The organism is Natronospirillum operosum (assembly GCF_004768465.1).
In the GTDB taxonomy this organism is placed as follows: Bacteria; Pseudomonadota; Gammaproteobacteria; order Pseudomonadales; family Natronospirillaceae; genus Natronospirillum; species Natronospirillum operosum.
The window spans coordinates 114708-230050 of record NZ_SRMF01000003.1; the positions used below are offsets into that span (position 1 = coordinate 114708).

A 115343-nucleotide genomic window follows, 5' to 3' on the forward strand; every position below is an offset into this window, starting at 1 on the left:
GTGGCCGTCAGTGATCGCCAGCAGGTTGTTGATACGTTGCTGCACCTGCTCAGCTATACCGAAGATATAGTTTTCGTTGCCGGCCCTGCCGGCAGCGGCAAGACGGCTGTGCTTGAACAGCTTATCCGCCAGTTGCACGAGAATCTGGATCTGGTCATGGTGGATGTGGCCTCGATCAGCAGTGACAAGGAACTGCTGTGGGATCTGGCCACCCAGTTTCATTTGCACCCGGATCGCTCCCATTCCACCCAGCGTCTGCAACTGATGCTGCAGGCGCATTGCCAGAGTCTGCAGGACCAGGGCAAGGTGCCGACCCTGGTGGTGGATGACATCGACGAGTTGCCGGTAGATGTACTGGCCGGGCTGAGTCCGGTGCTGCACGGCGGCCTCGACAACACCGCGGGCCTCAGACTGGTCGGGCTGGCTTCGGACCCGGGCGAGATCCGGCGCGAACTGTCTGCGCTCGGCTTTGCGTCCGCCCAGATGATCGAGCTGGCGCCGCTGACCCTGCCCGAATGTGTCAATCTGCTGCAGGCCTACTTTCTGCGCGGCGGCCTGGATACCGGCATACCTCTGGATGGCAATACACTGAAGCGCCTGCACCGGCAGAGCCAGGGCCGACCCGGGCCCTTCCTCGACGGTGTGCGCGATACCCTGCTGGTGGAATCCCAGCGCCGGCGCCGGCGCTCGGTTGTGCCCTGGCCACACATGGTGGCCGGCGCCGCAATCATTGCCGTGCTGGCGCTCGCTGCCCTGTATCAGGGTGGATCTGATCCGGAGCCACAGGAGCTGGTTGATCCCGCCGCAGAGATGGAAATGGACTCTGACCCGGAGCCGGCGGATGAAACCCAGCCCGGCATTGATCAGGCGCTGGCGGAAGATACGGCTGAAACAGTGCGGCAGCGCCTGGAAGAAGCCATGGGCGGAGGCCCTGAAGACAGCGCCCCTGAGCAGGCTCCCGAATCGGCACCACAGGACACCGAGGGTGCAGCCATTCCGCCGGAATTACTGGCTGATCTGGAAGAGTCGGCGCCAGAGCCGACCCCTGAACCGGAACCCGAGCCGGAGCCTGCCCCGGCCGCGAGCGGCCACCCGCTGGCGTCTCCGGACTGGCTGCGGGCTGCTGACAGCGGTCATTTCACCATTCAGCTGCTGGGTGCCCGCGAGCAGGACAACATCATCAACTTTGCCCAGCAGCATGACCTGACGCCCGACAATGCCGCTCTGGTGCGCACTGAACTGGACGGCAGTCCCTGGTACGTGCTGGTCACGGGCAGTTACCCCGACAGGGATGCGGCGCGTGCGGCGATAGAAGCACTGCCTTCCGATCTGCAGGGGCTGGCCCCCTGGCCCAGAACCCTGGGAGCCCTGCAGGGGGCTTCCGGCCCCTGATGCGGTTATACCGTTAAAATGTTGAAATAAATCGATTGCAGGCCGATATTACGTACGGCCTGATTGTTGGCTGCCGGTTGCCTGATTAACATTGTGGCAGGTGTTGATCAAAGAATAACCACCCAGGTATTGCCCCCTATGTCACGACATGCGCTCTATCACCCCGGTGAGTTCCGGGACAACTGCGGCTTTGGTCTGATTGCTCATCGCCAGGGTGAGGCCAGTCACGAACTGCTGCAGACTGCGATCGAGGCCCTGACCTGCATGACCCACCGCGGTGGCATTGCCGCCGACGGCAAGACCGGGGACGGCTGTGGTCTGTTGCTGCAGAAACCCGATGCGTTTCTGCGCGCTCAGGCACTGCAGGGGCTTGGGGTTGAGCTGCCTGATCAGTATGCCGTCGGCATGGTGTTCCTGAGTCCGGATGCGGCGCTGGCACAGGCCGGTCAGGCGGCTCTGGAGGTGGCATTGCAGGCGCAGGGGCTGGTCGTGCATGGCTGGCGCGAAGTGCCGGTGCAGACGCGTTATTGTGGCCCCATGGCGCTGGACTGCCTGCCCAGCATCCAGCAGGTGCTGGTGTCAGCGCCGGAAACATTGCCCTCGGAGCAACTTGCAGTAAAGCTGTATGTGGCCCGCCGCAAGGCCGAACAGGCCATGCAGGATGACGATGATTTCTATATCTGCTCGCTGGCCGAGAAGGTGGTCTCCTACAAGGGCCTGGTCATGCCGGTGGACCTGCCCCGCTTCTATGAGGATCTGGGCAACCCGGCACTGAAGACCGCCATTGCCGTCTTCCATCAGCGCTTTTCCACCAACACCATGCCCAGATGGCCGCTGGCGCAGCCGTTTCGGCTGCTGGCGCACAATGGCGAAATCAATACCATCCAGGGCAATCGCAATTGGGCGCGTGCCCGGGCGGCCACCTTTGCCAGTGATCTGCTGCCCGACCTGGAAGAGCTGCAGCCGGTGGTGAATACCACCGGCTCGGATTCCTCCAGCCTGGACAACATGCTGGAACTGATGCTGCTGGGCGGCATGAGCATCTTTCGCGCTGCGCGCACGGCCATTCCGCCGGCCTGGCAGAACTTCGAAACCATGGATTCCCGGCTGCGCGCCTTCTATGAGTTCAACTCCATGCACATGGAGCCCTGGGACGGACCGGCCGGCATCGTACTTACCGATGGCCGCTATGCAGTCTGTCTGCTGGATCGCAACGGCCTGCGTCCGGCGCGCTGGGTCAGTACCCGCAACGGTTTCATTACACTGGCCTCGGAAACCGGAGTATTCGACTACAAGCCCGAGGACGTGATCGCCAAGGGCCGGGTCGGTCCGGGTCGCATTGTCGCCATAGACACCGAAACCGGCGAGTTCCTGGAAACCGAGGCCATCGACGATCGCCTCAAGCGCGAGCATCCCTACAAGGACTGGCTGCGGAAACATGCGGTGCGTCTGCAGTCGCGTCTCGATCTGGCCGAACAGGCCGACGGCTACGCTATCGAAGGCGATACGCTGAACAGCTACATGAAGCAGTTCCAGGTCACGCGGGAAGAGTGCACCACCGTGATCAGCGCCCTGGCCGAGGGCGCTCAGGAGGCCGTGGGCTCCATGGGTGACGACACCCCGATGGCGGTGCTGTCACAGCGCGTGCGCCCGCTCACCGATTATTTCCGGCAGCAGTTTGCCCAGGTCACCAACCCGCCCATCGACCCGCTGCGGGAAGCCTGCGTGATGTCGCTGGAGAGCTGCCTGGGGCCGGAACGCAACCTGTTCCAGCCCACGGCCGAGCATGCCAAACGGCTGATCCTGACGTCTCCGGTGCTGTCGCCGCTCAAGTTCCAGAACCTGATGCATCGGGAGGAGCCCGAATACCGGCATGCGGTGATCGATATCACTTATGACCACAGCGAGACGCTGGAACAGTCCATTCGCCGCATTGCCGACGAAGCCGAGGCGGCGGTGCGGGCCGGCACCATTATCCTGGTGCTGTCGGACCGTGACCTGAGTGCGCAGCGTCTGGTCGTGCATGCGGTCTTTGCCACCGGCGCCGTGCATCACCGGCTGGTGGATCAGGGCCTGCGCACCAATGCCAACATCGTGCTGGATACCGGGGCCATCCGTGATCCGCATCAGTTTGCCTGTGCCATCGGCTTCGGTGCCACCGCCATCTACCCCTATCTGGCCTACGAGATCATAGATGCCGAACTGCGCAGCGGCCATCTGGAAGGGCATCCGCACGAGCTGTCGCGCAACTACCGCAAGGGCATCGACAAGGGGCTGTTCAAGATCATGTCCAAGATGGGCATCTCGACGCTGGCTTCCTATCGCGGCGCCCAACTGTTCGAGGGCATTGGCCTGTCCGACGAGATCATCGACCTGTGCTTCAGCGGCCTGACCAGTCGTCTGCAGGGGGCCCGCTTCGAGCATTTTGATGCCGAGCAGCGACTGCTCGGCAAGCAGGCCTGGAAGGCCCGCAAGCCGGTGCAGCAAGGCGGGCATCTGAAATACGTGCATGGCGAGGAATACCACGCCTACAACCCGGATGTGATCACCACGCTGCACGAAGCGGTGGAACATGGTGATGCCGCGCGCTACCGGGATTTCGCGGCCCTGGTCAATGACAGACCCGTGGCCACCCTGCGCGATCTGCTGGACATCCGCTCCGACCGTGCGCCCATTCCGCTCAGCGAAGTGGAGCCGGCGGAAAAACTGTTCCCGCGTTTCGATACCGCCGCCATGTCTTTGGGTGCTCTGTCGCCGGAAGCGCATGAAGCGCTGGCGGTGGCCATGAACCAGTTGGGCGGGCGCTCCAACAGTGGTGAGGGCGGTGAAGACCCGGCGCGTTTCGGGACCGACAAGGTGTCGCGCATCAAGCAGATTGCCTCCGGGCGCTTCGGGGTGACGCCACACTATCTGGTCAATGCCGATGTACTGCAGATCAAGATCGCTCAGGGTGCCAAGCCCGGCGAGGGTGGTCAGCTGCCCGGCGGCAAGGTGAACCCGCTGATTGCGCGTCTGCGTTTCTCGGTACCCGGGGTGACGCTGATCTCGCCGCCGCCGCACCATGACATCTATTCGATTGAAGACCTGGCGCAGTTGATCTTCGACCTCAAGCAGGTCAATCCGGAGGCCCTGGTGTCGGTCAAGCTGGTATCCGAGCCCGGCGTCGGTACGGTGGCGGCCGGGGTGGCCAAGGCCTATGCGGATCTGATCACGGTATCCGGCTATGACGGCGGTACCGGCGCCTCCCCGCTGACCTCGATCAAGCATGCCGGTTCGCCCTGGGAGCTGGGTCTGGCCGAAACCCACCAGACGCTGCGCGGCAATGATCTGCGCGACCGGGTGCGCCTGCAGACCGATGGCGGCATGAAAACCGGCCGGGATGTGGTCAAGGCGGCCCTGTTCGGCGCCGAGAGCTTCGGTTTCGGCACCGCGCCCATGGTGGCGCTGGGCTGCAAGTATCTACGCATCTGCCATCTGAACAACTGTGCCACCGGCGTCGCGACCCAGGACAACAAGCTGCGGCAGCAGCACTTCATCGGCACCGTGGAAATGGTCAAGCACTACTTCCGCTTTGTGGCCGAAGAGGTGCGTGAACAGCTGGCCCAGATGGGGTACCGCTCGCTGGAGGAGATCATCGGCCGCACCGAGCTGTTCGAACGACGCCCGGGGGAAACCGACAAGCAGCAGGCACTGGATCTGTCACCGCTGCTCGGCAACGATGCCGTGCCGGCTGACAAGCCCCATGTCTGCAGTTGGTCGCGCAATGCGCCCTTTGACCGCGGTGAAAAGGCCGAAGCCATGGTGGCGGCCGTGCTGCCGGCCATAGAGGCGGCCAGTGGCGGCGAGTTCGAGTTCACGCTTTCGAACTGTGACCGCGCCATCGGCGCTCGCCTCAGTGGCGAAATAGCCCGCCGCCACGGCAATCAGGGCATGGCCGACAACCCCGTCCACCTGCGCCTGAACGGCGTCGCGGGGCAAAGCTTCGGCGCCTGGAACGCCGGGGGCCTGCACATGACCCTGGATGGCGATGCCAATGACTATGTAGGCAAGGGCATGACCGGCGGCAAGTTGGTGCTGCGGCCGCCGCAGGGCTCGACTTTCGACAGCCAGGTGACGGCCATCATGGGCAATACCTGTCTCTATGGTGCCACCGGTGGTCAACTGTTCGCCGCCGGGCGTGCCGGCGAGCGGTTTGCCGTGCGCAACTCCGGCTGTCATGCCGTGATCGAAGGCGCTGGCGATCACTGTTGCGAATACATGACCGGCGGCATGGTGGCGGTCCTGGGGTCAGTGGGTACCAACTTTGGGGCCGGCATGACCGGTGGTTTTGCCTATGTGCTGGATCTGGAAAACACCTTCCAGGACAAGTTCAACCGCGAGTTGGTGGATGTGGTCCGGGTCCACCCGGAAAGCATGGAGGAGTATCGGCAGCACCTGCATGGGGTGATCGAGGAGTTCGTGGCCGAGACCGGCAGCCAGTGGGGTGAAGACCTGCTGTATGATTTCGATGACTACATTCGTTCGTTCTGGCTGGTCAAACCGAAGGCTGCCAGCCTGTCGCAACTGCTCAGCAACACCCGAGCCCGACCGGAGTAATGATCATGACCACACGCACTCGAAATGATTTTCAGTTTGTCGATGTGGGTCGTCAGGACCCGGCAAAGAAACCCCTGTCGGCACGCAAGCGGGAATTCGTGGAAATCCACGACCCCTACACACAGTCGGAGGTGGAGCAGCAGGCCGATCGCTGTCTGGATTGCGGCAACCCCTACTGCGAATGGAAGTGCCCGGTGCACAACTATATTCCGAACTGGCTGGATCTGGCTGCCGAAGGCAACATCATTGCCGCGGCCGAACTGAGCCATCAAACCAACTCGCTGCCGGAAGTGTGTGGCCGCGTCTGCCCGCAGGACCGGCTGTGCGAGGGCGCCTGCACCCTGAACGATGGTTTCGGTGCGGTGACCATCGGCTCGACCGAGAAGTACATCACCGACACCGCCTTTGCCATGGGCTGGAAGCCCGACATGTCCAATGTGGTGTGGACCGAGCGCAAGGTTGCCGTCATTGGCGCCGGACCGGCCGGTCTGGGCTGTGCCGACGTGCTGGTGCGCAACGGGGTCCGCCCCGTGGTGTTTGATCGCTACCCGGAGATCGGCGGCCTGCTCACCTTCGGTATTCCCGAGTTCAAGCTGGAAAAGAGCGTGATGGCGCGCCGGCGGCGCATCTTCGAGGAGATGGGTATCGAATTCCGACTCAGTACCAGTGTGGGTACCGATATCAGCATCGAAGACCTGTTGCGTGACCATGATGCCGTGTTCATGGGCATGGGGGCCTATACCTCCATGAAGGGGGGGTTCCCGGGCGAGGACATGGTCGGCGTGCATGAGGCACTGCCCTTCCTGGTGGCCAATGTAAATCGCTGCCTGGGCCTGGAGAAGGACCCAGCCGACTATATCGACATGAAGGGCAAGAATGTCGTGATACTGGGCGGCGGTGATACGGCCATGGACTGCAATCGGACCTCGATTCGCCAGGGGGCCCGCTCGGTGACCTGTGCCTACCGGCGTGACGAGGACAACATGCCGGGCTCGCGCAAGGAAGTGAAGAATGCGCGCGAAGAGGGCGTGCAGTTCCTGTTCAACCGGCAGCCGGTGGCCATCGTGGGCAAGGACCGGGTGGAAGGGGTCAAGCTGATCACTACCGAACTGGGCGCGCCGGATGAGAACGGTCGGCGGCGGCCCGAACCCGTGCCCGGTTCGGAAGAGATCCTGCCGGCCGATGCCGTCATCATTGCATTCGGTTTCCGGCCCAGCCCGGCGGACTGGTTCGACCCGCAGTCCATCGACACCGACGAGGGCGGTCGGGTGGTCACCGGCGAGCAGCGCACCTATCCGTTCCAGACCTCGAATCCGAAAATATTTGCCGGCGGTGACATGGTGCGCGGGGCAGATCTGGTGGTGACGGCCATCTACGAGGGCCGCAAGGCGGCAGAGGGCATACTGGATTATCTGGACGTCTGAACCGGCGCCGGACCGGCCGCGAGCCCGCAGTCTTGGGTCGCTCGGGAATCTGGGGTAGACTGCGCCGCTGGTCCGGACACAATCGGGAAGACACTGGCATATGACACAGTACCGCATCGGCATTGATCTCGGGGGCACCAAGGCAGAGGTGATTCTGCTCAGCGGTGACAGCCAGGAGCATTTTCGGACCCGGGTGCCGACGCCCAGGGGTGACTATGACGGCACCCTGGCCGTGCTGGCGGATCTGGTGGCGCAGGCCGAGGCTGCTGCAGGCCAGCAGAATATCCCGGTCGGTGTGGGCATCCCCGGCACAGTGTCGCGCAAAAGCGGGCAGGTCAAGAATGCCAACTCGACCTGGCTCAACGGACGCACCATGCAGGAAGACCTGTCAACGCTGCTGCAGCGTCCGGTCACGATCATGAATGACGCCAACTGCCTGGCGCTGTCAGAGGCCACTGACGGTGCAGCGCGCGACTATGAGAACGTGTTTGCAGTGATACTGGGTACCGGCTGCGGCGCCGGCATCAGCTCTCGGCGCACGCCCATTGCCGGGCCCAACGGTGTGGCGGGCGAATGGGGCCACAACCCGCTGCCCTGGACGCCGGAACACGAAATGCGCCGCCGCCCCTGCTATTGCGGGCGCATGGGCTGCAACGAGACTTTTCTGTCCGGCACCGGTCTGAGCCGAAGCTTTGAGCTGGCCACCGGTGAACAGTTGAAAGGGCATGAAATTGCCAGCCGGGCCGCTGAAGGCCAGGTTGCAGCGCAGCGCGTGCTGGACGACTACATGGATCAACTGGCGCGTGGCCTGTCCAATGTGATCAATGTGCTGGACCCGGATGTCATCGTGGTCGGCGGTGGCGTGTCCAATATCAGTGCCATCTACCAGCGCGTGCCAGCGCTGCTGCCCCAGTATGTTTTCGGGGGCGAGTGCGACACGCCCATTGTGCAGGCCATGCACGGAGATTCCAGCGGCGTTCGGGGAGCGGCCTGGCTGAATCCGCTGGATTGACAGCCGGCGGCCGCATTGTTGTGGTCAGTCTTCAGTGTCAGCCGGCATTTCCACCGGTTCGGTGGCAGTGGGTTCTTCTTCCACCTCCAGACGATTGTCGACGACGGCAACGGCCTCAAGCCGCTGTGACAGCTGGGTAGCGACCATACGCTCCAGTTCGGTTTCGACCGAACCTTCCAGCGTCAGGTGATCGCCATCCAGTACAAAGGTGATGTTTTCGCCATCCAGCACCGGGCTTTCCTCAAAGTCCTGTCTCAACTGGGCTGCGATGTGGGCCTGCTGCCATTCATTGAACGAGGATTGCCGCAACTGGGCATTCTGCGCCGCTTCCGTACCGGTTTCCCCCTGCTGCAGATCCAGCGACTCTTCGACCTCACTGACGCCGGGCATGCTGGCGGCAACCGCCAGCGCCAGATCACGCTCCAGGTTGCTGCCAATGTTGCCGGTCAGCATCACGCTGCCGTCTTCCACCGCCACATCTATCGAGCGCCCGCTCAATACCGGTGACAGGAGCAATGCGGTTTCAACCCGCCCCGTAATCCGTTCATCCGAATCTTCGGCCCAGGCCGGGCTGGTCCATACCATCGCGCTCAATACCAGGCAGAACAGCGGTATCTGGCTTTTGCGTTTCATGACAACTCCTGTAGCAGCGCATTACTCGTATTCGAGGCAAGGGTAACATATCAGGCCAGGTCTTTCCCCGGGGCACCTCCTGCGGGCGTCTGTGCTTCACCTGATTGTAAAGATGCCCCGGCACGGATTTGACATGTCTTGTCTGAGGCCCTTAGGGTTGCCGCCTTCCTTTTTGTGTCAAGGTCTGCAGCGACGGTGCGGCGGGACCTGTTTTTGTCGTTAATTGGCTGGCCTTTTTTTGTACTTGTTGCAATTAGCTATTAGTATTAGAAGCGCAAGAGGGATTTACACATATTTTGCCAAGCAAATTCAGTAGCTACATTCAACCATGTTCATGGGAGAAAAGCAGTGAGTGAAAATCAAGACTTGAAAGAGCTAAAAGAAGAGTACGATACGGACTATCAGGCGGGGCAGGACAACATCAACCCCATGGGCCTGGATATCCACAATCCGGTATTCATCATCGCCGCAGTACTGATCCTTGTCTTCGTGGTCGGCACCATCATGGTTCCGGGTCCGGCGGGCGCGGCCATGGGGAATCTGCGCAGTTTCTTCGAGACCAACTTTGACTTTGCCTTCCTGGTGGCAGGCAACCTGTTTGTCCTGTTCTGTCTGACGCTGATCTTCCTGCCCATCGGCAAGATCCGCCTCGGCGGCGAAAGCGCCAAACCCGAGTTTTCCACCCTGTCGTGGTTTTCCATGCTGTTTGCCGCCGGCATGGGTATCGGCCTGATGTTCTGGGCTGTGGCGGAACCGGTCGGGTACTACACCGAGTGGTTTGGCACGCCGCTGAATGTTGAAGGCTTTTCGCCAGCGGCCGAACGTGCTGCCATGGGTGCGACCATGTATCACTGGGGTCTGCATCCCTGGGCGATCTACGGTGTGGTGGCGTTGGCGCTGGCGTTCTTCACCTACAACAAGGGCCTGCCGCTGACCATTCGTTCCACCTTCTACCCGCTGCTGGGTGAGCGGGTCTGGGGTCCGATCGGTCACGTGATCGACATCCTGGCCGTGCTGGCCACCCTGTTCGGCCTCGCCACCTCGCTCGGTTTCGGTGCGCAACAGGCGGCTGCCGGCCTGGACTACCTGACCAACGGTGCCATCGAAGCCAATCTTGCCACCCAGATCGGTATCATTATCGGGGTGACCTTCCTGGCCCTGATCTCGGTCATGCGCGGTATTCACGGTGGCGTCAAGATTCTGAGTAACATCAATATCGCCATGGCCGGCGTGTTGCTGCTGTTTGTTATTCTGGTGGGCGGTCTGGCCACCTTCTTCAGCTACCTGTTCACGACCACGACGTCGTATGCGCAATACATCTTCCCGCTGAGCAACCCGGTTGGACGCGAGGATGAAACCTTCTATCACGGCTGGACCATCTTCTACTGGGCCTGGTGGATCTCCTGGTCACCCTTTGTCGGCATGTTCATCGCCCGCGTTTCCAAGGGCCGTACCGTGCGCGAGTTCCTGACTGCGGTATTGATCATCCCGACCGTGGTCACGGTTGTCTGGATGAGCGCCCTGGGCGGCAATGGTCTGCAGCAGGCGGCCGAAGGCATCGGCGTTCTGGGCAGCGATGGCATTACCAATGCGGATCTGTCCCTGTTCCATATGCTGGACAATCTGCCGCTGGCGAATATCACAGCCTTTGTGGCCATCATCCTGGTGCTGGTGTTCTTCGTGACCTCGTCGGACTCCGGGTCCCTGGTTATCGACAGCATCACCGCCGGCGGCAAGCTGGATGCGCCGCAGGCTCAGCGGGTGTTCTGGGTGGTTATCGAAGGCCTGATTGCCGCTGTACTGCTCTTTGGCGGTGGTGATGACGGTCTGACGGCCCTGCAGAATGCCTCCATCGCGACCGGCTTCCCGTTCGCGGTCATCCTGCTGCTGATGTGTGTGAGTATCGTCAAGGGGCTGACCCACGAGCGCAAGCTGCTGGCGGCCCAGAAACAGGCCTGATACGCGCTTCGCAGCAAGCTGAGCCGTGCGGCGCACGGTTCAGCGTCTGAACCCGGTGTGGGAGACCACGCCGGGTTTTTTGTATGCGTGCGGATGCGGTAGGCTAAGCTTCGGATATTACATTGCGGAGCCGAAACATGACCAAGACACAGGGGTTGCCCGTTGCCTTTATCGGCATGGGCGTCATGGGGTACCCGATGGCCGGGCATTTGCAGCAGGCCGGCCACCAGGTCAGTGTCTACAACCGGACAGCTGACAAGGCAGAACGCTGGGTGGGGGAGTATGGCGGTCAGGCCGCTGCCACGCCGGCCGCAGCCGCTGCGGGCGCCAGGGTGGCGTGTCTGTGTGTGGGCAATGATGATGATGTGCGCAGCGTGGTCTATGGCCCGGAAGGTGTGCTGGCGGGGCTGAGCCCGGGTTCGGTTTTGCTGGATCACACCACCACCTCGGCGGTGCTGGCCGAAGAGCTGGAAGCCGCCTGTGCAGAGCAGGATGTGCGCTTTATGGATGCACCCGTGTCGGGCGGTCAGGCCGGGGCCAAAAACGGCGCGCTGACCATCATGTGCGGCGGTGACGACGCCGTGTTCGAAGCCGTGCGGCCGGTGCTGGATGCCTATGGCCAGCATGCCGAACTGATGGGCCCTGTGGGTCAGGGCCAGCGCACCAAGATGGTGAACCAGATCTGTATCACCGGTATTCTGCAGGGGTTGAGTGAAGGGCTGTTGCTGGCCGAAGAGTGCGGTCTCGACACGGAGCAACTGGTACGCGCACTCAGCGGTGGTGCGGCAGGGTCCTGGCAGATGCAGAACCGGACCTTCAGCATGGCTGCGGGAAAGTTTGATTTCGGCTTCGCCATCAACTGGATGCGCAAGGATCTGGATATTGCGCTGGCGGAAGCCCAGCGCCATGGGCTCTGGCTCGAAACCACAGCGCGCACCGATGCGGCCTATGCCCGTTTGCAGGAGCGCGGCCATGGCCGCAGTGACACTTCAGCGCTGATTCTGGATCTGCGCCAACGACAAAACGAAGTCTGAAAGGCTGCGCCTGAAGGCGGAAAATCCGTATAATGCGGCGCCTGGAATCTGCGCTGCGAGTCTGGACCCGGATGGAAAGCATGGTTATCTGGCGCGAGCGTCTGGAGGCGCTGCGTGCCAACAAGTGGTTTGAAGCCTTCGTCATCTTCGTCATCGTCATGTCGGCGCTGTTGATCGGTGCCCGTACCTATGACGAAACCTCCCGCTATGAACAGATGCTGCGGTGGCTGGACCATGGCATCACGCTGTTTTTTCTGGCCGAAATTCTGATCCGGATGGCGGCCGAGCGACGTCTGCGCGACTTCTTCAGAAATGGCTGGAATGTGTTCGACTTCGTGATTGTGGTGGCCAGCCTGATCCCCATCGATGATTCGGAAATGGTGTTGCTGGCGCGTCTGTTGCGGGTTTTCCGGGTGCTGCGCCTGGTCTCGCTGATCCCCGAGCTGCGGGTGTTGATGGGCGCCCTGCTGAAGGCGATTCCGCGCATGGGCTACGTCGTCCTGCTGATGTTCATCATCTTCTATATCTACGGCGCCGTGGGCAGCTTTCTGTTTCATGAGGTGGACGCGGGTCTGTGGGGCAATATTTCCATTGCCATGCTGACGCTGTTTCAGGTGGCGACCTTCGAGAGCTGGGCCACGGCGGTGCTGTACCCGACCATGGAACACTACCCCTGGGCCTGGATCTACTTCCTCTCCTTCATCTTTCTCAATGCTTTTGTATTTCTCAACATGATGATCGGCATCGTGCTGGAGGTCATGCAAAAGGAGAATGCCCAGTTCGAGCTGGAGACCGGCACCGGCGAGGCTGCCGAGATGGCAGCATTGCGCAGGGAGGTCTCCGGACTTACCGAACAGCTGTCCCGCATTGAGCAAAAACTGGACAGACGATGATCTCAAAGCTGGTCAGGACTGTATAACAGCAGCAATTCCTAAACTTGTGGCCCAAACGGGCGATACAGGTTGGACAAAAACGGCCTGGCACTGCAGGCCGCCTCCTTCCAGTAAGCCAATGGAGACCACTTATGGCTCTAGTTCGCAATCAGTCCGGAGAGTCTGGCCAGCCAGCCCCTGCCGCAGGAGGCAGCACCCGCTCTGCCGGCGGACAGAATGAAGAAGCCCTGCAGGCGCGGCGCCGAGCGCGCACCCTGGCCCGCAAGCAGCAGCTGGCAGAGCGTATCGCCAGTGCAGTTGCCGAGCTCAACACCGGTACCACGGAAATTTCTGCCGCAGCCGAGCAGTTGCAGGCCTCGATGACGCAGATTTCTGCTGGCGCGGAGCAGGCCTCCGGCGCGGTCCAGGAAACCAATCAGGTGGTGCGCCAGGTTCGAGAAGCCATCGATACCCAGAATGAATCGACCGAAGAGGCGGTCCGTCGTTTGCAGCGCATGCAGCAGCGGGTCAAGGGTGCCAGCGAGATGGTAGAGGCCATGATCGAGTCCATCCGGGTGTCGATTCGTCGTCAGGGTCGGGCAGTTGAGGCCGCCGAACTCCTGTCCAAGCGCTCGGACGAGATCGGAGAAATCGTGGAAGCCGTCATTCACATTGCTGATCAGACCAATCTGCTGGCCCTGAACGCCGCCATTGAGGCCGCCAGCGCCGGTCAGCACGGGCGCGGCTTTGCCGTGGTGGCCGACGAGGTGCGGGCGCTGGCCGAGACTTCACAGGATTCGGCCAACACCATCCAGGCCGTGGTGGAAGACATTCAGGGCAAGGTCAAAACCCTGGTGGAAGAAACCAACCGCTCGGCCGAGGCCAGCAAGAAGGATATGGAAACCGCAGACACTGTGGTCGAACAGCTCGACAAGGTGCGGGCGTCCATGGATCGCATGGTGACCGAGGGTGAGTCGGTGGCCAAGGCGGTGGCGGAATCGGTCAAGGGCGTGCGTCTGCTCAGCAATGAATCGGAAACCATAGCTGCGGCAGCCGAAGAGCAGTCCTCGGCCTGTGAAGAATCCATTCGAATGGTCAACCAGCAGAGCGAAGCCCTGCGCCAGGGACGGGACAGTTCACAGAACCTGTCCGTCCTGACGGAAGACCTGCGGGTCAGCAGTGAGGCGGAAAAAAGCGGGGAGGAAGTGGCCTCGGCAACGGAAGATCTGGCGGCCGCCATCGAGGAAATCAACCGCTCGTCCTCCGAGGTGGCGACTGCCATTGAGCAGATCAGCGGTGGCGCCAAACAGCAGGCGGAGGCGGCCAGTGGTGCCAGCTCGGCAGTTCGTCAGTTGGAAGCGGGTGCCCGCCAGGCCGGAGAGCTGGTACGGAGCATGATCCAGGCTGGTGACGAGGCGGGTGATCTGATCAAGGACAACCGCCAGCAGGTAGAAACCCTGGCCGAGAATATTCAGACCGGAGTCAAGGAAGTTCGCGAGGCCAGAGGTCAGATCAGTGAACTCGAACAACTGATCCGCCGTATCAACAAGGTGATGAACACCATCGACAAGGTCAATATTCAGACCAGCATGCTGGCCGTCAATGGCGGCATTGAAGCCGCCCGTGCCGGCGAACATGGCAAGGGTTTTGTGGTGGTGGCGACTGATATTCGCAACCTGTCCTACGATGCCAACGAGAATGCCGAACGCATCATGAGCGTCATCGAATCGGCAGAGGACGATATTGCCCGGGTCCGCCACATCATGGACGACATCAGTGACGCCGCTGCGCAGGATGCCGACAAGCACACCAATACCGTGCGCGACCTGCGTGACGTGGAGAAATCCATGGACGAGGTGATCAGCAGCAACCGTGAAATCATTGATGCCTCCGAGCAGATCGGCACCTCGGTCGAGGAAGCCAGCAAGGGCGTGGAAGAGATTGCCGGTGCTGCCGAGGAAGCCACCCAGGCGACCAATGAAGCTGCCGCTGCCGCTCGTCAGCAGGCCCAGAGCACCGAGCAACTGGCGCGGGCCACCGAGGAAATTGCATCGCTGGCAGATGAACTGCAGACGCTTGAATAAGTCAGGGAGGTGGCCCGATGGCGCAGGTGGATGTGGCAGAAGTCGAGTCGGCGCAGGATGCCAATAGCCTGGAGTGCCTGTATTTCTATCTGACTGCGGCAGAAGACCAATCTGCCGCGCCGGACAAGCAGGCCGACGAAGGCTATGCATTGCCGATGCATGCGGTGCGCGAAATCATTCGCGTGCCCGAACTGAATGCAGTGCCGCTGGCAGGAGCGCATGTGATGGGCGTAACCAACCTCAGAGGTTCGGTGCTGCCCGTGGTGTCATTGCGTGAACTGGTCGGACTCGAACACGGTCAGTTGACCAAGCACAGTCGTATTGTGGTGCTGCGCGGCCGCAACCCGCTGGGACTCTGGGTTGACTGGGTCGAGAAGGTGGCCTGGGTGCCGGAGGCACGCCTGGATACCTCGGAACTGGTGCGCCACAAGGCACAGCATCGTCTGCTGGCCGGCTTTGTACGCCCTGACCCCGAGGCCGAAGCCGGTGAGACCCGGTTGCGCCGGTTGCTGAATGCGCCGGCAATAGAGGCCGCCAGCCTGTCACCCGGCATTGATGCGGGTGAAAGCATCAGCCGTGGCCATGGCCAGGCAAGCACTGAAGAGCAGATAAAGGCCGAGCAGCAGTATACCTGCTTCGAACTGGGCAGCCAGCTCTACGCCCTGGCCATCAGTCAGATCAAGGAGGTGGTCCGGGTCCCGGCCCAGTTGGAACCGGTGTCCGGTATGCCGGCGCATGTGATGGGCGTGCTGGCATTGCGCGATCTGATGATCCCGCTGGTGCATCTCACCCGGCTGTATGGGCTGCCGCACAGCGATTTGTCCAGCGAAGCGCGCGTGGTGGTAGTGCCGGTAGGGGCCCGTGACGGACAGCTGTTTGTGGGCCTGGTGGTGGACCGGATTCGGCATGTGGTCAATCGCTCGGAAGATCAGGTTCAGCCTGTCCCGGAAACATTGGGCAGCCTGCCCGGCTTTCAGGATATGCACGGCATGCTGCGTTATGACGACAATGTCGACAGTCTGGCGGCGCTGATAGATACCCGGCGCCTGTTGAAACAGAGTGCGTTTCAGGACGCCCTGGCCGCAGTGGAGGACAATGAAGTGACTGCTAACGCTGCAGATGACCACCGAGATGAACGCCAGATTGTCGTTTTCCGGTTGGGCGACGAGGAATATGGGGTGGCGATCGAAGCCACGAAAGAGATTCTGCGCGTGCCCGATACGCTGACCCGGGTACCGCAGGCGGCCCACTTTATCGAAGGGGTGATCAATCTGCGCGGCATGGTGCTGCCGATCATTGACCTGCGCAAGCGCTTTGACATGACGCCGTCCGAGCGTCATCACCAGCAGCGCATCGTGGTGCTCAACCTGCAGGGCCAGCGTACCGGCTTTATTGTGGATGCGGTGCGCGAGGTGGCCAGCGTCCCGCTCGACAGCGTTGAGGCCGCGCCGCCCCTGTCACCACAGCAAAGCAGCCTGATTACCGAAATGGTCAACCTGGCCGCCAGTGACCGCCTGATACTGCTGCTCGACACCGGTCGTCTGGTGTCCGAACAGGAAGCCCGCAAGCTGGCTCAGGTCAGTGCCGAGCGGTCACAGAGCGAGAGCACGGATGATTGATGTGCTGGTGGTTGACGACTCGGCCCTGATGCGTCGTTTCCTCGGTCAGATCTTTACCGATGTCGGTGGGTTCAACGTGCGCCTGGCGCGCAATGGTGCAGCGGCGCTGGAGGCCATGGCAGAGCAGTTGCCGGATGTAGTGACACTGGACATCAACATGCCGGAAATGGATGGCCTGACCTGCCTCAGTCATATCATGACCCGTCACCCCTGCCCTGTGATCATGGTGTCCTCGCTCACCGAAAAGGGTGCACTGTCGACGCTGGAAGCACTGGAACTGGGGGCAGTCGATTATCTGACCAAGCCGGGTGGCACGGTCTCGCACAATATCTCTCAGGTTGCTGATGAGCTGGTGGCCAAGGTCCGGTCGGCCGCGTCCTCGGCCGTCAGGATCCGTCCGCAGATCACGCCTGTAGCAGCCCCAGCAGCCAAACCGGCGCCGCAGTCGGCAGAGAAGGCAGCCGCAGGTCTGGTGCTGGTGGGTGTCTCCACCGGCGGGCCGGGTGCCCTGGAAACCGTATTGGCTGATTTGCCGGCGGATCTGGGCTGGCCTGTGGTGATCGCCCAGCATATGCCGGCCACCTTTACCGCCGTGTTGGCGAAACGCTTGAACGGTTTGTGCGTGCTGAACGTGCAGGAAGTCAGCCGGCCGACGCCGCTGAAAACCGGCAACATCTACATGGCGCAGGGTGATCGTGATCTGGAAATCCGGCGTCGGGGAGGCCGCTTGATTGCTGTGCCGGTACCGGCCGACAATGATTTGCCCTGGCACCCGAGCACTGACCGGCTGGTTCGCTCGGCCATGGCCGAGCTGACACCGGATGCGCTGGTGGGTGTTCTGCTGACCGGCATGGGCGATGACGGGGCTGCGGCCATGGCGGAACTGCATCGACAGGGTGGTCAGACGGTGGCCGAAAGCGAGGACACCACCGTGGTATTTGGCATGCCGCGTGCATTGATTGAACTGGATGGTGCTGACCGGGTCTTGCCGCTGGAGCAGATTGGCCGCCAGGTAGCGCAATGGGTACCGAGCCGCTGAGAGACGGCGACTTGAACTCAACAGTAATGGAGGCTGCGACGTGTTGATCAGGAAGCCAGACCCCAAAGCGGGCATGCCGCCTGAACCTGTGGACCCGGAGCACTTGCGGGAGGCGCTGCACAGCGGGTCTGCTGACGACTGTATTCGGCTGCTGTGCGGCACCGAGCAGTTGCCGGCCGAATGTCGACAGAGTGCACTGGATCGGCTGAGTCGGGAAAGCGACTCCCGGCTGCAGCAGATACTGCTGAATCATATTGTAGTTGATCTGCAGGCAGAAGAAGTCGAGCCGCTGATCGCCCTGTTGAGCAGCGACGACGCGGGGCTGCGCAATCAGGTTATTGATGCCCTGGGTCAGGTGCGCCAGGGCGCCGTGGCCGAGCTGCTGGCACAAGCAGTGCGCCAGCGCCTGCATGATGACGACCCGGATATTCGCATCCTGACGCTCAATCTGGTGGCCACTCTGGAACTGCCGCAGTTGCTGCCCGAAGTGGAGCAGTGCCTGCGCGAGGATGCGCATCTCAATGTCTGCATGACCGCCCTGGACGTGATTCTGATGCTGGGCAACGAGGACCACTGGCCAGCAGTGGAGTCATTGACGCAGCGCTTCCCTGATGAGCCCTTTGTGGCGTTTTCCGTGCGCCGGGCCCGCAGCCAGCTGCGGGACCAGGACTGAGGCGCACCGTCGATGAATGCGCAGTCGATGCCGGAGTTGGTGATCTCAGACGCTGATTTTCTGCGTTTTCGGGATCACTTCTATCGCAAGACGGGCATCCATTTCGAGCCTGGCAAGCGCTACTACGTCGACAAGCGGCTGCAGGAGCGCATGAAGGCACTGGGCTATGAGAGCTTCCGTGACTATTTCAACCACCTGCGCTTTGATCGAGATCAGGAACTGCAGGCGTTGACCAACCTGATGACGGTGAACGAGACCTACTTCTTCCGCGAGGTCTATCAGTTGCACTGTCTGGTCAACAGCCTGATGGACGAAGTGGCCGCCCGCAAGCAGCCGGGGGAGCGCATCCGCATCTGGTCCATGCCCTGTTCTTCCGGTGAAGAGCCCTACTCCATTGCCATGATGCTGCTCGAGGAGTGGGCCAACCTGAGCAACTGGGATGTGGAAATTCTGGCGTCGGATATCGATACTGCAGCCTTGGACAAGGCCCGGCAGGGGCGATATGAGCAACGGGCTGTGCACAGTGTGCCGACGCACTATCTGCAGCGCTACTTTACGCCTGATTTCAACGCCGGACGTAAACAATATCAGCTGAAGGACGATATAAGGGACAGTGTAGGATTCACGCGGGTCAATCTGAACCTGCCGGCTGAAGTCAGGCAGATGGGCAGGATGGATATCATTTTCTGTCGCAATCTGCTGATCTATTTCGACGAGCTGTCGCGTCGACAGGCCGCAGAGCGGCTGTACGAGGTGTTGCGGCCCGGCGGCTTTATCTGCCTGGGCCACTCCGAGTCGATGAGCCGGATCTCGCCGCTGTTCAGAGCCCGCAAGTTTCCGGATGCATTGGTATACCAGAAATAGACGCAACCACCTGGAGTACAGGTATGACGATTCTGATAGTGGACGACGCCCAGACTGTGCGCAGTTACCACCGGGACATTCTCGAACAGAGCGGTTTCGAGGCGGCCGAGGCCGCCAACGGACTGGAGGCGCTGGAATATATGCGGCGTCGCGGCGAATCCGTGGCGGCGTTGCTGGTGGACATCAATATGCCCCAGATGGACGGCTATACACTGGTACGAGAACTGCGTCAGGACCCGGAGCTGGCGGGCTACCCTGCCATCATGATCTCTACCGAGTCCGAACTCCATGATCAGGATCTGGCCTTTCAGGCCGGCGCCAACGGATATCTGATCAAACCGGTACAGCCGGATCAGTTGCTGCGTCAATTGTCCCTGATCGCCGGACATGCTCTGGCTGCAGAGGAGAGCGCCTGATGGACAAGCTGATGGCACAGTTTATTGAGGAAGGCCGGGATCTGGTCGGCAGCGCCGCCCAGGGTCTGCTGAAACTGGAAAAGGCACCGACTGATCCGGAGCTGCTGGATGGTCTGTTCCGTGATGTACATACCCTGAAAGGGTCGGCCGGGGTGCTGGAGCTGAACCCCATGGTCAGCATGGTCCACGTGGGTGAAGAGCTGCTGCAGCGGGCCAAGGAAGGTGAAGGCACCCTGGATGCAGAAGCCATAGATGTGCTGCTGGACTGCATGGATCTGCTCAATGTCTGGCTGGATGCGCTGGAAGGCAGCGGCCAGTTGCCGCCCCAGGCCGCCACTGACGGAGATCAGCTTGCCGGGCGCCTGCAGGCCGTTCTGACGCGCGAATTCAAGGTTGAGGCTGCGCCGGACACATCGGCTGCCGAGGCTGGTGGCGAGGGTGTCAGTTGGGGTCTGTTCGATGATGCGCCGCCAGCGGACCACAGCAACGCCATGGCTGCACCCGTCTGGGTGGCCGAGTTGCCCGAAAACGAACGCCGGGAGCTGTGGCTGTCCGCCGCTCGCGCGGATAATGAGCCACCGCTCTGGTGCCTGGAATTCCGCCCTGAAGCCGACTGTTTTTTTCGCGGTGATGACCCCCTGTTCATGGTCCGGCAAACACCGGGCCTGAGCAGTCTGGCCATTGATCTGCACGCTGTGGACGAGGACCCGGCGGCGCAGGACGTATTCCAGTGCCGGCTCTGGTTTGGTCTGCTGGCCCGGCAGTCGGCGCCGGTGCTGGATGAGCATTTTCAGTATGAAGGGCAGACTGTCAGCCGCCGGCCACTGCTGTCCGAAGCCCTGGTTCAGCCCAGTGGCGAGCCGCTGGGCGAGCCGCTGGATGCGGCCGTGCTGAATGACCTGCATACCTTCTGGGCGCAGGGCAAGACCGAGGCCTTGCTGTCCAGTCTCAAGGTGCAGCAGGAACTGCTGAATCCGGCGACGCGGGAGGCCAGCCTGCTGCGCTGGATGACCGATGTGGTCACCTGGCAACCGGACGACGCACTGGTGTTTGACACCCTGCTGCAGGCCCTGCAGAGCCCGAGCGAGGTACTGGATGAAGCCGGCCGCATCGACTGGCTGTCGCTGGCCGGTGCGCGCTCCGAATCCCGGGAAAACGGTTCCACGGAGCCAACTGAGACAGTCGCACCGGAACCGGCGGCGGCCACACCGCTGCCCGAGCTGTCACCTGACGATCCGCGTCTGGGCTCGGTGTTGCAGGATCAGGTGCGGTTGCTGAAGCAATGTCGAGAGCCGGCAATCAGAGTCGGCGCCGGGCGGTCCGTGCGCACCGTGCTGGACCATGTGGCCCGGGCGCTGGCGGTGTCTCTGCCTGCCACGCTGGCCCGGACCGCCGATGCCGATGATCTGGAGCAGTGCCTGCAGACCTGGCTGGGTCAGCAGGCAACTTCACCGGCGGCAGCGCCGAAACCGCCTGTAGCCGCGCCCCCTCCGGCCGCTGCGCCCGTTGCAGCACTGGCAGAGTCGGCCCCCGGTTTGTCCGATGAGCGGGCTGACCGGGGCGGTCGGGAAAGCCAGGCACCGGTGATTCGGGCCTTCAAGGTGGATCAGGAGCAGGTAGAAAACCTGGGCGATCTGGTGGGTGAACTGGTGGTGGCCAAGAATGCCTTGCCGTTTCTGGCCCATCGTGCGGAGCAGGTATTTGGCGAACGGCAGCTGGGACGGGAAATCCGCGAACAGTATAATGTCATCAACCGCATCACCCGAGCCCTGCAGGACGCCATGATGGAGGTCCAGATGCTGCCGGTGGCACATGTCTTCGACCGCTTTCCGCGGTTGGTGCGCGATCTGTCCCGCAAGCTCGACAAGCCCATCGATCTGACCATTGACGGCGAAGACACCGAAGCCGAGAAGCATGTTATCGAGAGCCTGGCAGACCCCCTGGTGCATCTGATGCGCAATGCCATTGATCATGGTATCGAGTCCAGAGCCGAGCGCCAGGCAGCCGGCAAGGATGAGGTCGGCAAGATCAGTCTGCAGGCGTGGCAGGACAATGAATGGGTGGTCATCGAGGTGGCGGATGATGGTGCCGGCATAGACCCGGAGAAAACCCGCCGCAAGGCCTATGAGAAGGGGCTGCTGGATGAGCGTCGCCTGCATGAGATGACCGAACAGGAAGCGATAGAGCTGATCTTCATGCCCGGCTTCTCGACCCTGGAAACTGCCTCGGACCTGTCCGGGCGGGGCGTTGGCATGGATGTGGTGCGGACCACGATCGAGAAGTCCGGGGGCCGCCTTGATGTCGACAGCCGCTTGGGTGAGGGCAGTCGCTTCCGCCTCTGGTTGCCGCTGTCGATGTCGATCAGTCAGGTCATGCAGATCTGGATTGACGGACAGCGCTATGGCATCCCCATGGACCAGGTTGCGGAGACCGTGCGGCTGCCCCGCAAGCGACTGCATCAATTCAAGGATCGCGAGACCGTCATGTTGCGGGACCGGGTGTTGCCGGTAAGTCGGGCGCGCGAGCAACTGGGCCTGGAGCCGCTGGACGACGGTGGCACCGTGGCCTTGCTGGTGGTGCGCTATCGGGGTGAGCCGGTGGCGCTGATGGTTGATGATTTCAGTGAAGGGGTGGAGGTCATCCTCAAGCCCATGGAGGGCGCTCTGGAACAACTGGGCGTTTACCAGGGCACGGCTCTGCTGGGTGACGGCAGCGTGCTGCTCGTACTCAATCTGGCTGTGATGCTGTCGTCGGTGAAACTGGAGGAAGAGGTCAATGACCATTCAGGTGAAAGGTAAACTCTTGAAGCTGGTGGACAGCTGCCCGGTAGAGGAAGCAGAGACTCTGTATGAAAAGTTGCTCGACAAGCCGGATGTCAAACTGGACCTCTCCGGGTGCCAGCATATGCACAGTGCCGTTCTGCAGGCCCTGCTGATGCAGCCGCGCGAGATCAAGCGGCCACCGACCGATGCCTTCCTGAAACAGATGGTGCTGCCGCGGCTGGAAATCGCCTGGCGCGACGCCCAATCTGATCATGGCTGAGCAGTGCCCGGTCATCGCCATTACCAACCGCAAGGGTGGCTCCGGCAAGACCACCACGGCGGTCAACCTGGCGGCCGAACTGGCAGCGCGGGGCTGGCAGATTCTGCTGGTGGACGCCGACTCGCAGGGCCACTGTGCGCTGGGTCTGGGCGTGGCGCCGCCGACCGGTCACCCGGGGCTGCATCAGCTGTTTCGCGATGCGCAGATCAGCCTGGCCTCTCTGCAGGTGCCGACCCTGCAGCCCGGCCTGACCCTGATACCAGCGAATACGCGGTTCGATGGCCGTGTGACTGGGATTGAAGATGACCTGCTCGCGCGCGCCCTGTGTGAGTTGTCGGGCTATGATCTGATCATAGTGGATACACCGCCCTCGGTGGACCCCGTATTGTTGAATGCACTGCGGGCAGCCGACAGTGTATTGATTCCGGTAGTGCCGCAGGTACTGGGCAGTGCCGGGGTGCGTCAGTTGGCGCAGTTGTTGTACCAGGTGGCCACGCAGGGGCGTACGGATCTGAAACTGCTGGGGCTGTTGCCGATCATGTGCGATCGCTCCATACCTTCGCATGCCCGGGTACTGTCAGAATTGGGTCTGACATTCGGCGCGCAGCGTATTTTCAGGGGCATACGTCCGGATGTGCGACTGGCAGAGGCTTTTGGTGCCGGCCAGCCTGTCCGTGAACTGGCACCGCGCAGCCGCGGCGCCATGGATTATTTCATGCTGGTGGAGGAACTTACGGCCCTGGCCGAGTTCCCACACCCGTTGTCGACTACACTGCAAGGCGACCGATAACCGTGGTTACCTGCTAAGGAAGAGGAGGAGGTGTTATGAAGAAGGTCATGATCGTCGATGACTCACCAACCATACTGATGAGTGTTTCCGGTGTGCTGGAACGGCACAATCTGGAGCCGGCAACGGCCAAGGACGCGGAAGAAGCCGTCAGTCTGCTGGAAGCAGGGCTGAAGCCGGATCTGATTATCTCGGATCTGAACATGCCGGGCATGAATGGCATCGAGTTTGTCAAAAAGGTCCGGGGTATGACGGGGCTGCGCTTCACTCCCGTGCTGATGCTGACCACAGAGTCGCAACAGGCCAAGAGAGACGAAGCCCGGCAGGCCGGTGCTACCGGCTGGCTGGTCAAGCCGGTGCAGGGTGAGCAACTGATGCAGGTCATTCGCAAGGTGTTGCCCGGGGTTTGAGAGATACTTCAGTACCGTGCACTGACACCATGAGGTTAGGGTGATGACACAAGCCGACAAAGAACAGTCGCAGGGCAAGCCGGGTGACAGGCGCCTGGGCAGCAGGCTGGCCCATCGCCTGCTGCGGCAGTTTTTTCTGTTCATGGGGGCGGTCTGGCTGGCCCTGTTTGCCACCTACGACTGGCTGATGAGTCTGCTGGTTCAGTTGCCACTGCCGCCGTCCATTCTGGTCCCCACCTTTGTAGTGCTGATCCTGTTGGTCGTGCTGGGCGTGCAGTCACTGTGGTCAATGCTGCGCCAGGGCGATGTCATATCCGGCGCCTCCAGCATGCTGAGCTACTTTTCAGAGCAACTCAAAAGCTATGTGGCGGCCATTCAGGTGGTTGAAACAGCGCTGGATGAGCGGCAGCCGCTCTATGGCATCCTGACCGGTCATCTGCAGCGCACTAATATGCAGACAGAAGAAGCCGTCACGGCGTTGATCAGCAAGCTCGACGAGATGCACGGTGAAGTGAAGAAGTTCGCCGGCACCATGGGGGAGCATACCGCCTCCACCGATCAACTGGCCGAAGAGTCCAACCGAAAGGCCGAAGCCAATCGCCAGGCGGTCGACAATGTGTCCAGCCTGATCGAGAAGCAGAACAGGCAGATGATGGAGAACCGGGAGAAAGTGCTTGCCGTCATGGAGCGCGCCACGGCACTGGAGGGCAGCCTGGCGCTGATTCAGACGGTGTCCGGCCAGACCAACCTGCTGGCGCTGAATGCCAGTATCGAAGCGGCGCGGGCCGGCGAGCACGGACGCGGCTTTGCGGTAGTGGCAGATGAGGTCAGAAAGCTGTCGCAACAGTCGGAAGAAGCGGCATCGCGGATCAGCGGCGAGATCGGACTGATGGTGGAGACGATCAAGAGCCAGTTCAAGGCCGAGCTGGATGACGCCGGCTCGGAGGAAGAGAAAGTCGTACTGGACCGGGTGGCCGAGCAGCTGTCGCATCTGGGGCAGGGTTACATGAGCCTGATCGATCAGCACCATGAGCTGGTCGGCGAGATGAAGGGGCTCAGTCTGCGCTTCAACGAGCAGGTGGTTGACGCCTTGAGCGAAGTGCAGTTTCAGGATATTGTGCGACAGCAACTGGAACAGGTCATTGACGGTCTGGAACGGCTTGCCAGAAGTGACCGGGCCGTGGTTGACCTGCTGGACAACCCGGAGCAGGAACCCGAGGCCAGCCTCCATATTCATCTTGCGGAATATCAGCAGGGCTATGTCATGCAGTCGCAGCGACAGGTCCACAATGCGGCGCTGGGGCAGGGCACGGAGAAGAAGAACAAGAAGGATCAGACCAGTGATGCAGGGCAGCAGGAACGGCCAGCGACGTCGGCAGGCACCCCTCCCTCCATTGAGCTATTCTGAATATCAGCAGTTAAAGGCCCTGCTGAACATGAGCAGTGGCCGATTCGGTGGTATTGACTGATGACACAGCAGGTCCCTGAGAAACCGCTGCCACTCTCCCGATGGCTGTCCAGGCGGCGCCAGCAATTGTCGGCACGCCTCTATGTATTGCATGAACGCAGCCGGCGGGTAACCGAACAGCTCGAGCTTGACGGCATGGATGTCGATCCGGCGACAGCGATAGGCACCTCTGAACTGTTGAAGCGTCTGTTGTCTGCCGAACGTCAGATGCGGCAGATGCTGGTGGACCATCCGGCGGCGGTGCTGGTGGTGGATCAGCAGGGTCATGTGCAGCTGTCCAATAACGCCGTGCGAGACCTGCTCGAGACCATGGGTCTGTCACAGGCCGACCTCTATATCGGGCAGTCGGTGGAAAACCTTTTCCCCGGCATATTGAGCGCGGCGCAGATCGAGTTGCCGGCCGATCGGCAGCGCTGTGATGCCGGCCACCTGGTCATGGTTGTACGGCGTACGCCCGTGGTCTGGGGCAAGGGTCCGGCAACCCTGATTTTGCTGCATGACGTGACCCCCGAGGTTGATGCACGCCGTCGGCTTGAGCAGGCGGTGGCACGACTGCAGGACGTCAACCGACTGAAGTCCGAATTCATTACCATGGCTTCCCATGAGTTCCGCACCCCGCTGACCAGTGTGCTGTCGAGTCTGGAGTTGCTGGAAGAGTATCTGAAACGGTCCGGCATGAGCCTGCCGCTGGATGTGATCGGTCGCATGCAACGGCACCTGAGTCGGTCCAAGGATGCAGTGCAGCATCTGGATCGCATGGTCGAGGATATGCTGATTCTGGAAAAAACCCATGCCGGTCGGGTGCAGTTTCGCCCCGAGTCGGTCTGTATGGTGACCCTGGTGCGGGATGTCTTCGGCACCCTGGAGTCCATCTGTGAACAACAGGCCGTGCAACTGACTTTGCAGGGGCCGGACACCATGACCGTGCAGGCGGACTCCCGGCTGCTGCGCCATGTGATAACCAACCTGCTTACCAATGCCGTGAACTTTTCACCGCCGGGCGGACAGGTGACGCTGACGCTGACCCAGACTGATGAGCAGCTGTGCATCGAGGTTGAAGATCAGGGGGCGGGCATTCCGGCACCTGACCAGACCCGTATCTTCGAGGCGTTCTATCGCGGCGAGAACGGCAAGGCAGCGCCGGGCTCCGGTCTGGGGCTGAATATTGTGCAACGCTTTGTCGACCTGCATGGTGGCCTGATCGATCTGGACAGTGAGCCTGGCAGCGGCACTGTGTTCCGCATCACCCTGCCGCTGAGTGCAGCCTATGAATGACAGCCATAGAGACCAAGGGAGAGCCCCGGAATGAACACGACGATTCTGATTATCGAAGACGAGCCGACGGTGCTGGACAATGTGGCAGAAATTCTGGAACTGGAGGGTTTCGATACCCTGCAGTCTCTCAACGGGGGCGAGGGTTTGTCGGTAGCCCGGGAGCACAAGCCGGACCTGATTGTCTGTGACATCATGATGCCCATGATGGATGGTTTTGACACCCTGAAACGGCTGCGCTCCGAGCCGGAAATCAGCCAGATTCCTTTTGTCTTTCTGACCGCCAAGGTGGCGGATGAAGACAAGCGGCTGGGACGCGAGCTGGGGGCAGATGATTACCTGACCAAGCCCTTCACCCGCGATGGCCTGATCAAGGCGATCCGGTTGCGGCTCGGCAAGCATCATGCACTGAGCGGACTGCAGCAGGAGCGTCAGCAGAAAACGGCACGCGGGTCGAGACGCAGTCAGGCCATGTTGATGCGCATCGCCGCCGTGGAAGGCGACCTGGCAACATTGCGACGACTGATTGCCGAGGTCGACGATGTCGACATGCTGGACGATCAGGGCAATTCGGCCCTGATGTTTGCCATCATGATGCGCAACGAGGAGGCAGCTCGGTTGCTGATCAAGGCCGGTGCCAGCACTGAGCTGAAGCATCGTGAGACAGGACTGACCATCAACGCCATGGCCCGGTCGATGGGGTTGCGCAACCTCACCGACTGAACCCTGAATTCTGTGTGCAATACGTTTTCAGGTTATGCAGTAGCGGCCTGGAGGCGCGAGGATCATTATGCCACCCCACGCAGGCCAGCCAGAGCGAACTGCTGCCGGTATGACCAGGCCCTTCTGGCTGTGGCCTGGCGCGCTGAATTCCCGTGACGGCCTACTGCTCGTGCTGCTGGGTATGGCGGCATTTGTCGGCAACTACTTCCCGCTGCCGCTGATGTTCGGTGTCGACCTGCTGCTGGGTACGGTGTTCGTGTTCTTCCTGCTGTTGCGCTACCGGCTGCTGGTGGCGCTGCTGGTCAGCCTACCGGCTTTTGCTGCCACCTGGATGATCTGGCATCACCCCTGGACCGCCTTCCTGATGGTGGTCGAGCTGGTTCTGCTCGGGGCGCTGCTGGCCCGCTTTCCCCGGCGCGAGCCACCCCTGCTGGTGGCACTGCTGTGGGTGCCCTGGTTGACGGCCATTACCCTGCTGTACTACTACTTTCAGATGCGGCTGCCATGGCCGGACGCCACCCTGCTGGCCTTCAAGCAGGGCATCAACTCGATCATCGCCATGGCGCTGGCAGTAATGCTGAATATCGCTTTGCCGCGCACAGATCGGCGTGGCAACCGGGCGCGGCTGGGAGCGCATGAAGTGATCTACTACCTGCCGTCCATGCTGGCGGCCCTGATCATGGTGATCGTGCTGGTGGTGCTCAGTCAGACCCAGATGAACAACCTGCGCCAGGACTTTGAAGATCGGCTGGTGCAGAGTCGCGATACCCTGGTTGACCAGACCCGAGTGGCCCTGCAGCAACTGGAGCAGGACATGGAGCACATCGAGAGTCAGTGCTTCTCGGCTGACCGACCCCCGGACAGCTCTGCCGGATGTGTGCAGATACTCCTGCCCTTTTCTCTCTGGGACCAGGTCTATGTACTGACCCGGGGCGATATCTGGCAAATGTTTGATCGCACTGGCATGGCCTTGCGGCCGATGACGGATCTGGGCGATCGGCTGGATAAGTTGCATCAGCGCGCAGATCTGACTGCCGGCTTCAGGCTTAATGGATCAGACCTCCACTACTTTGTGCCGCACTCCGAATCTCCGGATGTCTGGGTGGGTGGCGCGGTGCGGCTCACCGAATATGCCGCGCAGATCTGGTTCACCGGCCGCGACGGTGCACAGCGTCAGACCTGGTACCATGAAGGCGCACCTGTGGTGACATCGGGGCAGGCCCTTTCGACTTGGCTGCAGGAGGACGACTACCAGCGGGTTGCCGATGCGGTAGAGGTGGTGCATCTGGTGCCGGAACGACCCTGGAGCAACAAGCTGCAACGCTGGGCTGAATCGGTCTACGTACTGGAAGCAGACCTCGCCGATCTCGGGTTGTCGTTACCCGGCCGGGTGCGCTTCGAACTCAACCCGCGCCAGGAACAGCTATACCTGTATCGACTGTACGCATTGATTCTTGGCATTGCGTTGGCGTTCTTGCTGCTGGTGCAATTGATCAGCCTGGTGATTGCCCGCTGGCTGGTATCACCGGTCACCCGCCTGATGAACATCGCTCAGGAAGTGCCGCAGCGCATCAGTCAGGCACCGGCCAACTGGCCTTGGCCGCCCCCGCCGCCGGTGCGTGAAATCGAGACCCTGCAGCAAAGTCTGCGCGCCATGAGCGAGTTGCTGCACGAGCAGTACCTGCGCGATCAGGATCGGCAGAGCGAGCTGGAGCAGGAGGTAGCCGCCGCGCGCGCTCAGGTGAAAGCGCAGGAGGAGGTGCTGGCCCATCAGGCCCGACGGGCGGCCATGGGGGAAATGGTATCCAACATTGCGCACCAGTGGCGGCAGCCGCTGAACAGTCTGCGCCTGCTGCAGACCAACCTGCGCGAAGCCTATGAGGGTGGCGAGCTGACGCCGGAGATGCTGTATCAAAACCTCGACAAGAGCGAGCAACTGATTCAGAACATGAATCAGACCGTACGTGATTTTCTGACCTTCTTCCGGCCCGACAAGGCGGCTGAGCCGTTCCGGCTGAGGCCGGTTGTGCAGGATGCCATGCAGATCATGCGTGGCACGCTGGATGACTGCCCGCTTGAACTGACAGCCGTGCTCGAATCGGACGTGCAGGTCAAAGGCTATCCCAATGAGCTGATTCAGGTGCTGCTGGTGCTGATGCAGAACAGCCGGGAAATCATCGAGCATCGGCAGGTGGTACCGGGGCATATTGATCTGCATCTGACCGCAGACGAGCAGTTTGGTCGGGTTATGGTGACAGACAATGGCGGCGGGGTGCCGGTGGACATACTGGATCATCTGTTTGACCCCTATTTTACCACGCGCAGTGACGGTACTGGCATTGGTCTCTACATGGCGCGCAGCATTGTAGAGGGGCAGATGCAGGGCCATATCCGGGTTGAGAACCTGGGGCCTCCGGAGCGCCCCGACGGCGCTCGGTTCACCATCAGTCTGCCGCTCTGGCAGCCCCCGGAGCAGCCACACAGGACAGGTTAGCGCTCCAGCATGCCTTCGAGCGCATCGATGGTGATTTCCAGAGCGTCAACCACGGAGTCCTGCTCTTCGATATTGTCCAGGCGCTCACGGGCGTCCCGCGTCACCATCAGACCGCAGCGCTGATCTTCCGTGTTGAACTGCCCTATGGTCATTTCCACCGGGAACATGGTGCCGTCACTGTGTCGGTGACGCACGATCATGGGTTCCTGCAGGCTGGCCGTGTCGGCAATCAACTGGCGCAACTGGGTGCCATGCACATTGTCGAACAGGATGTCGATATTCTGCCCGCTGATGTCTTCGGCACTGTGGCTGTACAAAGTCTGATGGCGACGGTTTATTTCCAGAATATTCAGCGACTCCCAGTCAAAGACGCAGAAGGCATCCATGGCGGTCCAGAAGATGGCCCGATAGCGTGCCTCATTGGCCTCCAGAGTTCTTTGTGCCTGCGCCAGCGCATGGCAGGCATGGAGGTGGGCACCGATTTTCAGCAGGGCACGGTTCATCTGCCGGGTATCGACCGGCTTGACCACGAACTCGTCGACCCCGATCTCGATCGCCTTGAGCAGAAATTCGGTTTCCTCGTGCGCGGTCGTGACCATGATGGGTATGTCACCCCAGCGCTCACGCAGATGCCCGGTCATCGTCAGACCGTCCATGGCCGGCATGCGCACATCAGTGATCACCAGGTCCGGGGTCCGGCCCTGCTCGAACAGTCGCAGGCCCTCGGCACCGTCCTGTGCCACCAGAACCTCGCCAAAACGGCGCTGCAGAAACAGAGTCAGTTGCTCGCGGATATCCGCATTGTCCTCCACATAGAGTACCGACAGCGTGCGCAGAAACTGCCTGAGTACATCATCTTCCGGGGTCGCCGGTGTATTCGACAAAGAAATATCCATCACTATCCGCAAAGTGCCATGGCTGAGGTGGGTTGAATTAGCGCCTCTGGTAAAATGACTGTAGTCATTTGAGCCGCTGTTTACCAGTTGTCTGAGGGCCATTTGCGGGTGCAGCAGTGACTGGGCAGCTTTGTGACAGAACCGCTGCTAAAACTGTGACAGTGATCAGTTCTGGTATCACGTGCGTACCCTGTCTTGTGTGGAACGGTTGCGTCTGACGACGCGGCTGTCTGAACGGTTGAACAGGTGTTGGAGTCGACCTCTGCCATTAGGGACATTAGCCAAGTGCGATGCGGACCAGGGCGCGAGGTCTTGTTGGTGCTGACCTGTCAGCACGACCACGTAGGGGTAGTAGTCAGCGTGAATGATCAACATTGTCCGGGCCGCCGGGAACCCGACACCATCAGCGCAGACGGGGCCGGTAGCCTGAACGAGGCTCTGTACCGCTCACAGCGAGAGATTGAAAAGTCGAATCAGCGCTTTGAGCGCCTGTTTGATACACAGCCGTCCCCACTGCTGGTATTGAATGAAAGAGGCATTGTGCTGGCTTCCAACCGGTCCGCACATGACCTGTTCGGACTCACCGGGGAGCAATTCTCCGGGCGTTCTTTCGCCGACCTGGTAGCGCCGCAACATCAGGCCCTGCTTGCAGAACTGCTGGCGGTGCTGCCGGGTCAGGCCGAAGCCGAAACCGGGTTGGTGGAGGTGACGCTTGCTGATGGCAGTCCGGAGGGCCTGCACTGCAAGCTGGGTCTGGCCAGGCAGCCGGCTCTGGAGACAGGCTTCGGGGCCGCGCATGAATATGAAGTCATCGTCCACATTGTCGATATCACACAGCAGCGTGAAGCTACCCGGTTGCTTGTTGCGCAGGCCCGCCGGGCCGCCATGGGGGATATGCTGGGTAATATCACGCATCAGTGGAAGCAGCCACTCGACGCTCTGGGCCTGAGCCTGGGTAATCTCGAAGATGCCCTGATTCATGAAGAGCTCGGTCCGGAGGGTGTCGGCAAGCATGTCGACAAGGCGCGCCAATTGATGGCCCAGATGAACCAGACCATACAGGACTTTGTCCGCTTCTTTCATCCTGACAAGGCGGTGGAACAGTTTTCGGCAGCGCAGATGGCTCACAATGCGCTGGACCTGCTGTCAACATCACTGCAGCGCTACGGCATTGCCTGTGAGGAGGATCTGCCGGACGACTTGCCGCTGCTGACCGGACAGCCGACGGAGTTGATGCAGGTGGTGATGATTCTGCTGCAGAATGCTGAAGAGGCTTTGCGTGCGCGAGCGCCAGCGGAGCCCTGGCTGGCTGTGCGCTGTTGGGTCGAGGACCAGCAACTGCTGCTGGCGGTATCCGATAATGCGGGCGGCGTGGACGAGACCGTGCAACAGCAGATGTTTGAACCCTACTTTTCCACCAAGCAGGAGGGGTCGGGCATCGGGCTCTATCTGGCGCGGTTGATTGTCGAATCCAGCTTTGGCGGGCGCATCGGTTGTCGCAACACGGAGCATGGTGCCGAGTTTCGCCTTGAACTGCCGATCCGACGCGACCCCTGATGCCACCGGGCAGATGCGACCTTGGTTCAGGTCGGATGCGTGGTTGCTTCGGCAGCCAGTCGGGCGCGCCGGCGAGACAGATGCGCCCGCCGTTCGCGCAGGCTGAGCAGGAACAGCGGGCCGACAATCATGACTGCCCCGGCGACAAACCACAGGTCCGGTACTTCGGCAAACAGCACCCAGCCCAGCAGCACAGCCCAGATCAGGCCGGTGTACTCTGCACTGGTTACCTGATTGGCATCGACATGCCGGTACGCCAGTATCACCGTCATGTTGTAGCCCAGGATGAAAAAGGACGACCCCAGTGCGGTGGGCAGCATGCTCCAGTCCCAGGCCGCACCTTCCCACAGGAACAGCAGCGCGGCGCCGGGCAGGGCGATGACATGAATCAGCAGCATGGTATGGATCAGGTGCTGATGCCGGGGCAGTTTGCGCACCAGCAGAGCGCTTATGGCCAGGCTCAGCGCCGTCACCAGTGCGGTCAGGCTTTCCCAGTTCAGGGCCATCGGGCGCAGCATCACCACAATGCCGAGAAACCCGCTGATCACCGCCAGCAGGCTCAGGCGGGTCAGCTTTTCCCCGTAGAACACCACCGCCAGTACCATGACCAGCACCGGGGCGGCATAGAACAGCGCATTGGCCGTGGCCAGCGGCAGGGTGTTCAGCGCAATCACCATGCAGGTGATGCCGACCAGGCCCAGATGGGCCCGAATGGCATGGATGGCAAAACCGGCCAGCGGCTGGGTGAAATCCACAAAGCGAAGCAGCGGCAGCAGCATGAGCAGGGTGCAGGCCTTGCGCATGAAGACAAACTGAAATACGGGTATATCACCTCCCTGAGCCTTGATCAGGGTGTCGGAGAGCAGCGCCAGAAAGTTGCCCAGAACCAGCAGTATGATGGCGCCGTGCACGGTGCGTCCTGACATGAGTGCAGCCTCCTTCTGTGCGCGTTGAGTTCAGTTCGAAGGCTGGATGCTAACGAGCCTCAGGTATGATGTATAATGATGTTTTTTAAATAGATATTAGTTAATTAGATATTATGTCGAACCGCTTGCCGCCGCTGCGCGCCCTGACCTGTTTCGAGGCAGTAGCACGCCTGAACAGCTTCTCGCGCGCCGCCCAGTCGCTCAACATTACCCAGAGTGCGGTCAGTCATCAGATCCGCCAGTTGGAAGACCATCTGGGTGAGGCGCTGTTCATCCGCCATGGTCGATATCTCAGTCTGACCGAGGACGGGCGTCAGTACTATGAAGACATCGCCGCGGCTCTGAGCGATATCCAGCGTGCCACTGATCGCATGCAGGGCCGGGAAGACCGCAAGTTGCGCCTGGCGCTCTACAGTTCCTTTGCCGTGCGCTGGCTGATTCCGCGCCTGCATCGCCTGCAGGATGCACACCCGGAAATCGAGCTGAGTCTCGAGATGACTCCGGAATCGCCCACCCTGTCGGACCGCATTGGCGACTGCTTTATTACCCTGGTCGAGCGCCAGCGTGGCTATACCATGGAGCGTCTGTATGCAGAACGCCTGTTTGCCATCTGCAGCCGACGGCTCTGGGGTCGGGTGGTTGTGGATCTGTGCGCGGCAGGTCTCGCCGGCCCTGGTGCAACTCCGACCGCCCTGAATCCGGACTGGCTGCAGCGGTATACGCTGCTGTCGGCGCAGAGCCTGTTCGGCGCACCCAATGAAGACTGGCGCCGCTGGCTTGGGGCCGCAGACTGCGCCCTGCGCGCCGAGACGCGGGTGCAGCATTTCAGTCACATTCTGCTGGCGTTGGAGGCGGCCCGTCACCATCAGGGTTTCGCTCTGGCCAATGACTACATGTACAGCGAACCGGAAGATCCCGATCTGGTGCGTCTGCCCTGCCATACCCTGCTCACCGGTGACTGCTTCTATTTCGGCTACAAGACCAGCCGGCGCAATGAGCCGGCCATACGGACACTGCGCAATTGGCTGCAGCAGGAAGCGCGGAATTCGGGGCTGCTCGGAGTGCAGCAGCCGATTGACTAGAGACTGCGCAAAAACTCGCCCTGCAGGCCCAGCCGGCCAACCGGTGCGGCGTCCCGACGAATGCCGGGTATCGGCGCTATGAAGAACAGGTCACCGTTGCGACCGCGCAGTTGCCGGGGTACGCCACTGGTGCGCGCAATCTCCGCATTGGCTTCGATATGCTCCGCTTCGCCGTGCACGGGTATGGCGATCTCGGGCAGTATCCAGCCATACATGGCCTGCAGCTCCTCTGCGGCCGGATGCCCGGAGGCATGGATGGGTACCGCATGGGCCTCGTCGGTAATGACCTCGATATCACGCGCTTGCAAGGCCTGGATCAGCCGGCCCACCTCGACTTCATTGCCCGGAATAATACGGGCGCTGAATACTACCCTGTCCCCGGCGTCCAGCGACAGGTGCGGGTGGCGGTCGCGGGCCAGCCGGGACAGTGCCGCCCGCGGCTCGCCCTGACTGCCGGTGGCTATGGCCAGTACGGCAGCGCGCGGAAAGTAGGCCAGGTCATGCGGCGGCACCAGAATCACCTCTTCCGGCCACAGGCCGGTGACGCGGGCCGCAGACACCATGTTGTTGAGTGACCGCCCGAGCAGGCACAGATGGCGGCCGGTTTCCCGGGCCACCCGGGCCAGGGTTACCAGGCGCGCCAGATTGCTGGCAAACGCAGTCACCACCACCCGCCCGGTGGCCGAGGCCACGACGTCCTGCAGCCCGGCCACGAGCGCCAGTTCCGACACCGAATGCCCGGGCACGACCGCATTGGTGGAATCACAGACCATGGCCGTGACGGCCTCTGCGCCCAACTGCCGATAGCGCTCCGGGTCATAGGCGTCACCCAGTACCGGGTTCGGGTCGAGTTTCCAGTCTGCCGTATGAAAGACGCTGCCGGCCGGCGTGCGGATCATCAGCGCACTGGGTTCGGGAATAGAATGCGTCAGGTCCACCCACTCCACATCAAAGACCCCGATATGTCGGCGTTCGCTGCGCGGTACTATGATGATGGGCACCAGACCGTCCATGCCGACCTCGCCGAGCTTGCGGCGCAGTATTTCGGCAGAAAAGGGTGTGGTATAGACCGGGCAGCGCAGCCGGGTCCAGAGGTGCGCGACCGCACCGATATGGTCTTCGTGGGCATGAGTGATGACCAGACCGGCCAGATCCTGCTGGCGCTCCTCGATAAAACGCGGGTCGGCCATCTGCACATGGGGCTCGGTGGGCGGCGCATCTGGCGCCGCAAAGGTGACGCCACAATCGACCATCAGCCACTGGCCGTCATGACCATAGAGATTCATGTTCATCCCGATCTCGCCGCAGCCACCCAGCGGCAGAAACCAGAGATCGGATGAAGTGGGGGTCATCAGGGGCCTCGGGACAGAAATCAATCGGGGAGTCTAACAGGCTTTGCCGCGGGCAGACAGGTACAGGCCGGGAGCGCGAGTTGACAGTACACGGTTGACAGTCGACTGAGTATTGTCCGATGCCAGCCTTGCTGTCATCTGTCTTCTGTCGACTAAAGGACCAGCCCCACCACCACCGGCACCAGCACGGAGCTGAACACCCCGGTCAGCGCCATGGCCAGACCGGCAAAAGCGCCGGCCATGGCACTCATCTGGAAGGCCCAGGCGGTACCGAAACCGTGCGCCGCCAGGCCCAGCGTGAAGCCCTGCACGGCGGGGTCCTGCTGGCCCAGCAGCCGAAACACCAGTGGCGCCAGTTGGCAGCCGATAACGCCGGTCACCAATACCAGCCCTGCCGCCAGCGAGGGCTGGCCACCGATCTGCTCGGCAATGCCGAGGGCAATAGGTGAGGTGACCGACTTGGGCGCGATGGCGCGCACCAGTTCCTCCGAGCCGCCCAGCAGCAGCGTGATGCCGACGGCACTGCTGGCGGCTACCAGGGTGCCGGTCAGACAGGCACCGACGACAGGCAGCAACAGCCGGCGGATCAGCGGCAACTGATCATAGACGGGTACAGCCAGCGCTACCGTGGCCGGTCCGAGCAGGAAATGGATGAACTGGGCGCCGTCAAAATAGGTGTCATAGTCGGTGTCGGTGAGCAGCAGCAGACCAATCAGCAAGGCCATGGTGACCACCACCGGGTGCAGCAGCGGTGTGCCGCCGGCCTTGCGGCTGATCCACTGGGCACAGAGGAAGGTGGCCAGCGTCAGCACCAGCCACAGCAGGGGTTCGGAGGCGAAGTAGACCCAGAAACTGCTGATGGCAATCTCATCCATCGCGTGTCTCCCCGGAAGACGACGGATGCAGTGCCTTGAATACCAGCGCGGTGACGAACAGGGCCACAAAGGTACTGCTGATCAGCGTCAACAGGATCACCAGCCATTCCTGGGCAATCAGGCCGAAGTGCTGAATCAGGCCCACGCCAGCCGGTACAAACAGCAGCGAAAGGTGGCGAATCAGGCCTTCTGCCGGCACTCGCAGTGCCCTGGGTACCGAACCGTACAGAAGCAGACCCACAAACAGGATCAGCATGCCCGCCACCGGCCCGGGTATCGGCAGGCCCAGCGTCATCATCAGCAACTCGCCGGTCAGTTGGCAGAGCAGCAGTATGAGAAATCCCAACAGCATGATCCGAGTCTTGTTCCAGAGGGTCCCCGATGCGCAGTGTACCAGAGATCGGTCGGGTCGGTCTGTGGAACCGGGACGAGTCAGCCGGGTCTGACCCTGCTACTATTGAATGGCAGAGGGCCGGGAAGTGGGTACACCGTTGTTGGGACTGGATCCGAAAGTACTGCAGCCGTCGATGATCTGGCGCTCGATTCGAGTCAGTCTGGTGGTCGGAGCCTTGCTCAATCTGATCAATCAGGGCGGCGCCCTGTGGTCTGATGTGCCAGTGAACTGGTGGCATGTAGCGATGAATTTCATGGTGCCCTTTCTGGTGGCAACCTACAGTGCCTGGGCTGCAGAATCGCGCCGCAAGGCCATGCAAAAGGGACGACATAGCGGTGGCTGATCGAAAGTGGAATCTGCAGGGGGTCTGGCGCTGCCGGCTGTGTTGGTGGCTGACCGGGGCTGTCTTCGCCAGCATCGTGATCATAGAGGCCATCATCCTGGCGCCATCCTATGTCAACTATGAGCGTGATCTGCTGCAGTCCCTGAATCAGGCCGGTCAGCAGGCTACCCGGGCCGCATTGCCGGCAGCAGGCGACATGCCCGAAGCGGCTCTGGACAGTCTGGTCGGCCGTACGCTGGTGCGTGGCATTGTGTTGCATCATGGCGCCGGAGAAGTGGCCGGCGAGCCACTGACCACGGCGCCCCGGGACGACAGTGACCTGCGGCACAAGCGCCGCCGCGGAGATGGAGACTGGTTGGAAGTCAGGTGGTCGGCAGCCGATCTGGGGCTGCCCTGGGATGTCAGCGCCCGCCTTGATGCCAGCACCGTGGATTCAGAACTGACGGCCTTTGTCTGGCGCATCAGTGGTCTGGTACTGCTGATTACGGCTGTGGTCACGGTGACCACCATGGCGGTGCTGAGCCTTCTGGTGCTGAACCCGCTGCTGGCTTTCCGCCGGCGCATCATCGCGGCTGGCCAGGATCCGGCCCACCCGCTGCGACATCTGGCAGACCAGCCCGGGCGGGACGAGATGGGTGATACCGAACGCGCGTTCAATGATCTGCTGCGCCACAATGCAGGTCATCTGGCAGAGCTGGAGCGCTTCAACAATGAGCTGGCCCGGTTTCCGGACGAAAACACCAACCCGGTGATGCGAGCCCGTGAGGATGGCCTGCTGCTTTATGCCAACAAGGCGTCCGCCCCCATTCTCGACTGCTGGGGCGTGGCTGCGGGTCAGCCGTTGCCGGCTCCCATCAGGGACCGCGTATCGGTCGCTCTGGAGCAGGGGCAGCGGCAGCGCTTCGAGGAGCCTTGCGGCGATCAGCACTACATCCTGCACATCCGGCCCGTGTCCGCTGACGCGGTACATATTTACGGGCTGGATATCACCGATCGCAAGCGTTATGAAGAAGAGCTGCGTCACCGGACCTGGCACGACGACCTGACGGAGCTGTCCAATCGGGCTGCGTTCGAGCAGCGTGTCGGCCAGGTGGTGAACATGGTGTCGGCGGAGCGGGGACTGGCGGTGCTGATGATGGGTCTTGACGGCTTTCATGCGGTCAACATGACAGCGGGCCGTGCTGCTGGCGATGTCATGCTGCGCGAGACGGCCCGCAGATTGCAGAATGCCCTGCCCAAAGAGGCCATGCTGGCCCGCCTGACCGGAGACGTATTTGGTGTACTGCTGCTCAATTGTCCGGTCGACGATGCCGCCTGGGTGGCCGGTATTGCCCGGCGTCTGGTGCGGGCCCTGGAGCGGCCGTTCACGCTGTCCGATACCGACTACCGATGTGGCCTGAGCGTTGGCATTACCCTGGCCCCGGCCGACGGGCAGACTGCTGATGGTCTGATGCGCAATGCCGAAATGGCCATGCTGCGGGCCAAGGCCGATCGACGGACGACGGGAAACGACCCGGTAGCGTTCTTCGTGCCGGAACTGAGTGAGCGCATGAGTCGTCGCCAGCACCGGCTGAACGGGCTCCGCCAGGCTCTGGACAGCGACCAGTTGGTACTCTGGTATCAGCCTCAGTTGGCTGCGACCACCCATGAGCAGGTGGGGGTGGAAGCCCTGGTGCGCTGGCAGCACCCGGATGAAGGTATGATCCCACCGGCGGACTTTATTCCGCTGGCCGAAGACACCGGTCTGATTGTACCGCTGGGGCGCTGGGTGCTGACCGAAGCCTGTCGGCAGGCGTCCGCGTGGCTGCAGTCCGGTCATGGACTGCGGGTGGCTGTCAACCTGTCAGCGCAGCAGTTGCTGGCGCCGGACCTGGCTGGTGAGGTGCGGGCGTTGCTGCAGCAATTCCGCCTTCCGGCCGGACTGCTGGAGCTGGAAATCACCGAGACTGCGGTCATCCAGGATCTGGACCACACCGTCTCCGTACTCGCACAACTGGCCGAACTGGGCGTCTGCATCGCCATAGATGATTTCGGTACAGGCTACTCGTCACTGGCCTATCTGAAACAGTTGCCGGTCCACCGCGTCAAGATCGACCAGGCCTTTGTGCGGGAACTGCCGACCAATGAGCAGGATGCTCTGTTGTGTCGGGCCATCATCGGGCTGGCGCACAACCTGGGCTATCAGGTTATCGGAGAAGGCGTCGAGACGGCCGAGCAGGCCGAATGGCTGGCGCGCGAAGGCTGTGATGAACTGCAAGGCTATCACTTCGGCCGGCCCGTGCCGGGCTCCGGGATCATGTTGCCGAACCCTCCCGAGGGGGCCGATCTGAACATGCCCGGGCAGCAGAACAGAGGCAGTGCATGAGCAGCAATGTCCTCTACTATGGTCGCATCGGTCTGCGTGTGGCGCTGATTCTGGGCCTGATTCTGGTGGTGGTCGTGGGGCTGGTGCTGCTGAGCGGTGAAGGCCTGATCAGCCTCTGGCTGGACGAGCGTCAGCGCTGGTGGGTGCTGCTGGTCACCTCCCTGCTCTATGCCCTGCTGCTGGCCATTCCCTTTGTGCCGGGGGTCGAACTGGGCTGGCTGATCATGGGTGTGTTTGGTCAGTATGGTCTGGTGGCCGCCTGGTTCAGTACTGTCTGCGGGCTCAGCCTGAGCTATGGGGTGGCCCGTCGGCTGCGTGATCACCGCTGGCTGGAGCGTATTCATGCGGCGCGGGAACGTCTGGATCAGGCCGACCCCGCCAGCCTGCCGCCGTTGCGCCGGCTACTGCGCTGGGGGCTCTGTTTCTATCAGAATCATCCCTATGTGTTCCTGTTCGTTACCCTGAATCTGCCCGGGAACTGGGTCATTGGCGGCGGCGGTGGTATTGCGGCGCTGGCGGGGCTGGCCCGCTCCACCCGCTATCGGCTGTTTCTGCCCACGGTGGCGGTGGCGACCGGCCTGGTGCCGTTGCTGCTCTGGCTGGGCCTGATGCAGACCTGAGCGGATCAGACCGTATTGAGCTGGCGCCTGACCGCGCCGGCCGATACCCCGAAGGTGGCGCGGAAGGCGCGGGAAAAGGCGGCCTCGGACTGATATCCCACCTGCAGGGCCGTGGCCAGCACTGAGGTACCTCTGGACAGGTGAGTCCAGGCCAGTTGCATGCGCCACCAGGCCATGTATCGGGCCGGAGTCCAACCGCTGATCCGTCTAAAATGGTTGGCGAAGCGGCTGCGGCTCATGGCCGCCTCGGCAGCCAGTTCGGACAGCGTCCATGGGTGTTCGGGCCGGGCTTGAAAGCGGGTCATGGCGCGGGCCAGCCCAGGGTCCCTCAGCGCACCCAGCAGTCCGGCCGGGGTGGCGTCATCGGTGCGCTGATGGCGGATGGCCTGCATGAAGATCAGCTCTGCCAACTGATCCAGCACTGCAGCCTGGCCGGGGGCCGGGTGCTGGCTTTCCCACAACACCTGCTGCAGGAGCGGGTTCAGCCACGGATCATTGCCCGGGTCCCGGCGCAGCAGCGTCATCTCCGGCAAAGCTTCCAGCAGCGCGCGCGAGGCCTGATGCGCAAAGGTCACCGAGGCGCAGAGCAGCCCGGTATGGCCGCTTTGCAGCGGTTGTTCCATGCCGAAGGTCTGCATGGGCCGCTCCTGCGGCTCCAGGGTGCGCAATTGGTGTGGCTGCTCGGCCGGAAAAAGTACCAGATCTCCCTTTGCCAGGGACCAGTGCCGGCCGCCCCAGCTCAGCTCGCATTCGCCATGCGAGACCAGGTGGAAACAGGTCTGTCCGATCTCGTGTTCGGCCAACTCCCAGTTTCCGCACAACTGCTGGTTGTGATAGACGGTACAGCGCAGATCCACCATGCCCAGGAGGGTGTCGAGCGCAGAGCGCGCCGTTGCATGGTCTGTCATGATGATGGCCCTTTGATACGATGGAGCAACTTATAAATACTATTTGGCATTCATAGTACAGAATGTTGAGCCATACTGCCTCTACATTACTCAGACGAGGCAAGCCCCATGTTCAAAGCTCACACAGTACAGACAGCGCCCGGGAAATCCGCTCGGGTGATCGAGGCCGTCGAGAAAAAGATGGGCTTTGTGCCCAATCTGTTTGCGTATCTGGCCGAGTCTCCGGCCGCCATTCAGGCCTATGTGCAACTGGATGCCCTGCTGGCCGAGAGCGAGCTGACCCCGCAGGAAGTTCAGTTGATCCTGCTGACCACCAGTGTGACCAACCGCTGTAATTTCTGCGTGGCAGCGCACTCGGCCGGCGGTACCAAGGCCGGGCTCGACAAGGACACCATTGCGGCCGTGCGGCGGGAGGACAGCCCGAGCGGCGCGCGCGATGCCGCCCTGATCACCTTCGTGCGCAAGGTCGTGAATGAGCGCGGCTGGGTTGGCGAGGAAGATGTTCAGGCCTTCTTGCAGGCCGGCTTCAGCAAGGCCAATGTGTTTGATGTGATCACTGCGGTCAGCCTGAAGACGCTGTCCAACTACAGCAACCATTTGGCGCATCCGGAACTGAACGAGCAGTTGGAACCCTTCGCCTGGGAGAAGTAACCGGAACTCCGGGCGTTCGGCGTGGTCACACAGCCGGACGCTGACTGGAGACTGAAAGATGGACCTGACAGGTAACATGGTGGCGATGCTGCTCGGTGTCGGCAGCTCCGCCACCCTGCATATCTCCCAGGTGCTGATGCGGCTGGGGGTGGTCGGCCTGCGGGCCGGCGACCGCAGCCTCTGCCGGTGGGCCGTTTATCTGACGGGGCTGCTGCTGAACTTTACCGCCCCCTTCTGGGTCATGGCGGCCAACCTCTTTGCCGACACGCTCTGGTTTACCTCCATGTTTGCCACCGGTCTGGTGGTCTCGCTGCTGTTCTCGCGGCTGGTGCTTGGCGAGACCATCACGCGTGCCCAGACTCTGGGTGCAGTGCTGATCGTGGCCGGCACCCTGTTGATTGCTGCCGCTGGCCTGACTGGGCTCCCAGGCCGCACCGGCATGCTGAATCTGCCCCTGTTGCTTGCTGTTTCGCTGGGCTGGGTCCTGCTGATGCCTGTACTGGGATTGTTATGTCGCCATCGTCAGTTGCGTGTTCAGGAGACCGTATTTGGCCTGGCAGCCGGTGGGTTTCTGGCTCTGGATGCGCTCTGGAAGAGCCTGTCGCAGCAGCGTTTTGATGGCGGAGTTGGCCTGTTGCCGGTCAGCCTGGATGCCTGGCTGTTTCTTGGCGTGAGCTTCGTCGGCGCCTTGGGTGCGTTCCTGATGATGCAATGGTCCTACTGGCGCCATTGCAGACCCGTCGGCGTGCTGGTGAGCTACAACCTGATGTATGTCAGCCTGCCGCTCGCTTTGGCTGGAGTGATGGCGCTCCGGCACGGGGTGGCACAACTGAATGTGCTTATTCTGTCGGGGCTGCTGCTGATGCTGGCGGGCGGCCTGATCAGTCAGTCGCGCATGGCATTGCAGTGTGGCAAAGACTAGACTCGGAGATATATCAGCCAGTAGTGCAGGTCATGATGAGCGGGTTAAGGAAAATCCTGTATGTAGAGGATGATGTCGATATCCAGATGATCGCCAGGTTGTCGCTGGAGACCGTTGGGGGCTATGACCTTATGCTTTGTGACTCCGGCGCCGAGGCGCTGACCCAGGCCGCCGGCTACGGGCCGGACCTGTTGCTGCTGGACATGATGCTGCCGGACATGGATGGGCCCGAAACCCTGTCCAGGCTGCGCGCGGATGCGCAACTGAGCTCCGTGCCCGCCGTGTTTCTCACCGCCCGCACTGATGCCTGGCTGGGACCTGCTTGGCGGGATCAGGGCGTAATAGGCGTGTTGCGCAAGCCCTTTGACCCCATGACCCTGCCGGAGCAGGTCGGGGCGCTGTGGGCAGAATGGTGCAGCCAATAGTGAACGAGTGGCGGTGAAATGAAAGATACCTCGGTGCAGACCCAACTGCAGGCCCTGCGTGAACAGTTCATGACTCGGTTGCAGGATGACTGTGCGGCCATGCGCGAGTTGCTGGACCAGATCGAGCGTGCCGAGCCCGACAGTGATCGGCAGACGCTGGTGCTGGGCGAGCTGCAGCAACGCCTGCATCGGCTGGCCGGTACGGCCGGCACCTTCGGTTTTACCGAGTTGGGAGATCAGGCCCGGCTTGCCGAGCATCGCCTGGATGCCCGTTTGAGTCAGGCGTCGTCCGGATGTGCTGAATTGCAGGATGTGCTGTCGACGGTGCGGCAACTGATTGCAGATCCACCGCTCAGCAGCAGTCAGCCAGCCTCAACCCCAGCCGTCACGTCGGCTGTGTCGCCGCATTCGCCTCCTTTCTCCATCCTGCTGATGGAACCCAATGCCGAACTGGCAGAAGATGTGCAACGTCAGTTGGCTCCGTTCGGGTTCACGGTCGAACGGGCTCCCGTCAGCGCCTTTCTGACCGGCCCTGATCCGGGCAGCGCCCTGCCCGCTCTGCTGTTTGTCAATCTGGACGCGTTGCTGGCCGAGACTGACGGGGCAGAGCCGGATACCAGCCAGTGGGCAGGCAGTTCCTTGCTGGTTTATTCTGCCAGCGATGAATTCGATCAGCGTCTGCTGGCAGCCCGCATGGGCGTGGAAGGCTACTTCACTCAGCCGCTGGACATCCCGCGCGCGATCGGCTTTCTGGTACGGGTGCTGGACAGTCGGCAGGAGCCGGAACCGCGCATTCTGCTGGTGGAAGACGATGAGTTGCTGGCCCAGCACTTCAGCAAAGTGCTGCAGCAGGCCGGCATGGAGGTGCACTGGGAGGATGATCCGCAGGCAATCATCGAGACGGTAGCAGAATTCCAGCCGGATCTGGTGCTGCTGGATCTGCACATGCCGCAGGTCGCGGGGGACGAGGTGGCGGCCGTATTGCGCCAGTACGAAATGCTGACCACGTTGCCCATCATGTATATTTCTGCCGAAACCGACCAGCAGCGCCAGGCCGCAGCCATGCGTCGCGGGGCGGATGACTTTCTGACCAAACCGGTATCCGACGATACGCTGATCATGAGCATCATGGCCCGTGTGGAGCGTGCCCGGGAAATGCGTACCCTGATCTCCCGGGATGGCATGACTGGTCTGCTCAAGCATTCCAGCTTTCTCGAAGCCGGCGCCGTGGAACTGGAACGCAGCCGGCGCCAGGGCTACAGCTGTGTCGTGGTCATGCTGGATATCGACCACTTCAAGCGCGTCAACGATACCTGGGGGCATGCCACCGGTGATACCGTGATTCGGGCCATGGCCACCTTGTTGCGCCAGCGTCTGCGCCAGACCGATCTGATCGGGCGCTATGGCGGCGAGGAGTTTGCGGCGCTGCTGGCCGACTGTGCACTGGCAGATGCGGTGGAACTGCTGGAAGCTGTGCGTCAGCGCTTTGCTGACATCGACTTCAATACGGAGTCCGGTGACGCTTTCCGGTGCACGCTGTCGATTGGTCTGACACAGGCTGATCCGGACCGGAAAGAAACCATTGGCGCCCTGATTGACCGGGCTGATCAGGCGTTGTATGACGCCAAGCGGGCCGGGCGGAACCGGCGGAATCAACGCTGAACGGAGTGCCTCATGAAAGCACCGGCAGAACCATTTGATGAAGTCCTGCGCCAGCGCGAGCTGGACCTGCTGGGCATTGTGGACACCCCGGCAGAAGAGCGTTTTGATCGTATTACTCGCCTGGCGCAGCGACTGTTTGATGTGGATATTGCCTTGGTATCGCTGATTGATCATGACCGTCAGTGGTGGAAGTCACGTCAGGGTATGTTCGATACGCAGGCCCCGCGCATGACGTCATTCTGTGGCCATGCCATTCTGTCCAGCGAGGTGATGGAAGTCAGCGATGCGCTGCAGGACCCACGGTTTCATGACAACCCGCAGGTGACGGGGCCGCCCCATGTCCGCTTCTATGCCGGGGCGCCGTTGCACATGCTGTCCGGCCGCCGCGCCGGCACCCTGTGCGTGGCGCATTCAGAGCCGCGCCAGCTCACAGAGGCGCAGCGGGCGGACCTGCGTGCCCTGGCGGATCTGGTGGAAGAAGCGCTGTATGCGCGCGACCGGGACCTGCTCAAGCGGCAGGCCGAAGAGCGTGAACGGCTGCTGAATGCCCTGTTCGAACTGTCTCCCATCGGCATTGCCCTGATTGATGTCGACACCCGTCAGTTGCTGGAAGCCAATGCGGCTCTGGCCGAGCAGCAACAGGAAGGGATGGGAGCCCTGTTGAAACAGACCTATGAAGAGTTGCTGCCAGTCAGCCAGCGCGGTCTCGAACTGGTCCGCTTTGCCCGCCTCGCCACCCCCGGCTGGCACCCGCCGTTCGAGTCTGAATTCGAGCGTCGCGACGGTACGACCTACCCGGTACAGATTTACGCGGCCATGATGATGGCCCGCAATGGCCGGCGTAATATCTGGATGCTGGTGGAAGACATCAGCAGCCGCCGTGAAGCGGAGCGTCTGAAGAGCGAGTTTCTGGCTACTGTCAGCCACGAACTGCGTACACCTCTGACGGCGATAGCAGGCACTCTGGGGCTGTTGCGCGGGGGTGCCGTGGGCGCGCTGCCAGTCCCGGTGCTGCCTCTGGTCGAGGCGGCGTGGGAAAACAGCCAGCGGCTGCAGTACCTGATCAATGACCTGCTGGATCTCGAACGCCTGGAAGCGGGCCGCATGCACCTGCAGTCCTCCGTGCAGCCGCTGTTGCCGCTGCTGGAAGAAGCCTGTCGCAGCAATGAGAGCTATGCCCACCAGCTTGATGTCACCCTGAAGGCGCTGGATCTTGACCAGAGTCCGGCCGCCATGGCACTGGTCAATGTCGATGCGCATCGGTTGCAACAGGTGCTGGGCAACTTGCTGTCCAATGCAGCCAAGTTCTCGCCGCCGGGCGGTGAAGTGAGGCTTTGGGTGGATCATTCGGAACCGGGTTGGATCAGGGTCAGTGTGCAGGATCAGGGGCCGGGCATTACCCCGGGATTCCGTGATCGCCTGTTCGACAAGTTCACCCAGGCGGATTCCTCCGACCGACGGCGGCATGGCGGTACGGGGCTTGGTCTGGCCATTTCCCGGCAGTTGATGATGCTGATGGACGGCTATGTCGGCTTTGAAAGCGAGCTCGGTGCGGGCTCGACCTTCTGGATCGAATTGCCGCTGCAGGGCCATCAGGCAGCGTCTGGTGAATGACCTACTGGATGCAGGTGCTGCATCCAAATCGGACTCCGGGGTCGTCTTGTTCTGTGCAGTCTTTGTATTTCTCCACAGACAAGAGGAACCAACCATGATCAGAATAATTTTCCCCGCCCTTGCCTGCACCCTGGTGGCCTGTGCCGGCCTGACACTGGCAGACAGCCCGGTCGCGGTGCGCGACACCACACTGGGACCGGTGCTGACCGATTCGGATGGCATGACGCTGTATCTGTTTACGCGTGACGAACCGGGCGTCAGCAACTGCTACGACGGCTGTGCTGCCGCCTGGCCGCCCTACATGGCCGAAGAGGGTGCTGCGGCGACGGATCGCCTCAGCCTGGTGCCACGGGATGACGGTGGTCAGCAATGGGCCTATGACGACATGCCGCTGTATTACTGGGTCAACGATCAGCAGCCCGGTGATGTAACGGGCCAGGGGGTCAATGATGTCTGGTTTGTCATTGAAGTGAGCGAGGGCGAGGCCGTCCGCAGCCGTTCCGAGCGCAGCCGGAGCTCCGGCTACTGACGGCCGGTTGCCGAGCCACAGCACTGATCTGTCATGTCGTTCCCCGGGCGCTCCGGCATTCTTCAGGCTATGATGTCTGAGTACAGTCATGCGCAGTCTGGAGGTTGCATGTGCCCGCGGAAGCCGAATCTCGAGCCACAGGGGAGGGCTCGTCAGATCGGGGCCGGTGATCCGGCGGCGCTGCTGCGCCAGGTGGCACAGCAGGATCCGGCCGCGCTGCGGGCCCTGTACGAACTGACCAGTCCCCGCCTGCTGGGCGTGATCAGACGTATTGTGCCGAATGAAGCGGACAGCTGTGACGTCTTGCAGGATGTCTACATCCGGGTATGGCACAGTGCCAGGCAATACAGTGGCGCCGGTTCGGCCTGGGGCTGGCTGATTGTGATGGCACGCCATCTGGCCATGGATCGGCGCAAGCAGTGCCAGCGCCGGCATGAGGTGCCCCTGCCGGAACTGGACGCGCTGTGGGCAGAGTCGTCGTCCGATGACGGCGTATGGGCGCACAGTATTCAGCAGTGTCTGGAGCGTCTGCGGGGGGAGCCCCGAAATGCCATCCTGTTGTCCTATGTCTACGGCTACAGCCATGGTGAGCTGGCCCTGCACCTGGGGCGTCCATTGGGCACGGTCAAGGCCTGGTTGCGGCGCAGTCTCACAGAGTTGAAGCTATGTCTGGAATCCTGAGATACAGCCTGCCGGCGGTCCGCGAACACCTGGCACGCCAGTATGTCGCCGGTGACCTCCATCCGCTGGCGCGGCGCCGCATGGAGCGTCTGCTGGCCAGTGATGCATCGCTGCAGCAGGCCGTCGAGTACTGGGCGGACACTCTGTATCCGCTGCAGCAGGGGTTGCCGGAAGCAAAGCCGCCCGCCTTTGTCTGGCGGCGCATCGAGCAGGCCATTGATCATGCGAGACCGGCAGCGCAGTCTGCCGATGCGGGTAGTTCACCGTCTGTCCCGGCTGGGATGCTGCTGTTCAAGTGGCTGGCGGCCGTCAGCACGACCATAGCGGTAGGCCTGGCGCTGTTGCTGTTGCGCCCGTCCGAGGCCCCGGAGATACGCAACCCGGCCTATCTGGCGCCGCTGAGTCACCGGGACACCGTTACCCTGGTCCTGTACGGATTTGCACGTACGGAACAGGCGGCCCCGGAACTGCGCCTGCAGTGGGCCCGCACCTACCACCCCCGACCCGAAGGCGAGCTGCACCTGTGGGCCGAACTGGCCGCCACTGGCGAGTGGCACTATCTGGGCGAGCTGCCCCCGGACAGGGAACAGCTGCCACTGGCAGGCCGCGACTGGGAGGTCCTGACCGCCAGTCGACGCCTGCTGGTCAGCCGCAGCAATCGGCCCCAGGACTGGACGCAGGTGGTTATGGCCGGGCCCTGTATTCAGTTGTATTCCGAGGACACCGTCGACAATCAGTCTTCACCTGCCAGCCATGCCCATTCTGCCGGGGCACGTGCATCCGGAGGCGTCCGTGCAGCCGTTGCTGCCACTGCAGTCGGACAGCGGCTCGGGCAGTGAAGAGCGCCTGTCTCCGAAGGCTCGAGTGCTGGTGCCTCTCTGGGGCCGAAGGCTATCAGGTGGTCGGCACAGGCCCAGCGAGCATTGGCCGTCAGGACAACAGGCGCTGCACCAGGGGTGTATTGGCGTTGCGCAGAGTCGGACAGTCAAGCCGGGCCCGTGCGATTTCTAGGCGGGACAGTTCGGCCACCACCAGCATGTCCTTGTCTTCTGCCATCGCCAGCAGTTCGCCTCTGGGGCCCAGAATGCAAGACCCGCCCCAGAAATGATGCGAGCCCTCGGCGCCGTAGCGGTTGGCCATCACAATTGGCAGGCCATACATCATGGCGTAGAACCTGAGCGTGAGCATCCAGTTGTTCTCGTTGGAAAACTCGGCACTGACAATGCCGGATGCCGAGTTTATGGGCGCGCACAGAATGTCCGGCCGCTCCAGCGCGGCGGCATGAACCAGTGCCGGATTCCAGAGGTCGGCACAGATCAGGTGGCTGGTCTGCCAGCCCTGCTGGAGTCCTGTGCAGGTCAGTGACGAGCCGCTGGTAAACCATTTGCCCTCTTCGAGTCCGCCGTATGTCGGCAAATGGAGTTTGCGGTGCACGGCCACGACTTTGCCGTGCCGGAGAATGGCGAGGGCATTGGCATACTCGCCCGGACTGATATGTTCGACAAACCCGACCACCGTCTGCATGGACCCCGACACGGCTGCCAGATCCAGCAGCAGTTCGGAATTGCGCAGGCAGGCCACGTCGAGAATGGCCGGCCCAAGCGCATAGCCAGTCAGTGACAGTTCCGGAAAGACCAGGCACTCGACACCGTTCTGACGCGCTGTACTGATCCAGTCCCGGTGCTGTTCTGCATTGTTCGTGATCTCGCCCAGTTCGGGGTTGATCTGGGCAGCGGCGACAGTAAGGGTTTCCTGCATAAGATACCTGCTGAATGAGACGGCCCCGATGGCAGTTCATCCGGATGCCCGATGCGCAAAAAAAGCCGTTGTCACCAGACCGGTGACAACGGCTCGGGTACGTCATGCTGCAAGATTACAGCAAATCATGTTCACGCAGAAAGTTCTCCGCGACACGCTCGATGGTTTCCCCGTCAACATCCACTTCGGCGTTGAGGGCGGCCATGGTCATGTCATCCAGCAGCGCCGACAGAGCGTTCAGCTGATCCGCCAGATCCGGGAAGTCCGTCAGATTTTCTTCCCGCACAACCGGGGTCAGGGCATAGGCCGGAAAGAACTCGCCATCGTCTTCCAGGACATGGAAGTCGAACGCCGGGATGCGGCCATCGGTCGCAAAGACCAGTCCAACATCCACCTGGCCGTCACGCAGCGCCTGATAGACCAGCCCTGAGTCCATGCGGCTCACTTCGCTGCGGCCGACCTGGAAGTCATAGGCCTCCAGCAACGGTCTCCAGCCATCATCACGTGCGTAAAACTCTGCATTGAGGCCAAACTCCAGATCTTCTCCGTTGTTCACCGCAGCGGCCAGGTCGCTCAGCGACAGGAGGCCACGTTCCTCGGCGTCATCACGACGCATGGCCAGAGCATAGGTGTTGTTGGCGGCTGATGGCTCGAGCCAGACCAGGCCCTTTTCGGCATCCAGTTCCCTGACCCGCTGATAGGTGGCCTCGGGGTCGAGTTGCTCACTGACATTGTTGAAATTGATCAGTGATGTGCCCGTGTACTCCCAATACACATCGACCTGGCCGTTTTCCTGCGCCTGGCGCAGAACGGCGGTGCCCATGCCGGCCCGGGTGTCGATGTCATAGCCCAGTGCTTCCAGATACTGACTGGTCATGCTGGCCAGAATCTGCTGTTCGGTAAAGTTCTTGCCGCCAACCACCAGATCGGCTGCCTGTGCCTGGGTAAGAGCCGTTCCGGCCATGGCCAGGGCGATCAGTGCGGTGCACAGTGTCTTCATCATTGTTCTCCTGTGATGTCTTCTGTCATGAGTTGCTTTATTGTCATGCCCGGTTGGGGTTCACGCCGCGCGGTACCACCAGGAAGGCGATAACAGCGATCAGTGCGTCCACAGCAATGGCCAGCATGGCTGTAGGGATGGCTCCGGCCAGCATCATGGCCGGATCAAAGAGGTCGATGCCGGTGAAAATCAGTTCGCCCAGGCCGCCGGCACCGATCAGAAAGGCCAGCGGGACGGTGCCGACATTGATGGTCAGGGCGGTCCTGATGCCGGCGAATATCACGTACAATGCGTTGGGCAGTTCGACCCGGAACAGGCGCTGCGTGGGCGACATGCCGATACCGGCAGCAGCCTCCAGCAAAGCCGGAGATATGCCGGTGAGACCGGCAAAGGTATTGCGGGTTATGGGCAGCAGGGTGGCCACGAAGAGGCCAAACACAGCCGGAGTCGTGCCAATGCCCAGAAAGCTCATCGACAGTGCCAGCACCGCCAGCGTGGGGATGGTGGTGCCCACATTCAGTACCTGCATGATGCTTTCTGCCACCCTGGCCATGCTGGGTCGCGACAACACAATGCCCAGAGGAATGCCGACAGCGATTGCCAGCGAGCCGGACATGGCCGTCAGCCAGAGGTGTTGCATGGTCAGGTACTGAACATCAGGCCAGTGCCACAGGAATTCGTCGATAAAGCCGGTGGCATAGGTCCAGGCACCGGCAGCGAACACCGCCGCCAGCACCATAATTCTGCCGAAACGTTGCAGCATGGACGCAAGCATGGCTCAGGCTCCTGTTGCCGGTGCAGTGGCAGTGCGTGCTGCGGCTCGGAAACGGGCGCCCAGGTGACGCGTCATGGCACGCTGCGTGATCTGTCCGCAGACCTTGCCGTTGTCATCAATGCAGGGCAGCCAGGTGGTGTCCTCGGCAAACATGATCGATGTGGCTTTGCGCAGGCTGTCGCCCATGTGGATGGTGCCCGGTAACGGCTGGAAGTGGTCCCGGCAGTATCCGCGGGTAAGGCTGGCCACGGAGCGCGGAACCATGCCGACCGGTTCATTCTGCTCATTCACCATCAGAATCGAGAGCTGGTAACCGTATTCATCCATGCGTTTCAGGGCGGTGGCCAGGGTATCGCCGGGGTTGACGGTACCAATGTCGCTTGACACAACATCCCCCACCCGCACCAGATTGAGCCGCTTGAGGGCCCGGTCATCGCCCAGAAATGACTCCACGAACTCGTCCTTGGGCGCGGCCAGCAGGTCATCGGGCTCGGACAACTGGACCAGTCTGCCAGCGCGGAAAATGGCGATACGATCACCCATCTTGATGGCTTCATCGATGTCATGGCTGACAAACAGAATGGTTTTCTTCAGCGCCTGCTGCATCTTCAGGAACTCATCCTGAATCACCGCCCGGTTGATCGGGTCGATGGCGCCAAAGGGCTCGTCCATGAGCATCACCGGCGGATCTGCTGCCAGTGCCCGAGCCACGCCGATACGCTGTTGCTGGCCGCCCGACAACTCGCTCGGATAGCGATTGAGATAGATGTTCGGGTCCATGGCGATCACGTCCATGAGTTCCCGGGCACGTTCGCGATAGCGTTTGGCGTCCCAACCCAGCAGCCGGGGTACGGCCGTGATGTTCTCTTCAATGGTCATGTTGGGAAAGAGACCGATCTGCTGAATGACGTAGCCGATATTGCGGCGCAGGTCTTCGGTCTGCATGCCGCTGGTGTCTTCGCCCTCGATGAATACCTTGCCGGAGGTGGGTGGCACAATGCGATTGATCATCTTGAGGGTGGTGGTCTTGCCGCAGCCCGACGGCCCGAGCAATATGCAGATCTCTCCCGAAGGGACTTCCATCGTGATGTGATCGGCAGCGATGACGCTGCCTTTCTGTGTCTCGAATATCTTGGTGAGGTTTTCCAGGCGAATCATGTCTTCAGTTCCTCTGCAATCGGTGTCGGTACTGCCTCAGGCGCCTGCGCCTGCACTCCGGCTCAGTCCTTTCGGGGTCAGCCAGCGCTGCAAGGCCAGCAGGGTGTAGTCGGTGATGACCGCCAGCAGACTGACCGCGACGGCGCCGACAATCAGTTGACGCGGGTCGGACTGGGAAATGCCACGACTGATGAAGGTGCCCAGGCCACCCGCTCCGATATAGGCAGCAATGGCCATGACGCCGATGTTGAGCACCACCGCCGTGCGCACCCCGGCCATGATCACCGGGATGGCGAGCGGGATTTCCACCTGACGCATGCGCTGCAGCGGACTCATGCCGATGCCGCGTGCGGCCTCACGCAGAGCGGGACTGACATTGTTGATGGCGGTATAGGTGTTGCGAATGATCGGTAACTGGGAGTAGAGCAGCACTGCAATGACGGCGGGCACGTAGCCGATACCGTGGCCGAACACCGAAAGAATGGGGATCATAAGACCGAACAGGGCGATCGACGGGATCGTGATGATGATGGAAGCCACATAGAGTACGACTCTGGCGACACGTTCCGACTGGGTGATGGCTATTCCGATCGGGACGCCTGTCAGCGTGGCCAGACCGACGGCAACGCCTACCAGTGAAATGTGTTCAACGGTGCGGGCCAACAGGACATCAATGTTGGTCCACGCATATTGGATGAGTTCCACCGAATGACTCCCTCCTGTCGTTTTTATTGCGTCTTGGACCATGTCGGCGACTGACCCAGATCAATTTCAGGCTAACAGAAGCTTTGATCTATTTGTTCTATAAATCCATTAAGATTTATTATTTCAATTATTAATTAATCTGATGGGAAATTGATCGTGATTCGGTCGGTCGGGCAGGACAGTGAGCAAAGAATCGGTGTCACCGGGTCGGGAAATGCATTCGTTTCAGTGCATGCTCAGAGGCATGGGTTCGAGATTGTCGGCATGGGTAACGATACCGACGAGTAATTCGCACAAGGCATTGAACGCTTCGTTGTTGGTCTGGCTGGGGCTCCGATGAAGTTCGGTCTCCACATGGCCAAGGGCAGGCAAATCTGCCTCCGGGCCAATGATGCGACAGTTTCTGGGGATGCTGCGCGGTGTCTTGACCGTGGCGGCCAGACCGAGTTGCACTGGCAGGTTGATACCCGTGGGCGACTGACTGGTAAAGCGCACATCCCAGTGAATCTCCTCTCGCCCCAGGGCGGCAAAGGCGTGTGCCCGGAAGATGCAGCCCTCGGGATTGAGTGCCAGATGCAGGGGATCGCGACGGGGCAACGGGTGTTCGGCAGAGGCGACCCAGACCAGGGGTTCCCGCCCCAGCAACTGACCGGACTGGGTAGGTGTGTGACGAATGGCCAGAACCACATCCAGCAGGCCGTCCTGAAAGTCTCGGACCAGCAGGGAACTGGCTTCACAGATCACCTCGATGCGTACGTCAGGGTATTCCCGTGAAAAGCGTTCCAGCAGATGTGGCAGGTAGGCGATGGCCTGCTCCTCGGTTATGCCCAGTCGGATCAGCGTTTCCGGGCTTTCAGCACCCAATACCCGGATGGCCTCATCATGCAGTTTCAGGATATGCCGTGCGTAGGGCAGCAGGCGTCCGCCGGCCGGGGTCAGCACCACTTGGCGGCTGGTGCGCCGGAACAGGGCTTCGCCCATCCGGTCTTCCAGTCGTTTGATCTGCAGACTGACGGCAGACTGGGTGCGATGCAGCAACTTGCCAGCGGCACTGAAGCCGCCGGTCTCGGTAACGGCGACAAACGCCTTGAGCAGTTCGGTGTCCATGAGCACCCTCCTTCCACCATCTATTTGTATTCAAAATGATAAGCATGGAAATCATTCATTTTCATTATGGAGCTGGGCATCCTAGTCTGTCCAGTATGTTTTCTGAACGAGTGCAGAGAGGAATTCATGCTGGCCCACAAGAAATCAGCGCAAGAAAACCCGCTGGACGGACTGCTCGATCTTGAGCGTTATCCGATTGACCGGCTGGACAGCGTAGTCGGGAAGGCCCTGATACAGCATTGCCGCAAGCAGCTCGAAGATGACGGCTGTGTGGTGCTCGAGCAGTTTGTACCCACAGAGGCTTTGACTCGCCTAGAAGCGGAGACCGAGCGGCTGTCGCCGGAAGCACACTACAACCAGACAGAAACCAATCCCTACAATGGGGATCCGGATCCCAGCCTGCCGGCCACTCATCCGAAAAACCGTTTTGCCGATCGCACCAATGGTTTTGTGGCCGGTGATCGCATCGGCTCTGAAACCATCATCCGTCAGGTTTACGAAAGCGCGCATTTCCAGCGCTTTGTTGCTGCTGTGGTCGGCCTCGACGAAATCCATGAGTATGCGGATCCACTGGCAGGGCTGGTGGTGAATGTGCTGCGTGAAGGCTGTCAGCATCCGTGGCACTACGATACCAATGAATTCATAGTGACCATGATGACCCGCCAGTCGGAAGGTGGCGGCCGGTTCGAGTATGCACCGGGTATTCGCAGCCCGGAGGGCGAGAACTTTTCTGCTGTGGAGAAGGTATTGGACGGCGACCACACCAGTGTGCGCAAGATCGATCTGCAGCCGGGTGATCTGCAGATCTTTTTCGGGCGCTGTTCTCTGCACCGCGTCACCCCTGTGGTCGGTAGTCGCGAACGCCATACTGTTATCTTTGCGTATGCCAGGGAGCCTGGCTTCATTGGTCGACCGGAGCGCGCGTTGCGCATCTTCGGGCGCATGGCGCCGGTGCACGAGCAACTGCTCCGGGAAGGCGAGGGCATCGCGCGGACCGATAGCCTGGCCGACTGAATGTCGGTTAGCGTCAGGTCGTCATTTCAATCAGCATCTGTGGAGTCACTTCTTGAGCATTGTCGAATTCGAATATCTGTCCGATCAGGAGCCCGAAAGGATTCCGGTGGTGCCCTCGGCACCAGTTGGCAACGGCGACAGCATTCCCACCGCCTTTGATCCGGTGCAGTTGCGGGCTGGCCGACTGGCGCGTCTGCGTGCCATGATGCGCGAGCAGGATTACGCCGCCGTGGTGCTGTTTGATCCTTTTAACCAGCGTTATGCCACCGGGTCGCGCAACATGTTCGGCTATTTCCTGCGCAACTCGACACGCTATATTTACGTACCGCAGGACGGTCCGGTTATCCTGTTCGAGTATCCGGGCAGTGCCCACGTTTCAACCTGGCTGGAAACCATCGACGAGGCACGTACATCCAAGGTGGTCTGGTCTGCCGTAAACCAGCGGGACAACCTGTCCAGTGATCCCTTCGGTGTGGAAATCGCTGAACTGGTGCGCGCCCATGCCGGCGACAACGGGCGACTGAAAGTTGGTCTGGACCGCTGTGCGCTGAATCTGGCCCGATCGCTGGAGGCTCAGGGGCTTGAGGTGTTCGACTGCATGCAGGACACGCTGCATTGCCGGCGCATCAAGACCAATGAAGAGATTGCCTGTCTGGCCCAATCCATGGCCGCCAGTGAGGCGGCGGTAGCCAATGTCGAGGCGGCGATTCGCCCCGGGGTAACCGAAAATGACCTGTTCGCCATTCATTATGGTGAGGTGATTCGGCAGGGCGGCGAGTTTATCGAAACGCGCCTGCTCAATTCAGGCCCACGCACCAACCCCTGGTTCAATGAGGCCAGTGACCGGGTGCTGCGCCCGGGCGAACTGGTGGCGCTGGATACCGACACCATCGGCTGTCACGGCTATTATTCGGATTTCTCCCGCACCTTCCACGTTGGACCGGGCCGGCCGACTGCTTATCAGCAGGGACTCTATCGTATGGCCCATGAACAGGTGCAGCACAACATGTCGATCCTGCGCCCGGGCATGAGTTATCTGGAAATCGCGGAACGCGCCTGGAAGATCCCGGACCGGTTTCTGGACCGTCGCTATCCTTCCATTATTCACGGGGTGGGCATGCACGGCGAGACCCCGCTGGTCGCCCACCATATGGATTTCGAGCGCTTTTCGAAAGACGGCATTCTGGAGCCCGGCATGGTGGTGTCAGTGGAAAGCTACATTGGTGAAGTTGGTGCCGCTGACGGCGTCAAGCTGGAAGAAGAGGTTCTGATCACCGACACCGGCATCGCAAAACTGTCCCGCTATCCATTCAACGAAGCATTGCTGGGTCAGGGGTGAGGCGTTTGCACGACTTTTGACCGCAGGCCGATCAGCCATCGACACTGACTCTGGTTGACGGCCGGAGTATTATCGGTGTGTTCAGTGTGCAGTTACTTCAGTCAGCATTTCCACAGACAAACCGGCGCGTTCGGCCAGGCGCCGCTGCTCGACAGTGGCCCGTGGCGTCATGACCAGGCTGCCGGCCAGCCGCATCAGGTACTGTTCGGTGCGTGTCGAGTCGGGCGCCAGTTTGTGCACTGCGCCCATCAACTGGCGCAGGTCATGCGACAGCCGGGCCGAAACCCGCAACCGGTTGCCGAACTCGCCTCCGTATTCTGCCAGGGCTGTCTCGGCTTCCGGGGGTGTCAGTGGCCCCCAGTGGTGTTCATAGCGCGCCAGTGCACTGAGCACAGCCAGATCCCCCAGATGTGACAGCAGCCCGGCCGTATAGGCCAGGCCGACGTCGTTTTTGGTCAGGCGGGCCAGGCGGCTGGCCATGGACGCGACCTGCTCCACGCGCTTTTGCAGTACTTCCTGGGCCTCCCGCAGAGCCGGAGAGGGTGGTTTGCGGGTATTGTCGAACAGTTGCAGGGCCAGCACCTGGGCCGCTGCCATGTCGCAACCCAGCCAGTCTATGGCTTCGGGCAGATTGTCGATGGTCAGTCCGCAGTCGCGCAGCCGCAAGGCATTGGCGGTGCGGATCAGATGCGTGCTGATCACCGGATCGGCGCGCCAGAGTCGCACCAGCTCGCTGGCCGAGCGTTGCTGTAACTGATCATCCTGATCTGACGACGATGCCAGTTGGTGGAGGCCCGGAATCTGTTCGGGGTGGGTCATCAGGTAGTTCAGCCAGTCGCGCCACTGGCTGGTGTTCTGCAGCGCCGGGCTGTCCGGTTGCACATTCGGAAACAGGGCGCGCAGGCGGGCGGCCAGAACATCCGGTTGTATCGGTTTGACGATAAACTGGGTGATGCCCAGGCGGCGGCTGGTATCTACCAGGTGTTTTTGGGCATGACTGGTGATCAGCACCAGCGGCAGGTCGGGGTCCGCCTTGCGTACCTGCTGCAGAAAAGGCTCAGCAGTAGTGGCCTGGGGCAGTGACCAGTCACACAGCACCAGATCAAACGCATCCTGTTGCCAGAGCTCCATTGCGGCAGACAGATTGTCGGCCAACTGGCAGTCGGCACCACTGAAAACGGCACTGCACACCGTACGCAGCAGCTCCGCCATCAGTTCGTCGTCTTCCAGAATGAGTATTCTCATTCAACTTTTCCTGACTCTGCATTTCTGTTTTTGTGGTGCCGCCACAGGGCTTTTTCGCCTTCGATCAACAGCAGCACCAAGGCACCGTATGCCAGCATTATAGCCCAATGTAGCGGGGTCAGCGGCGCGCTCTGGAACAGGGTGTTCATCACTGGCGTGTAGATATAGGCCAGTTGCACCAGCAGCATGGTCGCAATACCACCCCAGATCCATGGGTTGGAGAAAGCCGGGGTGCGAAAAAGACTGACGGTGAGCGAGCGGCAATTGAGCAGGAATACACTCTGCACCACCACAAACAGCGTCACGGCCAGGGTCCGTGCCACCTCGTTGCTCTCGCCCAGAGCCTGGGCCCACTGGAACAGGCTGAAGGCCCCGATCAGCAGCAGGGTGCTGACCGAGACAATGCGCCCGATCATCTCCCCGCTGAGAATGGGGGAGTCCGGTGATCGCGGCGGGCGCGTCATGATGCCGGCCTCGCGCGGCTCAAAGGCCAGCATCAGGCCCAGGAATACGGCCGTCGTCATGTTCAGCCACAGGGCCTGCACCGGCAATACGGGCAGCGTGGCGCTGATCAGTATGGCCACCATGATGACCAGCCCCTGACCGAGATTGGTGGGCAGAATCCAGGTGATGAACTTGACCAGATTGTCGAAGACGGTGCGCCCCTCCTCGACTGCCGCTTCGATGGTGGCGAAGTTGTCATCGGTCAGCACCATGTCGGCCGCCTCCTTGGACACCTCGGTGCCGGCAATGCCCATGGCCACGCCGATGTCCGCCTTTTTCAGGGCCGGTGCGTCATTGACGCCATCGCCCGTCATGGCCACCACATGGCGGTGCGCCTGCAGGGCGGTGACCAGTTTCAGCTTCTGCTCCGGGGCCACGCGGGCAAATACCGACACGCGCTCGGCGGCATCCAGCAGTTCGTGATCGGTCATCTGTTCCAACTGGCGACCCGTCAGCACCTGACGCTCTCCGCCCTCCGGGTCGGGGTTGCGAATGCCGATCTGACCGGCAATGGCTCTGGCCGTCAGCGCATGATCACCGGTTATCATCTTCACATCGATACCGGCTTTCTGACAGGTTGCCACGGCCTGTATGGCTTCCTCGCGCGGTGGGTCGATCATGGCCTGCAGGCCGAGAAAGGTGAGCACTGGCTCGTTTTCTGTCTGCTCTAAAGAATTGAGATCCGCGGTATCCGTAGGCACAGTTCTGGCGGCGAAGGCCAGTACCCGCAGACCCTGATCGGCAAACTGATCAGCCGTCTTGGTGATGGTTTCGCTGTCCAGTGCCGAGGCCTTGCCGGCGCTGTCCAGCGCATCCTGGCAGCGCGCCAGCACCTGCTCCAGTGAGCCCTTGATCAGCATGATATGGGCATCGTCTGTGTATCGATGCAGTGTGGCCATGTACTGCCGGTCGGACTCGAAGGGGATGGTATCCAGGCGCTGATGCTTCCGCTCCAGCTCGCTACGGTCGAGCCCGGCTTTCTGCGCCGAAGTGATCAGTGCACCCTCGGTCGGGTCGCCCTCGACGTGCCATTGCCCTTCGGCCTCCAGCACTCTGGAGTCATTGCACAGCAGACCGGTCAGCAGACACTGGTGCAGCGGTTCCGGCACGGTGTCCGGCTGCAGGGTGTGGTCGTCCTGTGTCCGCAGCTCGCCCTCGGGCTGATAGCCGCTGCCGGACACCTCGTACAGGCGACCGCCGGCCATGATTTTCTGCACCGTCATCTGGTTCTCGGTCAGCGTACCGGTCTTGTCCGAGCAGATAATGGTGGTGGAGCCCAGCGTCTCGACTGCCGGCAGTTTGCGGATGATGGCGTTGCGCAGGGCCATGCGACGCACGCCAATGGCCAGGGTGATGGTGACCACGGCGGGCAGGCCTTCCGGAATCGCGGCCACCGACAGCGCCACGGCGGCGATAAAGGTGTCCACCCAGGTCTGGCCGTGCAGCAGACCGACCCCGAAGGTGATGGCGGCCAGGGCCAGAATGACGATCAGCAGGATGCGGCTGAAAGCCTTGATCTTCTGCGTCAGCGGCGTATCCAGACTGACGGCCTGGGAGATCATGTCGGCAATCTTGCCGGTCTCGGTGTCATCGCCGGTGGCGATCACCACCCCGGCGCCGCTGCCGTAGGTGGCCAGGGTGCCGGCAAAGGCCATATTGATCCGGTCGGCCAGCACCGTATCCTGTTCCAACTGTGTGCGTTCCTTCTGCACCGCGACGGACTCCCCGGTCAGTGCGGACTCGTCGACCTGCAGATCGCGGCACTTGAACAGCCGCATGTCCGCCGGCACCTTGTCGCCGGAGGCCAGCAGCACAATGTCGCCGGGTACCAGTTCGGTGGCCTGCACGGTCTGGCGCTGACCGTCACGGATCACCGTCGCTTCGGACGACAGCATGGATTTGAGCGAGTTGATGGCCTCCTCCGCCTTGGCTTCCTGCACGAAGCCGATGATCGCATTGGCCAGCACCACGGCCAGAATCACGGCCGAATCGATGTACTCGGCCAGCAGAAAGGTCACCCCGACGGCAACCAGCAGGATATAGATCAGTGGATTGTGGAACTGCAGCAGGAAGCGCTTGAATGGATGAATGCCCTGTTGCGCACTGATACTGTTCGCGCCGAACAGCCGGCGGCGTTCTTCTACCTGGTCATGGCTCAGGCCTTCATGATGGTCGGTTTTCAGTGCCGCAAGGGCGTCTTCTTCGGGGAGGTTGTGCCACAGGTGCTTTGGCAGATCCTGCATACAATTCGTTCCTTAGTCCGCATGGCGGTGAGATGACATCTGTCGGCTTCAGTGTAGGACAGGGACGCCTGACCTGCTGCAGGGGTGCGCTGCACGTACTATAAAAAGCTAGCAAATATTGGCCGCCGCAGTGTGATCCAGATCATGAATGTCGGGGTCAGCCCTCTTCGACCGGCAACCCTGCCCGTTTCCACTCCGGAAAGCCGTCGGCCAGACGCGCTACCCTGTACCCTTGCTGGCGCAGATAGGCTACAGCCTGGTGCGACAGGGTACAGTAGGGGCCCCGGCAATAGGCAACAATGGTCCGGTCGGCGGGCAGTTCGTGCAGGTGTTGTTTCAGTTCGGCCAGCGTCAGATGACGGGCGCCGGGCAGGTGGCCGGCTTCGAATTCTGCACCGGGCCGAACATCCAGCAGTGTGACACTGCCATTCTCCAGCCCCTGCAGCAGGCGTTCGCGGGTGAAGACTTCGGTGGGCGCTTCATCGATATCCTGCGGAAACAATTGCCCCAGCAGCCGTTCGACCTCGGCCAATTGGCTCTGTGCGATGTCTCGCACCAGACCCAGCAGATCGACAATGCGGTCGTCGGTCAGCCGGTAGATCATCTGCCGGCCTTCACGCCGCGCCGTGATCAGCCCGGCGCGGCGCAACTGCTGAAGATGCTGCGAAGTACTGGCCATATTCAGGTCACAGAGTTCGGCCAGTTGCTCGACGCGGTAAGCACGCTGGGCCAGCAGTTCCAGCAGACGCAGGCGATGCGGATGCCCGATGGCCTTGCCCACACCGGCCAGAGCATCGCGCAATTGGTGTTCGGTGGTGGCTTGGGATGTTGTCGTGACGGGCATGGTTGTCTCATGGTTTATATTCAATTAATATGTTGAATATTAAATCATTGTGCGCCTGAGCACAACAGGAGGTACCTGCCATGAAAGCCCTGATCATCATCAATGACCCGCCCTACGGCACCGAGCGTCTCTATAACGGTTTGCGTCTGGCCCATGCCCTGCTGCGGGAGAAGACAGAAGTCATCGTCTTTCTGATGGGGGATGCCGTGCTTGGGGCCAAGGCCGGTCAGAAGACACCGGATGGCTACTACAATGCTGAACGCATGGTGCGTCGAGTGACCAAGTCCGGTCGGGTGCTGCTGTGTGGCACCTGCCTGGATGCGCGCGGCATTACCGATGCGGAGGTGCTGGAGGGCGCAGAACGCAGTACCATGGACGCGCTGGCACAGGCCACAGTCGAAGCCGACCGTGTACTGACATTCTGAAGGAGGTCGCAATATGCAAGGATCAAACGCCACTGCGAACCCTTCCTACGCACGTGAAAAGATCAATGTGGCCATTCTGGTCACCACCCAGACGCTGTTCATGATTGCGTCGATCACCGTCATGACGCTGAGCGGTGTGGTGGGCGCACAACTGAGCCCCGAGCCCGGTCTGGCGACCCTGCCCATTGCCCTGATGATGGTGGGCACCCTGATCAGCACACTGCCGGCCTCCCTGTTCATGAAACGGGTTGGCCGGCGGCTGGGTTTTGTTGTCGGCGCTGTGCTCGGGGGTGTGCTGGGTGGTCTGGTCAGCTTCGCCGGCATCGCTGCGGGTGCGTTCTGGCTGTTCTGTGTTGGCAGTATGCTGCTGGGGCTGTATCAGGGCTTTGCCATGTACTACCGCTTCGCGGCCGCCGATGTGTCCAGTCCCGGTTTTCGCAGCAAGGCCATCTCCTATGTGATGGCCGGTGGGGTGGCGGCCGCTTTTCTGGGGCCGTGGAATGCCAGCCTGCTGACCGAGCTGGTGCCGGCCGTGCCGCTGGGCGGCCCCTATCTGATGATTGCACTGCTGGCCGTTGTCGCTCTGGGCCTGCTGGCCTTTCTGCGGGTGCCGCCCCAGGGTGAACCGGCAGTGGGTGATCTGTCCCGCCCCATATCTGTGATCGCGCGCCAGCCCGCCTTTATAGTGGCCGTGCTGTGCTCCGCCGTGGGTTATGGGGTCATGGCTCTGGTCATGACGGCCACGCCGCTGGCCATGCGGGCGCGGGGGTTCGACATGGGCCAGGTCGCCTTCATCATGCAATGGCATGTGCTGGGTATGTTTGTGCCGTCGTTCTTCACCGGCAGTCTGATCAGCCGCTTCGGCATGCCCAGGGTCGCACTGGTCGGGGCCGGTCTGCTGGTGCTGGCGGTGGTGGTGGCCACCCTGGGTACAACACTGGCCTATTTCTGGCTGGCGCTGGTGCTGCTGGGTGTGGGCTGGAATTTTCTGTTTATAGGCGGCAGCGCGCTGCTGGCCACGCTGCATTCGGAAACCGAGCGCGGCAAGGTACAGGGCGTCAATGACATGATCGTGTTTGCGCTGGTGGCGTTCGGTTCGCTGATGGCCGGCAGCCTGCACCACTGGCTGGGCTGGATCTCGCTAAATCTGCTGATGCTGGCGCCGGTGGCTGTGGTGCTGGCAGCCATTGTCTGGCTGCAGCGCCGCAGTGTCGGTATGCGTGAATCAGGCACAACGGCCTGAATGGAGACATCATGACCTCGCTGACCCGAACCGAGCCTGCAGCCTATGGCCGCCTGCTGACCACAGCGCCCAACATGCATGCGTTCATGGCGCAGGCCGAGCGTGTGGCGCGCACCGAGGCGTCAATTCTGGTGCGCGGCCAGACCGGCTCGGGCAAGGAACTGGTGGCGCGCTATATCCATGACCAGTCGCGGCGAGCGCATGGCCCCTTCCATGCCATTAACTGTGCGGCCCTGTCGCGGGAACTGATGGCTTCGGAGCTGTTCGGGCACAAGCGCGGCGCCTTTACCGGGGCCACGCAGGACCGTATCGGCCTGCTGGCGCTGACCGATGGTGGCACCCTGTTTCTCGATGAAATTGCCGAAATGCCGATGGATATCCAGGCCGGGCTGTTGCGGGTGCTGCAGGACCGCTGCTTCACGCCATTGGGTTCCAGTGAGGTGGTACATACCGATATCCGGCTGGTATCGGCGACACACGAATCCCTGCGGCGGCTGGTTGCCGAGGGTCGCTTTCGCGAAGACCTGATGTACCGCATCAGAGTGGTGCCGCTTTATCTACCGCCACTCAGGGAGCGTCCCGGTGATGTGGAGATGCTGCTCGGGCACCATCTGCAGCGGCTCAATGCGAGCAATGAGCGGCAGGTGCGGCACATCGCCCCGGAGGCACTGGAAGCATTGCTGACCTATCGCTGGCCGGGCAATGTGCGTGAGCTGGACAATGTGATGACCTATGCGCATGCCATTGGCGAAGGCGAGACCATAGCCCTGATTGATTTGCCGCCGGAGCTGCGCGGCGAAGCACCGCCGGACGAGGCCTGGAATCCGGTCGAGGAGGCCGAGCGCGAACAGATTCTGGCCTTGCTGCAGCAGCACGGCGGGCAGCGTCAGGTCGTTGCCGATGCGCTCGGCATTTCACGCGCCACACTGTGGCGGCGCATGAAGACACTGGGGTTGCAGTAGGTTCGCATCCGGGCTGAGCACTGCTGGTGGGTCGAGAGTTGCAAGGCCCTGGTGTTTCAAAAATAAAACAATTGTTGAAACAATATGAGTCGCCAAGACCGACCTGATTCTCCAGGACGTTGAAATAAAAGGAGGTTCTGGGTTGGCACGCCGTTTGATAGGTGTTGAGGGAAGACTCCTTTTCTCGCTATCAGGAAGACGACAGCATGCCCTTGTCTCCACAGACACTTGCCTGGCGGCCGACCGAACAGATCATCCGGCAAGTGCCCTGTACCTGTGTCGACGGCCGCACCTCGGGTCACCGTTTCAGTGCTGCTGGCGGCAGCCTGGGGATTATTCTCGCCGTGCTGGATGACTATGAAGCTCAGTCTGGACAGGCGTTGTCGGAAGCACAGATTGCCGGGGCCCTGACCCTGTTTGCTGATCGGGTCGGCCCGGTTTACCTGCACTCTGACACCACAGCGGTGGCGGCGCTGCTGGCACGCATGGGCCTGGCGCCGGACACGTCGCTGGCTTCCCTCAACCAGTCCCAACAACGCTCTTTCATCGAACTGGCCAGCCAGGCAGATTATCAGGGCTGTGGTCATGTGCATCTGTTGCTGACCCGGCCTGCCGAGTATGGCCTCAATATCAGCCTGGTCGAGAAAAGTCTGCGCGCCACCCTGAAACTCTGGTTTGCCGGCCATGCAGACGTGATTTTTGACCTTCTGCCGGGCGCTCATGCGGAATCTGCAGTGGTTCTGATCGACGGGCAGACGTCCCGTCCCATGGGTGAGAGCACGGCACTGGCGAATACACCGGACCGGTTTTACTGCCACCGGCCTCTCAAGTATGAACTGATTCGCCGGTTCGTGGCAGTGCTGCAGGCAGCCGGCTGGACTGCCTTTACGCCGGAATCGGCCAGCCGCATTGCGCGACACCATGATGCAGCAGCGGAACGCACCCTCTCCGCCCTGGCGTCCCGGTTACCTGTTGAACACCTGACACTGTGAGGTTTTGAAATGTCCGTTTCCCTGATCCATCGTATCAGGCGCTGGGTGCCTGCTCTGGAGTGGATGTCCAACTACCGGCGTGAATACCTGCAGGGCGATCTGGTCGCCGGTATCACGGTGGCCATGATGCTGATTCCGCAGGCCATGTCCTATGCCATGCTGGCCGGCCTGCCGCCCTATGTCGGGCTCTATGCCGCCGTGATCCCGTTGATGGTCTACGCGCTGTTCGGTACGTCCCGCCAGTTGGCGGTAGGGCCGGTGGCCATGGTGGCGCTGCTGGTGGCCAGTGGCGTGGGTGCCCTGGCCGAGGTGGGTTCGGCCCACTACATCGCACTGGCCATATTGCTGGCGCTGATGGTCGGGGTGATCCAGTTCGGCATGGGGGTATTCCGGCTTGGTTTTCTGACCAACTTCCTGTCGCACCCGGTGATTTCCGGTTTTACCAGTGCGGCGGCACTGATCATCGGTTTCAGCCAGTTGCAGCACCTGATCGGTCTGTCTCTGCCGCGTACCGAGAACATTGCCCTGCTGGCGTGGGCTGCAGTCACGCAATGGGCGGACATCAATCCGGTCACGCTGGCCATCGGGCTCGGCAGTGTGGTCAGTCTGCTGCTGCTGAAGCGACTCAATCCGCTGTTGCCGGGCGCCATGATCGTGGTGGTTGTCGCCACGCTGGCGGTCTGGCTGCTGGATCTGTCTGCAGGCTTTGGCGTCAGCATTGTCGGGGCCGTACCGGCCGGCTTCCCGGCACTGTCTGCGCCGGCGGTCAATACGGCCGACATGCTTGATCTGCTGCCGATTGCCGTCACCATCGCCTTTATCGGTTTTGTGGAAAGTATTGCCGTGGCCAAGAAGATTGCGGCCGAGAAGCGGTACGACGTGGACCCGAACCGTGAACTGGTCGGTCTGGGCCTGGCCAACATTGCGGCTGCCTTCTTCAAGGGCATGCCGGTGACCGGCGGCTTCAGCCGGACGGCGGTGAATCGCACCGCCGGTGCCAATACCGGCCTGGCGTCGATCATCACGGCGGTGCTGATCGGTATTGCGCTGCTTGTAGCCACGCCGCTGTTCTTCTACATTCCGACCGCCTCGCTGGCCGCCGTGATCATGGTGGCGGTAGCCGGACTGATCGACACCCATGAGGTGAAGCACCTGTGGCAGGTCAAGCGGGATGATCTGGTCATGCTGGGCATCGCATTCTTTGCCACCCTGATCCTGGGCGTCAAGGTCGGCATCTTTGTGGCCGTGGGTGCTTCCATGGTGTGGTTCGTGATCCGCACCACGCGGCCCCATTACGCCATTCTGGGCCGGGTGCCGGGCACAGAGGTCTACCGCAACCTGAAGCGGGTGCCCGAGGCTGAAACCCTGCCCGGTATCCTGGCCATCCGCTTCGATGCCCAGTTCTACTACGGCAATGTGACCTTCCTGAAGGACACCATCCGTGCTGCCGAGCAGGCCATGAACGAACCGCTGCACGCCGTGGTGCTGGATGCTTCCTCGATCAATCAGCTCGACTCCTCGGCCGATACGGCCCTGCACGAGCTGCTGGACGATTACCGAGCCCGGGGTGTCGACCTCTATATCGCCAACGTCAAGGGTCCGGTGCGTGATGTCATGGATCGCAGCGGCTTTACCCGCCGACTGGGCGAGGATCACTTTTATCTGACCACGCATGATGCCGTCAGCGCCGCCCATACTTGATTATATTAGAAATATCTAATATTATGATCATACAGTTCCCGCCTCGGGGAGAGGAGAAAGAATCATGAGCAAGATCAGTATCAAGACCTTCTATGATGACGCGACCAACACGCTGACCTATGTAGTGTCCGATCCCGCGACCCGCGACGCCGTCGTGATCGATCCGGTGCTGGACTACGACCCGATCGGCAGCAAGGTTTCCGACGAGTCCTACCAGGCAGTGGTCGACTATATCCGCGCCCATGACCTGAAGCTGCACTATGTGCTGGAAACCCACGCCCATGCGGACCACCTGAGTTCCAGCCAGTTGTTCCGCGATGACTTTCCCGGGGTGAAGGTGGCCATCAGCGAGCGCATTCGCGGAGTGCAACAGGTATTCAAGGGCGTCTACAACCTGGATGACACCTTTGTCACCGATGGCCGGCAGTTCGACTATCTGATCGAGGACTTCGAAGAACTGCAAGCCGGCAGCCTGACCATCAAGTCACTGCCGACACCGGGGCATACCCCGGCCTGCTCGTCCTATCTGATCGACGATGCGGTGTTTACCGGTGACGCGCTGTTCATGCCTGACTTCGGTACCGGGCGCTGCGATTTCCCGGCCGGCGATGCGCGCGTCCTTTATCGGGGCGTGACCGAGAACCTTTACAGCCTGCCGGACGAGACGCGAGTCTTCGTCGGTCACGACTACCAGCCCGGTGGTCGGGAAGTGGCCTGGGAAAGTACCATTGGTAACGAGAAGGCGAACAATATCCAGTTGCAGGCCGACACCACTGAAGACGAGTTTGTGCAGTTTCGGGAGGGCAAGGACAGGACCCTGGACGCGCCCAAGCTGATCTACCAGAGCATTCTGGTCAACATCGAAGCCGGGCACCTGCCGGCACAGGAAAGCAATGGGCAGCGTTACCTGAAGATCCCGCTGAACATTCGGACAGCCTGAGGTAGTTATGGAAATCATCAATTTCACACCTGTCCCCGCCTTCATTGGCGGGGCTCTGATCGGTCTGTCGGCGGCTCTGCTGCTGTGGGCCAAAGGCCGTGTCGCGGGTATCTCCGGTATTGCCGGGGGCATCATTCTGCCCGTCAGGGGTGACCTGGACTGGCGCATTGTGTTCGTGGTTGGGTTGGTGCTGGGCGGTCTGCTGTATCAGTGGATCGGCCTGGGTGCCGGCGTTGACCATATTCGGGCGGTAGTGGACACGCCGCTACTGATCATCGGCGGCCTGCTGGTGGGTATCGGCACCACCATCGGCAGTGGCTGTACCAGCGGCCATGGTATTTGCGGGCTGGCGCGGCGCAGTCCGCGCTCACTGGTGGCGACGCTGAGCTTCATGCTGAGCGCGCTGGTGACTGTTTTCATCGTTCGTCACGTATTCGGAGGCTGAACCATGAGCCATCTTCCACGTCTGCTGGCAGCTCTGGTGGCCGGCATCCTGTTCGGCTTCGGTCTCTCGGTGGCGCAGATGATCGACCCGGCCAAGGTGGTCAACTTTCTGGATGTGTTCGGCACCTGGGACCCGTCCCTGGCCTTTGTCATGGGCGGCGGGCTGCTGGTCAATGCCATTGCCACCCCGTTCATTCTGCAGCGGGCCAGGCCGGTGTTTGCCGAATTCTTCCAGCTTCCTAAGAAGACCGAGATTGACCGGCGCATCGTGATTGGCGGGCTGATCTTCGGCGTAGGCTGGGGCCTGGCCGGCTATTGCCCGGGCCCCATGCTGACGTCGCTGAGCTTCGCCAATGTGGACATCCTGACCATAGTTGCGGCTTATCTGGTCGGCACCCTGATCACACGGATCGTCCTGACCCGACTTGATGCCCGCGCTGTCACCCCCTGACTCGTCGGCAGTGAAGGCACCGGACCGGGGGGTAACTGCCCGCCTCCCGTCTGTCGTTGCAGTGTAAATCGTCTGGTTATTTCTTGTTCTGTGATTAAATTGGCCGAAAACAAACTGAACACTGATCTAAATCAGTGTCTGTCACGTTAATACCCATCACCCTATACTCTTTTCGGAGTACACAGAACACATGAACAAAACCGCCGAGCGCGTGCAGGAATCGCAGTGTGACATGATTCCGGGTCGACTGATGAACCTGTTGCGCCATTATGACCTGATGATCCATCGGGTCATGGCGCTGATCGTCCTCGGTCTCTGGTTGCAGAGCCTTATCTACGGATGGGTCGGCGGTACGGTCATGACTGCCCTGGTTCCGGCCTCTGCCCTGGCCGTTATCGGTCTGTTCCTGACGCTGGTGGTCCGACATTCGGTCTGGACTCCCAATGGTGTGGCCGTCATCTTCATGTTGATGGTATCCCTGCAGGTGCATCTGCTGGGCGGCATGATAGAGGCCCATTTCGGCTATTTCGTGCTGCTGGCGGTGTTGCTGGCCTATTTCAACTGGCAGGCCCTGATCACGGGTGCGTTGACCGCAGCCGTGGTGCACCTGGTGATGCACTTTGCTCAGCACGCCGGATTACCCGTGCTTCTGTTTCCTGCGGGCCAGCATTCACTGGCCATTGTCTTTTTCCACGCGTTTTATGTGGTGGTGGAAACCGCTTTGCTGGTGGCGCTCGTGGTGCTGTGTCGGCCCCTGCTGCAACTGGGACGTGAGATCAGTCGTCTGACTCTGGATATGGTGAGCACTGATGAGCGCATCGATCTGCGGGCACGTACCGAAGAGGCAGCCAATCCGATTCTGCGTCAGCTCAACTGGGTGCTGACCCAGCTCGATCGTCTTGTCGGCCAGGCGCGCAATGGCTACAACCTGGCGGATGGGCACCTGGTCACGCTGATCGACAACTCCGGCCAGACCCGTGAACTGGTGAGCCGCAACCACGAAGCCATACGGCAGATCAATCAGGCCATGCGGGAGATGGACAACTCCTTCACGGAAGTGGCGCAACAGACTCACAAGGCGGCTGATCTGACCCATGCCGCACAGGAAGCGCAGGCGCAGGCAGAGCAGACCGTGTCTTCGGCCCATGTTCATATCATGGATCTGTCCACTGTGCTGGTGCAGACGTCGGAGGCTGTAAAGCAGTTGGCTGCCGACTGTGCGGCAGTGGATGATACCCTGTCGGACATCCGGGGCATTGCCGAACAGACCAACCTGCTGGCCCTGAATGCGGCCATAGAGGCTGCCCGGGCGGGCGAGCACGGACGTGGTTTTGCTGTGGTGGCCGACTCGGTACGGCAGCTGTCGCAGCGCACCCAGAGCGCCACCCAGGGTGTGCAGTCTATTCTGGAGCGACTGGTCAGTGGTGCCAATATGGCATCCGATGCCATGCAGCGCAGTCTGACCCGCGTGGAAGTGACGGGTTCGGAAGCCGAGCAGGTGGCGCAGACCGTGCAGGAACTGGGACGACTGGTTCATGAACTGAATGAGATCAACCAGCAGATTGCCGTGGCTGCAGATGAGCAGGCTCAGGTATCGGCCGATATGGCCCGTCAGATTGACGAGATTCACGCGCTCAGTGATCAGAGTGATGGCCTGATTCAGGTCAGCGAGTCACGGCTGAAGTCACTGCAGGAAGACTTTGGCCATCTCAGCGGCAGCATGCGCCGCCTGCAGACGGGCTGAGTTGCCAGCGCGTCAGTTGGCCCGCACCTCGGCGCTGATCTGGCGGCTGCTGCCATCGGAAAAATGCAGGGTGAGCGCAATGCTGTCGCCACGGGCCGGCGATTCCCGCAGGCCTATCAGCATCAGATGATCGCCCCCGGGGGCCAGACGATGGGTGCTCTGGGGCTCCAGAGTGTAGGCCAGCACGCGCTGCATCGACATCATGCCATCCTCGTGCCGGGTACTGTGGAGCTCCACCGAGCGCGCGGCCTCGGTTTCCACCCGCACCAGCGCAATGGTGTCATCGGTCTGATTGGTCAGCATGAGAAAGCCAGCAGACATATCCCTTCCGGGTGGTACCTCTCTGACCCAGGCCTCTTCCACGGTCACCCCGGGCTCAGTGGCCAGTGCACCGAGGCTCAACACGGCTGCCACAATCAACATCGCCCAGCGCGCCATTAGAGCACCTCCCTGATGCGGCTCAGAATGCGGGTGTAGGGTTCGTCGTGGGTGAACAGATCGACCACCTGACCGTCCTTGCCGAGCAGATAGGTGCGGGTGGTGTGCTCGACCAGATAATCCAGTTCAGAATCCGGTGTGTCGACGAAATAGTAGGTGGCGTAGAACTGTTCGGTCATTGCGTCGATGGCGGATTTGCTGCCGGTGGCGCCGATGATATCCGGGTGGAAGAAGTCGGTGTACTCAGCCAGTGTGGTCAGATCGTCCCGCTCCGGGTCGACACTGACAAAGAGACCCCTGACCTGCCCCTGCTCGTGTTCTTCCAGCGCCGACAGCACCTGCCGCTGGGTGGCCAGGTTGGCCAGGCAGTAGTCGGGGCAATGCGTAAAGCCGAAGAACAGCATGACCACCTGACCTTCGAAATCGGCGCGCTCGATCGGGCCGTCCAGAGTCTCCAGAGAGAAATCACCGCCGACGGCACTGAAGTCACGCACGGGCTCATCGGTGCTGTCAGGCAGATAGCCCGGCAGAACCCAGAACACAAGGACAACACTCAGGGCCACCCCAATGGCGGTGGCCAGCAACAGGCGCTTCAGCACAGTCAGCTTCTCCAGACTGGTGGGTTGTGAGGTTCATGGCGGTTAGACCGACCCCAGGTCGGCCAGTTCCCGCAGCGCCCTGATTGTATCATGGCCAGACTGCATTCTGCGTCAACTGGATGTCAGACCGGGCCGTCCCGCAGTGCCCCTCGCCGCCCCTTCAGGTGCCGCAGAAGGTCTGGTAGACGCGCTCATCGGGTGCGGCAGGCTGTACATGGCGCGCGTCCTCGGCACGGGTGGTCCAGGGCTGGGTTACCTCTGCCAGCAGATCATGAAAAGGCTGTAAATCCTGCTGATCTTCGGCGGCACGGATGGCGGCCTCGACCAGATGATTGCGCGGGATGACCGCCGGACTGGTGTGCTCGATGCACTGACGGGCAGTTTCGGTTGTTGTGCCCTCGGCCGCCAGTCGCTGCAGCCAGCGCTCACGCCAGGTCTTCAGCGCGGTGGCGTCGAAGTCCATGCCTTGCAGCGCCTCCGATGCCGTCAGCAGGTTGCCCAGACGCCGGAAGCTGAGCGTGAAGTCGGCTTCTGCCTGCGCCATCAAGTGCAGCCAGTCGTCGATCAGGGCAGCATCTTCCGGCCGGTCTGTCTGCAGCCCCAGCTTGCGGCGCAGCACGGCCAGCCGGTGCATGTCATAACGGGCCGTGAACTGGCCAATAATCTCGCGCGCATCTTCAAGATGGGTTTCCGGATCGTCGTCGGCCACCAGCAGGGCTTCGGCCAGGCGTGCCAGGTTCCACTGCGCAATGGCGGGCTGGTTGCGGTAGGCATAGCGTCCGCCCTGATCAATGGAGCTGAATACCGTCTCCGGTCGATAGCTTTCCATAAAGGCACAGGGACCGAAATCGATGGTCTCGCCTGACAGCGCTGTGTTGTCGGTGTTCATGACACCGTGGATGAAGCCCAGGCCCATCCACCGGGCGACCAGTCGCGCCTGTCGGTCTGCCACCAGCTCCAGCAGGGCCATGCCGGGGCTCGGATGGTCCGCCGGTACCGGGCTGTCGGCGTGCCGGTCCAGCGTGTAGCGGGTCAGCTCGCGCAGCGCGGCGCGGTCCTCGCGGGCGGCGAAATACTGAAAGGTGCCAACGCGGATGTGGCTGGCCGCCACCCGTGTCAGCACGGCACCCGGCAGCCCCCGGTCCCGCAGTACGGATTCACCGCTGGTGACGGCCGCCAGGGCCCGGGTAGTCGGTACGCCGAGCGCATGCATGGCCTCGCTGACCAGATACTCGCGCAATACCGGACCCAGCGGCGCCCGGCCATCTCCGCCGCGTGAAAAGGCCGTGCGACCCGACCCTTTCAACTGAATGTCCCTGCGCTGACCGCGTGCATCGACCACCTCTCCGAGCAGCAGTGCCCGGCCATCACCCAACTGGGGCACGAACTGGCCGAACTGGTGCCCGGCATAGGCCTGAGCCAGAGGCTCGGCCCCGGGGATCAGCTCATTGCCGGCGAAAACGTGGGCCAGATCCGCATCCGTACTGTCCATGCAGCCGCGCAGGCCCAGTTGCGTCGCCAGTTCCCGGTTCAGAATGATCAGCTCGGGATGCTGTACCGGCTGTGGTGCCTGCCGCTGGTAGAACCGTTCCGGCAGGCGGGCATAGGAATTGTCAAAGGGAAGTTCCAGCATGTCGGGACAGGGTCTCCGGTGCGGTGAATGATCGGCTGTCAGGGTTGAAATGGAGGCGATCGGCACCGAATTAAAGGCTGGGTTCCGGCGTCGAGTCCACCAGGCAGTCACGGCCGCGCCGCTTGGCTCCATACAACCGCTGATCGGCCATGCCGATCAGGTGCTCCGGTGCCTTGTCCGATGCGGCCAGCTCATCCGTGCTGGCCAGGCCGCAACTGACCGAGATACGGTGCGTCTGACCCTGCACCCTGAAGTCGGTCTGGCGGATCCGGTCGAGCAGACGACTGATGGCGCGACCGGCGTCAGTCAGTGGCGTATCGCGCAGCAACAGAATGAACTCTTCGCCCCCGAAACGTATGACCACATCCTGCTCGCGACAGGCCGTTTGCATCAGGCGGCCCAGTTGCTGCAGCAGTTCATCGCCAGCCTGATGGCCATGGGTGTCGTTGAAGGGCTTGAAACGATCGATGTCGATCATGGCCAGGCTCAATCTGGACTGCCCGGCGGGATTCTTCATCCAGTGATTCAGTTGCAGATCCAGATAGCGTCGGTTGTAAAGGCCGGTCAGCGGGTCCGTCAGCGACTCTCTGGTAAGGAAAGCCTCGGCGGCGATGGCACCCATGGCTTCTGCCAGCAGGTGGGCTACCACCATCAGTTGTTGCGCCTGCTGCTCGGGCCAGGTTCTGGGGTGCAGCGAATCGAACCCGAAGAAACCGCTGAAGGCGGAGGAAGACTGCACGGGAATCAGCAGCAGCGCCCGTACACCATCATTCTCCAGAAAATCCCGTTCTGTTGCCGCTTCTGCGGGCAGCGCCCGGGTGTCGTTGATGATCAGGGGTCTTTGCTCCTGCAGCATCTGGCGCTGTTTGGCATCCAGCCAGGCAATATCACTGGTGGCCAGGTTCTGCAGACTGTCCATGGCCGATGCAACGCCCGGAGCGCACCACTCATGAGTGTTGCGCAGGAACTGGCCGTCTTCGGAGTAACGGAACAGGTAGGCCCGGTCGGCTCCCAGGTTCTGGCCGAAGGTGTGCAGCATGCGGTCGATACGGGCATCGATATTGGACTGGCTGGCATTGGCGAAGTGGGCCGAGGTGTCCGCCACCAGCCGACTGAACCGCCCTTCGGCTTCCAAGTCACGCTTGGCATCCTTGTGCTCGGTAATGTCGATGCAGGTGCCCACGGATACCAGTTCGCCTTCCACCGGAATGGCATCCACCGACAGCCTGATCCAGCGGGTATCGCCTTCCCGCGTGATAAAGCGGAAGTCGTAATCATGGGGTACGGATTCACCGCTTTGGCGCATGCGGGCACGGCGGCGGACCATGGAGCGGTCGGCCGGGTGAATGAGGCGCGGGAAGGACATCTGCAGCAGCTCTTCGCGCGGATAGCCGGTGATGGTGGACATGGCCGGATTGACGATCTCGAACTGCTCGCCCCGGATCATGAAGATGCCGGCCGATGAGTTGTCCGCCAGCGCCCGGAACAGGCTTTCACTGGTGGCCAGTTCCCGGGTTCTGGTTTCCACTTCCAGACGCAGGCGTCGGCTGCGTCCGCGCAGCATCAAAACATAGAGCAGCACCAGCGCCAGCAGACTGGCGATCAGCAACGGATAGAACCACTGGGGAGTTACTTCCTGGCGTTCAGAGCGCATCCAGCGCTGGGTGATGCGTCGAAGTACTTCAGGGTCCAGTTCACTCAGGGCGTCGTTGACGGACTGCAGCAGGGCTGCATTGTCCGCAGTAACACCGGCGCGCAGGGGGTGGCTGTAAAGCAGCAGCAGGGGGTGAAAGTCGGAGGGCGCAGCGTGCTGGTCCAGCAGATACATGGCGACCGGGTAGTCGGCCACGAACGCATCGACAGTACCACTGACCGCCGCCCGGATCAGAATGTCGTTGTTGGCATACTGCCGATAACTCAGCAGGGGCCGTTCCTGCCGCAGGTATTCCAGTTCATAGCTGCCTGCAACCACTCCGATGTCCTGGCCGCGCAGATCTTCAAGGCTCAGAATACCGGCACCGGAGCGCACGAAGAGAAAGGTGCTGAGGTTGATCATGGGCTCGGAGAAGTCGAGGAACCGACGCCGTTCCGGGGACGCGATCAGGCCGCCATGGAGATCAGCAGAGCCGGAACGTACCAGCTCGATGGAATCGGGCCAGTCCACAAGTTGAAATTCAACGGGGCGTCCCAGCTCGGCTGCCAGCTCGTGCCAGAGATCAATCAGCAGTCCCTGCGGTTCACCGTCACTGTCGGTAAAGGCAAAGGGTGGCCAGGCGTGATCCTGGGCGATGATCAGCGGCTCTGCATCCGGCCCGTCGCCCTGGGCCTTGCTTTCGACAGCAGACAGCCACACCAACAGACCGGCTGTCAGCAGGGCGGGCAGGCTCTTGGTCGTGAGCGCCGACACACAGGGCGGAGCTCGACAGCTGCGAAACAAGGTAGTGGCGCCTGTGTTTGTCGTTATTCTTTAGTACATTATTATACACTAGGGCTGCACAAACGGACCACTGTTCAGCGCCACTCATCCGTGGCGGGGCAACTGCAGACGAAGTTGCGGTCCCCGAACACATTGTCCACCCGATTCACCGCCGGCCAGAACTTGGCCTCGCGCAGCGACGGCACCGGGAATACGGCCACTTCCCGACTGTAGGGACGATCCCAGTCCGCCAGCAGATCATTCTGGGTGTGCGGGGCATGCACCAGCGGGTTGTTGTCCGCCGGCCAGTCGCCCCTGATCACCTGATCGATTTCCTGCCGGATGGCCCGCATGGCTTCGATGAAACGGTCCAGTTCGGCCAGTGACTCGGATTCCGTGGGCTCGATCATCAGGGTGCCGGGCACCGGGAACGACATGGTGGGGGCGTGGAAGCCATAGTCCATCAGCCGCTTGGCGACATCCTCTTCGCTGATGCCGCTTTCGGCTTTCAGCGGCCGCAGGTCGATGATGCATTCGTGCGCCACTCGGTCCTGATCACCCCGATACAGGATGGGGTAGTGGTCGGCCAGGCCCTCGGCAATCACATTGGCGCCCAGAATGGCCACTTCCGTGCTGCGCCGCAGGCCGACCCGACCCAGCATGCGGTTGTACATCCAGGTGATGGGCAGGATGCCGGCAGAACCAAATGGCGCCGCTGATACCGCCCCGTCGGCAGCGCCTTCATCGGTGTGGCCATGGCCGGGCAGATAGGGGGCCAGATGCGCCCGCACCCCGATGGGGCCCATGCCGGGGCCGCCGCCGCCGTGCGGAATGGCAAAGGTCTTGTGCAGGTTCAGGTGTGAGACATCCGAACCCAGTGCCGCCGGCTGGACCAGACCCACCTGGGCGTTCAGATTGGCGCCATCCATGTAGACCTGGCCGCCATGGGCATGCACGATATCGCACAGCGTCTTGACGTCGGCTTCGAACACCCCATGGGTCGAGGGGTAGGTGATCATGCAGGCCGACAGCCGGTCGCCGGCCTGTTCGGCGCGGGCGCGCAGATCGGCCAGGTTCACATTGCCGTTGTCATCACAGTCCACAATGACCACCTGCAGGCCCATCATGGCCGCCGAAGCCGGGTTGGTGCCATGAGCAGAGGCCGGAATCAGACAGATATCACGCTGTGACTCGCCCTGCGCCGCCTGATAGCGGCGTATGGCCAGCAGGCCGGCATACTCACCCTGGGCGCCGGAGTTGGGCTGCATGGAGATGGCATCATAGCCGGTGATGGCTTTCAGCTGTGCCTCCAGTTCCTGCAGCAGTTGCCGGTAGCCTTCGGTCTGCGCGGCCGGGGCAAACGGATGTATCTGGGCGAATTCGGGCCAGGAGACCGGCATCATCTCGGCGGCGGCATTCAGCTTCATGGTGCAGGAGCCGAGCGGAATCATGCCGTGCACCAGCGAGTAGTCCCGGTTTTCCAGCCGCTTGATGTAGCGCAGCAGCTCGGTCTCGCTGTGATAGCGGTTGAACACCGGATGGGTCAGCACGGCATCGGTGCGCCGCAGTGCGGCAGGCAGTCCGGTGTCGGCCTGACAGACTTCGGCGTCAAGCGTCGTGACGTCCAGGCCGTGCCCGGTGCCCAGCACCACGTCCAGCAGGCGGGTCACATCAGCGGCGGTGCAGGTTTCATCCAGGCTGACACCATAGTGCCACTGGTCGCCGGCGGTATCGATCAGGCGCAGATTGAGACCCTGGGCGTCGGCGCGCTGCCGGACGTCGGCGCCGGCACGGAAGGAAAGCGTGTCGAAGAAGGTCGCCGGCACCTGAATGCCGTTTTGCTGCAGGCCGAGAGCCAGCATGGCGGTCAGCCGGTGTACCCGCTCGGCCTGCCGGCGCAGACCGACCGGCCCGTGCCAGACGGCATAGAAGGAAGCCATGTTGGCCAGCAGCGCCTGCGCCGTGCAGATGTTGGAGGTCGCTTTCTCACGGCGGATATGCTGTTCACGTGTCTGCATGGCCATGCGCAGTGCTGTATGGCCGTTGCTGTCCCTGGAAACACCGATGATGCGCCCCGGCACCTGGCGCTTGTGCGCTTCGCGGGTGGCGAAGAAGGCCGCGTGCGGGCCGCCGTAACCCATGGGTACGCCGAAGCGCTGCGCCGAGCCGAGTACGACATCCGCACCCAGTTCGCCCGGAGAACGCAGCAGCAGCAGGGCCAGCAGGTCGGAGGCCACGGCCGTCATGGCGCCGCAGGCGGCCGCCTTGTCGATCAGCCGCGCCAGGTCGGGTACCTGACCGGATGAGCCCGGATACTGGAACAGGGCTCCGAACAGTGGCTCGTCGCCGATGTCATCGGCTGTGGCGATACGCAGTTCGACCCCGAAATAGTCCGCCCGGGTACGCAGCACGTCCAGCGTCTGCGGATGTACATCGGCATCGACAAAGAAGACGCGGCTCTTGCTCTTGCGGTTGGCGCGCAGGCACAGTGCCATGGCTTCCGCCGCTGCCGTGGCTTCGTCCAGCAGGGAGGCATTGGCCAGATCCATGCCGGTCAGGTCCATCACCATCTGCTGGAAATTCAGCAGGGCTTCCAGTCGACCCTGTGAAATCTCCGGCTGATAGGGGGTATAGGCGGTATACCAGGCCGGGTTCTCCAGCACATTGCGCTGGATGACCGGCGGCACGGCCGTGGGGTAATAGCCCTGACCGATAAAACTGCGTCTGATCTCATTGCGTTCAGCCAGCGTGCGCAGCTTGGCCAGGGCTTCGGCTTCGGTCAGTCCGGGTTCGACGGCCAGTTCACCCTGCATGCGAATGCTGGCCGGTATGGCCTGCTGCAGCAGGTCTTCCATTCGATTCAGGCCCAGGCGCTGCAGCATCTGCTGTTCGTCATCGGCATCGGGGCCGATATGGCGCGCGCTGAAGGGCCGCTCTGCCAGCGCGGTCAGCGGCTGGCGCTGCAGTTCGGTCGGGTCGATGGCGGCGTTGGAGCGGGTGGGTTCGGTAGTTCGAGTGGTCATGGTCAGTCGTCTCCCAGCGCGGCCGCGTAGGCCTCCGCGTCGAGCAATGTCTGCAACTGGGCCGGGTCGGCCACCTGCAGGCGCACCATCCAGCCGTCACCATAGCAGTCCTCATTGACGGTTTCCGGGGCTTCCTCGAGGGTGTCGTTGACTGCCAGCACGGTGCCGTCGATGGGTGCATAGATGTCCGAGGCGGCCTTGACGGACTCCACCACGGCCAGCTCGCCGCCGGCACTCACGGCCTGGTCGGGCTCCGGCAGTTCCAGGAACACGATATCGCCCAGGGCGGCCTGGGCATGATCTGTGATGCCCAGAGTCACGGTGCCGTCATCATGCTGACGAATCCATTCATGGCTGCGGGTATAACGGAGGTCGGTCGGCGTACTGGACATGCAATGAGCTCCTGCGGACAGAAGGTGAGTCGGGCGCGCTGCGGCGCGGCGGTTCGTACGATCGGATTGGCGAAAAGGCTAGCAAGACCATTTCTTGAATGCAACGCAAATTTCCTATAAGAAACTTTTGCCACCATGTTGCCTGATACTGTCGGTGTGGCGTTTCCTGTTATCGGCCGCTGTGCCATACTAGGCGCGCCATCAGTACTCTGCAGGGCACGTCGTGAGCATTGCCGATCAACCCCAGTTTCTCCGTGACGAGAAAAACAGCCGCCTCCAGGTCAGTCGGAGCGATACCAGCGAAGCCACTCTGCAGCCGCTGCAGTTGGGGGAGCGTGTGCGTTCCCTGCGGCTGAGCCAGAACCTGACGCTGGAAGAAGCCAGCAAGCGCACCGGCCTGGCCCGCTCCACCCTGTCCAAGATCGAGAACGAGCAGATCTCGCCGACCTTTACTGCGGTCAGCAAGCTGGTCCACGGCCTGGGCATTGATCTGCCGCAGCTGTTCAGCCAGCCCAGCCCGGGCGCCCAGCCCAGTGGCCGCCGCGACGTGACACGCCGGGGTGAGGGCAAGCCGCATCCGACGGCAACCTATGAGCACGAGCTGCTGGCGACCAACCTGACGCGCAAGAAGATGGTGCCCTTCGTCACCCGGGTGCGCGCGCGCCGGTTCGAGGAGTTCGCCGAATGGGTGCGCCATGACGGCGAAGAGTTTCTCTATGTGCTGTCCGGCACCATCTGGCTCTATACCGAGTTCTACGAGCCGATAGAAATGCAGGCCGGTGATTCGGCCTACTATGATTGCACCATGGGCCATGCACTGGTCTCCGCCAGCCCGGAAGACGCCACCGTACTCTGGGTCACCGCCTGAGCCGCAATTTGCACCATGGCCGGTGCGTTTGTTTCCTATTGGAAATTTCTGTTTCTTTGCGGCATGATGAGGCACACAGGCTTTCGAGGCCGCTACCGAATTCGCCCTGAGGTGCCCGCATGTCCGCGACCGATCTGAAATCCACTCCCCTGACTGCCTTGCATGAACGTATGGGTGCCCGCATGGTGCCCTTCGCCGGCTATCAGATGCCGGTGCAGTTTGCGCTGGGCGTCAAACAGGAACATCTGCACACCCGTCAGGCCGCCGGCCTGTTCGATGTGTCCCACATGGGGCAGTTCTGGCTGTCCGGCCCGGATGCCGACCGGGCGCTGGAAGCCCTGGTGCCGGTGGATGTCCTGGGCCTGGCCGCGGGCCGGCAGCGCTATGGTCTGCTCACCAACGAGGCCGGTGGCATTCTGGACGACCTGATGATCAGTCGTCATCCGGAAGGCCTGTATCTGGTAGTGAATGCGGCCTGCAAGGACGCCGATATGGCACATCTGCGGACGCATCTGCCGGTGAGTGTGAAACTGGAAGAAATGGCTGATCGAGCATTGCTGGCGCTGCAGGGGCCGGCGGCCGAGGCGGCACTGGCCGAACTGCAGCCGGCCGTGCGCACGCTGCGCTTCATGGACAATGTAACGCTGGACCTGCTGGGTGAACCGGCCATCATCTCGCGCAGCGGCTACACAGGCGAGGATGGCTACGAGATTTCGTGTCCGGCACATCTGGCAGAGGCGCTGGCCGAGAAGCTGCTGGCGCATGACCAGGTCGAGCCCATCGGCCTGGGGGCCCGCGACTCGCTGCGCCTGGAGGCGGGGCTCTGTCTCTATGGCCATGATATCGATACCCACACCAGCCCCATCGAAGCCAGCCTCAACTGGGCCATCAGCAAGGCCAGGCGTGCCGAGGGTGAACGTCCCGGTGGTTTCCCCGGTGCCGCCGTGATTCTGGCCCAGCTCAGCGGTGAACGGCCGCTGGCCCGGCGCCGGGTCGGGCTGCTCGGTCAGGGCCGGGCGCCGGTTCGAGAGGGTTCGGTGCTGCAGGATGCCGAGGGCCGTCGCATCGGCGCAGTAACCAGTGGCACCTTTGGCCCCAGTGTCGGCAAGCCGGTGGCCATGGGCTATCTGGAGGCCGACAGCACCGAAGTCGGCACGGAAGTGTATGCCGAGGTGCGTGGCAAGGCCCTGCCGATGACGGTCAGCGCCCTGCCGTTCAAGCGGGCGGATTACAAGCGCTGATCGCTGTGCTGTTGCTCGCCACCTAGCTCGGGTACATGCCTACAAGGTGGCACTGTTGTCGGCTGTGAGCCTTGCTCGCGCATGCGTGGCCAAGGGCCACAGCCTATAGGCCCAGGCACCGATGGTGCCCCCGCCGGGAGTGGGTGCTGGGTGTGCAGACCGTCTGCGCCCAGAGACGGGCCTGATATGAGTTTTTGCGTGTCTGCGGTCAGGGTACCCCGTCATCAGGCGGTAACCCTGAAAGGTTCAAATGACCAGCCCCCTCAGCATTCGGTCACATTCACCGCCAGGCCGCCGCGCGAGGTTTCCTTGTATTTGTCCAGCATGTCACGGCCGGTATCGCGCATGGTCTGAATGACCTTGTCGAGGGAGACGAAGTGCTCACCGTCGCCGCGCAGGGCCATCTGGGTGGCGTTGATCGCCTTTACCGCCGCAATGGCATTGCGCTCGATGCAGGGCACCTGTACCAGCCCGCCGATGGGGTCGCAGGTCAGGCCCAGATTGTGTTCCAGCGCTATCTCGGCCGCATTCTCCACCTGCTCCGGGGTGCCGCCCAGCACCTCGGTCAGGCCGGCTGCCGCCATGGCGCAGGCCGAACCGACTTCGCCCTGACAGCCGACTTCGGCGCCGGAAATCGATGCATTCTGCTTGCACAGCGCGCCCACCGCGCCGGCGGTAAGCAGGAAGGGCACCACATCCTCTTCCTGCACCGCATCACTGAAATTCATGTAATACATCAACACCGCCGGAATGATGCCTGCAGCGCCATTGGTCGGTGCCGTCACCATGCGCCCACCGGCGGCGTTCTCCTCGTTCACGGCCAGCGCATAGAGGTTGATCCAGTCCATCGCGCCCAGAGTGGTGGAGATCATGTTGGCCTGACCAGCCTTCTGCAGCTCCGCATGGAAGCGGCGGGCCCGACGCCGCACGTCCAGCCCGCCGGGCAGGGTGCCCTCGGCCTTCAGTCCGGCTTCCACACAGTCACGCATGGCGCGCCAGAGCGTACACAGGCCGGATCTGACCTCGGCCTCCGGGCGCTGGCTGCATTCGTTGTCCAGCATCAACTGGCTGATCGACTTGCCGGTGTCGCGGGTCAGATGCAGCAGTTCGGCAGCGCTGCCGAAGTGGTGCGGCACTGGCGTGGCCGGTGGTTCGGTGCCCTCGGCCAGTTCCGCCTCGGTGACCACAAAGCCGCCGCCCACCGAGAAAAAGACCTGTTTGCGCAGGCAGTACTTGCCGGCCCAGGCGGCCAGGGTGACCGCATTGGGATGCTGCGGCAGGGGGTGGTCGTCAAAATGCAGATCGCGGTCCGGGTGCAGGGTGATGTTGTGCTTGCTCAGCACAGCGAGCGTCTGCGTGCTGCGTACCCGGTCCAGCAGGCCCTGCATCCAGGCCGGGTCCACAGTGTCGGGCGCTTCTCCGGCCAGCCCCGCCAGCACGGCGCGGTCGGTACCGTGCCCGCGTCCGGTGGCGCTGAGCGAGCCGTGCAGTGTGATGTCCAGCCGCGTCAGACGGTCCAGGTCGCCCTGGTGTTCCAGCGCGCGCGCAAAGGTCAGCGCTGCCCGCATGGGGCCGACCGTATGGGAACTGGAAGGGCCGATGCCGACCTTGAACAGATCGAAAACACTGATGTTCATGCTGCCATCCCCTGACGGCTGTGGTCCGGTGACACTGCTGTCCGACCGGAACGCCGCCGCTGCCTCGTCTGATGTGATTGGATTTTCAGACTAGCAACCACTTTTCTCCTAAGCAATACAAAGTTTCCAATAGGAAACTTTTTGGCCGGATCAGGCAAGGTGATGACTTTTGCAGGCAAGCCTGCCGGACCTGACTTGCGTTCCAGAGCCTGGCCTTGCTATTCTCCAGTGCGTAAATTCTAATCGTTGATCGAAGGCGAACCCCGCATGATCGCTCCACTGCTTTTGACGAACCCACTGAATGCCGCGCTGGACGCGGTAGTGGTGCGTGTGGTGGTGATCGTAGGCAAGGCGCCGTAGGGTCCGGATCAACGCATAATTTTCCAAAACCCCGCCGGCGCAAACCGGACGGGGTTTTTTGTTTTTTGCTCCGTCCAAATTGCCGCCGGCTCGAACAGACACAAGGACTGGAGCATGGCGACAGAGAATACATTACCCCAAACGCGACGAATGACTGGCGCGCAATTGATTGTGCATCTACTGGAACGTCAGGGCGTTACCACCGTCACTGGTATTCCTGGCGGTACTGTGTTGCCGCTCTATGATGCGTTGAGTCAGAGCTCTCAGATTCGCCATGTTCTGGCACGCCACGAGCAGGGCGCCGGGTTCATCGCCCAGGGCATGGCCCGTGTCCTCGGCAGGCCGGCGGTGTGCATTGCCTGCAGTGGCCCCGGTTCCACCAACCTGGTAACCGCGATCGCGGATGCCCGCCTGGACTCCATTCCATTGGTATGCATTACCGGTCAGGTGCCGGTGACGATGATGGGTTCAGATGCATTCCAGGAGGTTGACACTTACGGGATCTCTATTCCTGTCACCAAGCACAATTACCTGGTGCGTGACATCAAAACACTGGCGACGGTGATTACCGATGCGTTTCGCATCGCACAATCCGGGCGCCCGGGGCCGGTGTGGATTGATATCCCGAAGGATATACAAAGCGCCGAAATCGATGTTGAAACCTTACCAGAGCCAGGTGGCCAGGCCCCGGCACCCGCTTTCAGCCTCCATCGTGTGGACGAGGCGGCGGAGATGATTAATCGGGCAAAGCGCCCGGTGCTTTACCTGGGAGGCGGGGCGATCAATGCTGCTGAGCAGGCTATGGCACTCGCAGAGAAAGCCGGCCTACCCACCACCATGACGTTAATGGGGCTGGGTCTTTTGCCCGCCAAACACCCACTGTCATTGGGCATGCTAGGCATGCACGGCGCGCGCAGCACCAACTTCATTCTGCACGAGTCTGACTTGTTGGTAGTGCTTGGGGCACGATTTGACGACCGGGCAACGGGCAAAGCGGAGCAATTCTGTCCCAATGCAAAAATTGTCCACATTGATATTGATGGCGCGGAGCTCGGTAAGATCAAGCAGCCGCACGTGGCGATCCAGGGCGACGTGGATGAAGCACTTTCCCAACTGATACCGCGAGTTGATGCGACTGAACGAGCGGATTGGTGCTTCCTGGTGGCCGATTTCCAGAAAAAGTTCCCACCTGAGAGACCGGGTATCGGCAGCCCCCTGTGCCATTATGGATTGATCCGTGCCATCGCTGAGTGCGTCGACGATGACGTGATCATCACCACAGATGTGGGACAGCACCAGATGTGGGTGGCCCAGGAATATCCGCTCAACCGGCCTCGCCAATGGCTGACTTCAGGAGGTCTCGGCACTATGGGCTTTGGCCTGCCCGCTGCGATCGGAGCGGCGCTTGCCGAGCCAAGGCGCAAAGTGATCTGCTTCTCCGGTGATGGCAGCCTCATGATGAATATCCAGGAAATGGCGACGCTCGTCGAAAATGGACTCGACGTGAAGATTATTCTGATGAATAACCAATCACTGGGATTGGTGCATCAGCAGCAGAGTCTGTTCTTCAAGCGGAACCTTTATGAGTCAACCTATCGAAAGCAGACGGATTTTATCAGCATAGCAACAGCGTTCGGAATGGATACCTGCGATCTGAACGCGGCCGATGATCCGCGGGCGGCGCTGGAGGCTGCGATGCAGCGCTCGGGCCCGTGTTTGATTCATGCGCGCATCGATACAAAGGAGAAGGTATTCCCGATGGTTCCGCCGGGCGCGGCTAACACTGAGATGCTGGGAGCATAAGCCATGCAACAGGAATATGTAATTCTGGAGCTAACCGTGCAGAGCCATCCGGGTGTGATGTCCCACATCTGTGGTTTGTTCGCACGCCGTTCTTTCAATGTCGAAGGTATTCTTTGTCTGCCACAGAGGGACGGCGAACAGAGTCGCATCTGGCTGCAGGTGACAAAGGACTGTCGCCTGGAGCAGGTAGTAAGACAGATAGACAAACTGGAGGATGTGGTACGAGTCAGTCGGTATGAGACGGACCCCTGCGTGTTCAATAAACTCCGTTCTCTTTTTCAGGGGTAAGGGGGCCAGCAGGCCCTGCATCCAGACCGGGTCGACGGGGTCGGGTGCTTCAACAGCCAACCCGGTCTGGTCGGTGCAGGGAGCCGCAAAATGGGTGCGGCGGTGCGCGTCAATCTAACGGACCACGGTGACCGGACAGTGAGCATGTTCTGCCAGGCGCTGGCTGACACTGCCGATCAGCAAACCGCGCACGCGTGATATGCCGCGACTGCCAACAATGATCATGGGTGCGTCCGCCGCGTCGGCATGCTTGATCACGGCCTCGCCAGGGTCGCCCTCGAGCAGTATCTGATCACGTATGCCGCTGGCATCATCGCCCAGTGCCTTGCGCATGGCTGCAAAGACCTTTTTGGCGTTGTCATCGCGCAGCTTGCCAAAGGCTTCCGGATCCATGTACCTGAGGTGTTCCTGGGTAGCGTACTCGGCCGGGGTGCCGAACAGCTCATAGGCATTGCGCGGAAAGGCATACAGCATGTCGACGGCAGCGCCGGTGGCCTTGCCCAGGCCGACCGCAAAGCGCAGCGCCTTGATTGCGCCTTCGGACCCGTCGACGGGTACCAGCAGAGTTTTGGGGGCAGTGGCAGTCATGTCGGACCTCCTGAACAGGAAGAGTGAAATGGAAGGACTACCTCTTCAGTCTAGTGTAATGGCGCGGGTATGAGTTGATCCAGATCAATTGCAAGGCTGACGGGCCTGACCAGGCGTTTTCAGAACAGGCCATTGACGATCATGCTGGTGCCGGTCGCGACCAGCATGATCTTGAGAATGCGCTGAAAGGTGGGTACCGAGACCCTTTCCCGCACCGCCTGGCCCATCTTCAGGCCCAGCAGCGCCGGGGGCAGGCAGGCCGCTGACAGCAGCAGATCCGCCGGGCCCATCAGGCCATAGGTGGTCAGCGCCACGCCGATGATGGCGGTGCCGACAAAGAACATGATACTGACAGTAAAGATGAAACCGCCGCTGCTGATGCCGGTCGCAATCAGAGCCTGAATGGCGGGAAACCCGAAAAAGGACGTCAGACCACCCACGGTACCACTGATCACTCCGGCCACGCCCAATACCGGTGTCTGCCAGCGCTGGCTGATCTGCCAGGGGCGCAGCAGCTGACTGGCCACCACCAGCAGGATCATGGCACCCACCACCATCGACAGTGAGCCGGGGTCCATGCGGGCCAGCATGGGTACGCTGATGGCCAGGGCACCGAACAACCCCACCAGCAATGGCCAGACCCGCAGCGCTTCGCGTGCATGCGCACGGGCGGTAAAGGCCTGTGCCAGGTTGGTCAGCACCAGCGATACGATGGCCCAACCCATGGCCAGAGTGACCGGGGCGCCGGTCAGCAGGGTCAGGGCAGGGATGGCAATCAGCGGCATGCCGAAACCGGCCAGTCCCTTGATCATGCCGGCCAGCACAAAGATCAGACCAATCAACAGAAGCAGGAGCGGCGACAATTCGGGCATGGGTTCCCTGATAAAGGACATTCGGGGCTGCACAGCATTCCTGTTTTTCGGGCCCGGTGCAACCCTGCGGCAGTCGGCGTCCCGCCGCTGTTTCCGTTATACTCCGGCGCAGAGCCATCAGAGACAGAGAGACCTGCCAATGACTGATCATGTGATCCCGCCTCCGCCCCGGCCGGAACTGACTGTGGCCGGGCAGACCGCCACCTTTCCGCTGCGGCGCGTGTTCTGCGTGGGCCGCAACTACGCCGCGCACGCCCTCGAGATGGGCAAGGACCCGGAGCGCGAACCGCCCTTTTTCTTCTGCAAGCCGGCAGATGCCGTGGTCCCGGCACAGGGCACGCTGCCCTATCCGCCCCTGACCGGGGATCTGCACCATGAGGTGGAACTGGTGCTGGCCATTGGCCAGGGTGGTGCAGATATTCCTGCCGCCGAGGCCATGTCGCATGTATGGGGCGCCACGGTCGGGCTGGATCTGACCCGACGTGACCTGCAGGCCGAAGCCAAGAACCTCGGTCGGCCCTGGGACTGGGGCAAGTCGTTCGACGCCGCGGCCCCCTGTGCCCCGCTGCGGCCCCTGGCCGAGCTGCCAGCGCTGGATTCGGGGCGTATCTGGCTGCAGGTGAATGGCGAGCTGCGTCAGGAAGGCAATCTGGATGAACTGATCTGGAAGCTGGATGAAGTCATCGCCCTGTGCAGCCAGTCGGTGCGGCTGCAACCGGGTGATCTGATCTTTACCGGCACCCCGGCCGGCGTCGGAGCAATCAATGCGGGTGACCGTGTAGACGCGGGCATTGACGGCATTGCCGAATTGTCCGTAACCATCGCCTGAACCAACAAGGAACATCCAATGACCCGCCCCATCCTGCACGGCTATTTTCGCAGCTCGACCTCGATCCGCACCCGCATGGCGCTGAATCTGAAGGGTATAGAGTACGATCAGGTCACCCATCATCTGCGCAAGGGAGAACAGAAGGACGAGGCCTACCTGAAGGTCAATCCCCAGGGGCTGGTGCCGGCACTGGTCTGGACCGATGGTCAGGTCATCCCGCAGTCCATGGCCATCATGGAGTTTCTGGATGAAGTGGTGCCACAGCCCCCGCTGCTGCCGGCGGATGCGGGAGGCCGTGCCCGTGTACGCAGCCTGACGCAGATGATCTGCTGCGATATTCACCCGCTGAACAACATGCGGGTGCTGAAAGCGATCGGGACCCGCTTCGGGGCTGATGACGAAGCCACCGCCGCCTGGTTTCGCTACTGGGTGGCCGAGACGTTCCGGCCGCTGGAGCAGATGCTGGCGCACAGCGACCAGACCGGTCGGTTCTGTCATGGCGATGAGATCACCATGGCCGATCTGGCCCTGGTCAGCCAGATCATCAACAACCGGCGCTTTGATGTACCCATGGCCGCCTACCCGACGCTGCAGCGCATTGCCGATGCCTGCCTGGAAGTGCCGGCGATCGAGCGTGCGCTGCCCCAGCATCAGCCCGATGCGGAGTGAGTGACCGGGCGTGTCACCCGTCGGTGTGCCGTCAGAGTAGCCATTGCAGCCAGGCGGCATAGAGCGGAATGCCGACCAGCACATTGAAGGGGAAGGTCACTCCCAGGGCGGCCAGCATGGCCATGCCGGAGTCCGCCTCCGGAATGGCGCCGCGCACGGCAACGGGCGCGGCAATATAGGAAGCACTGGCGGTCAGGCTGGCCAGAATCAGCGTCGAGCCGATCGGCAGGTCCAGCAGCAGGCCCAGCAGCAGGCCCGGCCAGGCCAGTACCATCGGTGCCAGCAGGGCAAAGGTAAGTACCCGCCAGTGCCGCCGCCGCACGCTGCGCAGGGCTTCTGCTGCTGTGAGTCCCATGTCGAGCAGAAACAGAGCCAGTACCACGGTAAAGGCGCCCATCAGCAGGCCGGTGACCTCCTGCCCCTGCTGCGGGCCGTACATCCAGCCGATGATGACCCCGCCGACCAGCAGGATCACGCTGCGATTGGTAAAGGATTCGGCCACTATGGTGCCGATACTGTGTTGCTCCGTGGAGCGAGCGCCACGGCTGAACAGGGCGTACAGCACCATGCCGGTCAGAATGGCTGGCAGCTCGAGTAATACCAGATACAGGGTGACCTCGCCGCCGGTAGCCAGCGCATGGGTCTGGGTATAGGCCAGTGCCACCGCAAAGGTACCGGCACTGACCGAGCCATAGTGCGCAATGAAACTGGCGCTGTCGGCGATATTCAGCCCGACCAGACGACGCATCACGGGGTAGAGCACCAGCGGGATCAGAAAGCCCAGCGTCATCACGGCCAGCAGCCGAATGACCAGTTCCGGCACCAGGTTGCCGTGCAGCGCGATACCGCCTTTCAGACCGATGGTCAGCATCAACAGCAGGCTGAGCACATCATAGGCTGCTCTGGGCACTTCCAGATCCGACCGGACCAGTCCGGCCAGGACGCCGAGCACAAAGAACATGGTGACGATATCGGGCATTTTGGGGTACTGCCTCCAGCCAGTGCGTAGTGGGGTTGTTCAGCACAGGATAGCGCATGCCACCGGGTAATAAACCCTGTTCGCACCATGTATCTGCAGCGTCACAGCACGCTGCAGCGTGTCAGCCTCCGATTTGTCGCCTGACAGCGGCCATCAGCGGCCCCTCGCCGGCGGCCAGATCGTCGATAATGCTGAAGTGATCCCGCGCCGGCACGCTCAGGTACTCGATGGATTGCTCTGGGAAGGCGGCCACCAGATGTTCGACCCAGGCCTGTGATTGGCGATGAAACTCGTCGGATTCCTGCTCCCCGACTGCGGCCAGCACCGGGCAGTTGACCTGCACTGGCTGGAACAGCGGGCTGAGTTCCCGCACGTCGCGCCCGGTCAGTTGCAGCTTGGGCTGCAGCCAGGACCAGGGAAAGGGTCCCAGATCGAACAGGCCGCTGATGGCGATTCCGCCGCGGATCAGATCGGCGGGCAGTGCATAGTCGGCTGCCCAGTCGGTGGCCAGCAGCATGCCGAGCAGGTGGCCGCCGGCCGAATGGCCGGACACGGTGATATTGCGCCGGTCAAAGCCCAGTTCGGGCGCTGATTGATACAGCCAGGCCAGGGCCGCACGGCACTGGCGGACAATTTCACCCAGAGTGACCTTGGGGCACAGCGCATAGTTGATCACGGCGACATTGACGCCGGCCTGTGCCAGCCCCTGGGCCATGTAGGAAAAATCCTTGCTGCTCAATGAGCGCCAGTAGCCACCGTGAATAAAGACATGCAGCGGCCGTGAATCCGAGTGCTGACCCTCGGCAGGGAAGAAATCCAGGGTTTCATCGACTGTAGGGCCGAATTTCAGATCCGGCCGGCATTCCAACTGTGCGCGTGCCTGTGCACTGCGGTTCGTGAACGCCTGCAGAATGGCGGCGCTGTCACTGCGGCCGTGCGAGGGGTTGTAGGCGGCATCAATGGCCTCCTGTGTAGTGAAATCCCGATACAGCGGATATTCGGCAATATGCATGGTTCAGTCCTCATAACGCCCGGTGTCGTCATCGGCTCGCAGGCGCTCCAGAATGTGCTCGGCGCAGGTGTCGTCAATGTCGGCATTCAGTGTAAACGGGCCGGCACGGAAGTTCAGACCATAGCGCAGCGCCGTGTCGATGTCCTGTGCCGGCGCCACACCCTCCTCGACCACGCGGCTGGCTTCCTGCTCCAGCATGACCGCAAGGCGCTGCGCGATCAGGCCGGGTCGGTCTGCTATCGGCACCAGATGCACGCCCCGTGCCGCCGCCTCGGCACAGGCCTGTTCCAGCTCGGCAGCACCAAGGCCCGAGTGCGTGCAGGCCAGGGTGACCGGGTGCCGCTGCCAGCTCACCAGATTCTGGTCCAGCCACAGCAGGGGTGCATTGTTCGCCGCCTCCCGGGCCAGACGACCATCGCTGACAGCCACCCTGAATGGCTGACGGGTCGCCAGTTGATCGGCCAGTGCCCGCGCGTTGGCGACGGCCGGCGGGCTGTCCGTCTGCTGCCTGCTTGCTCTGTCGGCGGAATAGTCATAAAACCCCCGGCCGGTCTTGCGCCCCAGTTGTCCCTGCGCCACCCGATCATGCACCGCGGGCGAGGGCGCAAAGCGCGGATGATGAGCAAAGGCGGCCCAGACCGTGGTGGTGGCCTTGAGGTTGATGTCCAGGCCAACCAGGTCCATCAGCTCGAAGGGTCCCAGCGGGGTGCCGGCGTTGTCCTGAATGGCCTGATCCAGCGTGGCCATGTCGGCCAGCCCTTCGGCCAGCATGACCAGGGGCTCGCTGTAGAAGGGTCGGGCGCAGCGGTTGACGACGAAGGCCGGGCTGTCCTTTGCCACGACGGGGATCTTGCCCAGATCACGAGCCAGTTGGCAGAGCTGCTCGATTACGGCCTCGGAGGTCTGCGGTGCCTGGATGACTTCGATCAGCTTCATCACCGGTGCCGGGTTGAAGAAATGCAGCCCCGCAACGCGCTCCGGATGCTGCGCCACTGCAGCAATGTCGGTCACAGACAGCGATGAGGTGTTGGTGCACAGCAGGGTGTCCGGGCGGCAGTGTTGTTCCAGTTCCCGGATCAATTGGTGCTTGATGGCCAGGTCTTCGACCACGGCTTCTACCACCAGATCGGATTCGGCGAGTGCCGCCAGAGTGCTCACTATTTCCAGCCGGCGCAGCGTATCAGTCGCCTCGGATGCCGACAGCCGGCCCCGGTCGACGCGTAGTTGCAGGGATTTTTCGATGTTCTGCAGTGCCTTGTGACTGACTTCGGACGACACATCATACAGCAGCGTCCGGCAGCCGGACTGGGCGCAGAGCTGAGCAATGCCCTGACCCATGACGCCGGCGCCCAGCACACTGATCACTGCTGGCGGGGATGGCGCGGAATTTCGGTCTGACATGGCTTATTGCCCTCTGAAATCGGGTTTGCGCTGGTCGCGAAAGGCGGCGATGCCTTCCGCCTTGTCGGCGCTGCCGAGCAGTTGTTCAAAATGCGAACGGCTGTGCTGGCGGCCCCGGACATGCAGGTCGTCGGTCGCACTGAGCACTGCGGCCTTGGCCAGTTGCTGCGCCAGTGGCGCGCCGCGTGCCAGTTTTTCCGCCAGCACCATGGCTTCCGCACCTGCCTGGCCGGGCGCACTCAGGTGACTGGCCAGTCCCCAGTCGAAGGCCTGCTGGCCGGTGATCTGTTCGCCGGTCAGGCCCAAACGCATGGCGCGCGCTCGGCCTATGGTGGCGGCCAGGCGCTGCAGGCCGCCGGCTCCGGGGATCAGCCCGAGGCGGATTTCCGGCTGTCCCAGCCTGGCGTCATCGGCCACCACCAGCAGGTCCGCACTCAGGGCCAGCTCGCAGCCTCCCCCCAGGCAGTAGCCCTCGACTGCAGCGATTACCGGCTTGCGCAGCGACTGCAGCGACTGCCAGTACTGGCGGCGCGGGTCAGTCAGCCCGTCTATTGGGGTCTTGTCGGCGATTTCATTGATATCGGCGCCAGCAGCGAAATGCTCACCACTGCCCTGAATCAGCAGCACCCTTGTGGCGGGGTCGTCGTCGGCATCGCGGCAGGCTTCGGCCAGTGCTGCCAGCAGTTCGGTGTTGAGGGCATTGCGGGCATCGGGCCGGTGCAGGGTCAGGATCTTTACCGGGCCGCGGTGTTCGGTCAGCAGGCATTCACTCATGGGCGTCCCCGAGGTGCTGTGGCTATTGTGTGTCCAGATTATGCCGCCATGGTTATTATTTCAAGCATGAAAGTTTAGGCTTGAAATATATAAAAGTCGGGGCTACATTGGATGACACAGGTCCCAAATCGCAGACACAGGACAAGAATAATGAAGATCGTTTGTCTCGGGGGCGGCCCTGCCGGGCTCTACTTTGCCATCAGCGCCAAGCTGCGCAACCCGGATCATGGCATTACAGTGATCGAGCGCAACCGATCTAACGATACGTTTGGCTGGGGTGTGGTGCTGTCGGATGAAACACTGGACAATCTGGCCGAAAATGATCCGGTCAGCGCCGAGCGCATCCGGGCACATTTTGCCTACTGGGACGACATCGCGGTGGTGCACGAGGGTGTGCGCACCGTATCCACCGGCCATGGTTTTTGCGGCATTGGCCGCCGCCAGTTGCTGGTGCTGCTGCAGGAGCGGGCACGGGAATTGGGGATCGAACTCTGCTTCGAACAGGAAGTCGAGGATGCTGGCTATTATGCCGAGCACTATGATCTGGTGATTGCCTGTGACGGCATCAACTCCCGCACACGTACCCAGTTTGAGGAGCATTTCGAGCCCGATATCGATGTGCGCGCCTGCAAGTTTGTCTGGCTGGGCACGCACCAGAAATTCGACGACGCCTTCACCTTTATCTTCGAGCGCACCGAGCACGGCTGGGTCTGGGCCCACGCCTACCAGTTCGATGACGACACGGCGACCTTCATCGTTGAATGTTCGCAGGAGACCTGGGACCGCTTCGGCTTCGGCGACATGACCCAGGATGAATCCATTGCCACCTGCGAACGTATCTTTGCCGATCATCTGGGCGGCCACGCGCTGATGACCAATGCGCGGCATATCCGCGGTTCGGCCTGGATCAATTTCCCGCGTGTGCTGTGCAAACGCTGGAGCTACAGGAACATCGTGCTGATGGGGGATGCCGCCGCGACCGCTCATTTCTCCATCGGCTCCGGCACCAAGCTGGCGCTGGAAAGCGCCATAGCGCTGGCCGACTATGTGGAAAGTGAGTCTTCACTGACCGAGGCCTTCAGGCGTTACGAAGAAGAGCGTCGCCTGCAGGTCCTGCGTCTGCAGTCGGCGGCACGCAACTCCACCGAATGGTTCGAACAGATCGAGCGCTATCTGGATCTGGACCCGGTGCAGTTCAACTATGCGCTGCTGACCCGTTCGCAGCGCATCAGTCACGAAAACCTGCGCCTGCGCGACCCGGAATGGCTGAGCAGTGCCGAGCAGTGGTTCCAGCGGCAGGCGGGTAATCCGGGCAGCAGCGCGGCGCCCATGTTCGCCCCCTGGAAACTGCGTGACATGACACTGAAAAACCGCGTCGTGGTGTCGCCCATGGCCCAGTACAAGGCGGTCGACGGCATGCCGACCGACTGGCACTTTGTGCACTATGCCGAGCGCGCCAAGGGCGGCGCCGGACTGGTCTATACCGAGATGACCTGCGTCAGCGCCGAAGGCCGCATCACGCCCGGCTGCCCCTGCCTGTGTTCCGACGCGCAGCGCCAGGCCTGGCAGCGGCTGGTCGAATTCGTGCACGCGGAAACCGATGCGAAGCTGTGCATGCAGCTCGGTCATTCCGGGCCGAAAGGTTCGACCCAGCTAGGCTGGGAGACCATGGATGCTCCGCTGCCGGAGGGCAACTGGCCCGTCATAGCGGCTTCCGAGGTGCCCTGGTCGCCCGACAATCAGGTACCCAGAGCCATGACCCGGGCCGACATGGATCAGGTCAGGGCAGAATTCGTGCAGGCAGCGCAGCTGGCAGAGCAGGCCGACTTCGACATGCTGGAACTCCATTGTGCCCACGGTTATTTGCTGTCGAGCTTCATTACGCCGCTGACCAACAGGCGCACCGACGAGTACGGCGGCAGCCTGGACAATCGCATGCGCTACCCCTTGGAAGTGATACGGGCGGTGCGCGCGGTCTGGCCGGCACACAAGCCCCTGTCGGTGCGTATATCGGCGCATGACTGGGTGGGCGACGATGGCATCACGCCGGAGGATGCGGTGGCCGTTGCGCGCCTGCTTAAGGCGGCCGATGTGGATATCGTGGATGTATCGGCGGGGCAGACGTCAAAGCAGGCGCAGCCAGTTTATGGCCGCATGTTTCAGACACCATTTGCGGATCGCATCCGGCAGGAGGCGGGCATTCCGACCATGGCGGTGGGCAATATCTATGATCCGGATCATGTGAATTCGATTCTGATGGCGGGGCGGGCGGATCTGGTCTGCCTGGCGCGGCCGCATCTGGCCGACCCCTACTGGACGCTGCATGCGGCGGCGAAGATCGGCAACCAGGAACAGAACTGGCCGCTGCCCTATCTCGCCGGCCGCGACCAGTTGCTGCGCCTCGCCGAGCGCGAGGAGGGGTTGATCTGATGACTCTCCCTGTAGGCTGTGGCCCTTGGCCACGCATGGGCTGTATTGGACCCCCTTCGTCGGGCCGTCGCCCGTGCATGCCGCCTTCTGCGGGGTACCCTGACCGCAGACACGCAAAAAACGTCATCCATGACAGCTCGACTGCGCACATCCATGTGCGCAGACGGTCTGCGGATCAGGGTACCGCCGCGCGGCGGCCGCACCTGTTGTGCCATGGTTCCGATGGCGAAATGGAAAAACATGTAGCGAGGCACGCAAGTGCCGATTGGGGCCACAGGGCCCCTGTGTAAGGCGGCTGCACCGCTCATCGCGACTCGCGTCGCTCGCTACAGATGGGTCAGGTGGCACGGTTGGAGTTGCCTGCCGGGTACATGCACTGTGAGACCGTTTGCGGCCAGGGATGGCCGCAACCGAGCTGTCAGGGACAAAAACGCCGGGAGCGTTTTTGCACGAGCGAAGCGAGCCCGGAGGGTCAGGCCCAGGGACGGGCCTGATATGAGTTTTTGCGTGTCTCACAGGCATGTACCCGAGCGTGGCGACGGTCCGATTGGCGCCTGCGGGCAAATAGGGTCTGCGGGCACGAACAACCAACATTGAGGAAGGAATGAACGACACACAGTGGGACTACAGCGGCAAGACGGTGGTAATCACCGGCGGCGGTTCGGGCATAGGCGCCGAACTGGCGGTGGCGTTCGCCGGTGCCGGGGCGCGAGTGATCATCGGCGGACGCAACAGTGACCGACTGCATGCCGTCTGCGCGCGGCAGAGCGGCATCGAGGCACGCGAGGTGGATGTCACGCGCCCCGAGGCCATGGACACCCTGTTTGCCGACCTGAACACCGTCGATGTCGTCATCGCCAACGCCGGCGCCGCCCACAGCGCCCCGGTGCACAAGACCAGCTTCGAAGACTGGCAGAGCATGCTCGCCGTCAACCTGAGCGGGGTCTTTCTGACTCTGCAGGCCGGCCTCGCCCGCGTGCAGGCCGGCGGCCGGCTGCTCGCCGTGGCCTCCACGGCCGGCCTCAAGGGCTATCCTTATGTGGCGCCCTATTGCGCGGCCAAGCACGGCGTTATTGGCCTGGTGCGCTCGCTGGCGCTGGAGATTGGCGACAAGGGCATTACCGTCAATGCCCTGTGCCCCGGTTTTACCGACACCCCGCTGCTGGAAGACAGCCTGCAGACCATCATGGACAAGACCGGCCGCTCGCGCGAAAAAGCCTATGCCCTGCTGGCCAGGCGCAACCCGCAGGGGCGTCTGGTGACCACCGAAGAAGTCGTTGCCACCGCGCTCTGGGCTGCCAGCCCCGGCGCCAGTGCCATCAACGGCCAGGCGCTGGCCATTGCCGGAGGTGAAGTATGACCGCGCCGGCCGAGAAGCTGATGACCCCGAGCAAGGAGCGCCTGCGTCTCTGGCTGCGCCTGCTGCGCACCACCCGGCAGGTGGAGGCCGAATTGCGCGAGCGGCTGCGCACCGAGTTTGACAGCACCCTGCCAAGGTTTGACGTCATGGCCGCGTTGGCGCGCAATCCGGATGGCCTGAAAATGAACGAGCTGTCGCAGTCACTCAAGGTCTCCAACGGCAATGTCACCGGCATTGTCAGCCGCCTGGTGGAGGACGGCTGGGTGACCCGTATCGCCATCGAAGGCGACCGCCGTGCCACCCGGGTCAGGCTGACCGAAGCCGGCCAGCGCACCTTTGCGGTCATGGCCGAGGCGCACGAACACTGGGTCGACGAACTGTTCAGCGAGTTCAGCGTTGACAAGGCCCATGAACTGATCGAGCTGCTGGACCACCTGCCGGTGGCCCACGGCGAACACGGATAACGGAGCACCCGCAATGAAGATGGCAGACCTCAAACCTGAACACTTTCGCTGGCGCATGGACGGCCGGGTGGCGATCATCCAGCTCGACCGCCCGGAACGGAAAAACCCGCTGACCTTCGACAGCTATGCCGAGCTGCGCAATACCTTCCGTGACCTGGCCTATGCCGAGGACGTGGATGCGGTGGTGTTCGCGGCCAATGGCGGCAATTTCTCCTCCGGTGGTGACGTACACGAGATTATCGGCCCTCTGGTCGGCATGGACATGAAGGAACTGCTGGCCTTCACCCGCATGACCGGCGACCTGATCAAGGCCATGCTGAATTGCGGTCGCCCGGTCATTGCCGCGGTCGACGGCATCTGTGTGGGCGCCGGGGCCATCATTGCCATGGCCTCCGATATGCGCTTGGCGACTCCGGAAGCCAAGACGGCCTTCCTGTTCACCCGCGTCGGTCTGGCCGGCTGCGACATGGGCGCCTGCGCCATGCTGCCGCGCATCATCGGGCAGGGCCGGGCCGCCGAAATGCTCTACACCGGCCGCTCGATGACGGCGGAAGAGGGCGAGCGCTGGGGCTTCTTCAACCGCCTGTGCAGTGCCGAAGAACTGGAGAGCGAAGCCGTGGTGCTGGCGCAGCGCCTGTGTAAAGGCCCGACCTTTGCCCATGGCATGACCAAGACCCAGCTCAATCAGGAATGGTCCATGAGCCTGGAACAGGCCATCGAATCCGAAGCGCAGGCGCAGGCCATCTGCATGCAGACGCGCGACTTCGAACGTGCCTACAACGCCTTCGTCAACAAGCAGAAACCCGAATTCGGAGGCGACTGATGAGCGATCGCAGCTTTCTCGACTGGCCTTTTTTCGAGCCTCATCACAAGAAACTGGCGGACGAACTCGATGCCTGGTGCGAGCGCGAACTGAGTGACGCCCATCCCACGGACGTGGACGCCCACTGCCGGGATCTGGTAAAGCGTCTGGGCCGTGACGGCTGGCTGCAGCACACGGCCGGCGATGCGCTCGATGTGCGTACTCTGTGCCTGTGCCGGGAAACGCTGGCGCGCCACCATGCCCTGGCCGACTTTGCGTTTGCCATGCAGGGGCTGGGCACCGGCGCCATCAGTCTGTTTGGCAATGACCAGCAGAAGCAGTGGCTGGACAGCACCCGAGCCGGTGAGGCCATCTCCGCCTTTGCGCTGACCGAGCCGGACTCCGGCTCCGATGTGGCCAATCTGACCACCACCGCCGAACCCGACGGCGATGACTATGTATTGAATGGTGAGAAGACCTGGATATCCAATGGCGGCATTGCCGACCTCTATATCGTCTTTGCTCGCACCGGCGAGGCAGCGGGCGCAAAAGGGCTGTCGGCCTTTATTGTCGAGGCCGACCGGCCGGGTCTGGAGATCCGTGAGCGGCTGCACACCATAGCGCCGCATCCGCTGGCGCGGCTGGGATTCAACCAGTTGCGTGTGCCCAAGAGCAACCTGATCGGCCAGCCCGGCCAGGGCTTCCGCATCGCCATGGCGGTACTGGATGTGTTCCGCGCCACGGTCGGTGCGGCGGCGCTGGGCATGGCCCGGCGGGCGTTGGATGAAACTGCCGCGCGCACCCAGAGCCGCCAGCTGTTCGGCGGGCACCTGTCTGATTTGCAGATGGTGCAGGGTCATGTTGCCGACATGGCACTCGGCATCGACAGCAGTGCGCTGCTGGTCTACCGCGCCGCCTGGACCAAGGATCAGGGGGCCGAACGGGTGAGCCGCGAAGCGGCCATGGCCAAGCTGCAGGCCACCGAACAGGCGCAGCAGATCATCGACAAGGCAGTACAGCTGCACGGCGGCGACGGTGTGCGCGACGGCCATGTGGTGGCTGGGCTGTATCAGGAGATTCGGGCACTGCGCATCTATGAAGGTGCCACAGACGTGCAGAAAGTGATTATCGCCCGCAGCGTGCTGACCGGCTGATTGCCGAGCCGGACTGCGACGGGCACAACAACAAATACAACAATGACTGACGGAGGCCTGGGCCATGTCGGGAACTACAGCACATGTCGACACCTTTGTGCGCGACAACCTGCCGCCTGTCGAGCAGCAGCCGGAATTTCTGCTCGCTGGATTCGATTATCCGGACAGACTGAATGCGGGCGTGGAACTGACCGACCGGCTGGTCGAGCAGGGCCATGGTGATCGCACGGCGCTGATCGGTAATGGCCGCCGGCGTACCTACAAGGAACTGGCCGACTGGACCAACCGCCTGGCCCATGCGCTGGTGGAAGACTATGGCGTCAAGCCGGGTAACCGGGTACTGATCCGCTCTGCCAACAACCCGGCGCTGGTGGCCTGCTGGCTGGCCGCGACCAAGGCGGGTGCCGTGGTGGTGAATACCATGCCCATGCTGCGCGCCGGTGAACTGAGCAAGATCATCGACAAGGCGCAGGTCAGCCATGCGCTCTGTGATACCCGACTGCTGGAAGAGCTGGAGACGGCGCAGCAGGGCAACCAGTATCTGCGCCATGTCATCGGCTTTGACGGTACGGCCAATCACGATGCCGAACTGGACCGGGCCGCTCTAGACAAACCGGTGCACTTCGACGCTGTACCGACGCGGCAGGATGATGTGGCGCTACTGGGGTTCACCTCCGGCACCACGGGTGAGCCCAAGGCCACCATGCATTATCACCGCGACCTGCTGATCATCGCTGATAGCTATGCCAGGGAGGTGCTGCAGGTCACGCCGGACGATGTCTTTGTCGGTTCGCCGCCATTGGCGTTTACCTTTGGTCTGGGCGGGCTGGCCATCTTCCCGTTGCGCTTCGGTGCCTGTGCCACGCTGCTGGAAAAGGCCTCGCCGCCCAATATGATTGAGATTATCGAGACCTACAGGGCCACCATCTCCTTTACCGCGCCCACTGCCTATCGCGTCATGCTGAAAGCGATGGAAGAGGGCTCGGACCTGTCCAGCCTGCGCTGTGCGGTTTCGGCCGGGGAGACCCTGCCGGAACCCATATTCCACGAATGGATGGAAAAGACCGGCAAGACCCTGCTGGATGGCATTGGCTCCACCGAGATGCTGCACATCTTCATCTCCAACCGGCTCGATGACGCCCGCCCGGCCTGTACGGGAAAACCCGTCACGGGCTATCAGGCAAGGGTGGTAGACGCTAATATGCAGGAACTGCCGCGTGGCGAAGTCGGCCGACTGGCCGTACGCGGACCCACCGGCTGTCGCTACATGGCCGATGACCGTCAGCGCAACTATGTGCAGGACGGCTGGAACATCACCGGCGACGCCTTCTGGCAGGATGAAGATGGCTATTTCCATTTTGCCGCACGCAATGACGACATGATTGTCTCGTCCGGTTACAACATCGCTGGGCCGGAGGTGGAAGCCTGCCTGCTGGCCCACGACAAGGTACTGGAATGTGCTGTAGTGGGTGAGCCGGATGAAGATCGGGGGCAGATTGTGGCGGCACATGTGGTGCTCAGTGAGGGCATCGAGCCGACCGACGCTCTGGTCAAGGAGTTGCAGGACCACGTCAAGAGTCGGATCGCGCCCTACAAGTACCCGCGCGCGGTTCACTTTATCGAAGCACTGCCGAAAACGGCGACCGGCAAGGTACAGCGTTTCCGGTTGCGGGAATGACGGGTCACGAGCAGTTCCAGTGACACCAATGTGCAACAACAATAACAACACCTTGGGGGGTGTAACGATGAAACAATCAATCAAACTGGGTCTTGGTCTGGCCATGGCCGCGACCATGACCGTGGCACAGGCGAACGAGGTGCGCGTGGGCATGATCACCACGCTGTCCGGCGGTGGTGCTCACCTGGGTGTCGACGTTCGGGACGGCTTCATGCTGGCCATTGAGCAGTCCGGCAACTCGGATGTGAATGTCATCATTCGTGATGATGCGCAGCGGCCGGACCTGGCCAACAGCCTGGCCAGTGAAATGATGGACCGGGAAAACGTGCATGTGATGACCGGCCTGATCTGGTCCAATCTGGCCATGGCCGTGGTGCCGTCGGTTACCCGCCAGGGCATGTTCTACCTGTCACCCAATGCCGGCCCGTCCGATCTGGCCGGCCGCATGTGTCACGAGAACTACTTCAACGTGGCCTGGCAGAATGACGCACTGCATGAGGCCATGGGCCAGTATGTGCGCGACCAGGGCTATGAGAATCCCTTCATTCTGGCGCCCAACTATCCGGCAGGTACCGACGCCCTGTCCGGCTTCAAGCGTTACTATGACGGTGAGCTGGCCAACGAGATCTATACCCAGTTGGGTCAGGAAGACTATGCCGCCGAAATCAGTCAGATCCGCGCCAGCGGGGCGGACAGCGTGTTCTACTTCCTGCCGGGTGGCATGGGTATCTCCTTCATGAACCAGTATGCCAACTCGGGTACGGATATTCCGGTATTCGGACCGGCGTTCTCGTTTGACGAGGTCATTGTAGGTGCTCTGGGCGAGGCCGCTGAAGGTGTGATCAACACCTCGCAGTGGGCGCATGACCTGGACAATGACACCAACCGTGCCTTCGTCGAAGCCTTCCGTGCGGAACACGGGCGCACTCCGACGCTGTATGCCTCCCAGGGTTATGACACTGCCAAACTGCTGCTGTCGGCCCTGGAAGTGGCGCATCCGGAAGATGATCCTGATGCCTTTCGCGAAGCACTGCGCGCCGCTGATTTTGCCTCTACCCGTGGTGAGTTTCGCTTTGCCAGCAATCAGCACCCGATCCAGGACATCTATGTGCGTGAAATCGTGGCCAACGGTGACGGCGGGTTTACCAACCAACTGATCGGTGTGGCCATGGAAGACCACCAGGATGTCTACGGCGCTGACTGCGGTCTCTGATCCAGGGTACCTCTGGCAGGCAGGCCCTTCGGGCCTGCCCATTATTCATGCCGATCGGGTAACCGGCCCGATCGGCCCAGGCTACAGGCAGGAATACCGTTGTGACTGTCGCACTCATAGTTGAGCAGATACTGAATGGTCTCCAGCTCGGCACCATGCTGTTTCTGATGGCCAGCGGTCTGACGCTGGTGTTCGGGGTCATGGGGCTGATCAATCTGGCCCATGGCTCCTTCTACATGGCTGGTGCCTTTGTGACCGCCACTGTTACCGCCACTACCGGCAACTTCTGGCTGGGGTTGTTGGTTGGGGTGCTGGCTGCTGCGGCCATTGGCGTCATTGTCGAGTTTGTCATCATGCGCCGGCTCTATGATCGGGGGCATCTGGATCAGGTACTGGCTACCTTTGCGCTGATCCTGATCTTTTCCGAAGGCACCTACATGATCTTCGGCTCCTCGCCGCTGTTTCTCAGCGTGCCGCAGGAACTGCGCGGGTCAGTCAGCCTGCCCTTTGATATCAGCTATTCCAGATATCGCCTGGCCATTATCGGCATGGGGGTACTGGTGGCGATCGGGCTCTATCTGCTGATCAGCAAGACGCGCCTCGGGATGCGTATCCGGGCCGGTGAGAACGATCGCGAGATGATCGGTGCGCTCGGAGTGGATATCAAGACCCTGTATACCCTGGTGTTTGCGCTGGGCGCCGGTCTGGCTGGCCTGGCCGGTTCGACCATAGGCGCGCTGCAGTCGGTGCGCGTCGGCATGGGTGAGCCGGTACTGATCATGGCCTTCGTGGTGATCGTCATCGGTGGCATCGGCTCCATCAAGGGCGCCCTTGTCGGGGCGCTGCTGGTCGGGCTGGTCGACACCCTGGGACGCATCTTCATGCCGCTGACCCTGGTCAGCTTCATGCCGGCGTCACAGGCCATGAGCATTGGTTCGGCGGTCTCCTCCATGCTGATCTACATCATGATGGCGACCATTCTTGCATTCAGACCACACGGGCTTTTCGGATCAAAATGACTTCATTACAGAACAGATTCAATCCGCAGGCGCTGGCGGCCGGTCTGGTACCACAGTCCCGGGAGCACTGGATCAATGTGCTGCTCGTGGTCGGGCTGGTCGGGGCCGCCATGCTGGCGCACTTTCTGGGCGAGCGCTTCTACGTCAATCTGGCCTCGCGTATCGCCATCATTGCCATGGCCGCCGTGGGTCTGAACCTGGCGCTCGGCTTCGGCGGCATGGTCAGCTTCGGTCATGCCGCCTTCTTTGGTCTGGGCGGCTATGTGGCCGGCATCAGCGCCTATCATGCCTTCAACATGACCCCGGTACTGGGTATCGGTTTCATGCCCGAGGGGTCGACGCAGATGCTGAGCATCTGGCTGGTGACACTGCTGGTATCCGGCCTGCTGGGGCTGGTCATCGGTAAGATCTCGCTGGGCACCTCGGGTGTCTACTTCATCATGATCACGCTGGCCTTTGCGCAGATGATGTACTACTTCGCCAACTCCTGGCCCGCCTATGGCGGCGAGGATGGGCTGCCCATCTATCTGCGCAATGAACTGCCGCTGGTGGATACCAACCACAACCTGACCTTCTTCTTTATCGCGGCCATATTGCTGCTGATCAGTCTGTGGCTGAGCCAGCGCCTGATGGGCTCGCGCTTCGGCGCCGCGCTGACCATGGCGCATCTGAATCCGGTGCGGCTGGCCACGGCCGGTATCGACCCCAGACCGGTCAAGCTGATGGCCTTTGTTATCAGTGCCATGATCGCCGGTCTGGCCGGTGCCCTCTATGCCGACCTGAATCGTTTTGTCGGCACCAACATGCTGAGCTGGCACTTTTCCGGTGAACTGATCGTGATTGTGATTCTGGGCGGTGTCGGACGTCTCTACGGACCGCTGGCCGGGGCCATACTGTTCGTGCTGATGGAAACCTGGCTGGGCGGGGTGACCCAGTACTGGCAGTTCTGGCTCGGTCTGGTGTTGCTGGGCGTGGTGCTGTTCGCGCGCGGCGGTCTGATGGGCTTTCTTGCCGGGAGGTCGAAAGATGTCTGAACCCCTGTTGCAGGTCAAACAATTGAACAAGGCGTTCGGCGCCCTGCAGGCCACCCGGGACGTCTCTCTGGATCTGTATCCGGGCGAGATCCATGCCCTGATAGGGCCCAATGGCGCCGGCAAGTCCACGCTGATCAGCCAGATCACCGGCAATCTGCCGCCCGACAGCGGAGAGATTCTGCTGCAGGGTGAGGATATCACCGGCCTGACTGTCGCCGAGCGGGCGCAACGGGGCCTGGGCCGCAGCTTCCAGATCTCGTCACTGGCCGATGAGCTCAGTGTACGGCGCAATGTGATGATTGCCGTGCAGGCCATTCAGGGCAGTTCGTTCCGCTTCTGGAAACCGGTGAGCAGTGATGCCTCGCTGCTGGAGCCGGTTGCCACCATTCTGGAGCGGCTGGGTCTGAGTGACCGTGCCGGCACCCTGGTTGCGGAACTGTCCCATGGCGAGCGGCGACTGGTCGAGATGGCCTGTGCGCTGGCGCTGCAACCCAGGGCCTTGCTGCTGGATGAACCCATGGCCGGTATGGGGTCGGAGGGTACGGCCCGCATGGTGAAGTTGCTGTCCGAACTGAAGCATGAAGTGCCCATTCTGCTGATCGAGCACGACATGGATGCGGTCTTTCAATTGGCTGATCGGGTGTCCGTGCTGGTGTCCGGTGGTGTGCTGGCCCAGGGCACGGCCGATGAAATCCGCAACCACCCTGCGGTACGAGAAGCCTATCTGGGCGAGGAGACCACCTGATGTCGGAAGCCTTGCTGACAGTAGAGCAGATAGAAAGTTTTTACGGGCCTTCACAGGCGCTGTTCGGGGTGGACCTGCAGGTCAACCATGGCGAACTGGTGGCTCTGATGGGCCGCAACGGCATGGGCAAGAGCACGACCATCCGCTCGGTGTTCGGCCTGACCCCGGCGCGCAGAGGGCGTATTCATTTCCGCGGTCGTGATATCACCCAGCGCAGCGCGCACCGGATTGCCCAGCTCGGTCTGGGCCTGGTACCCGAAGGTCGGCGCTGTTTCCGCAGCCTCACTGTGCGTGAGAATCTGGTGGCCACGGCTCGTCCCGGGCCCTGGGATCTGCAGCGCATAGCGCGTCTGTTCCCGCGTTTGGAAGAGCGCTGGGGACAGTCGGCGCAGACCCTGTCCGGTGGTGAGCAGCAGATGCTGGCCATTGGCCGGGCCCTGATGACCAACCCGCATCTGCTGGTGCTGGATGAAGCCACCGAGGGTCTGGCACCGGTGATCCGGCAGGAAATCTGGCGTGCCATCGGCGAGCTCAAGGAGCAGGGCCTGTCCATCCTGCTGGTCGACAAGTCGCTGCGCGAGCTGATGCCGCTGGCCGATCAGTGTGTGGTGCTGGAAAAGGGCAGAAACGCCTGGACCGGCTTGCCGACGGAGCTGAGCGCCGACCTGCGGGATCGGTATCTGGGTGTCTGAAGAGGGCCATGCCATGACATTTCAGGCCAGTCGACGGGTGCGCTTTGCCCACTGCGACCCGGCGGCCATTGTGTTCTTTCCACGCTATTTCGAGATGATCAACTCGGTGGTGGAAGACTGGTTTTCCGACGTGATCGGGCTGGACTTCAACCGGATGCACCAGCAACTGGGCGTGGGTGTACCCACTGCCAGCCTGCAGACCGATTTCACTGCGCCCAGCCGGCTGGGTGAGGTGCTGGTGTTCAGCCTGACCCCGCAGGAAGTCGGCCGTACCAGCCTGCAACTGATTATAGAAGCGCATTGCGCGGGCGAACTGCGCCTGCGCAATCGTTCCACTCTGGTGTATGTCGACATGACGACCGGCCGTCCCATCGCCTGGCCGGATGATCTGCGCCAACAGTTTACCCAATTGCTCGAGGATTGATTGATGAGTGAAGCCTCACCCCATCAGCCGTCACCGCACCAACTGCTGCACCCCAGTCACTGGAAAGCGGCCAGTGGCTATGCCAATGGTTTCGCTGCCAGCGGACGCCAGGTCTTTATTGGCGGTCAGATCGGCTGGAATGCGCAGCAGGTTTTCGAAACCCGTGATCTGGTGGAGCAGATCCGCCAGACACTGGACAACATCGTCACCATCCTGGCCGAGGCCGATGGCCGCCCGGAGCATCTGGTGCGCCTCACCTGGTATGTGAAGGACAAGCACGAGTACCTGCGCCGTCTACGCGAGGTGGGTGGTGCCTATCGGTCCGTGCTGGGCAAGCATTTTCCGGCCATGACCATGGTACAGGTAGCCGATCTGGTCGAGGACGATGCTCAGGTCGAGATCGAGGCCACGGCCGTTATTCCGGACTGACTGCCGGCCCGAACTCAGGGCCGCTCGCCTTCGTAGGCCTGTTGCAGCAGGGCCAGCACCCCCTCGCGGGTCACCGGCCCGGGGTTGTAGTAGGGGTTGCGGGTGGCCAGCTCCGCAGCTCGTTCCAGATCCCGGGCCTGCAGGCCCAGTGTTGCCAGAGAAGTCGGCGCACCGGTATCGACGGCCAGGTCATGCAGAGTGCCGGGCACGGCCTTGGGGGTGACATCCAGCGCTGCCGCAAGCTGCTGCATGGCCTCAGGGGCATGGCTGGCGTTGTAGGCCGTTGCGTAGGGCAGTATGACACCGTGTACTTCCGCGTGCGGCAGCCCGAAACTGCCGCCCAGGGTATGACAGAGCTTGTGATGCAGGGCCATGCCGACACTGCCCAGCACCACGCCGGCCAGCCAGGCGCCATACAGGCACTGGGTTCGGGCTTCGAGGTTGTCCGGGTCACGCAGCAGGCTGGGCAGATGAGTGGCCAGGGCTCGCGTGCCCTCCACTGCCAGCAGGCTGGTGATGGGGTTGCGGTTCTCGGCATAGAGTCCTTCGACACAGTGCGCCATGGCATTGAGCGCACTGGGTGCCGCGATGCTGCCGGGCAGCGTCCGGCTCAGTTCGGGGTCATAGAGGATGGCCCGGGGCAGCACCTGCAGATCCCGCCCCGTGGTCTTGACGCCGTCGCGTGTGAGGCCCCAGATCGGTGTCGCCTCGGAACCGGCAAAGGTGGTGGGCACCGCAATGCTGGGCAGGCCGGTGTCCAGGGCGATGGCCTTGGCCAGGCCTATGGTCGAACCGCCGCCTATGGCCACACAGCCATCGGCCTGCTGGCGGTGAACCACCTCCAGGGCGGCGTCTGCCGTTGCCGCCGGTACATGCATGGCGGCCTGATCGAATATCCCCACCGCAGCAGAGCCCAGCACCGCCGCAGCCTGTTCGGCCAGCGGGCGCTGATTGGGTGTGCAGATGACCAGCAGGCGCCGCAGCCCCAGTTGCTCGGCCTCGGCTGCCAGCGATCGGATGCAGCCGGCACCGAAACGGACCCGGCCGGGCAGAGCTTCGTAGACAAAGGACAACATGGTGAACTCCTGCGCTTCAGGTCATGGCGCTACCAGTATACGTCATGACAGCGCGCTCTGGACGTCCATGGCCCCCTCGTGCTGGCCCAGAGTCTTGATGATGGAAATCAGCAGCAGGTGCGGGGGCGTGGGGTGCCAGTCCTTGCGCAGTGCCAGCACAATGGTCTGCTGCGGTCCGGGCAGATCGATATCCAGCGCTGTCAGCAGTCCGGAGCGCTGATCATGCCGGATCTGGTAGCTGGACAGCAGGGAAATGCGATCGCTGCCCGCCAGCAACTCGCGCGTGACAATCTGTGAACCGCTTTCCACGGCGCCCTTCAGACTGCCGGGAAAGGGCTGGCCGATCAGCGCCTCGAAGAACTCGCGCGCCGGAGTGCCGCGGCGCGGGATGACCCAGCGATAATCCAGCAGGTCGGCCAACCTCAGCCCCGGCTGAGTGGCCAGCGGATGACCCTGGCGGACCACCAGTGAAAAGGTGGTATTGAACAGCGGCAACTGGGTAATGGTGTCCGTCGGTGGCGGGTCGACCAGGCCCCCGATCATCATGTCGATGTCCCCGCTCAGCAACTGCATCAACAGGTCCTCGTAGGCGCCGTCGATCACACTGATGTGCAATTCCGGCTTGAGTTCGGTCAGGCGGTTGATGGCTTCCGGCAACACATTGGTACGCGCCAGCGGTACCACGCCAATGGCGATGGTGGTGGTATCTTCCCCCGACAGGCTGGCCAGTTCGTCGAAACCCAGTTCGATTTCGCGCAGCGCCAGGCGGGCAAAGCGGGCCAGATTCTCACCCGCCTCGGTCAGCCTCACGCCGGAGCGGGTGGGTTCGAACAGATGCAGGTTGAGATTGCTTTCCAGCTCCCTGGCCGCCTTGTGAATGGCGGGCTGGGATATGCCCAGACTGCGGGCCGCACTGGAATAGGAGGGCGCGCGCTGAATGGCGATCAAGGCCCGCAACTGGGCATTGGTCAGCAACTGGGCCGGGTGCTCTGCCGGGTGCGGGTTGTCCGTCTTTGCAATGCCGGAGCGCAAGGCTTCACGGACCCCCTGCTGCAGCAGATACAGGCAGCGGTTGACCCGTTGCAGAAACAGCTTGCCCTCGTTGGTTGGGGTCAGGCCGGAATGATGACGGCGGAACAGACGGCAGCCTATGGCTTGCTCCAGCTTGGCGATGGCCTGGGTCAGGGCCGACTGGGACAGGAACACCCGTTCGGCCGCTGCGGTGATGCTGTGCAGGGCTGCGACCTCACTGACGGCGCGCAGGTGCCTCATGTTGGGTTGTCTGTCAGTTCTTGCAGTCATGGTTTGGAGCATGCCATGTTATAACCAGAACTAATAGCTTACACCCTAAAACTGAATGGCGATGGACTACAATGATATGAATAATCAAGGCTGAAAAGATCAGGCCGTCAGCAGAATGATAACAATACGGCTTGATCTTGCGGGCAAAAGTCGCCCCACAGCATGCTCTTGGTAGCAGCGCTGACCACTGAGTCATAACAACAATGAGGTGCAACGTCATGCAAAATATGACCAGAACGATAACCGCTATAACCCTGATCGGGGGGTTCGCTGCCGCTGCTCAGGTGCAGGCGCAGGAAGTGACCCTTCGTCTGGCCCACCTCTGGCCTGAGGTTTCAGGTAACCATCAGCGGGTCATGCAGGCCTGGGCCGACCAGATCGAAGAGGAATCCAACGGCCGTATTGCGGTCGAAGTCTATCCGGGTGGCTCTCTGGTACCGCCACCGGACCAGTACGATGCCGTGTCTGATCGCATTGTGGATGTAACGGCCACGGTGCAGGGCTATACCGCCAACCGCTTCCCGCTCACCCAGATCGTCGAACTGCCCGGTGTCAGTGACAGCGGCGCGCATGGCGCCTGCATTCTGCAGAGCCTGTATGACGAAGGACATCTGGATGCAGAGTATGAAGATACTCATCCTCTGTTCATGTTCACCCATGGTCCGGGCATGTTCCATGTGGTCGGCACCGAGATCCGCGAGCCGTCCGACCTGCAGGGCCTGCGCATCCGCCGTCCGACCACGGTAGTGGGCAATATTCTGGAGGAACTGGGTGCCCAGGCTGTCGGCATGCCGGCGCCGGAGAGCTACACCGCCATGCAGCGCGGCGTGATCGATGGGGTCGCTTTGCCCTGGGAAGCCACCATCGGCTTTCGTCTGGCGGAACTGGTCGACTCCCACACGGAAATCGCTGGCATGTATACCCTGTCATTCATCATGACCATGAATCGGGGTGTTTATGAGAGCATGTCCGCCGAGAATCGTGCCGTCATCGACGCCAATTCCGGTCTGGACTGGGCGGTACTGGCGGGCGAAGTCTTTGATGACCTGGATCAGGCCGGTATCGATGATGCGATGGCCAATGATCGTCCCATCAATGTGATCGAGGGTGGTACCTCGCACCCGGACTGGGCGCCGGCAATGGAACGCTCGCTCGAGCGCTACCTGAGCGAAGTGGAAGAGCGCGGTCTGCCGGCGCGTGAGGTCTATGACCGGGCCATGGAGCTGCGCAATACCTGTGACGCCTGATTGATATCAGGGAAACAAACAGTGCCTGCGAGGCACGTCTGAAGGACGCCGGATCGGTACGCTCCCGTAACAGGGAGCCAGCCGTTCCGGCGTCTTCCTGCTGGGGTGGAGGTTTACTCGTGTTCATCATCAACTGGATTCACCGGCTTGCCTGGCTGATTCGGGAAGCCGCTTTTCTGCTCAGTCTGGCCGGTGGCGTGGTGCTGGTTGGGTCCATGCTGACCGTGCTGGCGGACATTGCTGCCCGCACCCTGTTTGGCATGACTCTGGGGGCCATCAATCTGACCTTTCGGGGCAGCTACGAGATCGTGCGCTATGGCCTGCTGCTCAGCATCCTGTATGCCCTGCCATACGCCCTGAAAGACGGGCAGGTGATAGTGGAGCTTTTCACCGAGCGCCTGCCCGAGCGCATCAAGTACTGGATCAGCGGGTTCTACATCCTCTTTTTCGGGCTCTTCGGCTTCATTCTGACCTCGGGCCTGCTGAATTCCATCGAGCGGGCCGCACGATCCGGGCAGACGACTCAGGACCTGGGCATTCCGATGGCCTACATCTACTGGCTGGCCATGGTGGGCACCGTCATGCTGGGCATTCGGGGTTTCTCGGTGGCCTGGGAGTATTTCACCGGCACGGAGACTGAATCATCATGAGTGCGCAGCTGATCGGGTTTCTTTGTATCGCCGGCATGCTGGGCATGATTGCTCTGCGCATGCCCATTGCCATGGCCATGGCCGCTACCGGTTTTATCGGCTTTGGCCTGATTTCCGCCTTTGATCCGGCCCTGACCATACTGCAGCGCAGCGCCATGTCGACGCTGACCAGCTACAGTTTCAGCCCCATCCCAATGTTCATCCTGATGGGGGTGCTGGCCTCCAAGGCCCGCATGTCAGCCGAGCTGTTCCATGGCGCCAAGTCCCTGTTCGGCGCCTGGCGTGGCGGCATGGCGCTGGCGGCGGTGTCGTCCTGTGGTGTGTTCTCGGCCATCTCGGGCTCTTCGCTGGCTACCGCCGCCAGCATGTCCAAGGTGGCGCTGCCGGAAATGCGCGCGCGCGGCTATGCGGATTCGCTGTCGACCGGCACCATTGCTGCCGGCGGCACCCTGGGCATCATGATCCCGCCTTCGATCGCGCTGCTGCTGTACGCGCTGATTACGGAGCAGTCGGTGGGTGACATGTTTATTGCCGGCATTGTGCCCGGCCTGATCGGCCTGGGTCTGTACCTGCTGACCATTGCCATCGTGGTGGCCATCAAGCCGTCGCTGGCCACGCCCGGGGACCCGACCACGCTGAAAGAGAAGCTGGTTGGCCTGAAGGGTCTGGTGCCGTTCACCGGCATCTTCGTGCTGATCATCGGGGGCATCTACACCGGCCTGTTCACACCGACCGAGGCGGCCTCTGTCGGCGCCTTCGGGGCCCTGCTGATTGCGCTGTACCGCGGCATGCGGCTGCGCGAATTCGTGGCGGCGGTCAGAGAGACCCTGGTGATATCGGCCATGATCTTCTTCATGGTCATTGGGGCCGAGATCTTCGGTTATTTCATCAATGTATCGCGAATCTCCTTTGAGCTGGTACAGATTGTCAACGCAATGGAGCTGACGCCGCTGATGGTGCTGATGGCGATTCTGCTGCTCTATCTGCTGCTGGGCATGGTCATGGACAGCATTGCCATGCTGCTGCTGACCGTGCCGGTGGTGTTTCCGCTGGCCATGGCAGCCGGTCTGGATCCGATCTGGTTCGGCATCATTACCGTGATCACGGTGGAACTGGGTCTGATTACGCCGCCCATTGGCATGAATGTGTTCGTGATCAAGTCGGTGGCACCGAAAGACACCAAACTGACGGACATCTTCAAGGGGGTACTGCCCTTCGTGGCGGCAGACGCGGTGCGCCTGGCGCTGATCATCGCCTTCCCGGTGCTGGCGCTGGGCCTGATCAGTTAGATTCTTGTCATGGTTACTCCCGTCTACTACAGCGTCAGCGGAGCTCAGCGCCCGCTGGTGCAGTTGCTGGGGCGCCGCTCCGGGCGCGCATTGCCCACCGGCAATGCGCGGGATCTGGTGGACGGACTCTGGGTGACCTGTGTCGATGTCGGCCGCCCCATGGTGCTGCTGGATGGCAACCTGCTGCCCGGGTCTCTGCCGGAGCCAGAGCCCGACCCTGCTCTGCCGCTGGCGCAGCACCTGCAGGAGCGTCTGGAGCGGGTGCGTCTGCAGACCGGCTATCTGATGGGGCTGGGCGACGTCATGCAGCAGCCGGTGCCCCATATGCTGCTGGTCAGACGATGCGGCCCCGCAATGCTGCTGGTACAGCGCCTTGATCACAGTGGCAGCGCGGTCAGTGCGAGCTTTCTGAACGCAGCGGCGGCTGCCTGTGCACTGGCCTGGCCTGACAGCCTGACCAGTGAACTCCTGGCTCTGAACAGCAGCACCCGCCTGCAGATTCGTGCCGGTCAGAAGCTCTATGCCTTCGGTTTGACTGGCCGGACCGGAGATCCCTCTGAATCCTGACCCCTGTATACAGGAATCGATATATCAGGAAAGTTAAACCTTATTTTACAACCCTGCAGCCCGGCCCCATTCTTTAATGTGCAAATCATAATCAATCAGTACGGGGCAACGCCGCCCTGACTGAGATAAGAACAACAAAGAGGTGAGCGCATGAAAACCGAGAATTCTACCTGTCAGACTGTTCAGCCCCTGGTTCCGCTTTGCCTGCGCCATGCCATCCTGGGTATGGTGGCCGGCACGCTGGCTCTGTCTCTGACTCTGGGCTCTGCCCTGGCCCAGAGCAGCGATCCGATCCGAGTCGGTGCCGTGGCGCCCAAGACCGGCGCGCTCGCCGGGGGTGCTGCGGTCACCTTCTGGCCCAACATCGCCTTGTGGGAACAGGAGGTGAATGCTGATGGCGGCCTGCTGATGGAAGATGGCACTCGGCGTCCGGTGCAGATCATCGAATATGATGACCGCACCGACCCGTCGGAAACCATTCGCTCGGTGCAGCGTCTGGCCAACAATGACAATGCCGATTTCATTATCGCGCCCTATGGCACCGGCCTGGCCCTGGCAGCAGCCCCCATCTTTGATCGTCTGGGCTATCCGATGATCAATGTCAGTGCCATCACCGACCAGGTCGACACCATGACCAGCCGCTATGACGGTGTGTTCTTCACCCTGGGTGAAACCACGCCGTTGGCGCAGGGCATTGCCGAGCAGATGGTGGAGCTGCGTGACGCCGGCGAAGTCGGCAACCGCGTGGCCATGGTCAATGTGGCGGATGCCTTCGGTATCGAACTGGCCCAGGCGGCGGGCGTGATCTTCGAGCAGAACGGCTTCGATGTGGTCTACAACCGCTCCTATCCGCCGACCATTCAGGATGTCAGTCCGGTCATGAGCTCGGTGATCGATGCCAACCCGGATGTCTTTGTGGCCTTCTCCTATCCGCCGGATACGTTTGCTCTGACCGAAGCCGCGCAGATTCAGGATCTGCAGGTGGACGCCTTCTATACTGCGGTGGCCACACCCTTCCCGTCCTATCGTGAGCGCTTTGGTGACAGCATCAATGGCGTCTTCGGTGTGGGTGGTGTCAATCCGGACTCCGAGCGTTTTATCGAGTACGAGCAGGCGCACATCGAAGTGGCTGGTCAGGGCCCCGACTACTGGGCCAGTGCCGTGACCTATGCCAGCCTGGAAGTGTTGGCCCAGGCCATTGAGGGCGTGGGTGCACCGGATCGTGATGCGGTCACCGAGTACATCAAGAACAACCCCTTCGATACCGTGATGGGCGAGTGGGTCTTTGAAGATCAGCGCATCAACAACTACTGGACCGTAGGCCAGTGGCAGGATGGCAAGTTCCATGGCATCCGGGCCACCGGAGACCTGGAAGGCGCAGTCGAGCCCATCCGCAAGGAAGGCTGGTAACCCCCTCAGGTCAAGGTACCCCAGACCTGCCGGCCCGGAGCGCCGGCAGGTCACTCCCCTGATTCGGTATTGAAGTTATGCAGATCTTGATTACAGGCATCCTGCTGGGCGGTGTCTATGCCATCGTGGCGATGGGGCTGTCCCTGCAATATGGTGTGGCCCGCATCATGAACCTGGCCAGTGGCGAAATGCTGGTGGCGGGCGCCTTTGCTGCCTTCTGGGTGGTGATGGCGCACAGTTTCAGCCCTTATGTGGCCCTGCTCTGGGTGGTGCCCGGCGCCTTTGTCTTCAATTGGCTGATCTATCGCTATTTGCTGTTGCCGCTGGTGCGGCGGGCCAAGAGCCGGGGCCAACTGGAAGTCGACAGCATTCTGGTCACCTTCGGTCTGAGTTTCGCGCTGGTCGGCATCTTTCTGATGGTTTTCGGGGGCAGTTTCTTCAACTACTCCTATCTGTCACGGCCAGTCGAATTCATGGGCAGCCGGTACGGGCTGAACCGGGTCGTGGCATTCTGGATCGCGGTCGCCATCTGTGCCGCCCTCTGGTACTGGATTCACTATACCCGCTCCGGCATGGCCATTCGCGCCGTGTCGGTGGACCCGGTGTCGGCGGGCCTGGTGGCTATCGATGTGCCCCGCATGTCGACCTTTGCCTTTGCGCTGGGGGGTGCTGTTGCAGCCTCCGGCGGGGTGCTGCTCAGCACCTTCCTGACCTTTGATGCCTCGGTCGGCATCGTGTTCACGATGAAGGCACTGATCATCGTCATCATGGGCGGCGTCGGGGACATGCGAGGGGCCATCGTGGCAGCATTGGTGCTGGGCATGACGGAAACCGTGGTGGCGCGCCTGGTTGATCCGGGGCTGACACTGGCCTCGGCCTATCTGCTGTTTGTTCTGGTGCTGCTCTTCCGGCCCCAGGGTCTGTTCGGGAGAAGTACAACATGACGCGCAAAGAAGTCATCTACGCTGTGCTGGTACTGGCCGCCTTTGCGGTGCTGGCCTTCATTCCCTCGCTGCCCAACAGCGCGGCCGTGCTGTCACTGGTAATTCCGATCACCATGTACACCGTACTGGCGACCTCCTGGGCGCTGTTCTCCGGACCGACCCACTATATATCGCTGGCCACAGCCGCCTTCTACGGGGTGGGCGCCTACATGATGGCGCCGGCGCTGGAGGTCATGCCCTACTGGATGGTACTGCCGATTGCAGCGCTCAGTGGCGCCCTGCTGGCGGCCCTGGTCGGGGCCATGACGTTGCGCCTGTCCGGCGTCTACTTCGTTATCTTCACGCTGGGTCTGGCGGAGATGGTCCGCCAGGTCATCACCTGGTACCAGAACAATTTTGCCGGCACCCGGGGCAACTATGTGTTCGTCGACATCAATGATGCCCAGATCTACTGGCAACTGCTGGCGCTGGCCTTGCTGGTCTATCTGGTGGGCTGGCTGATCAATCGCTCGCGCCTGGGCTTTGCCATCCGCATCATCGGCAATGATGAACTGGTGGCCCGCCACAGCGGCATTAACACGGCGCGTGCCAAGATCCTGCTGTTCATGGTATCCGGGGCCTTCGCCGCCGTGGTGGGCGCCGTGATGACACCCCGCTTCGTCTATATCGAGCCGGCCATGGCGTTCAACCCCGAGGTGTCGTTTCTGGTGGTGATCATGGCTCTGCTGGGCGGTGTACATCGTCTTTGGGGACCCCTGGTCGGCGCCATTCCCTTCGCGTTGACCTGGGAAGTCATCGCCTCCAATTTCCCCGCGCAGACAGTATTGCTGATGGGTATCGCCTTCCTGCTGGTGGTCTACTACATCCCCAGCGGCGTCGCCGGCATCATGGAGAAGGTCTATTTCCGGGCACGGCAGCAGCGCCGGGAGGTGAGCCATGGATAACAGAGTCCGGGTGCTGGAAGTGCGCAATGTGACCCGCCGCTTCGGCGGCCTGGTGGCGGTGAATGACATGAGCTTCGATGTGCACGAGCAGGAAGTCATGGGCCTGATCGGGCCCAACGGCTCGGGCAAGACCACCATGATGAATCTGATCTCCGGCGCCCTGCGCGTCTCCGGCGGTGACATCATGATGGACGATCAACTGATCTCGGACATGCCGGCGCGGCATATCGCCCGTGCCGGGGTGGCCAGAACCTTTCAACTGGTGCGCATGCTGCCCACCATGACGGCGCTGGAAAATGTCATGGCCGGGGCTGTGTTCGGCCACAAGAAACTCTGGGGCCGGGCTCTGCAGGTCCACGCAATGCGGCAGCTGGAACGCGTCGGCATGGGCACCTCGGCGCATCTGCCCACCTCCGCGCTGACCTACATTGATCAGAAG

General features: G+C 61.8%; 103 protein-coding genes (2 of these 103 cut by a window edge). 72 read left to right on the forward strand and 31 right to left on the reverse strand.

The window, feature by feature from the left end; genetic code table 11:
- The 4 genes from E4656_RS09510 to E4656_RS09525 form a co-directional block, all read left to right on the forward strand.
- A protein-coding gene (locus tag E4656_RS09510) for an SPOR domain-containing protein (protein ID WP_135482994.1) crosses the window boundary here: on the forward strand, positions 1 to 1392 show its 3' portion. 78 nt of this gene lie to the left of the window's left edge; 1392 of the gene's 1470 nt are visible here — the last part of the coding sequence; the start codon falls outside the window, past its left edge; the stop codon is at positions 1390 to 1392.
- Positions 1393 to 1530: 138 nt separating this feature from the next.
- Positions 1531 to 5988: a glutamate synthase large subunit gene (gene gltB, locus E4656_RS09515; RefSeq protein ID WP_135482995.1), complete on the forward strand. Its 4458-nt coding sequence runs from the start codon at positions 1531 to 1533 to the stop codon at positions 5986 to 5988.
- Between the two features lie 5 nt (positions 5989 to 5993).
- Positions 5994 to 7412, forward strand: a complete 1419-nt coding sequence (locus tag E4656_RS09520; protein WP_135482996.1) for an FAD-dependent oxidoreductase — start codon at positions 5994 to 5996, stop codon at positions 7410 to 7412.
- A 100-nt stretch (positions 7413 to 7512) separates the two neighbouring features.
- Positions 7513 to 8424, forward strand: coding sequence for an ROK family protein (locus E4656_RS09525; protein ID WP_135482997.1), 912 nt, complete (start codon positions 7513 to 7515; stop codon positions 8422 to 8424).
- A 24-nt stretch (positions 8425 to 8448) separates the two neighbouring features.
- Here E4656_RS09525 and E4656_RS09530 read toward each other — a convergent pair whose 3' ends face one another.
- The gene (locus E4656_RS09530; RefSeq protein ID WP_135482998.1) at positions 8449 to 9057 is read right to left on the reverse strand and encodes a BON domain-containing protein; all 609 of its coding nucleotides are present in this window, start codon (positions 9055 to 9057) and stop codon (positions 8449 to 8451) included.
- A gap of 348 nt (positions 9058 to 9405) precedes the next feature.
- Here E4656_RS09530 and E4656_RS09535 point away from each other — a divergent pair, with 348 nt between their 5' ends.
- The 17 genes from E4656_RS09535 (at position 9406) to E4656_RS09615 (ending at position 29813) form a co-directional block, all read left to right on the forward strand.
- Complete coding sequence (locus tag E4656_RS09535) at positions 9406 to 11016, forward strand: BCCT family transporter (protein ID WP_135482999.1); 1611 nt, start codon at positions 9406 to 9408, stop codon at positions 11014 to 11016.
- A 137-nt stretch (positions 11017 to 11153) separates the two neighbouring features.
- Positions 11154 to 12050, forward strand: coding sequence for an NAD(P)-dependent oxidoreductase (locus E4656_RS09540; RefSeq protein WP_135483000.1), 897 nt, complete (start codon positions 11154 to 11156; stop codon positions 12048 to 12050).
- Positions 12051 to 12130: 80 nt separating this feature from the next.
- A complete protein-coding gene (locus E4656_RS09545; RefSeq protein WP_240753952.1) occupies positions 12131 to 12943 on the forward strand; it encodes an ion transporter in 813 nt (270 codons plus the stop codon).
- A 131-nt stretch (positions 12944 to 13074) separates the two neighbouring features.
- Entirely contained in the window at positions 13075 to 15006 is a 1932-nt protein-coding gene (locus E4656_RS09550) for a methyl-accepting chemotaxis protein (protein ID WP_135483001.1), read from the forward strand.
- Between the two features lie 17 nt (positions 15007 to 15023).
- Positions 15024 to 16625, forward strand: a complete 1602-nt coding sequence (locus E4656_RS09555; protein WP_135483002.1) for a chemotaxis protein CheW — start codon at positions 15024 to 15026, stop codon at positions 16623 to 16625.
- The gene (gene cheB, locus E4656_RS09560; protein WP_135483003.1) at positions 16618 to 17664 is read left to right on the forward strand and encodes a chemotaxis-specific protein-glutamate methyltransferase CheB; all 1047 of its coding nucleotides are present in this window, start codon (positions 16618 to 16620) and stop codon (positions 17662 to 17664) included. The genes E4656_RS09555 and cheB overlap by 8 nt, the downstream gene beginning before the upstream one ends.
- A 40-nt stretch (positions 17665 to 17704) precedes the next feature.
- Positions 17705 to 18337, forward strand: a complete 633-nt coding sequence (locus E4656_RS09565; RefSeq protein ID WP_135483004.1) for a HEAT repeat domain-containing protein — start codon at positions 17705 to 17707, stop codon at positions 18335 to 18337.
- Between the two features lie 12 nt (positions 18338 to 18349).
- Entirely contained in the window at positions 18350 to 19201 is an 852-nt protein-coding gene (locus E4656_RS09570) for a CheR family methyltransferase (protein ID WP_205849160.1), read from the forward strand.
- Positions 19202 to 19224: 23 nt separating this feature from the next.
- Positions 19225 to 19617 (forward strand): response regulator, encoded by a 393-nt coding sequence (locus tag E4656_RS09575; protein WP_135483005.1) that lies wholly within the window; start codon positions 19225 to 19227, stop codon positions 19615 to 19617.
- Entirely contained in the window at positions 19617 to 22415 is a 2799-nt protein-coding gene (locus E4656_RS09580; RefSeq protein ID WP_135483006.1) for a chemotaxis protein CheA, read from the forward strand. The genes E4656_RS09575 and E4656_RS09580 overlap by 1 nt, the downstream gene beginning before the upstream one ends.
- Positions 22393 to 22659, forward strand: a complete 267-nt coding sequence (locus E4656_RS09585; RefSeq protein WP_135483007.1) for a hypothetical protein — start codon at positions 22393 to 22395, stop codon at positions 22657 to 22659. The genes E4656_RS09580 and E4656_RS09585 overlap by 23 nt, the downstream gene beginning before the upstream one ends.
- Positions 22652 to 23449 carry a ParA family protein gene (locus E4656_RS09590; protein WP_135483008.1) on the forward strand — a complete coding sequence of 266 codons (798 nt, stop codon included), beginning with the start codon at positions 22652 to 22654 and terminating at the stop codon, positions 23447 to 23449. Before E4656_RS09585 ends, E4656_RS09590 begins: the two co-directional genes overlap by 8 nt.
- 35 nt (positions 23450 to 23484) lie before the next feature.
- Complete coding sequence (locus tag E4656_RS09595; protein ID WP_135483009.1) at positions 23485 to 23856, forward strand: response regulator; 372 nt, start codon at positions 23485 to 23487, stop codon at positions 23854 to 23856.
- A gap of 43 nt (positions 23857 to 23899) precedes the next feature.
- Positions 23900 to 25264, forward strand: a complete 1365-nt coding sequence (locus E4656_RS09600) for a methyl-accepting chemotaxis protein (RefSeq protein ID WP_135483010.1) — start codon at positions 23900 to 23902, stop codon at positions 25262 to 25264.
- A gap of 60 nt (positions 25265 to 25324) precedes the next feature.
- Positions 25325 to 26599, forward strand: coding sequence for a sensor histidine kinase (locus tag E4656_RS09605; protein ID WP_135483011.1), 1275 nt, complete (start codon positions 25325 to 25327; stop codon positions 26597 to 26599).
- A gap of 30 nt (positions 26600 to 26629) precedes the next feature.
- Positions 26630 to 27319: a response regulator gene (locus tag E4656_RS09610; RefSeq protein ID WP_135483012.1), complete on the forward strand. Its 690-nt coding sequence runs from the start codon at positions 26630 to 26632 to the stop codon at positions 27317 to 27319.
- Positions 27320 to 27428: 109 nt separating this feature from the next.
- Positions 27429 to 29813 (forward strand): sensor histidine kinase, encoded by a 2385-nt coding sequence (locus E4656_RS09615; protein ID WP_167856010.1) that lies wholly within the window; start codon positions 27429 to 27431, stop codon positions 29811 to 29813.
- On the opposite strand, the gene E4656_RS09620 is transcribed toward E4656_RS09615, so the two are convergent.
- Positions 29810 to 30709: a response regulator gene (locus E4656_RS09620; protein ID WP_167856011.1), complete on the reverse strand. Its 900-nt coding sequence runs from the start codon at positions 30707 to 30709 to the stop codon at positions 29810 to 29812. The genes E4656_RS09615 and E4656_RS09620 overlap by 4 nt on opposite strands.
- 360 nt (positions 30710 to 31069) lie before the next feature.
- Here E4656_RS09620 and E4656_RS09625 point away from each other — a divergent pair, with 360 nt between their 5' ends.
- Positions 31070 to 32266 (forward strand): sensor histidine kinase, encoded by a 1197-nt coding sequence (locus E4656_RS09625; protein WP_167856012.1) that lies wholly within the window; start codon positions 31070 to 31072, stop codon positions 32264 to 32266.
- A gap of 26 nt (positions 32267 to 32292) precedes the next feature.
- Here E4656_RS09625 and E4656_RS09630 read toward each other — a convergent pair whose 3' ends face one another.
- Complete coding sequence (locus E4656_RS09630; RefSeq protein WP_135483016.1) at positions 32293 to 33192, reverse strand: DMT family transporter; 900 nt, start codon at positions 33190 to 33192, stop codon at positions 32293 to 32295.
- A 113-nt stretch (positions 33193 to 33305) separates the two neighbouring features.
- Between E4656_RS09630 and E4656_RS09635 the strand changes: the two genes are divergently transcribed.
- Positions 33306 to 34274, forward strand: a complete 969-nt coding sequence (locus tag E4656_RS09635) for a LysR family transcriptional regulator (protein ID WP_135483017.1) — start codon at positions 33306 to 33308, stop codon at positions 34272 to 34274.
- On the opposite strand, the gene E4656_RS09640 is transcribed toward E4656_RS09635, so the two are convergent.
- From E4656_RS09640 to E4656_RS09650, 3 genes are all read right to left on the reverse strand, one after another.
- Positions 34271 to 35626 (reverse strand): ribonuclease J, encoded by a 1356-nt coding sequence (locus E4656_RS09640; RefSeq protein WP_135483018.1) that lies wholly within the window; start codon positions 35624 to 35626, stop codon positions 34271 to 34273. The two genes, E4656_RS09635 and E4656_RS09640, sit on opposite strands and share 4 nt — an antisense overlap.
- Positions 35627 to 35778: 152 nt before the next feature.
- On the reverse strand, positions 35779 to 36501 hold the full coding sequence (locus E4656_RS09645; protein ID WP_135483019.1) for an LrgB family protein: 723 nt from the start codon (positions 36499 to 36501) through the stop codon (positions 35779 to 35781).
- Positions 36494 to 36853, reverse strand: coding sequence for a CidA/LrgA family protein (locus E4656_RS09650; protein ID WP_135483020.1), 360 nt, complete (start codon positions 36851 to 36853; stop codon positions 36494 to 36496). The genes E4656_RS09645 and E4656_RS09650 overlap by 8 nt, the downstream gene beginning before the upstream one ends.
- Before the next feature lie 109 nt (positions 36854 to 36962).
- Between E4656_RS09650 and nrtS the strand changes: the two genes are divergently transcribed.
- From nrtS to E4656_RS09665, 3 genes are read left to right on the forward strand one after another with little or no spacing between them, the layout of a single operon-like run.
- Positions 36963 to 37238, forward strand: a complete 276-nt coding sequence (gene nrtS / locus E4656_RS09655; RefSeq protein ID WP_167856013.1) for a nitrate/nitrite transporter NrtS — start codon at positions 36963 to 36965, stop codon at positions 37236 to 37238.
- Positions 37231 to 39603 carry a putative bifunctional diguanylate cyclase/phosphodiesterase gene (locus E4656_RS09660; RefSeq protein ID WP_135483021.1) on the forward strand — a complete coding sequence of 791 codons (2373 nt, stop codon included), beginning with the start codon at positions 37231 to 37233 and terminating at the stop codon, positions 39601 to 39603. Before nrtS ends, E4656_RS09660 begins: the two co-directional genes overlap by 8 nt.
- Entirely contained in the window at positions 39600 to 40223 is a 624-nt protein-coding gene (locus tag E4656_RS09665; RefSeq protein WP_135483022.1) for a hypothetical protein, read from the forward strand. The genes E4656_RS09660 and E4656_RS09665 overlap by 4 nt, the downstream gene beginning before the upstream one ends.
- A 5-nt stretch (positions 40224 to 40228) precedes the next feature.
- Here E4656_RS09665 and E4656_RS09670 read toward each other — a convergent pair whose 3' ends face one another.
- The gene (locus tag E4656_RS09670) at positions 40229 to 41131 is read right to left on the reverse strand and encodes an AraC family transcriptional regulator (RefSeq protein ID WP_135483023.1); all 903 of its coding nucleotides are present in this window, start codon (positions 41129 to 41131) and stop codon (positions 40229 to 40231) included.
- Between the two features lie 108 nt (positions 41132 to 41239).
- Here E4656_RS09670 and E4656_RS09675 point away from each other — a divergent pair, with 108 nt between their 5' ends.
- The 8 genes from E4656_RS09675 (at position 41240) to E4656_RS09710 (ending at position 48454) form a co-directional block, all read left to right on the forward strand.
- Entirely contained in the window at positions 41240 to 41782 is a 543-nt protein-coding gene (locus tag E4656_RS09675) for a carboxymuconolactone decarboxylase family protein (protein WP_135483024.1), read from the forward strand.
- Between the two features lie 58 nt (positions 41783 to 41840).
- A complete protein-coding gene (locus E4656_RS09680) occupies positions 41841 to 42704 on the forward strand; it encodes a hypothetical protein (RefSeq protein WP_135483025.1) in 864 nt (287 codons plus the stop codon).
- 32 nt (positions 42705 to 42736) lie between these two features.
- A complete protein-coding gene (locus E4656_RS09685; RefSeq protein WP_205849161.1) occupies positions 42737 to 43129 on the forward strand; it encodes a response regulator in 393 nt (130 codons plus the stop codon).
- Positions 43130 to 43147: 18 nt separating this feature from the next.
- A complete protein-coding gene (locus E4656_RS09690) occupies positions 43148 to 44791 on the forward strand; it encodes a diguanylate cyclase (protein WP_135483026.1) in 1644 nt (547 codons plus the stop codon).
- Positions 44792 to 44803: 12 nt separating this feature from the next.
- Positions 44804 to 46405 (forward strand): GAF domain-containing sensor histidine kinase, encoded by a 1602-nt coding sequence (locus tag E4656_RS09695; RefSeq protein ID WP_135483027.1) that lies wholly within the window; start codon positions 44804 to 44806, stop codon positions 46403 to 46405.
- 94 nt (positions 46406 to 46499) lie between these two features.
- On the forward strand, positions 46500 to 46934 hold the full coding sequence (locus E4656_RS09700; RefSeq protein ID WP_135483028.1) for a COG4315 family predicted lipoprotein: 435 nt from the start codon (positions 46500 to 46502) through the stop codon (positions 46932 to 46934).
- 108 nt (positions 46935 to 47042) lie between these two features.
- The gene (locus E4656_RS09705; RefSeq protein ID WP_135483029.1) at positions 47043 to 47615 is read left to right on the forward strand and encodes a sigma-70 family RNA polymerase sigma factor; all 573 of its coding nucleotides are present in this window, start codon (positions 47043 to 47045) and stop codon (positions 47613 to 47615) included.
- Positions 47600 to 48454, forward strand: a complete 855-nt coding sequence (locus E4656_RS09710; protein WP_135483030.1) for a hypothetical protein — start codon at positions 47600 to 47602, stop codon at positions 48452 to 48454. The genes E4656_RS09705 and E4656_RS09710 overlap by 16 nt, the downstream gene beginning before the upstream one ends.
- A gap of 91 nt (positions 48455 to 48545) precedes the next feature.
- Here the strand turns inward: E4656_RS09710 and E4656_RS09715 are convergent, their stop codons facing one another.
- From E4656_RS09715 to E4656_RS09740, 6 genes are all read right to left on the reverse strand, one after another.
- Positions 48546 to 49373, reverse strand: a complete 828-nt coding sequence (locus E4656_RS09715; protein WP_135483031.1) for a nitrilase-related carbon-nitrogen hydrolase — start codon at positions 49371 to 49373, stop codon at positions 48546 to 48548.
- 115 nt (positions 49374 to 49488) lie between these two features.
- Positions 49489 to 50373, reverse strand: a complete 885-nt coding sequence (locus E4656_RS09720; RefSeq protein ID WP_420812685.1) for a glycine betaine ABC transporter substrate-binding protein — start codon at positions 50371 to 50373, stop codon at positions 49489 to 49491.
- Between the two features lie 43 nt (positions 50374 to 50416).
- Positions 50417 to 51148, reverse strand: coding sequence for an ABC transporter permease (locus E4656_RS09725; protein ID WP_135483033.1), 732 nt, complete (start codon positions 51146 to 51148; stop codon positions 50417 to 50419).
- A 3-nt stretch (positions 51149 to 51151) separates the two neighbouring features.
- Positions 51152 to 52306 carry an ABC transporter ATP-binding protein gene (locus tag E4656_RS09730; protein WP_135483034.1) on the reverse strand — a complete coding sequence of 385 codons (1155 nt, stop codon included), beginning with the start codon at positions 52304 to 52306 and terminating at the stop codon, positions 51152 to 51154.
- Between the two features lie 36 nt (positions 52307 to 52342).
- Complete coding sequence (locus E4656_RS09735; RefSeq protein WP_240753953.1) at positions 52343 to 53011, reverse strand: ABC transporter permease; 669 nt, start codon at positions 53009 to 53011, stop codon at positions 52343 to 52345.
- Between the two features lie 225 nt (positions 53012 to 53236).
- On the reverse strand, positions 53237 to 54118 hold the full coding sequence (locus E4656_RS09740) for a LysR family transcriptional regulator (protein ID WP_135483036.1): 882 nt from the start codon (positions 54116 to 54118) through the stop codon (positions 53237 to 53239).
- A 126-nt stretch (positions 54119 to 54244) separates the two neighbouring features.
- Here E4656_RS09740 and E4656_RS09745 point away from each other — a divergent pair, with 126 nt between their 5' ends.
- Positions 54245 to 55132 carry a HalD/BesD family halogenase gene (locus E4656_RS09745; RefSeq protein ID WP_135483037.1) on the forward strand — a complete coding sequence of 296 codons (888 nt, stop codon included), beginning with the start codon at positions 54245 to 54247 and terminating at the stop codon, positions 55130 to 55132.
- 52 nt (positions 55133 to 55184) lie between these two features.
- Entirely contained in the window at positions 55185 to 56471 is a 1287-nt protein-coding gene (locus E4656_RS09750) for a M24 family metallopeptidase (RefSeq protein ID WP_135483038.1), read from the forward strand.
- Between the two features lie 81 nt (positions 56472 to 56552).
- Here the strand turns inward: E4656_RS09750 and E4656_RS09755 are convergent, their stop codons facing one another.
- From E4656_RS09755 to E4656_RS09765, 3 genes are all read right to left on the reverse strand, one after another.
- Positions 56553 to 57716 (reverse strand): response regulator, encoded by a 1164-nt coding sequence (locus tag E4656_RS09755; protein ID WP_135483039.1) that lies wholly within the window; start codon positions 57714 to 57716, stop codon positions 56553 to 56555.
- Positions 57713 to 60463: a cation-translocating P-type ATPase gene (locus E4656_RS09760; RefSeq protein ID WP_135483040.1), complete on the reverse strand. Its 2751-nt coding sequence runs from the start codon at positions 60461 to 60463 to the stop codon at positions 57713 to 57715. The genes E4656_RS09755 and E4656_RS09760 overlap by 4 nt, the downstream gene beginning before the upstream one ends.
- Before the next feature lie 157 nt (positions 60464 to 60620).
- Entirely contained in the window at positions 60621 to 61307 is a 687-nt protein-coding gene (locus E4656_RS09765; RefSeq protein ID WP_135483041.1) for an ArsR/SmtB family transcription factor, read from the reverse strand.
- 80 nt (positions 61308 to 61387) lie between these two features.
- On the opposite strand from E4656_RS09765, the gene E4656_RS09770 reads away from it, so the two are divergent.
- From E4656_RS09770 to E4656_RS09810, 9 genes are all read left to right on the forward strand, one after another.
- A complete protein-coding gene (locus tag E4656_RS09770; protein WP_135483042.1) occupies positions 61388 to 61732 on the forward strand; it encodes a DsrE/DsrF/TusD sulfur relay family protein in 345 nt (114 codons plus the stop codon).
- 13 nt (positions 61733 to 61745) lie between these two features.
- On the forward strand, positions 61746 to 62975 hold the full coding sequence (locus E4656_RS09775) for an MFS transporter (protein WP_135483043.1): 1230 nt from the start codon (positions 61746 to 61748) through the stop codon (positions 62973 to 62975).
- Between the two features lie 11 nt (positions 62976 to 62986).
- Positions 62987 to 63937, forward strand: coding sequence for a sigma-54 interaction domain-containing protein (locus tag E4656_RS09780; RefSeq protein ID WP_135483044.1), 951 nt, complete (start codon positions 62987 to 62989; stop codon positions 63935 to 63937).
- 206 nt (positions 63938 to 64143) lie between these two features.
- Positions 64144 to 64929 (forward strand): hypothetical protein, encoded by a 786-nt coding sequence (locus E4656_RS09785; protein ID WP_135483045.1) that lies wholly within the window; start codon positions 64144 to 64146, stop codon positions 64927 to 64929.
- A gap of 9 nt (positions 64930 to 64938) precedes the next feature.
- Positions 64939 to 66630 (forward strand): SulP family inorganic anion transporter, encoded by a 1692-nt coding sequence (locus tag E4656_RS09790; RefSeq protein ID WP_240753954.1) that lies wholly within the window; start codon positions 64939 to 64941, stop codon positions 66628 to 66630.
- A 64-nt stretch (positions 66631 to 66694) separates the two neighbouring features.
- Positions 66695 to 67570, forward strand: coding sequence for an MBL fold metallo-hydrolase (locus tag E4656_RS09795; RefSeq protein ID WP_135483046.1), 876 nt, complete (start codon positions 66695 to 66697; stop codon positions 67568 to 67570).
- A 7-nt stretch (positions 67571 to 67577) separates the two neighbouring features.
- Entirely contained in the window at positions 67578 to 68015 is a 438-nt protein-coding gene (locus tag E4656_RS09800) for a YeeE/YedE family protein (RefSeq protein WP_135483047.1), read from the forward strand.
- 3 nt (positions 68016 to 68018) lie between these two features.
- Positions 68019 to 68465 carry a YeeE/YedE family protein gene (locus tag E4656_RS09805; protein ID WP_135483048.1) on the forward strand — a complete coding sequence of 149 codons (447 nt, stop codon included), beginning with the start codon at positions 68019 to 68021 and terminating at the stop codon, positions 68463 to 68465.
- Positions 68466 to 68655: 190 nt separating this feature from the next.
- Positions 68656 to 70209 carry a methyl-accepting chemotaxis protein gene (locus E4656_RS09810; RefSeq protein ID WP_135483049.1) on the forward strand — a complete coding sequence of 518 codons (1554 nt, stop codon included), beginning with the start codon at positions 68656 to 68658 and terminating at the stop codon, positions 70207 to 70209.
- Positions 70210 to 70221: 12 nt separating this feature from the next.
- On the opposite strand, the gene E4656_RS09815 is transcribed toward E4656_RS09810, so the two are convergent.
- The 6 genes from E4656_RS09815 to gcvH all read right to left on the reverse strand — a co-directional run bounded on the left by E4656_RS09815 (position 70222) and on the right by gcvH (position 78710).
- Positions 70222 to 70647, reverse strand: coding sequence for a copper chaperone PCu(A)C (locus E4656_RS09815; RefSeq protein WP_135483050.1), 426 nt, complete (start codon positions 70645 to 70647; stop codon positions 70222 to 70224).
- Positions 70647 to 71246: an SCO family protein gene (locus E4656_RS09820; RefSeq protein ID WP_167856014.1), complete on the reverse strand. Its 600-nt coding sequence runs from the start codon at positions 71244 to 71246 to the stop codon at positions 70647 to 70649. The genes E4656_RS09815 and E4656_RS09820 overlap by 1 nt, the downstream gene beginning before the upstream one ends.
- A gap of 160 nt (positions 71247 to 71406) precedes the next feature.
- Positions 71407 to 72879 (reverse strand): protein adenylyltransferase SelO, encoded by a 1473-nt coding sequence (locus E4656_RS09825; protein WP_135483052.1) that lies wholly within the window; start codon positions 72877 to 72879, stop codon positions 71407 to 71409.
- Between the two features lie 70 nt (positions 72880 to 72949).
- Positions 72950 to 75286, reverse strand: a complete 2337-nt coding sequence (locus E4656_RS09830; protein ID WP_167856015.1) for a diguanylate cyclase — start codon at positions 75284 to 75286, stop codon at positions 72950 to 72952.
- A gap of 104 nt (positions 75287 to 75390) precedes the next feature.
- Positions 75391 to 78318 (reverse strand): aminomethyl-transferring glycine dehydrogenase, encoded by a 2928-nt coding sequence (gene gcvP, locus E4656_RS09835; protein ID WP_135483054.1) that lies wholly within the window; start codon positions 78316 to 78318, stop codon positions 75391 to 75393.
- A 2-nt stretch (positions 78319 to 78320) separates the two neighbouring features.
- A complete protein-coding gene (gcvH, locus tag E4656_RS09840) occupies positions 78321 to 78710 on the reverse strand; it encodes a glycine cleavage system protein GcvH (protein WP_135483055.1) in 390 nt (129 codons plus the stop codon).
- 310 nt (positions 78711 to 79020) lie between these two features.
- On the opposite strand from gcvH, the gene E4656_RS09845 reads away from it, so the two are divergent.
- On the forward strand, positions 79021 to 79578 hold the full coding sequence (locus E4656_RS09845) for a helix-turn-helix domain-containing protein (protein WP_240753966.1): 558 nt from the start codon (positions 79021 to 79023) through the stop codon (positions 79576 to 79578).
- A gap of 119 nt (positions 79579 to 79697) precedes the next feature.
- Positions 79698 to 80819, forward strand: a complete 1122-nt coding sequence (gcvT, locus tag E4656_RS09850; protein WP_135483056.1) for a glycine cleavage system aminomethyltransferase GcvT — start codon at positions 79698 to 79700, stop codon at positions 80817 to 80819.
- Between the two features lie 263 nt (positions 80820 to 81082).
- Here the strand turns inward: gcvT and E4656_RS09855 are convergent, their stop codons facing one another.
- Positions 81083 to 82456, reverse strand: a complete 1374-nt coding sequence (locus E4656_RS09855; protein WP_135483057.1) for an L-serine ammonia-lyase — start codon at positions 82454 to 82456, stop codon at positions 81083 to 81085.
- Between the two features lie 474 nt (positions 82457 to 82930).
- Here E4656_RS09855 and ilvB point away from each other — a divergent pair, with 474 nt between their 5' ends.
- Both ilvB and ilvN read left to right on the forward strand, forming a co-directional pair.
- Positions 82931 to 84619, forward strand: coding sequence for an acetolactate synthase large subunit (gene ilvB / locus E4656_RS09865; RefSeq protein WP_135483059.1), 1689 nt, complete (start codon positions 82931 to 82933; stop codon positions 84617 to 84619).
- Between the two features lie 3 nt (positions 84620 to 84622).
- Positions 84623 to 84907, forward strand: coding sequence for an acetolactate synthase small subunit (ilvN, locus tag E4656_RS20615; RefSeq protein WP_135483060.1), 285 nt, complete (start codon positions 84623 to 84625; stop codon positions 84905 to 84907).
- Between the two features lie 114 nt (positions 84908 to 85021).
- On the opposite strand, the gene E4656_RS09875 is transcribed toward ilvN, so the two are convergent.
- The gene (locus E4656_RS09875; protein WP_135483061.1) at positions 85022 to 85495 is read right to left on the reverse strand and encodes a universal stress protein; all 474 of its coding nucleotides are present in this window, start codon (positions 85493 to 85495) and stop codon (positions 85022 to 85024) included.
- 119 nt (positions 85496 to 85614) lie between these two features.
- A complete protein-coding gene (locus tag E4656_RS09880) occupies positions 85615 to 86388 on the reverse strand; it encodes a sulfite exporter TauE/SafE family protein (protein WP_135483062.1) in 774 nt (257 codons plus the stop codon).
- A 118-nt stretch (positions 86389 to 86506) separates the two neighbouring features.
- On the opposite strand from E4656_RS09880, the gene E4656_RS09885 reads away from it, so the two are divergent.
- Both E4656_RS09885 and maiA read left to right on the forward strand, forming a co-directional pair.
- The gene (locus tag E4656_RS09885; RefSeq protein ID WP_135483063.1) at positions 86507 to 87196 is read left to right on the forward strand and encodes a fumarylacetoacetate hydrolase family protein; all 690 of its coding nucleotides are present in this window, start codon (positions 86507 to 86509) and stop codon (positions 87194 to 87196) included.
- An 18-nt stretch (positions 87197 to 87214) separates the two neighbouring features.
- The gene (gene maiA / locus E4656_RS09890; RefSeq protein WP_135483064.1) at positions 87215 to 87865 is read left to right on the forward strand and encodes a maleylacetoacetate isomerase; all 651 of its coding nucleotides are present in this window, start codon (positions 87215 to 87217) and stop codon (positions 87863 to 87865) included.
- Positions 87866 to 87896: 31 nt separating this feature from the next.
- On the opposite strand, the gene E4656_RS09895 is transcribed toward maiA, so the two are convergent.
- The 4 genes from E4656_RS09895 to E4656_RS09910 form a co-directional block, all read right to left on the reverse strand.
- Positions 87897 to 88844, reverse strand: coding sequence for a sodium-dependent bicarbonate transport family permease (locus E4656_RS09895; RefSeq protein WP_135483065.1), 948 nt, complete (start codon positions 88842 to 88844; stop codon positions 87897 to 87899).
- Positions 88845 to 88965: 121 nt separating this feature from the next.
- Positions 88966 to 89856: an alpha/beta hydrolase gene (locus tag E4656_RS09900; RefSeq protein ID WP_135483066.1), complete on the reverse strand. Its 891-nt coding sequence runs from the start codon at positions 89854 to 89856 to the stop codon at positions 88966 to 88968.
- A 3-nt stretch (positions 89857 to 89859) separates the two neighbouring features.
- Complete coding sequence (locus E4656_RS09905; RefSeq protein ID WP_135483067.1) at positions 89860 to 91257, reverse strand: 3-hydroxyacyl-CoA dehydrogenase NAD-binding domain-containing protein; 1398 nt, start codon at positions 91255 to 91257, stop codon at positions 89860 to 89862.
- A 3-nt stretch (positions 91258 to 91260) separates the two neighbouring features.
- Complete coding sequence (locus E4656_RS09910; RefSeq protein WP_135483068.1) at positions 91261 to 92031, reverse strand: enoyl-CoA hydratase-related protein; 771 nt, start codon at positions 92029 to 92031, stop codon at positions 91261 to 91263.
- Between the two features lie 150 nt (positions 92032 to 92181).
- Between E4656_RS09910 and E4656_RS09915 the strand changes: the two genes are divergently transcribed.
- The 13 genes from E4656_RS09915 to E4656_RS09975 all read left to right on the forward strand — a co-directional run bounded on the left by E4656_RS09915 (position 92182) and on the right by E4656_RS09975 (position 105475).
- On the forward strand, positions 92182 to 94461 hold the full coding sequence (locus E4656_RS09915; protein ID WP_135483069.1) for a bifunctional salicylyl-CoA 5-hydroxylase/oxidoreductase: 2280 nt from the start codon (positions 92182 to 92184) through the stop codon (positions 94459 to 94461).
- Positions 94462 to 95065: 604 nt separating this feature from the next.
- Positions 95066 to 95821: an SDR family NAD(P)-dependent oxidoreductase gene (locus E4656_RS09920; protein ID WP_135483070.1), complete on the forward strand. Its 756-nt coding sequence runs from the start codon at positions 95066 to 95068 to the stop codon at positions 95819 to 95821.
- The gene (locus E4656_RS09925; protein ID WP_135483071.1) at positions 95818 to 96285 is read left to right on the forward strand and encodes a MarR family winged helix-turn-helix transcriptional regulator; all 468 of its coding nucleotides are present in this window, start codon (positions 95818 to 95820) and stop codon (positions 96283 to 96285) included. Before E4656_RS09920 ends, E4656_RS09925 begins: the two co-directional genes overlap by 4 nt.
- 13 nt (positions 96286 to 96298) lie before the next feature.
- Entirely contained in the window at positions 96299 to 97108 is an 810-nt protein-coding gene (locus E4656_RS09930) for an enoyl-CoA hydratase family protein (RefSeq protein WP_135483072.1), read from the forward strand.
- Positions 97108 to 98241, forward strand: coding sequence for an acyl-CoA dehydrogenase family protein (locus E4656_RS09935; protein WP_135483073.1), 1134 nt, complete (start codon positions 97108 to 97110; stop codon positions 98239 to 98241). The genes E4656_RS09930 and E4656_RS09935 overlap by 1 nt, the downstream gene beginning before the upstream one ends.
- A 64-nt stretch (positions 98242 to 98305) precedes the next feature.
- Positions 98306 to 99919: a benzoate-CoA ligase family protein gene (locus tag E4656_RS09940; protein WP_135483074.1), complete on the forward strand. Its 1614-nt coding sequence runs from the start codon at positions 98306 to 98308 to the stop codon at positions 99917 to 99919.
- A gap of 67 nt (positions 99920 to 99986) precedes the next feature.
- On the forward strand, positions 99987 to 101132 hold the full coding sequence (locus tag E4656_RS09945) for an ABC transporter substrate-binding protein (RefSeq protein WP_135483075.1): 1146 nt from the start codon (positions 99987 to 99989) through the stop codon (positions 101130 to 101132).
- 101 nt (positions 101133 to 101233) lie between these two features.
- The gene (locus tag E4656_RS09950) at positions 101234 to 102151 is read left to right on the forward strand and encodes a branched-chain amino acid ABC transporter permease (protein ID WP_135483076.1); all 918 of its coding nucleotides are present in this window, start codon (positions 101234 to 101236) and stop codon (positions 102149 to 102151) included.
- A complete protein-coding gene (locus E4656_RS09955) occupies positions 102148 to 103185 on the forward strand; it encodes a branched-chain amino acid ABC transporter permease (RefSeq protein ID WP_135483077.1) in 1038 nt (345 codons plus the stop codon). Before E4656_RS09950 ends, E4656_RS09955 begins: the two co-directional genes overlap by 4 nt.
- On the forward strand, positions 103178 to 103930 hold the full coding sequence (locus E4656_RS09960; protein ID WP_135483078.1) for an ABC transporter ATP-binding protein: 753 nt from the start codon (positions 103178 to 103180) through the stop codon (positions 103928 to 103930). Before E4656_RS09955 ends, E4656_RS09960 begins: the two co-directional genes overlap by 8 nt.
- The gene (locus E4656_RS09965; protein WP_240753955.1) at positions 103930 to 104622 is read left to right on the forward strand and encodes an ABC transporter ATP-binding protein; all 693 of its coding nucleotides are present in this window, start codon (positions 103930 to 103932) and stop codon (positions 104620 to 104622) included. Before E4656_RS09960 ends, E4656_RS09965 begins: the two co-directional genes overlap by 1 nt.
- Before the next feature lie 13 nt (positions 104623 to 104635).
- Positions 104636 to 105046: an acyl-CoA thioesterase gene (locus E4656_RS09970; protein ID WP_135483079.1), complete on the forward strand. Its 411-nt coding sequence runs from the start codon at positions 104636 to 104638 to the stop codon at positions 105044 to 105046.
- Positions 105047 to 105049: 3 nt separating this feature from the next.
- Positions 105050 to 105475 (forward strand): RidA family protein, encoded by a 426-nt coding sequence (locus tag E4656_RS09975; protein ID WP_135483080.1) that lies wholly within the window; start codon positions 105050 to 105052, stop codon positions 105473 to 105475.
- A 14-nt stretch (positions 105476 to 105489) separates the two neighbouring features.
- Here E4656_RS09975 and E4656_RS09980 read toward each other — a convergent pair whose 3' ends face one another.
- The gene (locus E4656_RS09980; RefSeq protein WP_135483081.1) at positions 105490 to 106551 is read right to left on the reverse strand and encodes a maleylacetate reductase; all 1062 of its coding nucleotides are present in this window, start codon (positions 106549 to 106551) and stop codon (positions 105490 to 105492) included.
- Between the two features lie 42 nt (positions 106552 to 106593).
- Positions 106594 to 107823 carry a LysR family transcriptional regulator gene (locus tag E4656_RS09985; protein WP_167856016.1) on the reverse strand — a complete coding sequence of 410 codons (1230 nt, stop codon included), beginning with the start codon at positions 107821 to 107823 and terminating at the stop codon, positions 106594 to 106596.
- Between the two features lie 248 nt (positions 107824 to 108071).
- Here E4656_RS09985 and E4656_RS09990 point away from each other — a divergent pair, with 248 nt between their 5' ends.
- From E4656_RS09990 to E4656_RS10025, 8 genes are all read left to right on the forward strand, one after another.
- A complete protein-coding gene (locus tag E4656_RS09990; protein ID WP_240753956.1) occupies positions 108072 to 109100 on the forward strand; it encodes a TRAP transporter substrate-binding protein in 1029 nt (342 codons plus the stop codon).
- Between the two features lie 119 nt (positions 109101 to 109219).
- The gene (locus E4656_RS09995; protein ID WP_135483083.1) at positions 109220 to 109750 is read left to right on the forward strand and encodes a TRAP transporter small permease; all 531 of its coding nucleotides are present in this window, start codon (positions 109220 to 109222) and stop codon (positions 109748 to 109750) included.
- On the forward strand, positions 109747 to 111039 hold the full coding sequence (locus E4656_RS10000; protein WP_135483084.1) for a TRAP transporter large permease: 1293 nt from the start codon (positions 109747 to 109749) through the stop codon (positions 111037 to 111039). The genes E4656_RS09995 and E4656_RS10000 overlap by 4 nt, the downstream gene beginning before the upstream one ends.
- Before the next feature lie 9 nt (positions 111040 to 111048).
- Positions 111049 to 111606 (forward strand): 2-methylaconitate cis-trans isomerase PrpF family protein, encoded by a 558-nt coding sequence (locus E4656_RS10005; protein ID WP_135483085.1) that lies wholly within the window; start codon positions 111049 to 111051, stop codon positions 111604 to 111606.
- 150 nt (positions 111607 to 111756) lie between these two features.
- Positions 111757 to 113016, forward strand: a complete 1260-nt coding sequence (locus tag E4656_RS10010) for an amino acid ABC transporter substrate-binding protein (protein WP_205849162.1) — start codon at positions 111757 to 111759, stop codon at positions 113014 to 113016.
- Between the two features lie 77 nt (positions 113017 to 113093).
- A complete protein-coding gene (locus tag E4656_RS10015; RefSeq protein ID WP_135483086.1) occupies positions 113094 to 113960 on the forward strand; it encodes a branched-chain amino acid ABC transporter permease in 867 nt (288 codons plus the stop codon).
- On the forward strand, positions 113957 to 114904 hold the full coding sequence (locus E4656_RS10020; RefSeq protein WP_135483087.1) for a branched-chain amino acid ABC transporter permease: 948 nt from the start codon (positions 113957 to 113959) through the stop codon (positions 114902 to 114904). The genes E4656_RS10015 and E4656_RS10020 overlap by 4 nt, the downstream gene beginning before the upstream one ends.
- Positions 114897 to 115343 carry the 5' portion of an ABC transporter ATP-binding protein gene (locus E4656_RS10025; RefSeq protein WP_135483088.1) on the forward strand. Its footprint extends 291 nt past the window's final position, so only the first 447 of its 738 coding nucleotides appear in the window; it begins with the start codon at positions 114897 to 114899; the stop codon falls past the right edge of the window. Before E4656_RS10020 ends, E4656_RS10025 begins: the two co-directional genes overlap by 8 nt.

Coding starts and splice junctions, on each gene's coding strand:
- gltB (WP_135482995.1), top strand. CDS start 1,531: ATGTCACGACATGCGCTCTATCACCCCGGTGAGTTCCGGGACAACTGC.
- E4656_RS09520 (WP_135482996.1), top strand. CDS start 5,994: ATGACCACACGCACTCGAAATGATTTTCAGTTTGTCGATGTGGGTCGT.
- E4656_RS09525 (WP_135482997.1), top strand. CDS start 7,513: ATGACACAGTACCGCATCGGCATTGATCTCGGGGGCACCAAGGCAGAG.
- E4656_RS09530 (WP_135482998.1), bottom strand. CDS start 9,057: ATGAAACGCAAAAGCCAGATACCGCTGTTCTGCCTGGTATTGAGCGCG.
- E4656_RS09540 (WP_135483000.1), top strand. CDS start 11,154: ATGACCAAGACACAGGGGTTGCCCGTTGCCTTTATCGGCATGGGCGTC.
- E4656_RS09545 (WP_240753952.1), top strand. CDS start 12,131: ATGGTTATCTGGCGCGAGCGTCTGGAGGCGCTGCGTGCCAACAAGTGG.
- E4656_RS09550 (WP_135483001.1), top strand. CDS start 13,075: ATGGCTCTAGTTCGCAATCAGTCCGGAGAGTCTGGCCAGCCAGCCCCT.
- E4656_RS09555 (WP_135483002.1), top strand. CDS start 15,024: ATGGCGCAGGTGGATGTGGCAGAAGTCGAGTCGGCGCAGGATGCCAAT.
- cheB (WP_135483003.1), top strand. CDS start 16,618: ATGATTGATGTGCTGGTGGTTGACGACTCGGCCCTGATGCGTCGTTTC.
- E4656_RS09570 (WP_205849160.1), top strand. CDS start 18,350: ATGAATGCGCAGTCGATGCCGGAGTTGGTGATCTCAGACGCTGATTTT.
- E4656_RS09575 (WP_135483005.1), top strand. CDS start 19,225: ATGACGATTCTGATAGTGGACGACGCCCAGACTGTGCGCAGTTACCAC.
- E4656_RS09580 (WP_135483006.1), top strand. CDS start 19,617: ATGGACAAGCTGATGGCACAGTTTATTGAGGAAGGCCGGGATCTGGTC.
- E4656_RS09585 (WP_135483007.1), top strand. CDS start 22,393: ATGACCATTCAGGTGAAAGGTAAACTCTTGAAGCTGGTGGACAGCTGC.
- E4656_RS09590 (WP_135483008.1), top strand. CDS start 22,652: ATGGCTGAGCAGTGCCCGGTCATCGCCATTACCAACCGCAAGGGTGGC.
- E4656_RS09595 (WP_135483009.1), top strand. CDS start 23,485: ATGAAGAAGGTCATGATCGTCGATGACTCACCAACCATACTGATGAGT.
- E4656_RS09600 (WP_135483010.1), top strand. CDS start 23,900: ATGACACAAGCCGACAAAGAACAGTCGCAGGGCAAGCCGGGTGACAGG.
- E4656_RS09605 (WP_135483011.1), top strand. CDS start 25,325: ATGACACAGCAGGTCCCTGAGAAACCGCTGCCACTCTCCCGATGGCTG.
- E4656_RS09610 (WP_135483012.1), top strand. CDS start 26,630: ATGAACACGACGATTCTGATTATCGAAGACGAGCCGACGGTGCTGGAC.
- E4656_RS09615 (WP_167856010.1), top strand. CDS start 27,429: ATGACCAGGCCCTTCTGGCTGTGGCCTGGCGCGCTGAATTCCCGTGAC.
- E4656_RS09620 (WP_167856011.1), bottom strand. CDS start 30,709: ATGGATATTTCTTTGTCGAATACACCGGCGACCCCGGAAGATGATGTA.
- E4656_RS09630 (WP_135483016.1), bottom strand. CDS start 33,192: ATGTCAGGACGCACCGTGCACGGCGCCATCATACTGCTGGTTCTGGGC.
- E4656_RS09635 (WP_135483017.1), top strand. CDS start 33,306: ATGTCGAACCGCTTGCCGCCGCTGCGCGCCCTGACCTGTTTCGAGGCA.
- E4656_RS09640 (WP_135483018.1), bottom strand. CDS start 35,626: ATGACCCCCACTTCATCCGATCTCTGGTTTCTGCCGCTGGGTGGCTGC.
- E4656_RS09645 (WP_135483019.1), bottom strand. CDS start 36,501: ATGGATGAGATTGCCATCAGCAGTTTCTGGGTCTACTTCGCCTCCGAA.
- E4656_RS09650 (WP_135483020.1), bottom strand. CDS start 36,853: ATGCTGTTGGGATTTCTCATACTGCTGCTCTGCCAACTGACCGGCGAG.
- nrtS (WP_167856013.1), top strand. CDS start 36,963: ATGGCAGAGGGCCGGGAAGTGGGTACACCGTTGTTGGGACTGGATCCG.
- E4656_RS09665 (WP_135483022.1), top strand. CDS start 39,600: ATGAGCAGCAATGTCCTCTACTATGGTCGCATCGGTCTGCGTGTGGCG.
- E4656_RS09670 (WP_135483023.1), bottom strand. CDS start 41,131: ATGACAGACCATGCAACGGCGCGCTCTGCGCTCGACACCCTCCTGGGC.
- E4656_RS09675 (WP_135483024.1), top strand. CDS start 41,240: ATGTTCAAAGCTCACACAGTACAGACAGCGCCCGGGAAATCCGCTCGG.
- E4656_RS09680 (WP_135483025.1), top strand. CDS start 41,841: ATGGACCTGACAGGTAACATGGTGGCGATGCTGCTCGGTGTCGGCAGC.
- E4656_RS09685 (WP_205849161.1), top strand. CDS start 42,737: ATGATGAGCGGGTTAAGGAAAATCCTGTATGTAGAGGATGATGTCGAT.
- E4656_RS09690 (WP_135483026.1), top strand. CDS start 43,148: ATGAAAGATACCTCGGTGCAGACCCAACTGCAGGCCCTGCGTGAACAG.
- E4656_RS09695 (WP_135483027.1), top strand. CDS start 44,804: ATGAAAGCACCGGCAGAACCATTTGATGAAGTCCTGCGCCAGCGCGAG.
- E4656_RS09700 (WP_135483028.1), top strand. CDS start 46,500: ATGATCAGAATAATTTTCCCCGCCCTTGCCTGCACCCTGGTGGCCTGT.
- E4656_RS09705 (WP_135483029.1), top strand. CDS start 47,043: ATGTGCCCGCGGAAGCCGAATCTCGAGCCACAGGGGAGGGCTCGTCAG.
- E4656_RS09710 (WP_135483030.1), top strand. CDS start 47,600: ATGTCTGGAATCCTGAGATACAGCCTGCCGGCGGTCCGCGAACACCTG.
- E4656_RS09715 (WP_135483031.1), bottom strand. CDS start 49,373: ATGCAGGAAACCCTTACTGTCGCCGCTGCCCAGATCAACCCCGAACTG.
- E4656_RS09720 (WP_420812685.1), bottom strand. CDS start 50,373: ATGAAGACACTGTGCACCGCACTGATCGCCCTGGCCATGGCCGGAACG.
- E4656_RS09725 (WP_135483033.1), bottom strand. CDS start 51,148: ATGCTTGCGTCCATGCTGCAACGTTTCGGCAGAATTATGGTGCTGGCG.
- E4656_RS09730 (WP_135483034.1), bottom strand. CDS start 52,306: ATGATTCGCCTGGAAAACCTCACCAAGATATTCGAGACACAGAAAGGC.
- E4656_RS09740 (WP_135483036.1), bottom strand. CDS start 54,118: ATGGACACCGAACTGCTCAAGGCGTTTGTCGCCGTTACCGAGACCGGC.
- E4656_RS09745 (WP_135483037.1), top strand. CDS start 54,245: ATGCTGGCCCACAAGAAATCAGCGCAAGAAAACCCGCTGGACGGACTG.
- E4656_RS09755 (WP_135483039.1), bottom strand. CDS start 57,716: ATGAGAATACTCATTCTGGAAGACGACGAACTGATGGCGGAGCTGCTG.
- E4656_RS09760 (WP_135483040.1), bottom strand. CDS start 60,463: ATGCAGGATCTGCCAAAGCACCTGTGGCACAACCTCCCCGAAGAAGAC.
- E4656_RS09765 (WP_135483041.1), bottom strand. CDS start 61,307: ATGCCCGTCACGACAACATCCCAAGCCACCACCGAACACCAATTGCGC.
- E4656_RS09770 (WP_135483042.1), top strand. CDS start 61,388: ATGAAAGCCCTGATCATCATCAATGACCCGCCCTACGGCACCGAGCGT.
- E4656_RS09775 (WP_135483043.1), top strand. CDS start 61,746: ATGCAAGGATCAAACGCCACTGCGAACCCTTCCTACGCACGTGAAAAG.
- E4656_RS09780 (WP_135483044.1), top strand. CDS start 62,987: ATGACCTCGCTGACCCGAACCGAGCCTGCAGCCTATGGCCGCCTGCTG.
- E4656_RS09785 (WP_135483045.1), top strand. CDS start 64,144: ATGCCCTTGTCTCCACAGACACTTGCCTGGCGGCCGACCGAACAGATC.
- E4656_RS09790 (WP_240753954.1), top strand. CDS start 64,939: ATGTCCGTTTCCCTGATCCATCGTATCAGGCGCTGGGTGCCTGCTCTG.
- E4656_RS09795 (WP_135483046.1), top strand. CDS start 66,695: ATGAGCAAGATCAGTATCAAGACCTTCTATGATGACGCGACCAACACG.
- E4656_RS09800 (WP_135483047.1), top strand. CDS start 67,578: ATGGAAATCATCAATTTCACACCTGTCCCCGCCTTCATTGGCGGGGCT.
- E4656_RS09805 (WP_135483048.1), top strand. CDS start 68,019: ATGAGCCATCTTCCACGTCTGCTGGCAGCTCTGGTGGCCGGCATCCTG.
- E4656_RS09810 (WP_135483049.1), top strand. CDS start 68,656: ATGAACAAAACCGCCGAGCGCGTGCAGGAATCGCAGTGTGACATGATT.
- E4656_RS09815 (WP_135483050.1), bottom strand. CDS start 70,647: ATGGCGCGCTGGGCGATGTTGATTGTGGCAGCCGTGTTGAGCCTCGGT.
- E4656_RS09825 (WP_135483052.1), bottom strand. CDS start 72,879: ATGCTGGAACTTCCCTTTGACAATTCCTATGCCCGCCTGCCGGAACGG.
- gcvP (WP_135483054.1), bottom strand. CDS start 78,318: ATGACCACTCGAACTACCGAACCCACCCGCTCCAACGCCGCCATCGAC.
- gcvH (WP_135483055.1), bottom strand. CDS start 78,710: ATGTCCAGTACGCCGACCGACCTCCGTTATACCCGCAGCCATGAATGG.
- gcvT (WP_135483056.1), top strand. CDS start 79,698: ATGTCCGCGACCGATCTGAAATCCACTCCCCTGACTGCCTTGCATGAA.
- E4656_RS09855 (WP_135483057.1), bottom strand. CDS start 82,456: ATGAACATCAGTGTTTTCGATCTGTTCAAGGTCGGCATCGGCCCTTCC.
- ilvB (WP_135483059.1), top strand. CDS start 82,931: ATGGCGACAGAGAATACATTACCCCAAACGCGACGAATGACTGGCGCG.
- ilvN (WP_135483060.1), top strand. CDS start 84,623: ATGCAACAGGAATATGTAATTCTGGAGCTAACCGTGCAGAGCCATCCG.
- E4656_RS09875 (WP_135483061.1), bottom strand. CDS start 85,495: ATGACTGCCACTGCCCCCAAAACTCTGCTGGTACCCGTCGACGGGTCC.
- E4656_RS09880 (WP_135483062.1), bottom strand. CDS start 86,388: ATGTCCTTTATCAGGGAACCCATGCCCGAATTGTCGCCGCTCCTGCTT.
- E4656_RS09885 (WP_135483063.1), top strand. CDS start 86,507: ATGACTGATCATGTGATCCCGCCTCCGCCCCGGCCGGAACTGACTGTG.
- maiA (WP_135483064.1), top strand. CDS start 87,215: ATGACCCGCCCCATCCTGCACGGCTATTTTCGCAGCTCGACCTCGATC.
- E4656_RS09895 (WP_135483065.1), bottom strand. CDS start 88,844: ATGCCCGATATCGTCACCATGTTCTTTGTGCTCGGCGTCCTGGCCGGA.
- E4656_RS09900 (WP_135483066.1), bottom strand. CDS start 89,856: ATGCATATTGCCGAATATCCGCTGTATCGGGATTTCACTACACAGGAG.
- E4656_RS09905 (WP_135483067.1), bottom strand. CDS start 91,257: ATGTCAGACCGAAATTCCGCGCCATCCCCGCCAGCAGTGATCAGTGTG.
- E4656_RS09910 (WP_135483068.1), bottom strand. CDS start 92,031: ATGAGTGAATGCCTGCTGACCGAACACCGCGGCCCGGTAAAGATCCTG.
- E4656_RS09915 (WP_135483069.1), top strand. CDS start 92,182: ATGAAGATCGTTTGTCTCGGGGGCGGCCCTGCCGGGCTCTACTTTGCC.
- E4656_RS09920 (WP_135483070.1), top strand. CDS start 95,066: ATGAACGACACACAGTGGGACTACAGCGGCAAGACGGTGGTAATCACC.
- E4656_RS09925 (WP_135483071.1), top strand. CDS start 95,818: ATGACCGCGCCGGCCGAGAAGCTGATGACCCCGAGCAAGGAGCGCCTG.
- E4656_RS09930 (WP_135483072.1), top strand. CDS start 96,299: ATGAAGATGGCAGACCTCAAACCTGAACACTTTCGCTGGCGCATGGAC.
- E4656_RS09935 (WP_135483073.1), top strand. CDS start 97,108: ATGAGCGATCGCAGCTTTCTCGACTGGCCTTTTTTCGAGCCTCATCAC.
- E4656_RS09940 (WP_135483074.1), top strand. CDS start 98,306: ATGTCGGGAACTACAGCACATGTCGACACCTTTGTGCGCGACAACCTG.
- E4656_RS09945 (WP_135483075.1), top strand. CDS start 99,987: ATGAAACAATCAATCAAACTGGGTCTTGGTCTGGCCATGGCCGCGACC.
- E4656_RS09955 (WP_135483077.1), top strand. CDS start 102,148: ATGACTTCATTACAGAACAGATTCAATCCGCAGGCGCTGGCGGCCGGT.
- E4656_RS09960 (WP_135483078.1), top strand. CDS start 103,178: ATGTCTGAACCCCTGTTGCAGGTCAAACAATTGAACAAGGCGTTCGGC.
- E4656_RS09965 (WP_240753955.1), top strand. CDS start 103,930: ATGTCGGAAGCCTTGCTGACAGTAGAGCAGATAGAAAGTTTTTACGGG.
- E4656_RS09970 (WP_135483079.1), top strand. CDS start 104,636: ATGACATTTCAGGCCAGTCGACGGGTGCGCTTTGCCCACTGCGACCCG.
- E4656_RS09975 (WP_135483080.1), top strand. CDS start 105,050: ATGAGTGAAGCCTCACCCCATCAGCCGTCACCGCACCAACTGCTGCAC.
- E4656_RS09980 (WP_135483081.1), bottom strand. CDS start 106,551: ATGTTGTCCTTTGTCTACGAAGCTCTGCCCGGCCGGGTCCGTTTCGGT.
- E4656_RS09985 (WP_167856016.1), bottom strand. CDS start 107,823: ATGAGGCACCTGCGCGCCGTCAGTGAGGTCGCAGCCCTGCACAGCATC.
- E4656_RS09990 (WP_240753956.1), top strand. CDS start 108,072: ATGCAAAATATGACCAGAACGATAACCGCTATAACCCTGATCGGGGGG.
- E4656_RS10000 (WP_135483084.1), top strand. CDS start 109,747: ATGAGTGCGCAGCTGATCGGGTTTCTTTGTATCGCCGGCATGCTGGGC.
- E4656_RS10005 (WP_135483085.1), top strand. CDS start 111,049: ATGGTTACTCCCGTCTACTACAGCGTCAGCGGAGCTCAGCGCCCGCTG.
- E4656_RS10010 (WP_205849162.1), top strand. CDS start 111,757: ATGAAAACCGAGAATTCTACCTGTCAGACTGTTCAGCCCCTGGTTCCG.
- E4656_RS10015 (WP_135483086.1), top strand. CDS start 113,094: ATGCAGATCTTGATTACAGGCATCCTGCTGGGCGGTGTCTATGCCATC.
- E4656_RS10020 (WP_135483087.1), top strand. CDS start 113,957: ATGACGCGCAAAGAAGTCATCTACGCTGTGCTGGTACTGGCCGCCTTT.